Origin of the sequence: Nocardioides sp. NBC_00368 (assembly GCF_036090055.1) — a bacterium.
Taxonomy (GTDB): Bacteria; Actinomycetota; Actinomycetes; order Propionibacteriales; family Nocardioidaceae; genus Nocardioides.
Genome location: NZ_CP107970.1, coordinates 4,365,839 through 4,477,551, shown reverse-complemented (window position 1 = coordinate 4,477,551; position 111,713 = coordinate 4,365,839). Strand labels below are relative to the sequence as shown.

Below are 111,713 nucleotides of genomic sequence, written 5' to 3'. Positions count from 1 at the left end.
CTCACCTCCGCCCACGCCGCGGAGACGCCCGAGTTCACTCCTCCCAAGCCCGCGGACCTTGCCCGGGCCGGCAGCAAGTCGGTCGTGATCCTCGGCGGCGGCATCGCCGGGCTGACCGCTGCGTACGAGCTGCTCAAGGGCGGCTACCGGGTCACCGTCCTCGAGGGACGCGACCGGCCGGGTGGCCGCAACTTCACCGTACGTGGCGGCACCCGCGTCACGGATCTGAAGGGGGTCACCCAGGTCGCCGGGTTCTCCCAGGGCGAGTACATGAACGCCGGGCCCGGGCGGCTGCCACAGAGCCACATCACCCTCGACTACTGCAAGGAGCTGGGCGTCCCGATCGAGGCGTTCACCAACCAGAACGCCAACGCCCTGCTCTACTACCCGGGCGACCACGGCATCGGCGCTGTCCAGATGCGCCACGCCAAGGCGGACACGTACGGCTATGTCTCCGAGCTGCTCGCGAAGGCGACCGACAAGGGCGCCCTGGACGAGGAGCTGACCGCAGCCGACAAGGAGGCGCTGATCGCGTTCCTGAGGAGCTTCGGCGACCTCGGCACCAAGGCGGAGGGGTACGCCTACACCGGCTCCAGCCGCGCGGGCTACACCGTCGAGCCGGGTGCCGGCCAGGAGTCCGGCACCGAGGTGGCGCCCCACGCGATGAGCGCGGTCCTCGCCGCCGGGCTGGGACAGTACTTCTCCTTCGAGTTCGGCTACGACCAGGCGATGATGATGTATCAGCCGGTCGGCGGCATGGACGCGATCCCGAAGGCCTTCGCCAAGGCCATCGGGGCCCGCAACATCCGCTACGGGGCCGAGGTCGTCGAGTGGAAGAACACCTCGACCGGTGTCTCCGTCGCCTACAAGGCACGCGGGCGGACCGAGGTCCTCGAGGCGGACTTCGCGATCAACTGCATGCCGCCGCAGATCGCCGCCAAGATCCCGCACAACCTCGGCGCCGACGTCACCGCGAGCCTGAAGTCCTTCGGGCCGTCGAACGCGGGCAAGATCGGGATCGAGTACGACCGGCGCTGGTGGGAGGAGGACTTCCGGATCTACGGCGGCATCACCAACACCCGCCTCGACCTGCGCAACATGTGGCACCCGTCGTACGGGTTCAACGGCGACAAGGGCACGATGATCGGCTACTACAACACCGGGAGCGCGGCGGACACCTACGGCGCCCTGACCCCGGCCCAGCGGCTCTCCCGCGCGGTGGACATGGGCAAGCAGATCTTCGGGGACGTCTACGGCGAGGGCATCACGGCCTCCTACAGCCAGGACTGGAAGTCGGCGAAGTTCTCGGAGGGGGCCTGGGCCTACTCGACGACGGCGGACACCGATCCGCTCTACACGCGGCTGTTGGACGCCACCGGCAACACGTACTTCGCCGGCGACCACCTCAGTCACGCGGTCGCCTGGCAGCACGGCGCGATCACGGCCGCCCGGGCAGCCGTCGAGAAGCTGCACGCGCGGGTGACGGCATGATGTCGCCGCGTACGAAGGTGGTGGCCGTGGTCGGGTTGACCGCGGCTCTGGTCGCTCCGACGGCTGCGGTCGCCGGAAGCAAGTGGTCACCGTTCCCGCCCCGTGGCGGGGAGACGATCTCGGTGCTGCCCGCAGGTCAGGACAACCCGTCGATCGCCAACGGGGTCGCGATCGGACCGGAGGCCGCGATCTACAAGACCAGCGGGCTCGGACCGTCACGGTTGAACACCGGAGCGACCGGCGAGCAGGCCTACATCGATACCGAGGTGTTCCCCGGTGGCCAGCTGCCACCGGGTGTCACGATCACCGAGGCACAGGGGATCAACGTGCTGCGCCGGATCGGGGAGAACCTCGCGGCGGCCGGCCTCTCCTACGAGGACGTGATCACGATGCGCGTCTTCCTGCAGAACCCCGCGGGCGAGGCGAAGATGGACTTCGCGGGCTGGAACCGGGCCTATCGGCAGTTCTTCGCGAACACGTCGGTCTCGACCGGCGAGGTCGTCCCGGTGCCGCTCGGAACCGCTCCGCCCGCCGATCCGATGGTGACCAACCCGGCGCGGCCGTCGCGGTTCGCACTCGAGATCGAGAACCTGCCGGTGGACGGCTGGCTCGTCGAGGTGGAGGTCGACGCGGCCTATCCGGTGAAGAGGAAGTAGGCCTCGGACACAGAGATCGCCCTCCTCGAGCAGTGCTCGGGGAGGGCGATCTCTTGTCAGCTCAGACCGAGGTCAGAGCTTGGCAAGCTTGGGGAAGGGGCTGGGAATGCGAACCAGCTGGGGACCGAAGTCGACAGTGACTGCGGCCGTTTCCTTGTTGACGACCCGACCCAGGCCGAATGAGTCGTGGGAGACGAGGTCTCCGGACTCGAACTGCTCAATGACCGGCTCGGGATCAGTCTTGAACGGACTCGCGGCGAAGTGTCGCCGCCGGGGGGTTGAGGTAGTCATCTCTTCGAGTATGTGGCCTACCACACGCATATGGGAAGGAACAGATCGGGCACAAAGACCCATCAGGACGGTTCTCACGCGGGCGTGTAGTCGGCTTTCCGGTAGCTGGCGCTGCGTCGGTAGCGGGCCGAGATGCCGGGCCAGTTGGTGGTGATGCGGCCGTTCTTCTCCCGATACCAGGAGGTGCACTTGCTCCAGACGCTGTCGGCCAGCTGGTCCTGGATCCGGGCGTCGAAGGCCTCCTCGACCTCCGCCCGGACCTCGAGCGGGCCGGCCTCGGCGATGTGGTCGGCGTAGCGGCCAAGGTAGCGGGCCTGGGTCTCCAGGAAGTAGATGATCGAGCCGCCGCCCGTGTTGGTGTTCGGGCCGTACATGATCAGCAGGTTGGGGAACCCGGGCACGGTCATGCCGTGGTAGGCGTGGGCGCCGTCCTTCCAGTGGGTGTGCAGGTCGCGGCCCTGGGTGCCGGCGATGGTCATCGGGGCGAGGAAGTCGGTGGCCTTGAAGCCGGTGCCCCAGATGATCACGTCGACCTCGTGGTGCCGGCCGTCGGCGGTCGTGACGCCGGCCGGGGTGATCTCGGTGATGTTCTCGGTGATCACGTCGACGTCGGGCTGGGCGAGGGCCGGCAGGTAGTCGTCGGCGAAGAGGACGCGCTTGCAGCCGAACGGGTAGTCGGGCCAGACCTTCTCGAAGAGCCCCGGCTTCGCCGCGGTCTGCGCCTTCATGTGTCGCTTGGACCAGGTGCGCATCACCGCGGAGAGCGGCTTGATGTGGAAGGTCGTGGTCAGCCACTCGGCCTGGGTCCAGATCTTGGCGCGGTCGAGCAGCTGCGGGAGGCGCCGGGCGGGGTCCGTGCGCTCGAAGTCCTTGCGTGGGACGATGTAGGGCGCCGAGCGCTGGAAGAGGAGCACCTTCGCCGCGTCCTTCCGCACCTCGGGGACGAACTGGATCGCGCTGGCGCCGGTGCCGATCACCGCGACCCGCTTGCCGACGAGGCTCAGGTCGTGGTTCCACTCGGCCGAGTGGAAGGCGTCACCGCGGAAGGTGTCCGCGCCGGGGATGCTCGGGATCGAGGGCCGGGAGAGCTGGCCGACGGCGGGTACGAACAGGTCGACCGTCTCGCTCTCCCCCGTGCTGAGGTCGAGCTGCCACGTCTTCGCCTCGTCGTCCCAGCGGGCGGCGGTCACCGCGGTGTGGAACCGGATGTGGCGGCGTACGTCGTATTTGTCGACGACCTGGTGGATGTAGTCGAGGATCGCCGGCTGACGGGAGAACTTGTGGGGCCAGTGCGGGTTGGGCTCGAAGGAGAAGGAGTAGAGGCTGGAAGGTACGTCGCAGGCGGCTCCCGGATAGGTGTTCTCCCGCCAGACGCCACCGACGTCGCCGGCCTTCTCGAACACGACGATGTCGTCGTGACCACGCTTCTTGAGCTCGATCGTGGCGGCCAGGCCGCCGAAGCCGGTGCCGATGACTGCGATGCGCAAGAGATCCTCCGAGGGCCGGGAGCGTGATGTGACCTGGACCATACCGGGAGAATGTGAATCTGCGCGCGGGGTCGACCGAGTGGCAAGAAAGGTAAGAACTGAGCCCTCCTCTCGTCACCGCGCTTAGGGTCGGCTAACCTAATCTCATGATCGTCTGCCAGTGCCGAGTCGTCACCGACCGTGACGTCGACGCCGCGCTGGCCGACGGAGCCCGTACGGTCAGCGCGATCTGCCGCTCCACGGGCGCCGCTCAGGACTGCGGCTCGTGCATCTTCTCGGTGAAGAAGCTGGTCACGCAGCACCTCGTGCAGGAGTGCTCGCACCTGGCGGCCGACGGCGCTGCCAGCTGACGCACGCAACCGGTCGCAAACTGAGTCTGTCCTCACTCCCGGGGTGCCGTGCGAGTATCGGGACAGATCCCGTTACCGGAGGTGCGTCATGCAGCCAGTCGATCCACGCGTCGTCGAGCTCCTCAACGAGGCACTCACGTTCGAGCTCACCGTCACCAACACCTACTTCCTGCATGCCCGGATGCTCGACAACTGGGGCCTGCCGAAGCTCGGGAAGGTGTTCTACGACCTCTCCATCGACGAGATGCGCGACGCGGACGACCTGATCAACCGGATCCTGATGTTCGACGGCCACCCGAACGTGCAGCGGCTCAACGCGATCCAGGTCGGCGAGACGGCCCAGGAGATGCTCACGCTCGCCCTGGAGAGCGAGCGGGCCGCGGTGGCGCAGTTCAATGCCGGCGGCGACGAGTGCCACCAGCTCGGGGACCACGGCACCGCTGCCGTCTTCGAGGAGATGGTCCGCGACGAGGAGAAGCACGCGGACTGGTTCGAGTCGCAGCTCGACGCGATCGACCGCGTGGGTCTCCAGCAGTACCTGGCCCAGCACGTGGCTGCGGGCGAGGGTCCCGGCTGAGCCGGGACCTACCGCTCCCCTTCAGGTGCCTCAGGCAGGCACCATGTCGTCGATGCAGAGGATGTTGTCCTCGCTGTCCTTGAACCAGGCCGCGTGCCCGGCCTGGCCCATGCCGGCGACGTCTCCGTCCCAGGTGACGCCCGGCATGTCGTAGTGCTCGAAGCTGATGCCCTTGGCTCCGAGGTCATCGACCTCCTTGCGGACATCCGCCACGTGGAACTGGGCGATCGTGTGCCCGGCCTTGCCCGCCTGGTCGGTCTCGTAGAGGTGGAAGGACGTCCCACCGGACGTCGTGTAGATCAACCCGCCGGGGTCCTCGTCGGACGGCTCGAGCCCGAGCTTGTCCGCGTAGAAGCGTCGCGCCCGCTCGAGGTCGGCGGCCGGGATGTTCGCCATCACCCTGCTGTCGTTGAGCATCACGGCCTCCTTCAGGCGCTCTCGAACCAGGGACGGTGCAGGTCGTAGAAGGTCGCACCCTTCATCGCGTAGTCGAGCTCGCGGCGTACGTCTTCCGGGGGCTCGACCTTCTCGCGCTCGCGCGCCTCGTCCTCGCTGGTGAAGGCGACGGTCTCGATGAAGCTGCCGTCCGCCTCGATCGCGAGGGTGCCGCCGAGGATGTCAGGACGTGCCTCGTGCAGCTGGGTGGTGTCGGCCATCATCGCCTTGAGCCGGCTGGGGTCGTCGACGCGGCCGCGGATGATCTGCACGAACCCGGCGTCGTCGGAGCCACCGTCGAACAGCAGCGTGACGTCGTCGCAGTCGTGGAACTCCATCGGTCCGTCCATGACCTCGGTCATCTTCGCCGCCCACTCTCCCTGCTCGGGGCGGTCGGAGTTGGCCATCGCCGCGTCACGGGACTCGAACCGGACCACGCCGATGAACTGGTTGTCGTCGGTGAACCCGTAGGTGCCGCCGAGCCACCCGGTCGCGCCCGGCGCCAGGTCACGGCGCCACTCGTCGAGCAGCTGGTGGGCCTCGTCCTGGCGCGTACAGGGCGCCTGAATCATCTGGATGAACATTGCTGCCTCCTCGGTCGTCGGTGTGCCAACGGACCGGTCGAGGCAGGTCCGGGCCCCGGCCGGGCCCATTCGCAACGTACGTCCGACCGGGTGCCCCGCACATACCCCAAACAGGGCGTTTTGAACGACGCAGCCAGGGTGAGCCGTCAGTCGACGTCTACCCAGTTCAGCGTGCGGTCCACGGCCTTGCGCCAACCGGCGTACCCGGCCTCGCGCTGCTCCTCGGTCCAGGCCGGCTTCCAGCGCTTGGACTCGTTCCAGTTCTGGCGCAGCTCGTCGGTGTCCTTCCAGAACCCGACGGCGAGCCCGGCCGCGTAGGCGGCTCCGAGCGCGGTCGTCTCGGCGACCACCGGACGGCTGACCTCGACACCCAGCACGTCGGCCTGGATCTGCATGCACAGCTCGTTGACGGTGACGCCGCCGTCGACCTTGAGGACCTCGAGGCGTACGCCGGAGTCCTTCTCCATCGCGTCGGCGACATCGCGGCTCTGGTAGCAGATCGACTCCAGGGTCGCCCGGGCGATGTGGCCGCTGGTGTTGAAGCGGGACAGGCCGACGATCACACCGCGGGCGTCCGAGCGCCAGTAAGGCGCGAAGAGACCGGAGAAGGCCGGGACGAAGTAGACCCCGCCGTTGTCCTCGACCTCCTTGGCGAGCGTCTCGGACTGGGCGGCGTTGCTGATCACCCGCAGCTGGTCGCGCAGCCACTGGACCGCGGAGCCGGTGACGGCGATCGAGCCCTCCAGGGCGTACGTCGGTGGCTGGTCGCCGAACTGGTAGCAGACCGTGGTGAGGAGGCCGTTCTCGGAGCGTACGAGCTCTTGGCCGGTGTTGAGGAGGAGGAAGTTGCCGGTGCCGTAGGTGTTCTTGGCCTCGCCGGCGTCCAGGCAGACCTGGCCGACCATGGCGGCCTGCTGGTCGCCGAGGATGCCGGTGATCGGGATCTCGCCCTTGAGGGGTCCGTTCGCGAGCGTGGTGCCGTAGGCCTTCGGCTCGGAGGAGGGCCGGATCTCGGGGAGCATCTGGCGCGGGATGTCGAAGAAGCCGAGCAGCTCGTCGTCCCAGTCGAGCGTCTCCAGGTTCATCAGCATGGTGCGGCTGGCGTTGGTGACGTCGGTGACGTGCACGCCGCCGTTGGGTCCGCCGGTCAGGTTCCAGACGACCCAGCTGTCGGTGGTGCCGAAGATGGCGTCACCGCTCTCCGCGGCCTCGCGGACGCCGTCGACGTTCTCCAGGATCCACTGGATCTTGCCGCCGGCGAAGTAGGTCGCCGGCGGGAGGCCGGCCTTGCGACGGATGATGTCGCCGCGCTCGTCCCGGTCGAGGGCGGAGGCGATCCGGTCGGTGCGGGTGTCCTGCCAGACGATCGCGTTGTAGTAGGGCCGGCCGGTCTTCCTGTTCCACACGACCGTGGTCTCGCGCTGGTTGGTGATGCCGAGCGCGGCGATGTCCTTGTCCGTGAGTCCCTTGCGGCCGAGCGCGGTCTGGATGACCGAGCTGGTGCGCTCCCAGATCTCCACCGGGTTGTGCTCCACCCAGCCCGCCTGCGGCATGATCTGCTCGTGCTCGAGCTGGTGGCGGGCCACCTCGTTGCCGCCGTGGTCGAAGATCATGCAACGGGTGCTGGTGGTGCCTTGGTCGACGGCTGCGACGTAGTCGGGCATGTCGGTCCTTTCGGGTTCTCGCTGTGTCCAGGGGTGTCGGGCGGGCGATCGGTGGTCAGGCGGCGGCGGGCAGGTCGCTGGTCTCCTCAGCCTCCTCCTCGGCGGGCAAGAATCGTGCGATCAACACCTTGTACGCTCCGGCACCGATGAGTCCACCGACGAGCGGGGCGACGATCGGGATCCAGAAGTAGAGGTCGCCGGCGGCGGTCACCCAGGCTCCGTCGTAGCCGGTGACGAAGGAGGCCAGCCGCGGCCCGAAGTCGCGGGCGGGGTTGATGGCGTAGCCGGCGTTGGCGCCCCAGGCCATGCCGATCCCGACGATCACGAACGCGATCGCGACGGGAGCGAACCAGGTGATCGGGGCCGAGTTGCGGGCGTCGGTGATCGCCATGATCAGGAACAGCAGGATCGCGGTGCCGATCACCTGGTCGGCGAAGGCGGTGGTGAGAGTGATGCCGAGCGCGGCGTCACCGTTGCCGGGGAGCGTCGAGAAGATGCCCTGGGTGGCGTGGGTGTGGCCGGGGTCGACGCTGGCGATCGCATCTCCGTACGCCGCGCGGACGATCGTCGCGCCGACGAAGGCGCCCAGGATCTGCGCGATGCTGTAGGGCAGCACCTTGCGCCACTCGAAGTCGCTGAACACGGCCATGGCGAGGCTGACGGCCGGGTTGAGGTGGGCGCCACTGATCCGCCCCGCGGTGTAGATGCCCAGCATCACCCCGATCCCCCAGGCCCAGGCGATCGAGTCGTGGTCACCCAGGCCGCCGTCGCCGGTCACGACCTGCGCGACCACACCGACTCCGAAGAGGATCAGGATCATCGTCCCGGCGAACTCGGCGCTGAGCTCCCCGATGAGCTTTCTGTTTGTCATGCGCTGCTCCTGCCGTGTGGGGTTGGCGGACCTGTGCACCGTAGGGAGGCGTGACGCCCGTCACAACGGGGTGCGTTCGGCATCGCCGAACGCTGCCGTGTTTCACCGGGTGGCACCCGGTCGGCCCTGGATCTTGGAACCCAGTGCCCGGGATTTGTTCGGCCCCTACGCTTTTACCCAATGTCTCGGACCGTGCAATCCGTCGAGCGGGCGGCTGCGCTGCTACGCGTGCTCTCCGCCGAGAGTGAGCCGATGGCTCTCGGTGAGCTGGCGGCTGCGGTGGGGCTGGCCAAGCCGACGGCGCACGGGTTGCTGCGTACGTTGGCGGGGGCGGGCTTCGTCGACCAGGACCCGGCCACCGGGCGCTATCTGCTGGGTTCCGGGCTCCTCCACCTCGGGTCCGTGACGCTGGATCTCAACGAGCTGCGCTCGGAGACGCTCAACTGGGTGGACACGCTGGCGGCGCGTACGGGCGAGGAGGCGCGGATCGCGGCCTACCGCGACGGGGCCGCGGTGGTGGCGCACCACGTCTTCCGGGCGGGGCCCGGCGTGCAGGTGATGGACACCGGCCGGTCGCTCCCGCTGCACGCCACCGCCCTCGGGAAGGTGCTGGTCGCCTTCGATCCCGGCGCCGCCCGCAGCGTCGTCGGACAGCCGCTGGACCGGCTGACCTTCCGGACGATCACCGACCGGTCGGCGCTGCTGCGGGCGCTGGCGGACGCGCGCGACATCGGGTGGGCCTCGGCGGTCTCCGAGGCGCGCCCGGAGCTCGCCGGGATCGCGGCGCCGGTGCGTGACCGTGGAGGCTATGTCGTCGCGGCGGTCGGCATCGCGGGCCCGGTGGTGCGACTGTGCGATGCGCGTGGACTGCTTCGCTCGGATCTCGTCGAGGAGGTCGTCGGGGTCTCCCGGTCGATCTCGCGGGCGCTCGGTCACGGCCGGGCGGCATGAGGTGCGCGGTGAATGCTCACCGAGGTAGCTCGGTGAGCTGCCACCTACTTCGTGGAGTTCCGCGAAGTAGGCGTGACCACACCGAGTTACCTCGGTCTGCATCCGAGGCGCCGGCATGAGTCTTCCGCGGTATGTGGCCGCGCTGGACCAGGGCACGACCTCGACCCGGTGCATGCTTTTCGACCGCGAGGGCCGGATGGTCTCGCTGGCGCAGCGGGAGCACCATCAGCACTATCCGCGCGCGGGCTGGGTCGAGCACGATCCGCTGGAGATCTGGGACATCGTCCGCCGGGTCGTGCCGGAGGCGCTCGCGGATGCGGGTGCTTCTGTGGACCAGGTCGTCGGGCTCGGGATCACCAACCAGCGCGAGACCACGGTGGTGTGGGACCGGCACACCGGTCGGCCGGTCCACAACGCCATCGTGTGGCAGGACACGCGGTCGTCCGCCGTGCTGCCCGCCGTCGCCGCCGACATGCCCGAAGCGGAGATCCAGGCTCGGAGCGGGCTGCCATTGGTGACGTACTTCTCGGGGCCGAAGGTCCGCTGGCTGCTCGACTCCTCTCCGGCGTTGCGGGAGCGGGCGGAGCGCGGGGACCTGCTCTTCGGAACGATGGACTCGTGGCTGGTCTGGAACCTGACCGGCGGGCCAGCCAACGGCACTGTCGGCGGGGTTCATGTCACCGATGTGACCAACGCCAGCCGTACGATGCTGATGAACCTCCACACGCTCGACTGGGATCCGGAGCTGCTGGCGGCGATGCGGGTACCACGGGCGATGCTCCCCGAGATCCGGCCGACCGTCTCCTCCTTCGGGACCACGGTCGCGCCGATCGCGGGGATCCCGCTGACGGCGGTGATCGGCGACCAGCAGGCCTCGCTGTTCGGGCAGGCCGGGTTCGACCGCGGCGACGCGAAGTGCACCTTCGGCACCGGCGGGTTCCTGCTCCTCAACACCGGCACATCGCCGGTGCGCTCGCAGCACGGCCTGATCACCACGGTCGCGCATGCGATGGAGGGCGAGCCTGCCGCCTATGCGCTGGAGGGCTCGATCGCCGTCGCCGGCTCGCTCGTGCAGTGGTTCCGCGACAGCCTCGGGCTGATCCGCTCGGCCGCGGAGATCGAGACCCAGGCGCTGACCGTCGCCGACAACGGCGGCTGCTACGTCGTCCCGGCGTTCACCGGCCTGTACGCACCGCACTGGGAGCCCGATGCCCGCGGCGTGATCGTCGGGCTGACGTCGTACGTCACCAAGGCGCACCTGTGCCGCGCCGTCCTCGAGGCCACCGCCTGGCAGACCCGCGAGGTCATCGACGCGATGAACGCCGACGCCGCGGCGCCGCTGACGAGGTTGGCCGTCGACGGCGGCATGACCGCCGACAACCTCCTCATGCAGACCATCGCCGACTTCCTCGACATCCCCGTCGTACGTCCCATGGTGGCCGAGACGGTCTCCCGCGGTGCCGCCTACGCGGCCGGGCTCGGGGCCGGTTACTGGCCCGATCGGCAGGTCCTGCGACGGCACTGGCGGCGGGCGGCCGAGTGGCGACCGGCGATGTCCGCCACCACTCGGGATGCGGAGTTCGCTCGGTGGCGGCGGGCGGTCGAGCTCGCGATCGGGTGGGGTGCCTAGATCTGGCGTTTTCCTTTGCACGCCGGTTGCCACCCGAATCGGCCCGTGGTCCAATCCGATTACTCGGGGGCTCCCAATGGGGGCATGTTCAGCATGTGGGTGCCTTCATCATCGGGAGACAGAATGCGTCGCTTGGCCTCGTCCGTGCTCGTCCTGGCGGGAGTTCTGACCGGCTTGGTGCTGGTGAGCCCGCCGGCGCACGCCGCCTTGTCGGTCACCATCTATGCCTCGGCCTCGACCGTTCCCGAGGGATCCACCGTCACCTTCACCGGCAGAGCGATCGACGCACGCCTGGGCAGCGTCGTACGCCTTCAGCGCCAGCGCACCGACGGGAGCTGGGCGCTCGTCTCGTCCCGCAAGCTGGTGGACACCCGGCGCTACCGCTTCGCCACCACTCCTCCGCGCGGCTACCAGAAGTACCGGGTCGTGAAGCCGGCGCAGCTGGGCCAGCCGGGCAGGGTCTCCGCGACCAAGACCATCAAGGTGACCTGGCGTCCTGGAGTCACCCTGGGCACCGTGAAGCATCGGGTCGTCGACTACTCCACCGGTGCCGTCACGACCAGCACCAACGGTCGGACGACACGGTTGAGCGCAGGCTTCGAGCTGCGCCGCGAACTGCAGCGCTCCGACGGCACCTGGGCACTGCACGGGCGCGTACGTATCGCGTCCGACCAGACCTGGCGCGACCGTTTCTCCAGCCGCCACGGGCAGCGGTTCCGCTACGTGGCTCCTGCCTCGGGGTCCCGGCTCGCGAAGGCGAGCAGCTCGTTCGTCGTCGATGGACACTGGACGCCGACGATCACTGCCTTCGCCGCACTCGTTCCTCACACCGGCAACGCGTCGCTGCGCGGGGACTCCACGGGTCTGCCTTCCGACGGGTGGGTGCGCCTGCAGGTGCTCTATTCCGACGGATGGCAGTTCGTCGACACAGGATCCGCCGTCGCCGCAGACGGCACATTCGCGATGACGTTCCAACCGAACATGTCCTTCTCCTACCGCGTCTACGCGCCGAGCGACGGTCTCCGGAGAGCCGCCACGTCGGCACCATTCCAGGTTGCTGAAGGCAGCTCCGCCCGCGTCGAGCTCAACACCACCACACCTGTGGTGTTTCCGAGCCGGGCGACACAGCGGCAACTGGTCGTCGCGCTCGAGAAGGGTCAGACGTTCACGTACTACAGCTGGTACGTGGTGAAGGAGAGCGTCACCGACCCTTCTGGGAACACGGTGCCCACCTTGGGTCCGTCCGACCACGGAACGACGCGGGTCGCTCCGCTCACGGGCGACTACATCATCACGTTGACCACCGCGGGCTTCTCGGACGCTGAATCGGTAGACATCACCCTCAGCACCCCGCTCGTGATCGACTCCGCGATCGATGCACCGGCGATCGATCTGGCCAATCAGTTGCCTGGTCAGGTCGTCGACCTGCGGTTCGATGGCACTGCGGGCTCGACGATCTCCGAATTCACGTCGCAGTCCCCGAGGCGCTCGACGGAGATGCTGCTCGATCCGACAGGCAACAGCATCGCTCAGTGGCATTTGGGCTACTACCAGCGCGTCTGGCGCCTCGAAGAGACCGGGACCTACACCCTCCGGTTCGCCCCGAATGCCAGTGCCAGGTTCACACGACCCAACGAGCGGGTGCTGTCCACCAGGACGGGGGCCATGATTCTGGATGGCTCTCCCGCCTCGATCAATCTCGATGTCCCAGGGCGGTTGGGGATCGTGACAGTGGACGCCCCTAGTGGAGCGGAGATACACGTCACGCATACCGGCGATGCGCACCTGAACCAGACGCTCATCGACCCGGACGACAGAACCGTCTCCGATACATCCGTCGGCTCAACAAGGTCCGGAACATATTCGCTACTGGTGTTTCAGACGCCTACGGCCGGCGAAACGCCCCCTGCAGTGAACGTCGATTTCTACGCCTCGACGCCGTTGGCTGTCGACGCAACGTCGGAGGGCGTCACGTCGTTCGATCGCGGGCCCGCCCCTGCGCGACCGGTTGACATCAAGGTGCCCGTCAGCGCAGGCCAACTGCTTTCGCTCGAGGTTCTCGACAATGCTGGCGAGTTCTGCACCGGGGATGCCGGTGTCCGCAGCAGCACCGACCCGATCGACTGGATGATCCGGGGGAGACAGCTTCCCAGCGTGTTCCACACCGCTACAGCTGGTGACTCCGTTCTGCGAGTAACCCCCTGCAGCGCGACAGGAAGTATCCGATTCAACGCGGTCTCGCCGGTTACACCTACGCTGACGAGTTCCACGGTCGACCAGTGGGGCATGACAACAGACGTTCATGAGGTCGCAGTGACGGCGACCCAGCCCGGGCAGGTCATGGTCGTGGACTACGACGCCGAATCCTTGTCCGGTCGACTCGACATGAGTGCCACCAGCTCGACCTTCCCGAATGCCACAGCCTTCATGACAGGCCGAGGCGATCCCTGGAGCAACACGCCAGGCGCGGAATGGCGTGCCAACTCCTGGGACCAGATCTGGGCCGGCGATTCGTTCTACTCCAGGCGGTCGTACTTCTTGGTCTATGCCGGCCCCAAGGAAACGGGATCCCTCGATCTGGAGTTCACGTTCGTGCACAAGTGAACTCGGCGTTCCGGCTTCTTGGAGCTGGCGAACATCGGTATGCCGCCATTGTCGTCTGCCTCAACGGCGTCCGTCGTCCGTCGCCTCGGCGAGGGACTTGAGGGCGCGGAGCCTGGTGTCCCAGGCGTTGCCGATGCGGTCGAGCTCGTGGGCGAGGGCGTTGAGGCGGGAGCCGAGGGCGGCGTAGACGATCTCGCGACCGCGGCGCTCGGCGGTGACGAGGCCGGCCTCGGAGAGCACGTCGAGGTGCTTGACGATCGCCTGGCGGCTGACCGGGAGCACCCGGGCCAGGGCGGAGGCGGACATCGTCTCCTGCCCCAGCCGGGTGAGGATGTCCCAGCGGGTCTGGTCGCCCAGGGCCGCGCACATCTCGGGGAGCGTGGGGGTCGTGGTCACGCGCGCGCCTCGGCGTACGCCTTGGCGACCTCGAGCTCCATGGCCCAGCCGTTGTCGTTGCCCTCGCGCTCCTTGAGCCACACGGCGGGGTCGTCGGACAGGGTGGAGAAGCCGCTCTCCAGGACCTCGAGCGTCACGCCTCCGGCGGAGTTGTCCTTGATCCAGAACTCCACCAGGGTGCCCTCGGAGACGTCGCGGAAGGGGGTGCCGAGCCAGCGGAACGCGGCGTAGCGCGGCTCGTCGAGCTCGACCGTGCGGAATCGGAACTCGCCCATCGTGGGGTGGGTGACGACGGCGATCTCGGTGCCGTCGGCGGCGGTCTCGACGCGGGTGTCCGAGTCGTCGAGAACGGTGCCGTCGTTGACGTACCACCCCGGGCGGGTGATCAGGGACCAGACCTTGTCGGCGCTGGCCTCGATGTCGATCTGACGGCTGATGCTGTCGAGCTCGGCGAGCTCTTCGGCGGTGTGAACCATGGGTCCTCCTCGGATAGGTTGAAGTGCAACCTCAGTGTTGCACTTCAACCAGCATCCTGCAACCTTCTGGTTGCAATACCGGTTGATCTGTGAAGAGCCGCAGGGTCCCGTACGCAGCGGCGAGCCACCCCAGCAACAGTCCGAGGGTCGCGATCCCGGCTCCGATCTCGAAGAGCGCGAGACCGGTCGCGGAGGCGAGGGCACTGCTGCCCGTGGCGACGGTCCGGACCGGGAACGTGAACGACCACCAGGTCGCCGTCACCGGCAGCCCGTCGCGAACCTGGCGCACCGTCAGCGCGAGCGCGAGCGCGCTCCACAGCACGGTGAAACCCCACACCGGCACGCCGTAGCAGACCGCGAGCATGCTGAGGGCGTGCCCGTAGCCGGGCACCACCGAGGGCGCGAGCACGCCGAGGTGATGGACCGCCGTCGTCGACTGACCGAGGAAACCGAGCACGATCCACACGGTCGGCAACGTCGCCGGGGTCAATGCCCCGTGACGGATCAGCCGCTGCCAGAGCTGGTTGAGCACGAGGAAGCCGGCGATCACGGTCAGCCCGACGAAGGCGTAGCAGACGAGGAGAAGGGTCTCGCGGGGCTGCCCGGCCGGGAGGTACGGCACGAGAGCGGCGCCGGTCGTCGCCGAGACCATGGGCGGAACGACCGGCATCAGCCACCCGCCGGTGGCGCTGTCGTCGGCGACCTCGTGGCGAGTGATCGCCCGGTAGGGCACGGCGATCGCGGTCCACAGGCCGAGGAGCGTGCCCGCCGCCCACAGGACCGCGCCCAGCCCGACCGCCGCACGGGCACCGAGTACGTCCTGCCCGACCACGACCGCGCCGGCCCCGACCGTCATCAGCGCCATCGCCGGAGCTCCGTAGAAGTGGGACAACACCGGGTCGTCGTAGTGACGGCGCAGCAGCGAGCCGTCCTGCCGGACGCCGTGCAGCATCACCGCCACCGTGGCAGCCAGGAGAAGGCTCGCCGCCAGCCAGAACGCCAGCGCGACCGGCACCGCCCCCGGCACCGCGAAGGGAAGACCGGGCAGAACGACGGCGACGATGCCGGTGCCCATCGTGGCTGCGTACCAGTTCGGACCGTAGGGGAGCCTCATGTCTCCATGCTCGGCGCGGGCGCCGGCCGCCGGTAGAACCCAGTTGGCTGTGGGCTCACAGGGATACCCTGTGACCATGTTGCCCGATCTCCCGTCCCTCCGGCTGCTCGCCGACGTCGCTCGGCTGGGCAGCATCGGCGCCGCGGGCCGGGCGGCAGGGATATCGCAGCAGTCCGCTTCGGAGCGGCTGCGGGCGATGGAGACCCAGGTCGGGCTGGTGCTGGTGCAGCGGGCGCGGCGCGGATCGGCGTTGACCCAGGCGGGGAAGCTGCTGGTCGAGTGGAGCGTCGACCTGCTCGAGCGCGCCGACGAGATCGAGACCGCGCTGCAGACGCTGTGAAGCGGGCGCTCCGACGAGCTGCACGTGCACGCATCCATGACGACGGCGGAGTATCTGCTCCCCCGCTGGCTCGTACGTCTCCGGCAGCAGCGACGGGTGGCGGTGAGCCTTCGCGCCGCGAACTCCGAGGACGTCGTCACCGCCGTGCGGCAGGGCGAGGCGGACCTTGGCTTCGTCGAAGGCCCGGTCGACACCGCGGGACTCTCCACCACGAAGGTCGGCGTGGACGACCTCGTGCTGGTCGCGGCGCCCGACGACCGCTGGGCCCGACGCCGCGCCGGGATCAGCGCGCGCGAGCTCGCGACCCGCCCGCTGACCTGTCGCGAGCACGGCTCCGGCACACGGGCGGTCGTGGAGTCCGCGCTCGCAGCCGCCGGCGAGCGGCTGGCGGATCCCGAGGTGGAGTTCGCGACGAACGCCGCGATCCTCGCCGCCGTCCGCGCGGGCGGGTCGCCGGCATTCGTGTCGAGCCGGGCGACCCAGGCCGACGTCGACCAGGGCACCCTGGTCCGGGTGCCGGTGGCAGAGCTGGACCTGTCCCGGGAGTTCCGAGCCGTATGGGTCGGTGGCGGTCGCCCTCCCGCGGGACCGGTCCGCGACCTCCTCGCGATCGCCGGCGCCTGAGCCGCCGGAGCACCCCGGGGCGTACGTCTTCTAGTCCCGGATCCGCTCGAGCTTGGTCCAGCCGGAGTAGCCGCGCTTCTCGACCAGCCGCATGAGGTCGCGGGCGACGGGGACCTGCTCGACGAACATCGAGTCGAGCAGGGAGGCGAGCTCGTCGGGCATGGCCTGGTCGCCGTCGACGTAGGCGGCCCAGTCCTCGTCGGAGACCGCGTTCATCTGGGCGACGATCTGGTCGGCGATGGTCTCGAGACGGGGGTCGCCGGGCTCCCAGTCGAGCATGGCCTCCAGCTCGCGGTAGGTCTCCACGACCGAGGGGTCGTCGAGCTGGCCGACCTTGTTGCGGATGAAGGCCTCCATGCTCTGCGGCTGCTGGGCGGCGACGAGGATCCAGGCGTCGCGCTCGCCCTGGATCATCCGCTCCGGGATGCCGAGCTCCCGCATCCGCTCCAGATAGGCGACCGCCTCGGGCGGGAGGGCGAGGCCGTCACCGTGAACGAGGCGGGCGATCCGCTCGCGGTGGCCCTGGCGCTCGCGGATCTCCTGCCGGAGGCGCTTGTCGATCTCGGCGACGGCCTTCTTGAAATCGTCGTCGCCGGCGTCCAGCAGCTCCTTGACACGGGAGAGCGGGACGCCGGCGTCGGCGAGGATGCGGATCTTGATCAGGTCGACCACAGCAGCGGCGTCGTAGCGTCGGTATCCCGAGTGGTCGCGCTCTGGCTCCACCAGCAGCCCTTTGGCGTGGTAGTGGCGCACGGCCCTGACGGTGACACCGGCGTACGACGCCAGCTGGCTGATCGTGAGCATTCCCGAATAGTGACGGGAACACCGTCCTTTGTCTCGCGGTTTAGGCGAACTTGCGGCGGTAGGCCGCGGTGGCCAGGACGTACGCGACGGCCAGGAGGCCGACGCACCAGGCCAGTGCGATCCACAGCTCGTTGCCGAGCTTCTGACCGGCGAAGATCGCCCGGATGGAGTCGACGATCGAGGTGACCGGCTGGTGCTCGGCGAAGGCTCGCACCGGCCCGGGCATCGTGTCGGTCGGCACGAACGCCGAGCTGAGGAAGGGCAGGAAGATCAGCGGGTAGGAGAACGCGCTGGCTCCCTCGACCGTGCCGGCCGTCAGTCCCGGGACCACCGCGAGCCAGGTCAGCGCGAGGGTGAACAGGGCCAGGATGCCGACCACGGCGAGCCAGTCGAGCACGCTCGCACTGGTGCGGAAGCCCATCAGCAGGGCGACGAGTACCACCACGACCAGCGAGATCATGTTTGCGACCACCGAGGTCAGCACGTGACCCCACAGCACCGCCGACCGAGCGATCGGCATCGACTGGAACCGGTCGAACATGCCGCCGTTCTTGTCCTGGAAGAGACGGTAGGCGGTGTAGGCGATGCCGGAGGCGATCGTGATCAACAGGATGCCCGGTAGCTGATAGCTGACGTAGCTCTCGTGGGAGCCGGTGTCGATCGCGCCGCCGAAGACGTACACGAACATGAGCATCATGGCGATCGGCGTGATCGCGGTGGTGACGATGGTGTCGGGGCTGCGGCCGATGTGTCGCAGGGAACGGCCGAGCAGGACGGCGGTGTCGCCGAAGAATCGCGTGGTCATCATGACTCCTTCACGGGGGTGGCGGTCTTGCCGTTGGACTTGGCGGTGATGGCGAGGAAGATCTCCTCGAGCGACGGCTGCTTCTCGACGTACTCCTGCTTGGCTGGCGGGAACATCGCCTTGAGCTCGGCGAGGGTGCCGTTGGCGATGATGCGGCCCTCGTGGAGGATCGCGATCCGGTCGGCGAGCTGCTCGGCCTCCTCGAGGTACTGCGTGGTGAGCAGCACCGTCGTGCCGTTGTCGGCGAGCTCCTTGACGGTCTGCCACACCTCGATCCGGGCCTCCGGGTCGAGGCCGGTGGTCGGCTCGTCGAGGAAGATCACCGGCGGGTTGCCGATGAGGCTCATCGCGATGTCGATCCGGCGGCGCATACCACCGGAGTACGTCGCGACCTTGCGGTTGCCGGCCTCGGTGAGCGAGAACCGGGCGAGGAGCTCGTCGGCGACCGCCCCCGGGTTCTTCTGGCGGAGCAGCTTGGCGATCAGGATGAGGTTCTCGCGGCCGGTCAGGATCTCGTCGACGGCGGCGAACTGGCCGGTGAGGCTGATGGACGTGCGTACGTCCTGGGCCTGGGTCGCGACGTCGAAGCCGTTGACCGTCGCCTGGCCGCCGTCCGCCTTGAGGAGCGTCGTCAGGATCTTCACGGTCGTGGTCTTGCCGGCGCCGTTGGAGCCGAGGAGGGCGAAGATGCTGCCCTTCTCGACGCTCAGGTCGACGCCCTGGAGGACATGTACGTCGCCGTAGGACTTGGTCAGTCCGGCGATCTCGATTGCTGGTGTCGGGTTCATGTCGAATAGCGTCGAGGGTTGACGCTGGGTCAAGGTCAAGCGGAAGTTCTGACCTTTTTTCGACGGCTCCGAGCGAGCTCTTCAGAAGTGCAAGATCGCTGGTCCTGAGGAAGGACCGCCCACCGTGTTTCTAGGACACACTTCGTGCCTCGGCGACCTTCTGACGGAGCCAGTCAGGGATGCTCTCCTCGTCGCGCGGAAAGGCTTCGAGGTCGAGGGCGTACAGCTCGGAGTGCACGACGCGGCGCCACACGGGCTCGTCGTCGCGATTGAACGAGGCGTTGGCCGAGATCTTCTCGCCGTTGCCGCCGATGTTGGTGATGGTCCATTGCCCCGAGAACCAGGTGCCCCTTCCGGGCCGGTACATGACCCGCCTGAGCTCGTCGATCGACGGGACGACCACGTCCGGAGGCAAGGAGTAGTCGATGTAGCCACCTGGTCGATGGATGTCGATACGACCGTCGAAGAGGCGCGAGAGGTTGCGGTGGTTGAAGACGAGCATCGTCCAATCGCCGTCGACCTCGTCAGGGAGACGGATGGCGATCTGCTCGAAGAGCTGTTCTTGCCGAACCACCGAAGGAGCGGTCACATCGACCACTGACATTGCCGAGCCTTTCGTCGTCGAGGCGTGCGTCCACAGTCACCCGATCCGGCTCCGGGACGCCCGGGTGCAGCAGTGTCTCGCACGACACCGGCACGGCGCTTCATCTCGCGGTCGAAGTCACACATCGGGGCGCCGGGCGGGCGAGAGACAAATCGACAAATCTGCCCTTTGACTTCAAGTACTTGAAGTTCTTAGCGTCCTTGACGTGACTGCATCGACGACTCGGACCTACACGATCCGGGAGGTGGCGACGCTGACCGGACTGCCGGCCAGCACGCTGCGCTACTACGAGACGATCGGGCTGATCGAGCCGGTGAGCCGCGGCGCGAGCAGCGGCCACCGGGTCTACGACGAGTCCGACCTGGACCGCCTGACCGGCGTCGCCTGCCTCGCTGCGATCGGCCTCTCGATCGACGACATGAGGACGTACGTCGGCAACAGCCGTCTCGGCCGCGACGGCGCGCGCGAGCAGATCGACATGCTCACCGAGCACGCCGCGCACCTCGCCCGGGAGGCCGAGTTTCTCGAGCTGCGGCGGGCGTACGTCGGCCTCAAGACCGACTACTGGCGAGCCGTCGCGGCCGGCGACGAGGCGCGCGCCGATGAGATCGGCGAGCAGGCACACGCGCTGGCCGGCCAGATCCGCAGCCGCGAGAACCACTGATCCACCCCCATCTCAGACTCAGGAGAACATCCATGCGCGTCAACGCGTACGCAGCCCCCTCCGCCGGCGAGCCGCTGGCCCCGACCACCATCGAGCGCCGCCCGGTCGGCGCGAACGACGTCCTCATCGCGATCGAGTACGCCGGCATCTGCCACTCCGACATCCACACCGTCAACGGCGACTGGGGCCCGCAGCCGTTCCCGGTCGTCCCGGGCCACGAGATCGTCGGCCGCGTCACCGAGGTCGGCTCCGCGGTCACCGAGCACAAGGTCGGCGACCGCGTCGGCGTCGGCTGCTTCGTCAACTCGTGTCGCGATTGCGACAACTGCCGCAACGGCGATGAGCAGCACTGCTCGACCCCCGGCGGCGCTGTCGGGACGTACGCCGCGAAGGACCGTGACGGCTCCTTCACCCAGGGTGGCTACTCCACCCACGTCGTCGTCGACGCCCACTTCGCGCTCAAGGTGCCGGAGGGCCTCGACCCCGCGGCTGCCACGCCGCTGCTGTGCGCGGGCATCACGACGTACGCCCCGCTGAAGCGGTGGGGCGCCGGCCCCGGCAAGAAGGTGGCCGTCGTCGGGCTCGGCGGTCTCGGCCACATGGGCGTCAAGATCGCCCACGCGATGGGCGCCGAGGTCACGGTGCTGTCGCAGTCGCTGAAGAAGCAGGAGGACGGTCTCCGGCTCGGCGCCGACCACTACTACGCCACCTCGGACCCGGCGACGTTCGAGACGCTGAAGAACAGCTTCGACCTGATCGTGAACACGGTCAGCGCCCCGATCCCGGTCGACGACTACCTGGGGCTGCTCGCCGTGGACGGCACCATGGTCAACGTCGGCGCCCCGGCCGAGCCGCTGAGCGTCAACGTGTTCTCGCTGCTCACCAACCGCCGCAACTTCGCAGGCTCGATGATCGGCGGCATCCCGCTGACCCAGGAGATGCTCGACTTCTGCGCCGAGCACGGCCTCGGCGCCGACGTCGAGGTCATCTCGGCGGACCAGATCAACGAGGCGTACGCCCGGGTCCTGGCCTCCGACGTGCGCTACCGCTTCGTGATCGACACGGCCACGCTGGGCTGATCCCCTAGCCCCAGTGGGCGGGCCGGTCGTGCCCTGCGGGCAGGCGGGTGCTCCCGTCTCCTCGCAGGGCATTGACCTGCGCCTGGCTGAGGAAGAGTGCCCGAGAGAGGTCCGCGCCCGCGACGGCCGCGTCCCGGAGGTCCGCGCCGAGCAGGTCGGCGTCGGTGAGATCGACGCCGCGCAGGTCGGCGGCCACCAGGAGAGCGCCCCTGAGGTCGGCACGACGCAGGTCTCTCCGGCGCAGATCACGACCGAGCAGGTCGGCACCCGCCAGCGCCTGGCCTGCGGGGCGGCGTACCTCTGCGCTCACCCGGCGGAGCACGCCCCCGACCGCCGAACGAAGTGCGCCGACGTCGGTGGCGAGCACTTGGCCGGCGGAGCCGCCGGCCGCGGTGGAGACCTGCTCGGCCAGCTCGACGAGGTCGGATGATGAGCTTCGTCCGCCGGCCTCCTCGAGCAGCGCCAGCATCTCGTGCAGCTGCCGCATCACGGCGAAGACGTCGAACATCTCCTGCCGCGACGCCGGCTCGGTGCGCCAGTCCGCGCCGCGGAAGGTCACCTGGGTGACCTGCTGACCTGCGCCGAAGCACTCGAACACGGTGCACCCGGCATACCCGCGCTCGCGCAGCTGGTCGTGGATCCCGCACCCGAAGTCGGGCCCGAGGTGGCGGCACGGGTCACCGCCGGCCTTGTCCTCCGGAAAGTCCGCCGAGCGGGCGAAGGGAAGCGCCACGCAGCACAGGCCCGCACAGCGGGAGCAGTCGGACCGATAGGTGCTCATCGGAGGCAGGGTACGCCGCCGGGTCTCGACAGCCTCAGCAGCCGGCGTCGTCGAGCGCTTTGGCCGTCAACTGCCGGCCGAGCTCGATCATCTCGGCGGCGCGATGGAAGTCGAGCGTGCGGGCGGCGTCGGCCGGGACGGTGATCAGGACGTCGGGCGGCAGCCCTGCCAGCCGGTAGCGCGCGACCATCTCCTGCATCACCTCCCAGGACAGCGTCATCACATCGGCGATGCGCAGATCAGGCTGAGCGCGGCTCGGCTCCGCCTTCGGGGCCCTGGTCGTCTCGCCGCCGACGCCCAGCTTGTCGCGGAGCCGCCGGAGGACCGTCGTACCCTCCTCATCGGCAGTGACCGCGGCAGAATTCTCGACCGCCGGTGCTTGCGTCCCGCGCTGGGTGCGCCGACCCTGCAACGAGACCGCGATGGTCAGGTCGGCCGGGGTGGCGGCGGTCGGGTCCATCGGCAGCGGGTTGAGCAGGCCGCCGTCGACGAGCACCCGGCCGTTCCACATCACCGGCATGAAGACGCCGGGGATGCCGATCGAGGCCCGGATCGCCTTGACCAGCGGGCCGCGCTGGAACCACACCTCGCGGTGCGACTCGAGGTCGGTCGCGATCGCAGTGAACGGGACGGGCAGATCCTCGATGAGCTGCTCGCCCAGCAGGTTCTCCAGCTCCGCGACGACGCCCTCGGCGTTGAACGCACCGCCTGCTCGCCACTTCGGGTCGAGCAGTCGCAGCACGTCGATCTGCCGCAACGCCGTCGCCCAACCGGCGAACTCCTCGTCCTTGCCGGCTGCGACCAGGCCGCCGACCAGCGCCCCCATCGAGGTGCCCGCGACCGCCACGATCTCGTGTCCCCGCGCCCGCAGCTCCTGTACGACGCCCAGGTGGGCGTAGCCCCGTGCGCCGCCTGCCCCCAGGGCGAGCGCCACCTGCTTGCCAACCATCGCCATGCCCCCATGATCCCCGATGCCCCGCGGGCGCTCCGGACGTCGGACTAAGGTGCCGGATATGAGCATCCCGGTCGCACTGTCCGATCTCGCCGCCACGCTCGAGCGCTTCGGCAGCGGGTTCCTGCTGACCACGGCGGGTGAGCGGATCAAGGTCGTGGTCGTGGACCCGGTCGTCGAGGGCTCGTCCCTCCGGATCTCCGATCCCGGCGGCGGCACGCGCACGAACCTCGCCACCAACCCGGTGCTCACCCTGACGTACGCCCCGCTCACGCCGCGCGACCACGCGCTGATCGTCGACGGAACCGGTCGCGTCGAGGGATCCGACGTCCTGGTGACGCCGACCGGCGCCGTGCTGCATCGGCCGGCGTCGCACGCATCCGGACCGATCCCCGAGGAGGGCTGCGGCCAGGACTGCCGTCCGGTCTGACGACGTCCGTAGGCTCGACCCATGGAGACCTCGACCACCGTGCTCGTCACCGGCGCGACCGGGTTCATCGGCCGACGACTGGTCGCGGAGCTGACCGAACGCGGCACCAAGGTACGGGCGATGACCCGGCGGCCGGACGACTACGACGGCCCCGGTGAACCGGTGGGCGCCGACGTGAACGACCCCGCCTCGCTGCCGGCCGCGCTCGAGGGCGCCGACGTCGCCGTCTATCTGGTGCACTCGCTCGACCACGACGACTTCGAGGAGCGCGACGCCCGGGCCGCCCGCTCCTTCGGTGCCGCCGCGGCCCGGGCCGGGGTGCGCCAGATCATCTATCTCGGCGGGCTCGGTGACGACGGCGATCTGTCACCCCACCTGCGCTCGCGACGTGAGGTCGAGTCCCTGCTCGGTGAGTCCGGCGTGCCCGTCACGACGCTGCGGGCCGCGATCGTCGTCGGCCACGGTGGCGTCTCCTGGGAGCTGACCCGGCAGCTGGTCAAGAACCTCCCTGCCATGGTGGTGCCGAGGTGGACGGCCACCCGCACCCAGCCGATCGCCGTCGACGACGTGATCCGCTATCTCGCCGGTGTCATCGACAACCAGGACGCGATCGGCGAGGTCTTCGAGATCGGCGGCCCCGAGGCGATGACGTACCTCGACATGCTGACCGTCGCCTCCGAGGTCGCCAACGGCCGATCGATCCCCGTCGTCCCCGTGCCGGTGCTGACGCCCCGGCTGTCGTCGTACTGGCTGGCGCTGGTGACCGACATCGACGTGACCACCGGGCGCAACCTGATCGACTCCATGACCACCGAGGTCGTCGTGCACGACCGGCGCATCCTCGACGTGGTGCCCGGCGATCCGCTGCCCTATCGGGAGGCCGTACGTCGCGCACTGGCCGAACGGCTGGCCGACCAGAACACGCTCTGAGGCGCCGCCGGTCTCCTCAGCCGAAGAGCAGTGGCAGCGCGAGCAGCATCGACAGCGACCACGCGCAGTGGGTGAGGATCGGCGCGAGCACGCCGCCGGAGGCGCGCCGCTCGAGCCCGACCACGACCCCGAGCAGGATCGCCGCGAAGGCCAGCATCACGTTGCCGGTCGCCAGCGTCGCGATCACGTAGGCCACCGACGTCCAGGCGACGGCGTGGCGGGGCAGGGCGGCGTAGACGGCGCCCCGGAAGAACAGCTCCTCCGCCACTCCGTTGACGGCCGTCACCACGACGAGGACCGGCAGCGAGCCCTGGTCGGCGAAGTCGAGCACCGAGCGCACCTGCCGGTCCAGCCAGTCGATCTCGCGCACGACGAGACCGCCGATCACGAAGATGCCCGCCAGACCCAGACCGAGCAGGATCGGCGACAGCACCGGACGTACGAACCGATGCTCGCCCGTCGGCCGACCCCGGGCCCAGGCGCCGATCCGTCCGAGGTGCAGCGGTCCGGACGCGAAGGCACCGACGGCCCACACCCCGGCGAGAGCGAGGGCGGCCGGGTAGAACCAGACGCTGCCCGGCTCGATGCGCAGCGAGACACCGAGCACGATCGCCCCGAGCACCCCGAAGCCGGCCGTGACCACCTGGCGGCGGCGCAGACCGGCGTCGCTCTGACGGTGATCGCGCGGGACCACGTCCCACAAGGACCGGCGCACCCAGCGGCGCACGAGATCCCTCCCCTCGCTCAGGTGACGGCTGCGTACGCCTCCAACCTACGGGGGCGGTCAGATGATGGCGACGGCGTTGGCCGGCGAGCCGGTGGCCCCGGTGACGTTGAGCGGCTTGACGCTGAGGAAGGCCTCCCACCGCTGCAGCTGGTCCATGCGGCGTGCCAGCGGCCCGAGCCGCCACAGCTCACCGAGCGGCATGCCGAGCTTGGCGAGGAACTCCTGGTGCATCATCCCGCGGTCGTTGGGCGCCGACCGGAGGAACGGTGAGTCGGGGACGGGCGGCAGGCACTCGACGGCGAAGGTGTCCGCGGCGAGCAGCGCCAGGCCGGTGTCCCAGGCCCAGTCGAGCACCTCCTCGCTCTGCGCGATGCCGGTGGCGCGGCGGAGGGCCTGCTGGGCCAGCTTCTGCTCGGCGGTGAGCTCGAGGAACCACTCGCACCACCCGGTGTGGAGCATGACGACGTCACCGGCACGCAGCTCGATCGCCTGCGCGGTGAGGGCCTGGTCGATGTAGTCGTACGGGATCGGCTGGCCGCCCTCGTGGTCGAGCGTCTCCTCGCGCCGGGCGAGGAGACCGGCGATGTCCACGAGGACGCCGCGACTGACGATGGGGCGGTCGGCCCAGACCTGGATGCCGATCTCCTCGGTGCCCGGGACGATCAGCTCGTCGGGGGTTCCGGCGTAGAACCCGGCGTCGTCGGCCCGCCGGTGGCGCAACCCGTCGATCTGGGTCGAGGACTGGAGGTAGTAGCCGTCGAGATGGTCGTCGCGGTGAGCCGGGTGGTTGGCGTAGATGACGTGCTCGGCCGGCTTCCTGGCCTGGGACATCCCGGGCATGAACGCGTTGACCGGGTAGTCCAGCCCGAAGGCCTCCCCCAGCTGGACGAGGCCCGCGGCCGCGACCACGGCCTGCTCGTCCGCGAACGACGGGGTGCCGCGCCAGGGGTCCTCGAAGAGCTCCCAGGAGGTGCCCCTCAGCTGGCCGGGCCGGTCGTGCAGCTCGGCTCGGCTCGGGCGGTCGTGGGTGGTCATCTGTTCGCTCCTGCGTCGTCGCGCGCCTTCACCTCGGAGCCGACGTGGATGAGGAGGTAGGCGGCGACGGCCGCGATCGAGGCGGCGACGCACAGGACCGTCTTGAACAGGCCGTTCGGGCCGACGACGAGCGCCTGGCTGCCGACGACCAGGCCGACGGCCTGCAGGCCGATGAGCGCGAGACCGCCGAGCAGCGCGACGACCAGCGACGAGACGAAGAGGGTGTGGAGGATCGATCGGGTCATGGGTGTCCGTCCTTTCTCAGACCGGCAGGATTCCGGAGGCCACGAGCACGCCGATACCGAGCAGCGGCAGCGCGTAGTAGGCCAGCATCCTGCGGAACGTGTGTAGCGGATCGACGCCGGCGATGCCACAGGCGACGTACAGCGGCGCTCCGCCAGGCGGCACGGCAGCCTCGCAGGAGGAGAAGATGAGGACCGCGACCGCTGCGGTGGTGGCGGGTACGCCCGCGGCGGCGAGCGCGGCGACGCCGACGACACCGACGGCTGCCATCGTCGCCGTGCTGGAGAGCGGTGCCGCGACGGCGACGACGATGATCCCGATGACCAGGGCCAGCAGCCACACCGGGAGATCGAGGTCACCGAGCAGCCCGGCCAACTGCTCGGGCAGGCCGGTCGTCGCCAGCGCGTTCGCGCCGGCAAAGGCGAACAGCACGGTCAGGCCGACGACCCCGAACCGGGGCGCCGAGCTGCCGATCAGCTCGGCCCATCCCCGGCCGTCGCGCGGCAGCCGGCCACGGCCGAGGAGCAGGCCGATCAGGATCAGGATCACCGGCATCCAGAAGATCGGGCTCAGCGCCTCGGTCACGTCGGTGCCGATCCGCTCGGTGAGCGCCTCGGCGACGGCGCCGGTGGTGAGCACGATCGGGACGGCGATCCCGGCGAACAGCAGCAGCGTCGGCCAGCCGTGGGAGAACGCGGCCCGTACGTCCCGGCCGCTGCGCGACACGGCCGGACCGCTCCCGCGGGTGGAGCGGCGTACGAGCAGGTAGGTGACGATCAGGCGGTGGAGCACGCACCACAGGCCGCCGATCAGCAGCGGCACGATCAGCGAGTCGACGTCGACGAGGGCGCCGCCGACCGAGGAGCCGACCAGGACGAACATCGAGGCGCTGAACGGGAAGGTGATGCCCATGCCCGCGTTGCCGGCCACGATCGTGGCGGCGGTGGTGCGGTCGACGCGGGTGCGCTCCATCCACGGGATCGTCACCGACCCGACGGTGGCGGCGATCGCCGCTTGGTTGTGGACGATGCTGCCGAGGCCCGCGGAGGCGACCGTCGAGACGTACGCCGGGCCGCCACGGCGGTGTCCGATGAGGGCGTCGAGCAGGTCGATCATCCGGTGGGTGACGCCCGCCTTCTCCAGGAGGTAGCCCATGAAGACGAAGATGACGGTGGCGTAGACGATCTCGTCGACGAGCGCTGCGTAGAGGGCGTCCCAGCCCGCGCTGAGGAACTGCGCTCCGTTGAACGCCGCGGCGACGACGAACCCGACGACCATGGCTTCGCCGACGTTGCGGCGCAGCAGCGTCGTCCAGGCCAGGATCACCACCAGGTAGACGCCGAGCGCCCAGACGCCGATCACGACGGCTTCCCGTCGCCGGCCATCCGCTCCAACGCTGTCATCGAGGCCTCCGTCATCTCACCATGGACCCCCAGATCGGCGAGGTAGGCACTGGTCGAGCGCATCTCCGCCGCCCGGCGAGCGGCGTGCTTCGCCGTGCCGGTGAGGAAGCGGTCGATGACCGCCTGTCCGTCCCCGGCGAGAACACCCGCGATCTGGCCACGGATCCACTCTTCCATCCCGGCGCCGCGTCCGGCACCGACCGCCTCGACGACGACCGACGCGAGCCCCTTCATGAAGACGCTGCGCAGCAGCTTGTGCGCCATCGCGTCACCGAGGTCGCCGCCGACCACCTCGACCGGCGTGCCCAGCGGCCGCATCAGCGCAGCCACCGTCTCCCCCGCCGGTCCGGCTGCCATCAGCGGAGTCGAGGTGCCGAGCTGGATGACCGGTCCCAGGATGGCGACATCGACCAGACGTACGTCCTCCCGCCCCTCGAAGACGCTGGTCAGCTGCCGCTTCTCCGTCGGCCCGGACGAGGTGAAGTCGGCGTAGACGGCTCCGGGCGCGAGCACCGGCGCGGCGGCCTCGGCGACCGAGCGGCTCGCCGAAGCGGCGGTCAGGATGACCACGATCTGCGCGTCCTCGACCGCCTTCTCCAGCGTGTCCGCGACCTCGACACCTGCCGGAGACTCCTGGAGGTAGGGGTCGAAGCCGGTGACCCTGTGGCCCGCCTCGGCGAGGGCGGTGCCGTAGATGCGGCCCACCTCGCCGAGACCGAGGATCGCCACGTGGGCGGGCTGGAACGGACTGTCGGAGATTGTGCTGTGTGACATCGTCGAACTTTCGTGCTGGAAGGGTCGGGATCAGGCGTCTGCGGGGATACGGATGGCCAGGACGTCGCAGGGAGCGCGCAGCAGCACGGTCTGGGCCGTGCTGCCGAGGAGGAACTTCCCGGTGCGCGAGCGGCGGCGGAGACCGACGACGACCAGCTCGGCGTCCGCCCGCTCGGCCTCGTCGATGAGCGTCTCGGCGACGGAGACGGCCTCGGCATGCTGGCGTACCTCGACATCGAGGCCCTGGTCGGCCAGCCGCTGCCGCACCACCTCGAGCTCGGCGCCCGGGAGGAGGCCGCGGTCGGCGTAGGCGCCCCCGGTCGAGGAGTTCACGACCAGGAGGGAGCTGCCCCGGGTCCGGGCCTCCCGGACGGCGCCGGCGAGGACACGCTCGCCGGCGTCGCCGGGCATGTAGCCCACGATGATCGTCATCGCTGATCCCCTGATGCGGTGGCGACGCCGAGCGTGGCGTCGATGTCGCGGCGGGTGGCCTCCTCGGCGGCGTGCTTCGCCTCGGCCCGGTCCGCGATCACGGCCGCGGACTCGAGCGGGACCACCACGACGCCGTCCGCGTCACCGACGATGATGTCGCCGGGACGTACGACCACGCCGGCGACGGCGACGTCGACGGAGAGCGCGTAGGGACCGTCCTTGTAGGGACCGGCCGGCGTCCGGGACCGGGCGAAGGCGGGCATCTCGTACTCGGCCAAGCCGTCGGCGTCGCGGACGGCGCCGTCGAGGAGGAACCCGGCGACGCCACGGGCCTTGGCCTTGCCACCGACGAGCTCGCCGATGAGTGCGCGCGACTCGTCGGCGCCGCCGCTCACCACGATCACCTCACCCGGCTCGACCTGGGTGAGCGCCTGGTGGATGCCGAGGTTGTCGCCGGGACGGGTCCAGACCGTGAACGCGGTGCCGACCATGCTGGCGCCGGGCCAGGCAGGCGCGATGACGGAGTCGAGCGATCCCAACCGGTCCATGGCGTCGCCGATGTTGGCGGTGGGGAGGCGGCGGAACCGGTCGAGGAGGGCCTCGTCGGGACGCTCGGGCCGGGCCCTGGCGACGCGACCGCCGGGGTTGAACTGCTGGTCGGCGAGGATGCTGTCGGTCATCAGCTGTCCGCCTTCACCAGCGGGAAGAGGTCGCCGAAGGTCTTCTCGGTCTCGTCCCAGTAGGCGGAGTACTCCTCGGCGTCCAGGTAGGACGGGGCGAGGCCGGCGTCGGTCATCTTCTTCTGGAACGCCGGGTCCTCCATGATCTCGCCGATGGCGGTGGACATCTCGTCGACGACCTCGTCCGGCGTGCCCGCCGGGAAGGCGTAGCCGCGCGAGGAGGAGATCTCCACGTCGTAGCCGGACTCCTTGAACGTCGGCACGTCGGGCAGCGACTCGGCACGCTCGGCGTCCATCACGCCGACGATGCGGACCTTGCCCGAGTCGGCCAGCGGCTGCAGGTCGCTCACGTTGGTGAGGAGGACCTCGGTGTTGCCGCCCAGGAATGCGGTGGTGGCGGCGGTGCTGCCGTCGGCGAAGTGCACCGGGGCGAGGTCGGCGCCGGCGACCTCCTTCAGGCTGGCGAGGGCGAAGTGCTCGTTGCTTGCGACACCGGTCGTGGTCGCGCGCAGCTTCCCGGGCTCCGCCTTGGCGGCCTCGACCAGGTCCTTCGGGGTCTTGATGTCGCTGTCGGGGGCGACCGCCACCGCGGTCGGGTCGACGACCTGGAGGGCCACCGGCGCGAAGCTGTCGCGCTCGTAGGAGGCGCCCCGGCTCTCGTCGAGCACGGTCATGATCGCCGACGGGAACGTGGTGGCGGCGATCGTGTGGCCGTCGGGCTTCGCCTGGGTCAGCGCCGTGTAGGCGACCTGGGAGTTGGCGGCGGGCTTGTTGACGACCGTGATCGTGGCGTCGAGCTTGTCCTCGAGCTCCTTGGCGAGCATGCGAGCACCGATGTCGGTCGGGCCGCCCGCTTCGTACCCGACGACGAGCTCGATGGGCTTGGTCGGGTAGTCGCCGGCCGCGGCGGTGGTGCCGGACTGGGAGCAGGCGGCGAGCGAGAGACACGCCAGCCCGACACCGGCGAGGGTGAGTACGCGAGGTGCGCGGTTCATGGTGATGACCTTTCGTTTCGTGGAGGGAGGGGTGGGTCAGACTTCGGCGTCGGTGGGCAGCCCTGCCTTTCTCTTCAGGCCGGCGCTGAACACGGACGCGGCGAGGACCGCGAGGGCGACCAGGAGGAACACCAGCGACAGCGGACGGTCGACGAAGATCCCGAAGTCGCCCTGCGAGATCTGCAGGGACTCCCGCAGCGCGCTCTCGATGAACGGACCGAGGATGAGCGTGAGGACCAGCGGCGCGAGCGGCAGGTGCACCTGTCGGAAGACGAAGCCGACGATGCCGAAGAACACCATCACGTAGATGTCGATGACGCTGTTGTTGACGGCGTACGAGCCGATCACGATGAAGGCGAAGATCACCGCGCGCAGGACCGAGTAGGGGATCGCGAGGATCCTGGTCCAGAGCCCGACCATCGGGACGTTGAGCACCAGCAGGAGCAGGTTGCCGACGAACAGGCTCGCGATGACGGTCCAGACCAGGTCCGGCGCCTCGGTGAAGAGCTGTGGTCCGGGGGTGAGCCCGTTCTGCAGGAAGGCGCCCATGAGCACCGCGATCGCCGGCGAGGCCGGGATGCCCAGGGTGAAGAGCGGGATGAACGCGGCGTTGCTGTGCGAGTTGTTGGCGGTCTCGGGAGCGGCCACGCCCTCGATCGCGCCGCTGCCGAGCTCGTCGCGGTGGCGCGAGACCTTCTTCTCCGTGCTGTAGGCCAGCAGCGACGAGATCGCCGCGCTCACGCCGGGGATGAGTCCGATGACGGTGCCGATCGACGCACCTCGTCCGATCGCCGGTGCGGCCCGGCGGAGGTCGGTCCGCGTCGGGAGCAGCTGGCGAAGCGTCGGGGCCGTGGGCTTGGGAGCCGCGCCGCCGCTGGTGGCGAGCAGCTCGCCGAGCCCGAAGATGCCGACCAGGACCGGTACGTAGCTGATGCCGTCGAAGAAGTGCGGCTGGTCGAAGGTGAACCGGGGCAGGCCCATGACCGGGTCGATGCCGACCATCGCGATCAGCAGGCCGAGGCAGGCCGAGATGAGCCCCTTGAGGACCGACCGCCCCACCAGGCCGACGAGCAGGGCCAGGCCGATGAGCACCAGGGAGAAGAACTCCGGTGGCCCGATCCGCAGACCCAGCTCCGAGAGCGGCTTCGCCGCCACGACGAGCGCGAGGGTGGCGACGGTGCCGCCGATGAACGAGCCGATCCCGGCCGTCGCCAGTGCTGCTCCGGCCCGGCCTCGCAACGTCATCTGATAGCCGTCGATGCAGGTGATCGCCGACTCGCCCTCGCCCGGGATGTTCAGCAGGACGCTGGTGATCGTCCCGCCGTACGCGCCGCCGTAGAAGATCGCGGCCAGCATGATGATCGCGCTCGTCGGGTCCATGGTCAGGGTGAGCGGGATCAGGATCGCCATGCCGGCGGTCGAGCCGATGCCCGGCAGGATGCCCAGGATCGTGCCCAACAGGCAGCCGATCAGGGCGAAGAGCAGGTTCTGCGGCGTCAGCGCGGAGGCGAAGCCGTCGAGGAGTGCGGTGAAGGAGTCCATGACCTCACAGCCCCAGGTCGCGCAGGAACGGGATGCCGGAGACCGGTAGCGGGACCGTCAGCAGCCGGGTGAAGGCGTAGAAGACGCCGAAGCTCCCGATCAGCGCGATGACCAGCGACTGCAGCGGCCCACGGCGCCCGACCACCAGCAGGTGGAAGAGCAGGAAGACCAGCATGCTGACCTGGTAGCCGACCAGCTCGAGGCAGGCCGCGAGCACGCACAGACTCACCAGGATGGCCAGCACGGTCGGGAGGGAGTAGTCGGGCGTCTCCTCCTCGTCGGCGGCCGGCCTGTTCGGGTTCTCGGGGGTCTCGGGACGGAGACGTGCGCGCAGCTCCTGGCCGAACCAGACGAGTCCCAGCACGACCAGGAGCACGCCGAGCCAGACCGGGAAGAAGCCTGGCCCGGGCCCGAGGTCGTCCCAGTAGCCGAGGGAGCGCGAGCCGATGAACGCGGCCGCTCCGATCGCGACGACGAGCGCCGCGACGAGCAACGGCAGGACGGACCTGCGTCGCTCGTCGGCGGTCGCTGGACCGCCTGCCGCCGTGGAGGCGGGGATGTTGGTGTTGTCGCTCATTCTTCTCATTCTGTGATAAGGTGTATCACGGCATGAGGAACTATCCGTGACGGTCGTCACCCTGTCAAGCCCCCGGGGTCGGGGGTGCGAGGATTCGATGCGTCGCGACGAAACGGAGGAGGCACGTGAGCGAGGAGAAACCGGCAAGCACGATGCGGTCTCTGGAGAGAGCCATCGACGTCCTCGAGGTCCTCGAGGCGACGCGTACGCCGCTGCGACTGAGCGAGGTCGCACGCCGAGCCGGCCTGCACGTCGCCACGACCCAGCGCATCCTCAACGCGCTCGAGGCACGCGGTCGTGTCGAACAGGACGGCACCGGCTATCGAACGGGTGTCGCGATGCTTTTCGGGGCGCACGCCTACCTGGCCACCAATCGGCTGGCCGCCACCGCGCCGATGATCCTGCAGCAGCTCGCCGCCGCCACCGGACTCACCGCGTCCGTATTCGTCCGCGCCGGCTCGTCGCGCGCCGTGATCGCGCGGGTCGAGGGCAGCGACCCGTTGCGCTACGTCCTCCCGATCGGCGAGCGGCTGCCGCTCCACCTCGGTGCGGGCAAGGTCATCGCCGCCTACATGGATCCCGAGGATCTCGAGTCAGTGCTCGGCGGGATCGACGAGTTCACCCGGGCCGACGGGACCCGGGTCTCGCTCGAGGACTTCCGCCGTGAGCTCGAGGAGATCCGGCAGCGCGGCTGGGTCGCGTCCCACGACGAACGCGTGGTGGGCGCATCCTCGGTCGGGGCACCCCTGATCAGCGCCGACGGCGAGTTCCTCGCGGCGATCCAGGTCGCCGGCCAGACCACCAACCCCGCCTTCGCCGACCCCACTCCCCTCGGCCACGAGGTGCGCCAGGCGGCAAGCGCCCTCGCCTCGCGCGTGGGCTGACCAGGAGCCGCCGCGATGCCCGACGACTGGCTGAACCAGACCCGCGAGTCCTACGACACGGACGCCGCCGGCTACGCCGAGAAGGTACGCGGCCTGCTGGACGACCGCCCCTACCTGCGTGCGGGGCTGGCCGTCTTCGCCGAGACCGTGCGGGACGGCGGCGGTGGGCCGGTGGCCGACGTCGGCTGCGGCCCCGGGTACGTCACCCGCCACCTGCACGACCTCGGAGTCGACGCCTTCGGGATCGACCTCTCCCCCGAGATGATCGCGATCGCGCGGCACGACCACCCGGATCTCGGGTTCGAGGTCGGGTCGATGACCGATCTCCCGCTGGCGGACGGATCCGTGGGCGGCGTACTCGCCTTCTGGTCCGTCATCCACATCCCCGACGCGGCGGTGCCAGGGGTCTTCGCGGAGTTCCGGCGGGTGGTGCGGCCCGGCGGGCCGGTGCTGGTCGGGTTCCACGTCGGCGACGAGACCCGGCGCTCCACCACCGGCTACGCCGGGCGCCCGATCAACGTCGACAGCCACCGGCGCCGGCCCGAGCAGGTCTCCCGGTGGCTGCGCGAGGCCGGCTTCGACATCGAGGCCGAGCTCCTGATGCGGCCGGACGACGAGGTCCCGGGCGCCATCGTCTTCGCCCGGGCACCGCTCGCCGGGCTCTAGGCGGGCACCCCCTCGACCACCGGCGCCGACGCCGGCACGGTCCGCGACGTGAACCGGAGGTTCGGGTCGTCGACGGAGCGGAGCCGCAGCTCGCGGGTGTCGTAGAGGTAGTCCTGCCGGATCTGCCACGGGGCCCGCTTGCCCTGGCGGGGCATCACGGCGTCGCCGCGCTGGATGTAGCCCGACCGCATCGAGGCACCCATCACGGAGACCTCCTCGCGATCATCGTCCGCCGCCTCAGCCACCACCTGGCCGTAGCCGTTGCGGGCCATGTGCTTGAGCAGGCGGCACAGGTACGCACCGGCGAGATCGGCCTTCAGCGTCCAGGACGCGTTGGTGTAGCCCATCACGATCATCGCGTTGGGCATGCCCTCGACCAGGGTGCCCTTGTAGAGCATCCGGTCGCGGGTGTCGACCGGCTCGCCGTCGACCTCGACGCGCATGCCGCCGAGCAGCTGGATCTTGAGTCCGGTCGCGGTGACGACGATGTCGGCGGGGATCTCCTCACCCGACGCCAGCCGGATCCCGGTCTCGGTGAAGGTGTCGATCGTGTCGGTGACGATCGAGGCCTCGCCGCGCCGCAGGACGGAGAACAGGTCACCGTTCGGCACCACGCACAGTCGCTCGTCCCAGGGGTTGTAGCTCGGCTCGAAGTGCTTCATGTCCACCTCGCTGCCGACCTGGGCACGGATCGCGGCGAGGATCGCCTTCCGGGCGGCCTTGGGCGCGGTGCGACAGAACCGGTACATGCCCTGCTGCAGCAGGATGTTGCGTACGCGGCCGGTGCCGTAGACCGCCCCGCTCGGCACCTTGAGCAGGTTGAACGCGGCCGAGACCGGGTCATCGGCCGGGACCGGCATGACGTACGTCGGCGAGCGCTGCAGCATCGTGACGTGCTCGGCCTTCTCGGCCAGGTTCGGAACCAGGGTGATCGCGGTGGCGCCGCTGCCGATGACGACCACGCGCTTGCCGGTGTGGTCGAGGTCCTCGGGCCAGTGCTGCGGGTGGACGAGCTCGCCCTGGAACCGGTCCTCACCAGGGAAAACGGGTCGATGGCCCTGGTCGTAGTCGTAGTAGCCGGTCGCGCCGACGAGGAAGTGACTCGTCCACTCCTCCGTCTCCCCGGTGCTCTCGTCGAGCGCCGTGGTGGTCCACAGACCACGTTCGCTGGACCAGGAGGCGGCGACGACCTTGCGGCCGAAGTGGGTGTGCCGGGTGACGCCGTACTCGTCCGCCGTCTCCTCGATGTAGCGCTTGATGCTCGGGCCGTCGGCCAGCACCTTCGTGCCGTGCCACGGCCGGAACCCGTAGCCGAAGGTGAACATGTCCGAGTCCGAGCGGATCCCGGGGTAGCGGAACAGGTCCCAGGTGCCGCCCATCGCGGTGCGCCGCTCGAGGATGGCGTACGTCCGCCCGGTCCGTTCGCGGGTCAGCTGGCTGGCGACGCCCACGCCGGACAGGCCGGCCCCGACGATGAGCACGTCGACGTGGCGGTGGGTGGTCATGCGGTCCTCCGGAGGTCCGTGCTCGTGTCCTGGGTGGTCGCCAGGATGGTGTCGGCGATCAGGTCGGGGTCGTCCGCCATCGGCACGTGCCCGCAGCCGGGCAGCTCGACGTGACGGGCTCCGGGCAGGCGCACCCGAGCCTGGCCGGCCTGGTAGGGACGCAGGACCCGGTCCTTGCTGCCCCAGGCGATCGTGATCGGCACGTCCGCCGGCACGGCGCCGTCGAAGAGGTAGCCGCCGCGGATGATGTCGCGCACGGCCTGCTTGGAGTCCAGCATGTTCCGCAGGTCCTCGTACGCCGCCTCCGGCGTGATCAGCGTCGGCCGGGCGCTCGCCCAGCTGAGACCGAGCGTCCGGCCCCAGGGGTGACGCAGCAGCCACGGCGCGACCGGCTTCAGCACGCCCGAGGTCGCGACGACCGAGGCGAACAGCGCCCGTACGTAGGCGAACTCGACGTCGTTGCGCCAGAAGCCGGCCGGGGAGATCGCGGTGACGCTCCGGGCGAGCCCGTGCTTGCTCATCTCCAGGGCAACCAGCGCACCGAGGCTGTTGCCCACCACGTGCGGGCGCTCCAGGCCGGCCGCCGCCATGAACTCCTCCAGCGGCTCGATCAGCGCCTGCCGCGGCGAGCGGCCGTCGGTCACGTGAGCCGGCGACTCGCCATGTCCCGGCAGGTCCACGAGGAACACCTCGTGGTGCTCGGCGAGCCGGTCGACGACCGGGTGCCAGGCCTGGCGGCGGTGACCGATGCCGTGGATCAGGAGCAGCGGCTCGCCCGAGCCGCTGCTCTCGTACGCCAGCACGTCAGACCGCCGCGTTGGAGGGCTCCGCGCGGAAGCGCGCCGCCCGCCCGTCGATGCCGAGGGCCCGCCAGACCAGCTTGGCCGGCCCCTTGCGGATGCCCAGGTTGTCGGCCAGGAGGCGTACGTCCGAGAAGAGGTCGCGCAGGAGCTTCTCGGAGTCCTCGGACTTCCACCAGATCTCCTTGGCGACGTCCTTCGGGATGCCCATGTCCTCGCGCGCCTGCTTGCTCGGCACCATGATCACGTCGCACAGGAGTCGCATGACGACCGGGAACAGGTAGGTCAGCGCGCGCCGCTTGAGCGGGTTCATCCGCGCCCAGTGGTGCTCGAGGTACTGGTGCGCGAAGCCGATGTGCCGCGCCTCCTCGGCGATGTGGATCTGCATGACGCGGTCGATCAGCGGGTGGCTGCCGCCGGCCCGCATGATGCTCTTCTGCAGGTGGTCGATCGGCTCCTCGCCACCGAGGATGCCGACGAAGAAGATCTCCGGGAACCAGGTCCCGGCCGACGTCACCAGCGGAGCCAGCCAGGCGAACCATCCCGGTGCACCGGCGACGCCATCGACACCTGCGTTCTCCACGAACCGGTTGACCGACTCCTGGAACATCTGGATGTGATGGGTCTCCTCGGTGACCTCGTGCATCGCATAGCGGAACTCGGGGTTGCCGTCCTTCGCCAGGATCAGGTGGTGCATCACCCCGGCGATGAGCACCTGCTCGAACTGGCGCCCGACCTTCGCGATCTGCGCGTAGCGGTAGACGCCGACCTGGATCTGCCGCTCCTTCGAGAGCGACTTGTACCACTCGTGACGGCCGATCTCGTCGGCGTCGGTGAGGATGAAGCGCTCGTCGTTCGGGTCGAGGTGGAACTCGGGGTCGTCCCAGGCGATGTCCTTGAACGCCTGGAAGTGCTGGTCCACCGACGCCTCCGAGAGCGTCCGCAGGGTGTCGTGGTAGGACTGCTTCGTCGTCGTCTTCATGACGACCTCCTTCGTGGTTCTCATCGGGTGGGGACCGGAAGGGATCGGCTGATGATCTCCTTCATGATCTCGGTGGTGCCGGCGTAGATGCGCTGGACGCGGAGGTCGGTGAAGGCGCGGGCGATCGGGTACTCCTCCATGAACCCGTAGCCGCCGAAGAGCTGGAGGCACTTGTCGACGACGATGCCGGCGCGCTCGGAGCTCCAGTACTTGGCCATCGCGGCGGTCGGGATGTCGAGCTCACCCTTGACGTGCAGCTCGACGCACTCGTCGATGAAGGAGCGCGCGACCCGGGCCTCGGTCGCGATCTCGGCCATCTCGAACTTGGTGTTCTGGAAGCCGAAGACCGGCCGGCCGAAGGCGGTGCGCTCGTTGACGTACCGCAGGGTCTCCTCGAAGCAGAACTCCATCGCCGCCACGCTGCCGACCGCGACGATCAGCCGCTCCTGCGGCAGCTGCATCATCAGCTGGACGAAGCCGTCGCCCTCCTTGTCCCCGAGCAGGTTCGACGCAGGGATGCGTACGTCGTCGAAGAAGAGCTCGCAGGTGTCCTGCCCCTTCATCCCGATCTTGTCGAGCACCCGGCCCCGGCGGAAGCCTTCGGCGTCGGTCGGGACGATGACCAGGGAGATCCCGGCGGCCGCCTCCTCGGGGTTGGTCTTCACCGCGACCAGGACCATGTCGGCCAGGAGGCCGTTGGTGATGAACGTCTTGGCGCCGTTGACGACGTACTCGTCGCCGTCCTTGATCGCCTTGGTGCGGATGCCCTGCAGGTCGGAGCCGGTGCCGGGCTCGGTCATCGCGATCGCGGAGACCACCTCGCCGGAGGCGAGCTTCGGCAGCCACTCGTTCTTCTGCTCCTCCGTGCCGTACGCCAGCAGGTAGTGGGCCACGATCCCGCTGTGCAGCGAGGCGCCGAAGGACGTGTCGCCGACTCGGGCCTGCTCCTCGATCAGCACGGCCTCGTGGGCGAAGGTGCCACCGCCACCGCCGTACGCCTCCGGGATCGAGAGGCACAGCAGGCCCAGCTCACCGGCCTTGCGCCACAGGTCACGGTCGACGTGCTTGTCGGCGATGTAGGTGTCGATGTTCGGCTTGACCTCCTTCTCGAAGAAGGTCCGGGCAAGGTCGCGTAGGTCGTCGAGGTCCTGGTCCATCCAGGGCGAGCGGCGGGACATGCGTGGCCTTTCGGTGGTGGGTACATGATGTATCAAGGACATGGTGTCCCACTTATTCGCTGGATACAAGGTGTAGCCGGTGATGTCTCGCTAGGGTGACGATGTGGTTGACGTGGTGAAGTGGGTGGATTCCACGGTCCGGCGCCGTTCCGCGAAGGAGGCGCTCGACAACGACGCACGCCGCGCCCAGGTGGTCGAGGCGGCCGTCGAGGCGATCGAGGAGCGCGGGCCCGACGTCGGCATGGCCCAGGTCGCCGAGCGCGCGGGCCTCCCCCGCCCGAACGTCTACCGGCACTTCGCCAGCAAGGAGCAGCTCGACGCCGAGGTCGTCCGGTTCGCGTCGACCGAGCTGATCCGCCGCGTACGCCCTCATCTCGCCCGTGCCGGGACCCCGCATGAGGTCGTCGGCGGCATCCTCGAGTCCTGCGTCGCCTGGGCCGACGAGCACCCGAACCTCTACCGGTTCGTCGCCGCACAGCACCAGACCAGGGCCCTGCACCGGGCCCGGATGGGACGCAACCGCTTCCTCGACGAGCTCATCGACGCGATGGGCTCCTACCTGCGCGCCTCCGACATCAGCGACACTCCCTCGGACGGCATCCTCGCCGGCCTGATGGGCATGGTCGACGCCAGCATCATCTGGTGGCTCGACCACCACGACGAGACCCGGGACCAGCTCATCGGCCGACTCACCCGGCAGGTGGTCGTGGTGCTCATCGACATGCTCGACGACCTCGGGCTCGAGGTCCGCGAGGACATGGTCTACACGCCCCTCGACTGATCAGGAACGAAGAAGCGTACGTGCTCCGGACTTTCTAGGCTCGTCTCAACAGACCGACCAGGAAGGAAAGACCAATGGCGAACAGCAGCACATTCACCGAGGAAGAGAAGGCCGCCATGAAGGAGGCGGCCGCCGAGCGGAGGACGGCCGCCAAGCGGGGCAGCGGCAGCAAGAAGGCCGAGGCGGACCTCGCCGACTGCCTCGCGAAGATCGAGGCGATGGACGACAACGATCGCGCCATCGGCGAGACGCTCCACCGGGTCGTCACCACGCACGCCCCCGACCTGGCGCCGAAGACCTGGTACGGCATGCCCGCGTACGCGAACGCCGACGGCAAGGTCGTGGTCTTCTACAAGTGCGCCGGGAAGTTCAAGATGCGCTATGCCGAGCTCGGTTTCCAGGAGTGGGCGAACCTCGACGACGGCGACATGTGGCCGACCGTCTTCGCCGTGACGACCATGACCCCGGCCGTCGAGAAGAAGCTCACCGAGCTGGTGAAGCGGGCCGTCCGGTAACGGGCCTGCTGGTGCCGGTCGATGCCCAACCGCGCCGGAAGAGCCGCCACCGACGGCTTCGCCGATCGTCGGTGGGCGCCGCCTGCTGAGCCCGGGCGGTACGCGATCTACGCCGGTCAGCCCATGCGGCCGGGGTCGCGCGGCATCGTGATCAGTGGCGGCCCCGCCGGCGGTTCGTAGCGGCTCGCGGCCGTCGACCAGCACCTCGACCGGCTCTTCGAGGCGACGCCCTGAACCGCAAAGTCGTCGCCTCCGCACATTTCCAACTTACTTGCGAAAGTTCCAAAACTTCTTGACGAAGTCTCACGGGATCCCTACCTTCTGATGTGACTCACGCCACATCTCTAGCGGAGGCCCCCATGATCCATGTCCCCCCGTCCAGGGCCGTGCTTGGCCCACTAGTCGGTCTGTCAGTCGTGGCCGCGCTGATCGGCAGCGGCCCCGCGGCCGCCGCGGAGGAGGCGGAGCTGCCACCACAGGAGCCCGGCGTCACGCTGCGCACCTATGACATGAGCCGCCCGATCGAGCAGCTGTGCACGCTGCGAGCGGGCCAGACGCCCAACGTCGACAAGCTCACCTCGGTCATCGACTACGACTCGCCGGAGGACTTCGGCCTCGCCGAGCGGTTCATCTCGCACGCCCTGGCCAACCTGCGCATCGATGCTGCCGGGACGTACGACTTCCGGTTGATCAGCGACGACGGCTCCCGGCTGGTCATCGACGACTCGGAGGTCATCAACCACGACGGTCTGCACGGGGAGACCGCCAAGGACGGTTCCGTCAGCCTGAGCGAGGGCTACCACGACCTGCGCGTGGAGCACTTCGAGAACGGCGGCGGCGAGGTGCTGCGCCTGCAGTGGCGTCCGCCGGGCGCCGGTGACTTCTCGCTGGTGCCGACCGACGTCCTGAGCACCGAGGCCGGGGTGGTGCGGGTGACCGCGCCGGGCACGAAGTACTGCGAGGGCCAGAACGACACCGCCGGCGACGGGATGCAGCTGGACAGCGTCCACCCGGGGTACGACCTGACCGACCTGCGGCCGGAGGGCTTCGAGCCGATGGTGTCCGCGCTGGACTGGGCGCCGGACGGCCGGCTGGCCGTGGTGACCTCCGGGTCGGTGAGCCCGTCGGGCTGGGTGGAGAACCCCGAGCCGGGCGAGATCTTCTTCCTCAGCAACGCCCGCACCGCCGGCGGACCCGAGGACGTCGAGGTGGAGAAGGTCGCGACCGACCTGTTCAACCCGATGGGCGTGGCCGTCATCGGCGAGTCGATCTTCGTCTCCGAGCGCGACCAGCTCACCGAGCTGACCGACCCCGATGGGGACGGCTTCTACGACAGCCGCCGGAAGGTGGCGGAGTGGCCCTTCGGTGAGAACTTCCACGAGTTCGCCTTCGGCCTCCTCCACGACGAGGAGAACTTCTACGTCAACCTCTCCGTCGCCATCAACTTCGGCGGCGCGACCACCGACCCGCAGCCGGCACGCAACCGCGGCACGACGCTGAAGATCTCCCGCAAGACCGGTGAGGTCACCTACGTCGCGGGCGGGCTGCGTACGCCCAACGGGATGATGCGCGGACCCGGCGGCGACCTGTTCGTGATGGACAACCAGGGCGCCTGGCTGCCCAGCTCCAAGCTGGTGCACGTCAAGCCCGGCAGGTTCTTCAACCACTACACCAACCCGGCCGGCCCGTTCGACGAGAAGCCGGTCACCGGCCCGGCCCTGTGGGTGCCGCAGAACGAGATCGGCAACTCCCCGAGCAGCCCGATGATGCTGGAGAAGGGCGCGTACGCCGGTCAGATGATCTTCGGCGACGTCACCTACGGCGGCCTGCAGCGCGGCTTCCTGGAGAAGGTCGAGGGCGAGTACCAGGGCGCTGTCTTCCGCTGGTCCGCCGGTCTCGAGGCGGGCGTGAACCGCACCCTGCTCGGCCCCGACGGGTCGATCTACGTCGGCGGCATCGGCGAGGCCGGCAACTGGAGCGAGCCGGGCAAGCTCCGCTACGGCCTGCAGCGGATGAGCCCGGCCGACGGCTCGGCGTTCGACATGCACCAGATGCGCGCCACCAGGAACGGCTTCGAGATCCGCTACACGAAGCCACTGTCGCAGGAGACGGTCGAGAAGATCGCCGCGGACCCGAACGCCGCGTTCCGGATGACCCACTGGCGCTACGCGCCGCGGCCGACGTACGGCGGCCCGAAGGTCGACGAGCGTCCCCTGTTCGTCTCTGGCGCCGAGGTGTCCGCCGACCGCACCTCGGTGAAGCTCACCGTCGACGGCCTGGAGGAGGGCCGGGTCGTGCACCTGCGCTCGCCGCGGCCGTTCACCAGCGAGGGCGGGAAGGAGCTGTGGAACACCGAGGCGTGGTACACGCTCAACTCGATTCCCGGCTACGAGTCGCCGGCCGACCGGGGTTATCTCGAGGCCGAGCAGGCGACCCTGAAGGGCAGCGCCAACGTCGCGGTCGAGCACAACGGCTACTCCGGCTCCGGGTTCGTGGACGGCTTCGGCACCGTCGGCGCCTCGGTCACCTTCGACGCGAAGGTCGCTCGCGCCGGGACGTACCCGGTCCGGCTGCGCTACGCCAACGGCCCCGACCCGGCGCCCGGCACGAAGCGGGTCTCGGTCTACCTCAACGGCACCGAGGTCGACCCGTGGGCGCTGGAGTCCACGGGCGACTGGCAGACCTGGGGCACCGCGACCCGGCCGATGAGGCTGAAGGCCGGCGTCAACCGGATCACCCTTCGCTATGAGGAAGGTGATGAGGGGAACGTCAACTTCGATGTGCTCAAGGTCGGCGGCGGCGAAGACGTCTGTACGCCGAAGCGACCCGCCCCGGGCTACACGTCGCTCTTCGACGGAACCCTGGCCTCCCTGGCCTCGTGGCGGATGGCCGGCCCGGGCTCGTTCGGTCGGCAGGACGACTGCTCGCTGCGTACGACCAACGGTCTGGGCCTGCTGTGGTACGCCGAGCAGGAGTTCAGCGAGTACAGCCTGAAGCTCGACTGGAAGCTGCTCCGCGACGACAACGGCGGCGTCTTCATCGGCTTCCCCAACCCCGGCAACGACCCGTGGGTCGCGGTGAACCAGGGCTACGAGGTCCAGATCGACGCCAGCGACGCCCCGGACCGGACCACCGGTGCCATCTACACCTTCCAGGGAGCCGACCCGGAGGCCGTCGCGGCCGCCCTCAAGCCGGTCGGGTCGTGGAACTCGTACGACATCCGCGTCGAGGGCTCGACCGTCAAGATCTTCCTCAACGGGACCCTGGTGAACGACTTCACCAGCACCGACCCCGCCCGCGACCTCGCCGGCTTCGTCGGCATGCAGAACCACGGCGGAGGTGAGACCGTCTACTACCGCAACGTCCAGGTGAAGGACCTCACCGACTGACCCTGGTCCCACGCCGCGCCGGCGTGAGCGCCCTCCTCCCACGTGCAGGGGCGCTCACGCCGGCGCACGCTCGTGCGTGGCCACCCCACCAGCGACACTTGGGCGCATGAGTTTCTCGATCCGCAGCGGGTCCATCGGCGACGTGACTCACTGCGTCGATCTGTGGACACGGGTGATCGCCGCCCGAGACGGGTCGGACGCCGCCGCCGAGGCTGCGCGGCGAGCGCGAGTGGCGTTCGCGGAGCCGACCGTACGCTTCGCCGTCGTCGGGTCAGCTCCTGACGGCTTCGCGCTCACTCTCACCAGGAAGACCGGCGTCGCGCTGCTGTCCCGGCTCTGCGTCGACCCCTCGGTCGGTTCGCGCGGCTTGGGCGCGGCCTTGGTCGCCGACGCCGCCGACCGTGCGCGGGATGCCGGGTTCCAGTCCATCGAGCTCGATGTCAGGGAGACGAACGTACGCGCCATCGCGCTCTACGAGCGTGCAGGCTTCGCCGCTGTCTCCGAGCCATGGGAGTACGACGACGGCGATCGCGTCGTGACGTGGTCTCTCGATCTGACGATAGCGAAGCCTTCCGAGTGGGGTAGACCGACCTAACGAGGGCGACCAGCGAGGAGATCGTCGGTGTCGTCGATCTCCGTCCCACTCCGCAGTCGGCTGGTGTCGCGACCGGGGGCCTCGCCGTAGCGACGGCGGTACTCGCGGTTGAACTGGGTGGCGCTGTCGTAGCCGACGCGGTGGGCGACCGTCGCGACGTCGTCGGCTCCCGAGACCAGGAGCAGTCGTGCCTGGTGGAGCCGGATCTGCTTCTGGAACTGGATCGGGCTGAGCGCCGTGATGCCCTGGAACTTGCGGTGGAAGGCGGAGACGCTGAGCCCGCAGCTGCCGGCGAGCTCGTCGACGCGGAACGGTTCGGCGTAGTTCTCGGTGATCCACCGCACCGCGCGGCTGATCTGAGTGGTGCAGCTGTCGGCGACCCCGATCTGCGCGAGGTTCGCTCCGAGCGGGCCGGTGAGCAGTCGCCAGAGGATCTCCCGCTCCGCCATCGGCGCGAGCACCGCCCGATCCTGCGGCCGGTCGACGAGGCGCACCATCCGCAGGACGGCGTCGATCAGCTCGGGCTCGGCGTCGGCGACACCGATCGCAGGAGGGGCAGCACTGTTCCGTACGGCCACCACCCCCGGTGGCGCCTCCAGCAGCAGTGACGCGATGGCGGCGGGCCGCAGCACCAGTCCGAATCCGAGTGCGGGCCGGTCCGGAGAGGCCTCGCTGTAGTGACCGGTGATCGGGACGTCGACGGAGGCGACGAGGTACTGCCCGGGACCGTACTCGAGGACGCGATCGCCCACCGAGATCCGCTTGCGCCCCTGGGAGATCAGCGCGAAGACCGTACCGGAACCGTTGGTCGACGGTGCCTCCACCGCATCGGCGCGGGCGAGCAGCATCCCGTCGATCGGGGTCGTCTGGTCGGGCCGGGCGTGCTTCTCGATGCGTCGGCGCAGCTCTTCGAGCGGGGTGTCGGTCACCTGACGAAGGTACGTCGCCAACCTGGCTGTCGTCGCCTGGTTCTGCTTCTTCGAGCAGGATCAGGCAATCATCTGCGATGTCTGGTCTCACGCCGCGGAAGCCCGGACTGGTTCGCTGAACGGGTCGAAAGCCCCGCACCGATCGGTGCGGAGCACACCACCCGAAAGGCGACAGCGATGAACATCGAGTACGGATTCCAGGCCACCATGACCGCCAAGGAGGGGAAGGCGGACGAGCTCGTCGAGCTCCTGCTCTCCGGTCCCACCGCCGGACCCTCCGCGCACGAGGGCTGCCTCGTGTTCCTGGTCAGCCGGTCGGCCACCCAGCCCGAGGTGGTCCACCTCGTAGAAGGCTGGGTGAGCGAAGAGGTGCACCACGCCGTCTTCGACGACCCCGAGTCGCAGGGCTACATCGCCCGCTTCGCAGAGCTCGTCGCCGACTCGACGTACGCCGACTTCGTCCCGCTGGGCGGCAAGGCAATCCTTCCCCCGGCCCTGTCCCCGTCCGCCACCGGCCGGTGACCGCCATGGACAACGCAGCCACGATGACGACCGCTCGGCCGAACCTCGATCCGGAGCTCGGCGCCCTGCTCGCCGACATGCCCGAGGTTCCTCCCCTCAGCGCGGAGAACCTTCCCATGATCCGCCCGTTCGCGACCGTCGACGCCGAGGTGGCGCTTGCCGGGCACGATCTGAACAGACGCGACGTCACCGTCCCCAGCTTTGACGGCGCGCCTCTCCCCCTCACCATCCTCGCCCCGGCGAGAGGCGGCGAACCCGGCACGGCGGCCCCGTGCATCTACTGGGTGCACGGAGGCGGAATGGTCATGGGTGACCGCTTCTCCCAGATCGACATCCCGCTCGACTGGCTCGAAAGCTTCGGCGCCACCGTGGTGTCGGTCGGCTACCGCCTCGCGCCCGAGGCATCGGGGGCGACGCTCGTGGAGGACTGCTATGCCGGCCTCAGCTGGGTGGCCTCGCACGCGGACGAGCTCGGCATCGATCCCGCTCGGATCATCGTTGCCGGTACGAGCGCGGGTGGCGGGCTCGCGGCCGGCACCACCCTGCTGGCGCGCGATCGGCGAGGTCCGGCGATCGCGGCTCAGGTCCTGATCTGCCCCATGCTCGACCATCGCAACACGACGGAGTCCAGCCGCCAGTTCACGGGTCCCGGTGTCTGGTCCCGTGAGGCGAACGAGTTCGGTTGGCGATCGGTCCTCGGCGACCTCGCCGACGGCGACGTTCCCGGCTACGTCTCGCCTGCACTCGCCGAGGATCTCGCCGGGCTGCCGACCACCTATGTCGACGCGGGTAGTGCCGAGGTCTTCCGCGACGAGAACGTCGCGTACGCCTCCCGCATCTGGGCCGCGGGCGGGCAGGCCGAGCTCCACGTCTGGGCCGGCGGCTTCCACGGTTTCGATGCCCTCTTCCCCCAGGCCCAGGTGTCGCAGGCAGCACGAGCCGCCCGAAGCGACTGGCTCGCGCGCGTACTCCGAGACCCGAGGATCACGAGCTGATGGCCGGCGCACTCGCGCACCGTCGGCGCAGCCTGGTGGGTCGCTCACCGACGGAGCAGCACCGATCGGCCACCCCGCTGGAGCTGCTGTACGACCTGGTGTTCATCGTCGCCTTCGGACAAGCGGCCGACGAGCTGGCGCACCACGTCGCGGCGGGCCGGCCAGCTGTGGGGGTCGTCGGATTCTGCCTCGGGGTCGTTCTGATCTCGTGGGCCTGGGGCAGCTACACCTGGTTCGCATCGGCGTACGACGAGGACGACTGGATCTGCCGGGTCACCACCATGGTGCAGATGGTCGGCGTCGGCATCGTCGCGCTCGGTCTGCCCGAGATGTTCGCCCCGCTCGCCGGGGCCGAGGACGGCGGCTACGGCATCGTGGTCGGCGGCTACGTCGTGATGCGCGTGCCGATGGCCGTCCAATGGTTGCGGGCGGCCCGCAACGATCCGGTACGTCGGCCGGCACTGATGACGTACTTCTGGACCATCGCCCTCGCTCAGGCCGGATGGACGTTCCTCGTCGCGGCCGCCCTCCCGCTACCCGCTGCGGCAGTCGTCGGGGTGGCGCTGCTCGCGATCGAGACGGTCGGGCCGGTGATCGCGCAGCGCGGGAAGGGCGGGACTCCCTGGAACGCCGACCACGTCGCGGAGCGCTACGGGCTGCTCGTCATCGTCGCCCTCGGCGAGGTCGTCCTCGGCACGATCGCCGCGGTGTCGGCGACAGTGCACGGTCCCGCCGGCTGGAGCATCGATGCGGCCGTGACCGCGACCGCGGGGATCGGGCTCGCGCTCGCGATGTGGTGGATGTACTTCACCGTCCCCTCAGCACTCGTCCTCCGAGTCCACCGGGAGCGGGTGTTCTTCTGGTCCTACGGGCACCACGTCATCGTCGGCGCGATCGTGGCCGTCGGTGCCGGCCTGCACGTCGCCGCCCTCCGCCTCGAGCACGACTCCGAGATCGGGGCCGTGCCCACCATCCTGACGGTCGCGATCCCCCTGGTGATCTTCGTCTGGATGCTCTACGCCCAGTGGAGCACCCTGGTCAGAAGCGGCAACCGTCGTCACGTCGGCCTGATCATCGGCACCTCGGCAGTGACCGTCCTGGCCGTCGTCCTGGTCGCAGCGGGCGTCTCCATCGCCGTGGGCCTGGCGGTGATCGCGGTCGCGGCCGTGATTCCCATTGCGGGATTCGAGCTCGTCGGGCACCGCGATCTCGCGGCCGCCCTCGCCCCGCACGCTCTCAACGGATCGGAACGTCGACCGTCGATGTGAAGTGGAACGAGGTGGCTCCGCCGAGGTCGAGCCAGGTGCCTGAGGGCGTCGTCGCCACGCGGATGACGTATTCGGTGCACCCTGGGCAGCGGCCCACGAGGCCCGGCTCGGGCCCGTAGACGACGAGCTGGGCCAGCGTCGTCGACAGCCCACAGGCTCGGCACCGCACCTGGGCGGTGGTGGCTTCGGCGGTGAAGATGTCGGCGAGCGGTCCTGCTAGCGCGTTGCCGTCACGGTGTTCGCTCATGACAGGGTTTCCTTTCCATGACTCGTGGTGCAGTGGTCTCGTCGCTCACCGGCCGCCGAAACGTTCGGTGCGGATCCGGTCGGCATGGTGCCCGGCTGCGAGCAGGTGGTTCGCCGCTTCTTCGACGAAACCGGTGGGACCGCAGATGAAACAGGTCGGCGTTGCCCCCGACGTCCGGCTGCTTCCGTCGTCGAGATCGTTCTGGCGGAGTCGACCTGGCGGACGCGTCTCGGTCGGGGGTGCGGTGCGTGTGTACAGCCACGTCACCGAAGGCCCTCCGGCCTGGGCTGCGAGCCGGGTGAGCTCGTCTCCGTAGATGCGATCCTGCGGGGTTCGTACGGAGTGGATGAGGTGAAATGGTGTCTGGATGTCGGCTTCATCGCGAGCACGGATCATGGACATGAGGGGAACGACGCCCGATCCGCCCGCGACGAGCAGAACGGGCGAAGGGTCGTCCTGATCCCACACGAACCAGTTGCCGAGAGGGCCTCGGACCTCGAGCTCGTCGCCGATCATGGCGATGTCGGTGAGGAAGGCAGAGACCTCGCCTCCGGGCAGGCGCTGCACGGTGATCTCGATGACGCAGTCGTCGGCCGGCGCTGCGAGTGAGTAGCTGCGTACGGCCTGGTACCCGTCCGGGGCGGTCAGCCGCACATCGACGTGCTGCCCGGGCAGGTGGCCACTCCATTCGTCGACCCGCAGGGACAAGGTGTGGGCCGTGGCCGTCTCCGCGCGACTTCCGGTCACGGTGGCGCTCTGCCAGCGCCGCGCTCCTAGTCGCCCTGGTATCGCTGCTCGCGCCATGGGTCGCCGTAGTCGTGATAGCCGAGCGACTCCCAGAAGCCCGGGTCGTCGTCATCGACGAGATCGAGGCTCTTGATCCACTTGGCGGACTTCCAGAGGTACAGGTGCGGGACCAGAAGTCGAGCTGGTCCGCCGTGTTCGGCGGGAAGGTCGTCCCCGTCGTGTTCGTAAGCGATCCAGGCCTTGCCGTCGAGCAGGTCCTCGAGCGGAAGGTTCGTGGTGTAGCCGCCGTAGGAGCGAGCCAGCACATACTCGGCCGCGGTGTCGACGTCTGCCAGGAGATCGTCGATGGCGACACCTCTCCAGGTGGTGTCCAGTCGGCTCCAACGAGTCACGCAGTGGATGTCGACCGTGATGTCCTCCGCGGGCAGGGCCGTGAACTCGTCCCATGTCCAGGATCGCAGCGCCTGGTCTCCGTCCCTGACGCTGAACGTCCACTCGTCTCTTCGGATGGCGGGTGTCGGGCCGGCGGACAGCACTGGAAAGTCGTCGGTCAGGTATTGCCCAGGAGGCAGTCGGTCGTCCGTCGCAGGGTGCCTGCCCGTGAAGCCGCGCGTCACGTGCACCATCTCAAGCCACCTACCCTTCTCTCGAGGGTCAGCGGCCGTCGGGTGCCGCGCCCCATCGCAGCGTAGTTCCAAAGCTCGGCCCCCGTGGTGGGAACGAGCTCGGCGTCGCCCCAGGCGTCAGTGGGCCATGTCGACGAAGCGGCTGTAGTGACCCTGGAAGGCGACGACGAGGTCGCGGGTGGGGCCGTTACGGTGCTTGGCGATGATCACGTCGGCCTCGCCGGGGCGGGTCGACTCCTTCTCGTAGACGTCGTCGCGGTGGAGGAGGACGACCATGTCGGCGTCCTGCTCGAGCGATCCGGACTCACGGAGGTCGGAGACGGCCGGGCGCTTGTCGGCGCGCTGCTCGGAACCACGGTTGAGCTGGGAGAGCGCGATGATCGGGACCTCGAGCTCCTTGGCCAGCAGCTTGATCTGACGGGAGAACTCGGAGACCTCGAGCTGGCGGGACTCGACCTTCTTGCCGGAGCTCATCAGCTGGAGGTAGTCGATGACGATGAGCCGGAGATCGTGGCGCTGCTTGAGCCTTCGGGCCTTGCTGCGGATCTCCATCATCGTCATGTTGGGGCTGTCGTCGATGAACATCGGCGCGCTGGAGACCTCGCCCATCTTGCGGGCCAGCTTGTTCCAGTCGTCGTCGGACATGTTGCCGTTGCGGATGTGGTTGAGCGGCACCTTCGCCTCGGCGGAGAGGAGGCGCATGGTGATCTCGGAACGGCTCATCTCCAGGCTGAAGAAGACGCTGGTCAGGTTGTTGTGGATCGAGGCCGCCCGGCAGAAGTCGAGGGCCAGGGTCGACTTACCCATCGCGGGTCGGGCCGCGACGATGATCATCTGGCCGGAGTGGAAGCCGTTGGTGAGCTCGTCGAAGTCGGCGAAGCCGGTCGGGACGCCGTAGAGGCCGGCCTCGCGGTTGGAGATCGCCTCGATCTCGTCGAGGACGCCGTCCATGATGTCGGCGAGCGGGGAGTAGTCCTCACCGGAGCGCTTGTCGGTGAGCTTGAAGACCTCGGCCTGGGCCTCGTCGACGATGTTGTCGACCTCGCCCTCGCCCGCGTAGCCGATCTGCACGATCTTGGTGCCGGCCTCGACCAGGCGGCGCAGGACGGACTTCTCCCGGACGATCTCGCCGTAGTAGCCCGCGTTGGCCGCGATCGGGACGTTGGAGGCGAGCGTGTGCAGGTAGGGGGCGCCGCCGATGCGCTCCAGCTCGCCCTTGCGGCGCAGCTCGTCGGCGACGGTGACCATGTCGGCGGGCTCGCCGCGACCGTAGAGGTCGATGATCGCGTCGTAGATCGTCTCGTGCGTCGGGCGGTAGAAGTCGGTGCCGCGCAGCGTCTCGGAGACGTCGGCGATGGCGTCCTTCGAGATCAGCATCGAGCCGAGGACGGCCTGCTCGGCGGCCATGTCCTGCGGTGGGGTGCGGTCGTTGACCGCGCGCGGAGCGTTGCCCGGTTCGTACGCAGCGGGGCCGTCGCCCCACTCCTCGAAGGGCGGCTCCGGGAAGTCACCCGGACCGTCCATCGAGCCGGTCTCAGTGACGCTCATTCCCTTGCCCCTCCGTGGTCTGCGGATCGTCGCGGCGTGATCTCGGTCGGTCCGGTTCCCACGCTACGGGTGAGCACCGACAGTTCTGCTCGCGCAGTCCTGGGCCGACCCTCGACGACACCTCAAGTCTCCGCGACCCTACGTCGCAGACCACATCGGCGACAGGTGGTTATCCACAGGCCCTGGGGATAACCAGGGGATAGCGGTGGACGACACCCTGGTCAATGTGAACAGCCTGGGGAACTGGCTGTGCATAACTAGTGCAACACAATCGGTAAAGGCACTCTGACCTGCGATTTCGTAGTTCACGTCCTGTGGACGGAAGAAAGTACGCAGCGCATCCGGATTTACCCCCAGGATCGTCGTTCCACGTCAGGCGTTTTGTCGACATAGCGCCGCAACGACGTTTTCCACAGGTTTTCCACCTGCCCTGAACAACGCTTCACGCCGACGGTGTTTAACCTTGAGACCGTGACGACCCCGGCGGATGCGACGAGCTACTCGAAGACCGACCGCCGAGGCCTCGACAAGGAGATCTGGCGGCTCGCGATCCCGGCCTTCCTGGCGCTCGTCGCCGAGCCGCTCTTCCTACTCGCGGACTCCGCGATCGTCGGCCACCTCGGCACCCGCGAGCTCGCCGGCCTCGGCGTCGCCGGCGTGGTGCTCCAGACGATCGTCGGTCTCTGCGTCTTCCTCGCGTACGGCACCACAGCATCCGTCGCCCGCCGGATCGGCGCCGGCGACACCGCCGGTGCGCTCCGGCAGGGGATCGACGGGATCTGGCTCGCCGTCATCATCGGGATCGTCGTGACCGTCCCGGTGATGGTTCTGGCCGAGCCCCTCAGCCGGGCGATCGGCGCCGGCGACGCCGTGGTCGGCCCGGCCACGACCTACCTCCGGATCGCCGTCCTCGGCGTGACGCCGCTGCTGATGATGCTCGCCGCGACCGGCGTGCTCCGCGGGCTCCAGGACACCAGGACGCCGCTGGTCGCGGCAGTCGTCGCCAACGTACTCAACATCGTGCTCAACCTCGCGCTCGTCTACGGCGCCGGCCTGGGGATCGCGGGTTCGGCGATCGGCTCGGTGATCGCGCAGGTGCTGGCGGCCGGCATGCTGACCTACGTCGTGGTGCGCGCCGCCCGCGCCGAGTCGGTGCCGCTGCGACCGGATGCGCCCGGGATCCGCGCCGCCGCCCGCGCCGGTGTGGCCCTCGTCGTGCGCACGCTGACGTTGCGCGTCGCGCTCCTGGTCACGACGTACGCCGTCACCCATCTCACCGTCGGCGACCAGGCCGTCGGGCTGGCGACCCATCAGATCGCCTTCACCCTGTGGACGTTCCTGGCGTTCGTGCTCGATGCGATCGCGATCGCCGCGCAGGCGCTGACCGGGCGGTCGCTGGGGGCTGGAGATACCCAGGAGACCCGGGCCATCACGGCCCGGATGGTGTGGTGGGGCGTCGTGATCGGGGTCGCTGTCGGCGTACTTCTGGCTGCTCTCTCGCCCGTCCTCGGGGCGCTCTTCACCGAGGACCGGGCGGTGCGCGACCTGCTGGTGCCGGTGTTGATCGTGGCGGCCGTCGCTCAACCCGTCGCGGGTGTGGTCTTCGTGCTCGACGGGGTGCTGATCGGCGCCGGCGACGGGCGCTACCTGGCCTGGGGCGGGATCTGGACCCTGGTCGCCTATGTCCCGCTGGTCGCCCTGGCGGTCGCGCTGGGCGGTGGGCTGGTGTGGGTGTGGATCACCTTCGCGATCGGCTTCATGGGCGCCCGCTTCGTCGTGCTGACGCTCCGCGCGCGCAGCGACCACTGGCTGGTCACCGGCGTCTGAGCCGACGGTGACCAGCCAGTCCTGGCATCAGGGGTTGCTGGTGACCTGGATCGGGTTGTTGACCGCGTCGGTCGCGTTCACGGTGTAGGTCGCCGCGAAGGAGACCTGGTCGCCGTTGGAGATCCCGGCGATACCGCACAGGAAGCCGGACACGTTGGACAGCGTCAGGGTGGGCTCGCTGCCGCTGAGGGTGAGCGTGCCCGACGAGGCGCCGTTCGTGTAGGCGCCGGCCACCGAGCCGGACGCGTCGAACGAGCAGCCGGAGCCGCTGACCCTGGCCACGATCCCGCTGATGCTGCCGGCGGTGGAGCCGTTCGCGTCGGTGTCACCGGTGGCGTCGAGCGACCAGGTGCCCGACCCGGTGACCGTGAAGTCGATCCCCGCGGGGCCGGTGCAGTCGGTGAAGGAGACGCTGGATCCGTCGAGCGCGGCGATCCCGGTGCCGCTGATGGCATCGCCCGGGGTCGTGGTGCCCGAGATCGAACTGCCGCTGCAGGTGACCGTGGCACCGGCGGTGACATCGGTGAAGGTGATGCCGCTCCCCTGCGCTCCGAAGGCGACGCTCGACCCGGCGGTTGCGGAGCCGGCGCTGAGGTTGTAGCTCGAGGCGGCGAAGGCTGCTGGGGAGGCGAGGCCGATCGCGGCGACGGCAGCGACCGGTACGACGGTGAATCTGGCCAGCTTGGACATGTTCGACATGACACGCTCCTCTGGTGGTGGGGTCGGCCGAGTGGTCTCGGCCGCCGATCACGCTAGGAGCGGCGCGGCGCGCACGGGCTGGTCCGGACCAGTGACCCGCACTATTTCGTTCATATCAACAACATGTGTCCCGGTTACCTCTCGCCCGGCGCCGCTTCGCGTACGCCGCCTCCGCCCGCCACCGCGGCAACGCCGACCGCAACGCCCGCATCATCGCCAGCCTCGCGGCCGGATCGTGCAGGTCCGGCCCGAGGAGCTCGCGGAGGAGACGTACGCGGTAGGCGGCCGTCGACGGCGGCAGCTTCATCCGCACCGCCACGTCGGCGGGCCGGTCGACGCCGTTGTGCAGCATGACCTCGAGCGTCTCCCCGAGAATCCACCTGGAGTGCGGCTTGACCTCCTCGAGCTTTCCCAGCACGGCGCGGTTGTCATCGGTCAACATGGGGGACCTCCCGAATGGCCGCCAGCGGATCCCCGGCGATCCGCAAGAGAACAGGTTATAGAGCCGCCTCGTGTTTCGATGAGGTTTCGAGACAACCGGTCCCACATACTCGGTTGCGCCGGATCCCGCTTGGCGCGAAGGTCGGCACATGCCCGCTGATCCGAAGAGCACCTTGAAGACCTACATCGACGCGCGCCGCGAGGCGCTGATCTCCAAGGTCGAGGACCTGTCGGAGCGAGAGGCCCGGCTGCCTCGTACGCCGACCGGCACCAACCTGATCGGCATCATCAAGCACGTCATCGGGGTCGAGGCCGTCTACCTGGGGTCAACGTTCGATCGTCCCTATCCGCATCCCGAGGAGCTGATCTCGGGCGAGGACTTCGAGGTCGACCCGCAGGCGGACTGGTACGCCACCGAGAACGAGACGGTCGCAGGGATCATCGAGCGCTACCGTCGCGTCATCGCCCACGGGAACGAGACGATCGACGCGCTGCCGATCGACGCCGTCGGCCACGTGCCGCACTGGGGCGGCGAGGAGGTCACCCTGCACCAGATGCTGGTGCACCTCTTCGCCGATCTCGCCGGCCACTGCGGCCAGGCCGACATCCTCCGTGAGGAGGTCGACGGCGCCGTCGGTTGGCGCAAGCCGGGTGACAACATCCCGTCGGAGTACGACTGGCCGGGGTACGTCGCCAAGCTGACCGAGATCGCGAACAAGTTCTGAGCCGAGGCGAAAACGAACAGGCCCGCCTCCCGAAGGAGGCGGGCCTGTGTGAATCCCTAGATCAAGCGGGGACCACGTTGAGGGCCAGCTTGGCGGACACCTCGTCGTGGAGCTTGACGGAGACCTCGTGGGCACCGAGGGACTTGATCGGGTTGCCCAGCGCGATGGTGCGCTTGTCGATCGACTCGCCGGTGGTCTCGGAGACCGCGGAGGCGATGTCGGCGGCGGTGATGGCGCCGTAGAGGCGGCCGTCCTTGCCGGCGCGGACCTTCACGTTGACCGTGCTGGCCTCGAGCTTGCCCTTGATCTCGGCGGCGTGAGCCTCGTCGCGCACGGAGCGAGCCGAGCGCGCAGCCTTGATCGACTCGACCTGCGACTCGGCGCCGCGGGTCCAGCGGATGGCGTCGCCACGCGGGATCAGGTAGTTGCGGGCGTAGCCGTCCTTGACCTCGACGACGTCACCGGCGGAACCGAGCCCGGTGACCTCCTGCTGAAGGATGATCTTGGTAGCCATGTCGATCCTCCTCAGCGACCGGTGGAGGTGTAGGGCAGCAGAGCGACCTCGCGCGCGTTCTTGACGGCGATGGCCACGTCGCGCTGGTGCTGGACGCAGTTGCCGGTCACGCGGCGGGCGCGGATCTTGCCGCGGTCGGAGATGAACTTACGGAGGAGGGTGGCGTCCTTGTAGTCGACACCGGTCGCCTTCTCCTTGCAGAACTGGCAAACCTTCTTCTTAGGCTTGCGAATCACTGCCTTGGCCATTGTGGTGCTTCCTTTCTAGAAGCCCGGCATGCGCCGGAATGGTTGAGGGATTCGGAATGTGGATCTGTTGATCAGAAGGGAGGCTCGTCGTTGCCCACGCCCGGGGTCGCCCACGGGTCGTTGGCCGGCGCGCCGCCGCCCGCGTTGGCGGGCTGCTGCGGAGCCGGCGAGGCCCACGGGTCGTTGCCGGCCGGGGCCTGCTGGCCACCACCCTGGGGGCCGCCGTAGCCGCCGCCCTGGTTGTAGCCACCGCCCTGGTTGTAACCGCCGCCGCCACCCTGGCCGCCGGACTGCCGGCTGGCCTTGGTGACCTTGGCGGTCGCGTAGCGGAGCGAGGGGCCGATCTCGTCGCACTCGAGCTCGAAGACAGTGCGCTTCTCGCCCTCACGCGTCTCGTAGGACCTCGACTTCAGGCGACCCTGAGCGACGACACGCATGCCGCGCTGCAGGGACTCGGCGACGTTCTCAGCAGCCTGGCGCCAGATCGAGCAGCGCAGGAAGAGGGTCTCCCCGTCCTCCCACGAGTTGGTCTGCCGGTTGAAGCTGCTGGGCGTCGAAGCGATCGTGAAGTTGGCAACGGCCGCACCCGACGGAGTGAAGCGAAGCTCCGGGTCGTCGGTGAGGTTGCCGATCACGGTGATGACGGTGTCGCCTGCCATGAGATCTCCCTTGAGTCTGATCTGGGTGTCGGTGTCGGTTCAGGAGTTCCAAATAAATGTGAACTGGCCGTGTGGGTCCAAACATAGGACCCGGCACCGACAATTACCGACGGTGACATCCGCGTCACTTGGACGGGCGGATGACCTTCGTACGCAGGATCTGCTCGTTGAGGCCAAGCTGGCGGTCGAGCTCCAGAACGGTCTTGGGCTCGGCGGTCAGGTTGACGACGGCGTAGATGCCCTCGGCGTTCTTGTTGACCTCGTAGGCCAGACGACGACGTCCCCAGACGTCAACGTTCTCGACGGTGCCACCATCGTTGGTGACGACCTTCAGGAACTTGTCAAGGGTCGGGGCGACGGTGCGCTCATCGAGGCTGGGCTCGAGGATCACCATTACTTCATAGGCGCGCATAGCGTTCTCCACCTCCTACGGACTCGGCGGCCATGGTCTCTCCATGGCAGGAGGGCTGATGCGATGTCCCATCTCCGTCTGTGGAGAGGGACGCGTCAGCGTATCAACCAGCGGAACCCGTGGCCGAATCCACGGCCTCGACCGTGAACGGCACCGTGATCACCTCGCCGTCGCCGAGCCGGAACTGGGCCCACAGGCGGTAGAGACCGGCCTTCGGTACGTCCAGGTGCAGCCCGAGCTCGGGACCGAAGGTGGCCCCGGGGACCGCCAGCTCGTCGCCTTCGGCGTGACCGTGCACGAACGTCTCGCCGTCCGCGCCCATGACCACCACGTGTCCAGCCGCACCGAGGTACGGCTGTAGATCGTCGACAATCTTCCCGTTGTTGTCTTCGAAGCGGAAGTGCAGGTCGCTCTGCTGGTCAGCGACCAGCGTGCCTTCGAGGGTGACGGTGAGATTGTCGACAGTCGACGATCGCGGGCTCGGCTCGAGCGGGACGGCCGGAGGCTGCGTACCGTCGATGGTGAGCTGCTGGCGGTCGAGCACGTCCGCCATGTCGGCCCGCCGGCGGAACTCGGTGTCGACCCGGTAGGTGCCACCGGCGGGGAAGGTCACGTCGGTCTCGAGCTCACCCGGCCGACCGGTCGGCTCGGCGTGCAGGTGACGGAACCAGGAGAGGTCCGCGCTGGTCACGATGACGTGCATCCATGCCTGGTGGGTGCGACCGAGGTCGGTCACCGGCTCGCCGGTGCCGGCATCCGTCACCAGGAACCGGAGCCCGCCCTCGCGCCGGGTGATCGCCACGTCGATGCCCGACTCGTCGGAGGCGACGGGGGCGATGTCGACCTCGTGCATCTCCGTCATCGACGGCCGCATCGGGCTCATCCCCTGCGCCCACTCCAGGATCCCGTTCATCCCGCGCTGCGCCGGCTCGGTGCGCGACAGATAGGTCAGCGCGGCCCCGATCGAGAGCGCCACCACCGCTGTGACCAGCAGATATCCGCCGTCGCGAGCCTTGGTGAGGAAGCCGCGGCCGGCGTACGCCTCGGGGGTCTCGGGACGCCGGAAGCCGCGCAGCCGCAGCGCGTTGGTGACCACGCTGACCGAGCTCATCGCCATCGCGGCGCCGGCGAGGACCGGATCGAGCAGGGCGAGGGCGGCGACGGGGATGAGGAGCACGTTGTAGGCGAAGGCCCAGAACAGGCCCTGCTTGATCGTCGCGACCGTGCGGCGGGAGAGCGCCAGCGCGGTCACCACGCCGCGGAGGTCGCCGCCGACCAGGGTGATGTCGGAGGCGGCGAGGGCGACGTCGGTGCCGGTGCCGATCGCGATCCCGACGTCGGCCTGGGCCAGCGCCGGGGCGTCGTTGATCCCGTCGCCGACCATCGCGACGACCTTGCCGTCCTCCTGCAGCTGGTGGATCCGGTCGAGCTTCTGCTCGGGCAGGAGACCACCGGCGGCGTGGCGTACGCCGACCTCGTCGGCCACCTTCGCCACCGTCGTGGCCGCGTCGCCGCTGAGGATGTGCACCTCGACGCCCGACTCCTCGAGCAGGCGGACCGTCTCCCTGGCCTCGTCGCGGACCTGGTCCTCGACCCGGATCGACCCGGCGTACGCCCCGTCGACCGCGACCAGGACCGAGCCGTTGTCGGCGGCCTCGATGCCCTCCTCGGCCAGCATCGCCGAGTTGCCGACGACCACCCGGCGTCCGTCGACAACGGCACTGATCCCGCGTCCCGGATGGGCTTCGAACGCCGAGACGTCGGGCGCGCCGGCCGAGACGTCACGTACGTCGATCGAAAGGTCGCTCGCGCTGACCGAGACGTCACCGAGTGACTTCTCGGCCGACGCGGGTGACGCCTCGGCTCGGGCGCGGAGCGCGGTCGCGAGGGGGTGGTCGCTGCCGGTCTCGGCGGCCGCGGCGATCCGGACCAGGGCGTCCGCGGTCCAACCGGCCGCGGGCACGATCTCGGAGACCTCGGGCTTGCCGTGGGTGATCGTGCCGGTCTTGTCGAAGACGATGGCGGTCACGGAGCGGGCACGCTCCAGGGTCTCGCCCGAGCCGACCAGTACGCCGAGCTCGGCGGCGCGGCCGGCGCCGACCATGACGGCGGCCGGGGTGGCCAGGCCGAGGGCACAGGGGCAGGCGATGATGAGGACCGCGATGGCCGCGGTGACGGCGCTGGTGAGCCGGTCGGCGTCGGGGCCGAGGACCAGCCAGCCGACGAAGGTCAGCGCGGCCACGACCAGGACGGCGGGCACGAACACCTCGGAGACCCGGTCGGCCAGGCGCTGCAGCTTGGTGCCGGAGCCCTGCGCCGACTCGACCATCGCGATGATCTGCGCGAGCGTGGTCTCGGAGCCGACCGCGGTCGCCTCGATCTCGAACGAGCCGGTCTGGTTGATCGTCGCGCCGATGACGATGTCGCCCTCGGCCTTCCGCACCGGGTCGCTCTCGCCGGTGAGCATGGACTCGTCGACGTACGACGCCCCCGCGACGATGCGACCGTCGACCGGGATCTTCTCCCCAGCGCGCACGCGGATCCGGTCGTTGACCTTAAGGTTCGCGACCGGGACGGTGACGTCACGACCGTTGCGGACGACCGTGGCCGCCTCCGGCATCAGCCCGACGAGGGCCTTGACCGCATCGGCCGTACGCGACTTGGCCCGGGCTTCCAGCCAGCGGCCCATCAGCACCAGGGCGATGATGACCAGGGCGGTCTCGAAGTAGAGGTGGAGCGGCAGGCCCCACGCCTCGGCCTGCCCCATCCACAGGGTCACGAAGGCGCTGTAGGCGAAGGCGATGCCGGTGCCGAGCGTGACCAGGGTGTTCATGTCGACGGAGCCGTGGCGCAGGCCACGCACCGCCGCGACGTAGATGTCCCGGCCCGCCCACCACTGGGTGATCGCGGCGACCACGAGCACGATCGACATCACCGGCTCCATGGCGTCGACGGGGAGCGGGACGTACATCAGGGCCATCAGGCCGAGCCCCACCGCCAGGGCCGTGATCCACCGCCGCTTGAGCTGGACGAGCTCTTTCTCGCGGCGTACGTCCCGACCGGCCTCGGACGACGCAGTCTCGTCTTCCAGAGGCTCCTGCGGATTGTCGACAGTCGACGATCGCAGGACCGCCTGATAGCCCGCCTTCTCGATGGCGGCGCTGATCTCGGCGAGGTCGGTGCGGGTGGGATCGAAGTGCACCAGGGCGGTCTCGGTGGCGAGGTTGACGTTGGCGTCCTCGACGCCCTCGACACGGCTGATGGCCTTGGTGACGCGACGCACGCAGCTCGCGCAGGTCATGCCCTCGATCTCGAGCTGCTGCTCCGTGGGGGTGGCGGCGGCGGGGCTCATCGTGATCAGGCCAGCGAGTAGCCGGCCTCTTCGACGGCCGCGCGGATGGCGTCGTCGGAGATCGGCTCGGCGGCGGTGACGGTGACGTTGCCGGAGGCCAGGTCGACGTCGACGTTGCTCACCCCGGCGATCTCGGTGACCTCCTCGGTGACGGAGGCGACGCAGTGGCCACAGGTCATGCCGACGACGGTGAAGTTCTGGGTGCTCATGAGAATCTCTCTAGGTTGTTGGATTGTTGACAATCAGGATCGGACGAGGCGAGCGATGGCAGCTGAGGCCTCGGCGAGCTTCTCGTCGGCCTCGGCGCCACCGTTCTGGACCGCGCCGGCCACGCAGTGACCGATGTGCTCGTCGAGCAGACCGAGAGCGACCGCCTGGAGCGCCTTGGTGGACGCGGAGACCTGGGTGAGGATGTCGATGCAGTAGGCCTCATCCTCGACCATCCGCTGCAGCCCGCGCACCTGACCTTCGATGCGCTTGAGGCGCTTGAGATAGGCCTCTTTGTTCTTGTTGTGGAGGTATCCGTGATCCGCATGGCCTTCGTGCCCGGTGTGCTCGTCCATGTCGGCTACCATACCCCCGTAAGGTATAAAGTCAACCCCACGGAGTTGTCGGTGGCGCGTCCTAGACTGGGGGCCATGGCTGTTGCGATCGGTGCCCATGTAGACCAGACCGACCCCGTCGCCGAGGCGACCGCGCGTGGCGCGAGCCTGGTGCAGTTCTTCCTCGGCGACCCGCAGTCCTACAAGGGCCCGGTCGTGACGTACGCCGAGGGCGCGGCAGCGCTCAAGGCCCGTGCGGAGGAAGCCGGTGTCGATCTCTACGTCCACGCGCCCTACATCATCAACGTCGCGACGACGAACAACCGGATCCGGATCCCGAGCCGCAAGCTCCTCCAGCAGCACATGGACACCGCGGCCGAGGTCGGCGCCAAGGGCCTGATCGTCCACGGCGGTCACGTCAACAAGGACGACGACCCGGCGAAGGGCTTCGACAACTGGCGCAAGGCGATCGAGGCGACCGACATCAAGGTCCCGCTCCTGATCGAGAACACGGCCGGCGGCGACAACGCGATGGCGCGCTACCTCGACCGGATCGCCGGCGTCTGGGAGGCGATCTCCACTGCCGAGGGTGCGGAGGACGTCGGCTTCTGCCTCGACACCTGCCACGCCCACGCCGGCGGCAACCCGCTCGAGACGGTCGTCGAGGACGTCCGCAAGATCACCGGCCGCATCGACCTCGTCCACTGCAACGACTCCCGCGACGAGTTCGACTCCGGCGCCGACCGCCACGCCAACTTCGGCGCCGGCCGCATCGACCCCGACCTGCTCGCGGGCGTGGTCCGCGACGCCGGCGCCCCGGTCATCTGCGAGACCCCGGGCGGCGCGGCGGAGCACACCAGCGACTTCGCCTGGCTCCGCGAGCGACTCTGACCGATTCTCACCGAATCCTCACTTCTGTCAGCCGAGTCATGAGTTCTGGCGGACGAAACGGCACATTCGACCGCCACAACCGAAGATTCGTTCGCCACAACTGCGGTCTCGCCTGCCAAAGGTGAAGATTCGGCTGAGAATCAGACCACCCAGTGGGACCGTCAGCTATGACCCATCAGGGCCATTGACATAGGCTTTTTTGAATGAGTTCGAACTGGCGCGCCGATGTTCAAGGTCTCCGTGCCGTCGCTGTCGGTCTGGTGATCGCAGGACACGCGGGACTCTCCGGGTTCGAGGGTGGGTTCGTCGGAGTCGACGTTTTCTTCGTCCTCTCCGGGTTCCTGATCACCACCCTGCTGCTGCGTGAGACGGACCGCAGCGGCACGGTGAGCATCAGCCAGTTCTACGCCCGCCGCGCCCGCAGGATCCTGCCGGCGGCGACTGCGACGATGCTGGTCGTACTCACCTACAGCGCCATCGTCCTGCCCCAGACGCGCACCGACCAGATCGCCGGCGACGCGGGCTGGGCGGCGGTCTTCCTGGCCAACGTTCACTTCGCCAGCGAGGCCGTTGACTACTTCAACAACGCCGCACCCTCGCCGTTCCAGCACTACTGGTCGCTCTCGGTCGAGGAGCAGTTCTACGTCGTCTGGCCGCTGCTGGTGCTCGCCGTCGCGCTCTGGATCCCGAAGCACCACCGCCGTCGCGCGATCACCGCGCTCGCTGCGCTCGTGGCGGTGGTCAGCCTCGCCTGGTCGCTGCACGCGACCGCCGCCGACCCGACCACGGCCTACTTCTCCACTCCCGCCCGAGCGTTCGAGCTCGCCGCCGGAGCCCTGCTCGCCTGCGTCGCGGGTCGTCTGCAGGTCGCGACCAGCGCGACCCGGGCCGGACGCGTCGCCGCGACGGCGCTCGGCATCGCCGGAGTCGGCACCCTCGTCTACGCCACCGCCAGCTTCAGCGAGGCGACCCACTTCCCGGGCTGGCACGCCCTCGTCCCGGTGCTCGCCACGGTCGCGCTCCTGGTCGCCGGCCCGGCCACCCCGACCGGCTGGCTGCTCTCCCAGCAGCCGCTGCGCTACCTGGGCGACATCTCGTTCAGCCTCTACCTGTGGCACTGGCCGATCCTGATCCTCGCCCCCGAGGCGATCCCCGGCGGCGGCATCCGCCAGCTGCTGATCATGCTGGCGCTCATCCTGGCGGCCTCCGCGGCCAGCTACCACTGGATCGAGATGCCCTTCCAGCGCCACAAGATCCCGCACCTCACCAAGGGCCGGCGCGCGCTCGCCCTGTGGCCCGCCGCCGCTGCCCTCGCGCTGGTCGCGGGCACGAGCTCCCAGGCGTACGCCGGCTACCAGGTCGACGTCGCCAAGGCCAACGCGGAGGAGTGGTTCCAGGAGAACCCCGACGTCCTCGAGACCGACGACAAGCCGGTGACCGGCGTGCTGAAGACGACGATCGAGGCTGCCGAGGAGGGTGCGCCGCTGCCGCCCGAGGCGAAGTTCGACGCCAGCGACTCCTGGGCCGAGCGTGGCGGCTACTGCTACGCCGGCTACGGCGAGACCGAGCTCGACGGCGACTGCGTCTACGGCGACGGCAAGGCGAAGCGCACCGTGGCCGTCGTCGGCGACTCCCACATCGGGATGTGGCTGCCGGCCCTCGACACCCTCGCCGAGCGTCAGCACGTGAAGCTGATCCCGTTCGTGAAGCTCGGTTGCGCTGCGTACGGGGTCAAGCAGAAGTCCTCGAAGATGACCGTCGAGGAGTGCGAGGACTTCCGCAAGTGGACCAACGAGCAGATCGCCGAACTCAACCCCGACACGATCGTCGTCGGCGCCCGCGGCATGCTCGACATGGAGGAACGCGACGGCGTCTCGACCGAGGAGCAGTGGCGTGAGGGCGTACGCGACGGCGTCAGGTCCTTCGAGAAGATCACTCCCGACGTACGCGTCTTCGCCGACGTCCCCGCCGTCGACAACGACCCCGGCGAGTGCCTCTCCGACGCCCGCAACCTCCTCGAGGACTGCGTCGTGAAGGCCGACGGCACCGAGGTCGACTCCAACGCGGTGACCCAGGAGGCGCTCGAGGGCACCGAGGCGGCGTACGTCGACATCGTCGACCTCGTCTGCACAGAGCGCTGCCCGCTCGTCGTCGGCGATGTCGTCACCTACTACGACGACTCCCACATCACCGCGACCTGGGTCGACCGGGTCACCCCCGCGCTCGGCAAGCGCCTCGGCCGCCTGGACCGTTCCGCCTAGAACACATATCAGTTCTGCGCTCGCCGACCATTGCCCTGACGGTGTCGGAGCGGAAGAATTGAAGGTTGCCGGGCGGGGCAGTCACGTCCCCTCACCGCCCCGCCCGGCCCGCGCCCGCGTTTCCGGCCGCCTCAGCGCCGGTGGTCGAGCTTGTCGAGATTCCAAGCCGCACGCGGGTTGGGCATCCCCCTAGTGCCCAACCCGCGCTGCGGCCCCGAAACCGCCTGCCTCCCCCAAGGCGGCGGCGCCAGCGTCCGAACCGAATTCCCCCGAATCTCGGTCCGGACAGCCCCAAGGAGTACGCAGCGGACCGCCTGATACACCGATTTGGGAATCTTTTCTCGACGGGTCAGGAGAAGCAGACGAACGGGGCCGGCGGAGCGTCAGTGGTCGCGGCGGGGAGGGACTCGGCGAGCGCCTCGGCCGGGGCCAGGCCCTTCGCGAGGGCGCCGTGGAGACGACTGAACACCTCGTACGCAGCCTCGTCGGCCACCACAGCAGGCGAGGCGATCACGGCGCGGGCGCCGGCGTGCAGCCAGGCGCCGACCAGGCCGATCAGCTCCTCGCCCCAGCGGATCGTCGATCGTCCGACCTCACAGGCGGAGAGGAGCACGACCTCGGGTACGGCGGAGAGGCCGTCGATGTCGTAGCCGTACCAGGTGCCGTCGGCGAGCTCGAGCCCGGAGAAGAGCGGGTTGTCCGCGGAGTGATGGCCGTGGGCGGCGAGGTGCAGTACGTCGACCTCGGCTGCCAGCGCGGAGACGGCTGCAGCGGTGGCGTCGCTGCCGGTGAGCAGGCGCGCCCCGGACCAGGCGGTGGCGCTCTTGGCCACTTCGTCGGCGGCACGCATGACTCGTGGCCCGGCGACGAAACCGGCGGCTGCGGTGCGCAGCGGGGTGTCGGCGAGGCTCAGCCAGGCGGTGGCGCTCTGGGCGACCGTCACCGGTCGGCCGGTGAACCCGGACAGCAGGGTCCATGGCACCGCCGCCAGCACGGCGGATGGCGTCAGGACGACCGGCCGGTCGCCGATCCGCTCGAGGATCGGAGCGACGAGGAGATCGGAGAGCTGCTGGAGCCGGACGGTCAGGTCGCTGCGTACCGCCACACCCAGGGGTCCCGGAAGATGGGTCGCGGCGACGTCGAGATCCGGCAGCAGGCCGCCCAGGAGGGATCGGAGCGCGGCCTGATCGCCGAGGTCGATCCGGGTGGCTGTTTCGCCGGTCGCGATCACCGCGACCAGGCGGCCGGCCGCCACGACATAGGCAACCAGCGCATGGTCGCCGATGCGTTCATGCAGGTCAGGAAGGGAGATCGGATCCGAGACCTGGCCGGATCCCTTCACTCGCCAGGCCCGCTGACGGATCTGCTCACGCAGCTCGGCCTCACGCTCCGGGGTCACCTCACCGCGGAGCTCGGCCAGGTTGGCGGCGAGCTCCGGATCGGACGGTGGCCGCACCGGCTGGACCCGTGAGGCCAGCATCCGAGATCGCTCCGACCACTCGAAGAGCACGTCGGTCTCGCCCGATTCGACGGCCAGCTCCAGGCCGCGCCTCGCCAGGGTGCGACCGTGGCCGGAGACATTGGTCTGCAGGTCCAGACTGCCGAACGAGCTCTGCCACAGGTGGAAGTCGTCGAGCCCCGACCGGAGCTCGCGTAGCCCGGCCACGGCGCGCCCCGCGGCCACTGCCAGCTCGGCGCGAAGCTCGCGCTCCAGCAGGCGGATGTCGATGGGTGCCTCAGACGGGACCGGACCGATGACACGTCCGCTCGCTGGTCTTGCCGGCAAGCCGGCATCCTCCGCCGAACGAATGCGCGCCAGTCGGGCCTGCATACGTACCCGGAGAGCCGGCCAGCTCAGGCCTTGTTCCTCGAGCGGGCCGGCCAACGCTTCGCCATCCTCGCTCGGATCGACGCGCGCCGTCACCGCGGCTTCGAACGCGACCGCCCGTGCTCGCAGCGCCAGCCCCGTCGCCCTCGCCTCCTCGAACCACACCAGCGCCGAGCGCGCCATCCGCTCCGCCTCGGCCGGGTCGGTCGCGAGCAGGTGCGACGCCAGCGCCAGCTCAACCTCCCCCTGCCGCTGGCGCTGCTTCTTCGATCCGTACGCCTCGGCCGCCTGCCGCAGCATCTCCCCGCCCTGCCGCGTCAGGCCCGCCGCCATCAGCACCTCGGCCCGATCAGCGTCACAGACGGCCTTAACCAAAGGTCCTGCCGCTGCTTGGAGGTCGTAGGACGACTCCATCAGCGAGAGTGCGCCGACCAGATCACCAGAGAGGAAGAGTGCATAGGCCCGATTATGATCAGTTTGAGCAGCTGCCAAGTCGTTGCCAGTCTCCAAGTACTTTGCTGCTGCACTCTGGAAGTCTGCGATCGACGCTGCCACATCGTGTCGGTCCAGATGGACGGTGCCCCGATTGAGATAGGCATCAGCAAGGTCGGCTGGATGATTTTCGAGCGCATCGATCGCGTCCCCGAAGACGACTAACGCCTCGGCCGCTCGACCCGCCCGGCGCAACAACGTCGCCCGCTGTTGAAGTAACGCACCGCGAGTCTCGGCGGCGAGGCCGGCGTAACCCAAGGCTTCGTCGTTCAAGGCGAGGGCTTTGTCGATGTCGGACTCGTCCGCAGCTAGGTAAGCCAGCGTGGATTCTGCGCGGGCCTTCACCTCTGGATCGCCGTCCGCCAGAGCGGCGTCTCTCGCCCGCACAAGCAGGCTGCGCGCCCCCGCCACGTCACCGGAGACTGCCGCAGCAACACCTTGTTGATGCAGTTCCGCAGCTCTACTCATCGATTCATCGCTCAGGTCGGGGGCCTCAGTGGGGTCAACGCTTCGAGGGCTGCCCATGCACGCTTCTTGTCCTGTTGCTTGTCGCCCGGTTGACCATGTTCAAGGAGGCGTTGCGCGATCCGCCCCGCGAGCAGCGGGGCTGCGAACGAAGTGCCACTCCAGAGGCCGAAGCCACCAGAGAAGTCGTCCGGATCGAGGGATGCACGGGTGCGGCCATCGTGTGCGGTTTCAATTGCTGGCTGATAGCCGCCGTCGAATACGGCTGGGAGAGTGCTGACGACACTGGCGCCGACCTCGTGCGCCCTCACCCACGGTCCGGCGTTGCTGAAGATCGCGTCGGTGGCGCCATTGGGGTTCAGCGCGCCGACAGAAACGATCGGAAGCACCTCCGGATCTTGCTCGACCGGACCTTCTCCATTACTCCACGGTCCGAAGGCCGCGGGAAAACTCGGCCGAGTTGTGGCGTCGTTGCCAGCGGAACAGACGACCAACGTGCCGTTCGCGGACAGGTCGGCGAGGATCTCGTACAACGTCGGGTCGAAGAGTTCGTCAGACGGCGTCTCGTGGTAGTAGCTGATCGACAGGCTGAGAACGTCGATCCTGCGGCCGCGAGGGTCACCCTCACGGTAGAGATGGACCAACTCCGCGATCTGAGCAAGCGCGGTAATCCAGTCGGTCTCGGCGACAGACCCCTCAGGCGGCACGATCCGCCACGAATAGATGTCGGCATCAGGACATGCTTGATGGATCAGCCCACTGATGAACGTCCCATGCCCGGCGAAGTCATCGATCACTCCGTCCAACGGACCGACCTGATCCTCATCGACCTCTGAGTTCGGCACAACAGCGGGCCAACCGATCTGGTGATCGCCTAGCCGCACGTCACGCTGCACGAAGTCGAGCCACGGATGCTCCCCGCAACCCGTGTCCAAGATCGCCACGACAGGGCGCACCCCGCCAACCTCCTCGTCGGGACGCCTTGAGGGCGCTGCCCCGACGTACGCCACGGGCTGGCGACCGCCTGTACCTAGCGGGTCGTACCCGTCATCCGGCGTGGGTCGGTTATGGGGAGTAGGTCGGTTATGAGGGGTGGGGCGGTTATGAGGAGTGGGCCTGTTGTGCGGAGTGGGCCGATTGTGCGGATTGGGATTGGTGTCGGGAGTCGGGACGAGTACGTGTTCCAGGCTGATACCTCGGGTCCCGTCATTGGACTCGGCTCGAAGCATCTGCAGAACGGTCCAGGCGTCAGGCGCTTGGACGGCTTTGCCCGGACGAACACCCAACCGCACTCGACGCACTCCGAACCGCAGGTCGCGCGCACACTCCGCCTCTTCTTCAGGCTCCGCCCGCCACCCGAGACCCTTGGCAGCCTTGTCGATCCGCTTGAGGGTGTCATCGAAGTCGACCGACTTGGAGATAAGAAGGACAGTCGACGAGTAGACCGTCGAACCGGCGGCGACGCCGTCGACAGCGATCGCGTTCGTGGGGTCGAGGAGTCGCGCCTCGGACCATCCGTAGTCCACTGACAACCGTGGCTCACTCTTGGGATGCACTGTTACTCCTGGATCAGATCTCGAACGTGGGGGTCAGGAAGGCGGCGGAGCCGTCGGCGGGCTCGAAGCGGAGCCGGATGAGGCCGGCGGGCAGCGAGGTGAGCTCGAAGCGGCCCGAGGCTCCGAGGGTGACGGCGACGATCGGCGTACGGACTTCGTCGGCGCGGATGGCGCGGACGGTCATGGGTGAACCGGGGACGACCCAGCCGTCGAGGCGGGCCGTGGTGTCGGTGTCGGAGGCGACACGGACGAGAACATCGACTCCGGACTGCGCGAAGCGCAGGGTGTAGGCGGAGCGGGCGGAGGCGGGGGCCGTGGAGCGCACCCCGGCGGCCTCGGACGACGACTCCACCAGGAGCATCAGCTCCAGGTCGAGCCCGAGCCCAGACTCCTCGGCGGCACCGGCAGCGGCCGCCTGCATCCGGGAGATCAGGCCCCCAGGAACGGGGTCACCAGCAACATAAGCCTGTCGAACCAGACCCAAAAGTTCCTCGCGAGTGGGCTCCTCCGAGCGACCCATCACGACACCCCCTCGTTCTTGAGCGCGTCCCGCAGCTTCCCGAGACAGCGGCCGCGGGTGGGGCCGATGCTGCCGATGGGCATCTGAAGCTCTTCGGCCAGACCGGCGTAGTCGGGTCGGTCGGAGAAGGCGACCACGCGCAGCAGCCGCCGACACCGCTCCGGCAACGACTCCACGGCCGCCCAGATGAGGGAGTTGCGGTCGCCCTCGACGACCAGGGACTCCGCCGAGCGCTGTGTCGGGACGCGGGACTCGAGCGCCTCGTCCTCCACAGGTACGTCACGCCCGGACCGCTTCGCGACCCGCCAGGCCTCACGACGCGTGGTCAGGGTGAGCCAGGCGCCGACGGCCGCGGTGTCGAGGATCGAGGAGTGCTTGCGTACGAAGGTGAGCCAGGTGTTCTGGACGACGTCCTCGGCCTGCTCCTGGGTGAGCCGGTAGGAGCGGGCGACCTGCCACAGGATCGGGGTCATCGTCGCGACCAGCTCGTCGAGGGCGGCGGAGTCGCCGCTGAGCCAGCGGTCGAAGTCGGCCGTCGCCCGGGACCACACGGTCACGGGTGCGTCGGCATGACCGATCCCGCGTCGTACCCGTGTCACAGTCCCCTCCTCGACCGGCGGCCTCCGGTTCGGCGCCGAGCCGGTGGGGGGCCAGATGACCCGCGGACGCGTCATCGTGGTGGTCATAGTTGCTGTCACGGCTACAAGGAGGCCCAGGCCCCAAGCCGTGATACATCTGGTCGCTGACAATAGCGTCTCAACGGCTCGGACTCACTAGGCATCGCGACGATTGTCCTCACATTGGGGGTCGGCCAGCGGGTCACAGACATCGGTCCCGAGCAGCACGAGCACCGGGATTCGGCCCCATCGCCAGAGCGGGTAGCCTTCTGCGGGTGAGTCTCACCGTGCGCCCCATCACCGCTGCGGAGCATCTCGCCTTCATCGAGAAGCAACCCAGCGTGAGCTTCCTCCAAACCCCTTCGTGGGCGCGGGTCAAGACCGAGTGGCGCTCGGAGTCGGTGGGCTGGTTCGACAGCCTGCAGGGCGGTGCCCTCGTCGGTGCCGCGCTGGTGCTGCACCGGCCGGTGCCGAAGCTGGAGCGGTTCACGCTCGCCTACCTGCCGGAGGGTCCGAGCATCGACTGGTCGGGTGACCTCGCTCCGTGGCTGGAGCCGCTGGCGGCGTACCTGAAGAAGAACGGCGCCTTCGGCATCCGGATCGGCCCGCCTGTCACCACGGCCACCTGGGACGCGAGCCAGGTCAAGGACGGCATCGCCGACGACACCGTCCAGCGCCTCAACCAGCTCACCCCGACCCACCGTGACGCCACCGGCGCGCGCGTGGTCTCGCAGCTCAGGGCCGCGGGCTGGCGGCTGCAGAGTCCCGAGGACGGCTTCGGGGCGGGACAGCCGCAGTACAACTTCGTCATCCCGCTGGCCCACCCGGACGGCACCCCGAAGACCGAGGACGAGGTCCTCAAGGGGATGAACCAGCTCTGGCGCCGCAACATCAAGAAGTCGGCCAAGATGGGCGTCGAGGTCTCCGTCGCGACCCCAGTCGACCCGGCGGACGGCGACTTCGAGGGTGACCTGAGCGCCTTCCACGACCTCTACGTCCACACCGCGGCGCGCGACCACTTCACTCCTCGGCAGCGAAGCTACTTCAGCACCATGTTCTGGGCGATGTCGACCGAGGACCCGGAACGCATCAAGCTCTTCCTGGCGCGGCACGAGGGCGACCTGGTCGCCGCCACGATCATGGTCCGCGTCGGACAGCACGCCTGGTACTCCTACGGCGCCTCCTCGACCGAGAAGCGTGACGTACGTGGCTCCAACGCCCTCCAGTGGGCGATGATCCAGGACGCCATGGCCGCCGGCGCGACCACCTACGACCTGCGCGGCATCACCCCGACGCTCTCCACCGACGACTCCCACGTGGGGCTGATCCAGTTCAAGGTCGGCACCGGTGGCCAGGCGGTGGAGTACGCCGGCGAGTGGGACCTGCCGCTGAACAAGCCGATCTACACGGCCTTCGATGTCTACATGAAGAGGCGCTAATGCCACTGAAATTGACCGTTGACGCCGATCGCTGGCGCAAGCACGTCCAGACCTTCGCCGAGGCGACGCCGGGCCTGGTCCCGGTCGCGAAGGGCAACGGCTACGGCCTGACCCTCCGCAAGCTCGCCCACCAGACCGAGTGGCTCACCAGCCTCGGCACCGGCGTCGACACGCTCGCGGTGGGCACCTACAACGAGGTGTGGGAGGTCGCGACCCGGTTCAGCGGGTCGATCTACGTCCTCACCCCGTGGCGTCCCTACTCTCCCGAGATCAACCCGGAGATCGCCGACCGGATCATCCACACGATCAGCCGCCCCGAGGACCTGCCGCTCTTGCTGGAGCGTCAGCCGAACGCGAGGGTGATCCTCGAGCTGGTCACCTCGATGCGCCGCCACGGCATGACGCCGAGCGACCTGTGGCCGACCGCCTCCATCGCCCGCGAGCACGCCCGCTTCGAGGGCGTCACCATGCACTTCGGCCTCGACGGCGGCTCGCTGGCCGAGGTCCGCGCCCAGATGGATGCCGTCGTCGGCGCCGAGGCGAAGACGGTGTGGGTCTCCCACCTGAGCGCCAACGAGCTGGCGCAGCTGCGTGCCGCCTACGGCGACATCACCTTCCGGCCCCGCGTCGGCACCGGGCTGTGGCTCGGCGACCGCGGCGCGCTCACGGTGACCGCGACCGTCGAGGACGTGCACCCGCTGGAGCGGGGCTACTCCTACGGCTACCGCGGCCGCACCGCCATGCGCGCCGGCCACCTGGTGGTCGCCTCCGGCGGCACCGCCCACGGGATCGGCCTCGAAGCGCCGCTGGGCGACACCCACCTGCGCTCGCGCGCCCTCGCGGTCGCCCGCGGTGGACTCGATGCCATGGGTCAGTCGCGCTCGCCCTACACCCTCGACGGCAAGGCGCTCTGGTTCGCCGAGCCGCCGCACATGCAGGAGTCGATGCTCATGCTTCCCTCGGGCGCACGGGTGCCCGAGGTCGGCGAGGAGCTCGAGGTGCGGGTGCGCTACACCGCGACGTCGTTCGACGAGATCATCCTGGAGTCCTGACCCTCCGTAGCGGGCCCGGTCTCGGCCTCCACCGTCGCCTCGGTCCACCGCACCGGGTCGCGCCAGGGCTCGTAGATCTCCCGGACGACGACCACGATCAGATAGATCTCGGCGGCGACGCGGACGAGGATCGCGAACCAGTAGACCGGCTGGTCACCGCCGCTGCTGGCCAGGATGTCGGCGAGATACCACCACACCGCGACGAAGTAGAAGAGCTCACCGGCCTGCCAGATGAGCTGGTCACGCCAGCGAGGCACGGCGAGGACGGCCAGCGGCAGCAGCCACAGGACGTACTGCGGTGAATAGACCTTATTAACCAGGAGAAACCCGGCGACGATCAGGAAGCCGAGCTGCGCCAGCCGAGGCGTCTCGCGGGCGGTCAGCCCGATGATGAGTACGCCGCTGCACCAGGCGATGAAGAAGGCCCAGGAGACGAGGTTGACCGTCTGTGCCGAGATCGCCGCGTCGCTCGCCTGCTGGACGACGAGCCACAGCGAGCCGAGGTCGGGGCCGCGCTCGGAGTTGAAGCTCCAGAAGACCTTCCACTCCTCCAGGCCGGTCGCCATCGCGGGCAGGTTGGCGAGCACCCAGGCGAGGACCGTGGCCAGGGCGGCGACCGCCAGGTCGTAGTAGCGGCGGCGCCGGATGCAGATGACGACCAGCCCGCCGAGCAGGAAGAGCGGGTAGAGCTTGGTCGCACAGCCGAGCCCGATCAGTACGCCGGTCAGCAGCGGCCGGTCCCGCGACCACGCCCACAGTGCACCGGCCACGAAGACCACGGCCAGCATGTCCCAGTTGATGATCCCGGTCGCCGCGAGCACGGGGGCGAGCGCGAACGCGGCCGCGTCCCAGGGCCTTCGGCGATGCGTACGTGCCAGGAACCACGCCGAGAGCAGCGCCGTGACCGCGAAGCCGATCACGTTGACGATGATGAAGACCCGGATCTCGTGGTGCATGCCCGGCAGACCCCAGAAGCTGGAGGTCTCCACGAGATGGCGCTCGTCCTCGTCAGGTGTGTCGGCCAGCCAGTCGGTGACGTGCGAGGTCGCCCAGGCGTAGTAGGAGATGCCGACCGGGTACTCCATCACCTGCTGGTAGCGCGCCCGGACCTCCGGGTCGGAGGAGTAGGGCCACTCGTGCTCGGCCAGGCCGCGGTCGATGTAGAGATACGGCAGGTCGGAGTAGCAGAAGTGGGTGTATCTGGTCTCGCCGTTGGTCCAGGTGGCGTTGTAGCAGGTCTGCTTGGAGACCATCCCGATCGCGAACGTGAGCGACATCAGGAGCAGCAACAGGCCGACCGCGCTGAACCAGCGCCGCCGGCCGTACGCAAGTCCCCCGAGAGGACCGCCCACCGCGGCGGAGGCGGTCCTGACGACCGGATCCTCCGCCGTCGGGGCGGTCACTGGACCATCCGTCACTGAGTGGTGCCCCCCGCGGTGCCTGTGTCGTTGTTGCCGCCGCCATTATTGCCATCGGCAGGCGGCGAGGACGATTCACAGTCGCCGAACCAGTCGCAGGCGGTCTCGGTGACCTCCGGCTCCGTCGACTCGGACTCGTCCGGGGTCGTCCCCTCGCCAGGCTGACCGTCGGTCGCTCCGTCGCTCGGCGACATGCTGGCCGACGGCTCCTCGATCGGGATGCAGAGGCCCTTGCGCTCGTCCTTCTTGGAGCAGTTCTCCGACGGGGTCGGGGTCGGCTCCGGGGTGGCCGTCAGCGACGGCTCGTGACCGTCCTGCGGCGCGACACCGTCCATCCAGGCCGGCTCCGGGAACTCCTCGATATCGAGGTCGTCGGTCAGCGTGCCCATGATCTGGGCCCACGTCTCGGCGGGGTAGCCGGCTCCGAAGTAGGAGTCCAGCCAGCCGTCGAGCTTGCCGGAGCCCTTGCCGCGGACGTACATGACGGCCGTGGACAGCTGCGGCGTGTAGCCGGCGAACCACGCCGAGGAGACGTCGTCGTTCGCGTTGGTCGCGGTGCCGGTCTTTCCGGCGGCCGGCTGGTTGATCACGCCGGCCGTCTGGCCGGTGCCGTTCTTCACGACCTGCTGCAGGGCGTAGGAGGTGTCGTCAGCGGCGTCCTCCGACATCGCCCGCTCCTCGCCGTCACGCTGGTCCCACTCGTAGACGACATCGCCATCCGCGTCGACCACCTTCGAGACGAGGTGGACGGTGTTGCGTACGCCGCCGTTGGCGATGGTCGCGTAGGCGTTGGCCATGTTGATCGGGCTGATCGCCTGACGTCCCAGGGTGAGCAGGTAGTTCTTCGGGTCGAAGTCGATCGAGTAGGCCGGGATCGAGCGGTAGTCGGCCGGCGCGTTCTCGGCGTGCTGCTCGTCCGGCGGCAGGCCGGCCTTGACCGCCATGTCGTAGACGTCCTCGCTGCCGTTGGGCAGCGCGGTCGACATCTGGACGAAGGAGGTGTTGACCGACTCCTCCATCGCCTTGATGCCGGTGATGTGCTCGCCGTAGCCGTGACCGGTCGGGTCCGCGTCGCTCTGGCCCGAGTTGCGGACCACGCGGTCGGTGCCGGGGATCTCCAGACCACCCTCACCGGTCCAGGTGTCCTTGAGCGAGTAGCCCGCCTCGAGAGCCGCGGCGAGGGTGAACGGCTTCATCGTCGATCCGGCCATACCGCCCGAGGCCGCCCAGTTGATCTGGGAGTCGAGGTAGTCCTGGCCGCCGTAGAAGCCCTTGAGAGCGCCGGTCTTCACATCGACCGTCGCAGCACCGACGTGCAGCTCGTTCTCCGGGTGCTTCTCGCTGACCGCCTTCTTGTCGTCGGGACGTACGTCCTTGACGGCCTGCTCCGCGGCCTTCATCGCCTTCGCGCTGAGCGTGGTGGTGACCTTCAGCCCCTTGCTGTCGATCTCCTCCTCGGTGAAGAGCGGCTCGCCGTTCTCGTTCTTGAGGGACTTCAGCTCGTTCTTCACCAGGGTGAGCGCGTGACCCTTCTGACCACCGAGGCGGCTGTCGGCCTTCGGCTTGGGGAACTTGGGCAGCGCCGCCTTCGCCTTCTCGAGAGTGGCCTCGTCGTACTCGCTGAGCGCCTTGCCCTGGCTCTTGAGCTCGGCCATGCCGTTGAGGACGTACTGGTAGCGGCCCAGCAGCTCGGTGCCGCCGGCGTCCGCGCCGGCCTTCTCCGGGTCGAACCCGTTCGGGTTGTTGAGGATCGCGGTGAGCGCCGCGGCCTCCTTGATGTCGAGATCCTGGGCCGACTTGCGGAAGTAGGTCTTCGCCGCGGCCTGGACGCCGTAGGCGCCGCGCCCGAAGTAGACGGTGTTGAGGTAGCCGGTGAGGATCTCGTCCTTCGACTTCTGCCGACTGATCTTGAGCGAGATGACCGCTTCCTTGACCTTGCGGGAGTAGGTGCGCTCCTGGGTCAGGTAGAGGTTCTTGACGTACTGCTGGGTGATCGTCGACGCGCCGCCCTGGCTGCCGGTGGTGGCGTTGGAGAAGAGCGTGCGCGCGATGCCCTTGAGGTCGATGCCGTTGTTCTCGTAGAAGCTGCGGTCCTCGGCCGCCACGGCGGCGTCCTTCACGAGGGCGGGCATCTCGTCCGGCCGCAGCGCGTCGCGGTTCTGGTCGCCGGCCTGGAAGCGGCCGACCTCCTTCTTGCCGTCGGCGTAGTAGACGAAGCTCGACTCGGCCTCGAACGCCGCGTTGGCGCTGGGGATCGAGATCATGTTGTAGGAGACGATCACCGCGGCGCTGCCGATCAGCGCCATCACCAGGGCGAAGATCGCCGCGATCTTGCCGATCCGGACCGCCAGGCCCTTCTTGTCCATCTCGGAGTCGTTGAAGCGGTCCATCGCCGCGCCGAAGGCGGCCTTGGGGTCACGCGGCGGGCGACCGGAACCACCCCGCTCAGGACGGGCGGGGCGCTGACCGAGGCGGTCGACAGGAGGCTCGCCGGGGCGACGCGGGCCCGGGTAGGGCGGCCGCTGACCGGAACGGGGACCGCCGGGAGGCATCGGGCGCTGAGCGCCACGGGGCTGCGGACGACCACCCGAGGGCTGGCCCTGCGAACCACCCTGAGGGCGACGCGGCGCCGGCGGACGGCCTGCCGGACCACCCTGCGGTGGGCGCGGACCGCCCTGGGGTCGTCCTTGCAGCCCACCGGGATTGGATCTACGGGGACTGGCGCTGCGGGGGCTGGGCCTTTGAGAAAAGCCGCCGGATGGGTCGCTCACGGGTGTAGCACTGCTCCTGTGACTGCCCGGCACGTGACCGGACGGGCTGACACTGACAATCCCCCGACGTCGCTGAATCCCCCCGAGGGAATCCCATCAACCTGACGCGCGACGCTGCCGGACATTTCCCCCGGGTGGCTCCTCGGGTCGTTGAACGGCAGCCATCAGCGTACGCAATCGACGCTAGCGCCCCAGCATCCACGCCCAGCGCGCCTCAAGTCACCTGACGTCAACAGTTCGGTGACGGTTGCATCGAAACGCCGTTCCCAGGCGTCATCAGACAAGACTTTGGTCTCTATTTGCCGTCGTAGATATATCGGTACGATAGGTCGTATGGCACGTCGCGCAGAGACGATCGAGTTGGCAGTCCTCGGGCTGCTGCACGAGTCGCCTATGCATGGCTACGAGCTGCGCAAGCGGCTCAACCTGATGCTCGGCTGGGGTCGAGTGCTGTCGTACGGCTCGCTCTACCCCGCCCTGAAGAAGATGCTGCGCAAGCACCTCATCGAGGAGGAGGCGCAGACCGTCACGCCGGTCACCCGGCGGCCGCGGATCGTCTATCAGCTGACGGCTGCCGGGGAGCGTGAGTTCACCCAGCTCATGTCCGAGGTCGGCCCGATGGCCTGGGAGGACGACAACTTCGACATCAGGTTCGCGTTCTTCGGTCGCACCGACATGGAGATCAGGCTGCGCGTCCTCGAAGGGCGTCGCAGCCGGCTCCAGGAGCGGCTCGACCGGGTGCAACGCGAGCTTGCCATGACCCAGAAAGAGGTCGACTCCTACGCCCGCGAGCTACAGCGTCACGGTGTCGAGTCGGTCGAGCGGGAGGTCCGTTGGCTCTCCTCGCTGATCGATGCCGAGCGCAACCCCAAGCCTGCGATCAACGAGCAGGCAGCGGGTCAGGGGGATCTGGGGGATGACGATGGCGTACGCGACGAAGCGGACGTCTCGCGCACAGCGCAGAGCAGCCTAGAGAACGAGAAATGACCTTCTGACCGGTGAACCGGACAGAAGTATGGAAGGAGCCCCGATGGGTTCGGTTCGTGTAGCAATCGCGGGAGTCGGCAACTGCGCCAGCTCCCTGGTCCAGGGTGTGGAGTACTACAGGGACGCCGACCCGGCGGGCAGTGTCCCGGGCCTGATGCACGTCACGTTCGGCGACTACCACGTCTCTGACGTCGAGTTCGTCGCTGCCTTCGACGTCGACGACAAGAAGGTCGGCAAGGACCTCTCCGAGGCGATCAACGCCTCCGAGAACAACACCATCAAGATCGCCGACGTCCCGTTCACGGGCGTCGAGGTGCAGCGTGGTCCCACGCTCGACGGCCTGGGCAAGTACTACAAGCAGACCATCTCCGAGTCGGGCCTCGACCCCGTGGACGTCGTCTCGATCCTTCGCGAGAAGGAGGTCGACGTCCTCGTCTCCTACCTTCCCGTGGGCTCGGAGGAGGCCGACAAGTTCTACGCGCAGTGCGCGATCGACGCGGGCGTCGCCTTCGTCAACGCCCTGCCGGTCTTCATCGCCTCCGACCCGGAGTGGGCCGCGAAGTTCGAGGCCGCCGGCGTCCCGATCGTCGGTGACGACATCAAGTCGCAGGTCGGTGCCACCATCACCCACCGCGTCATGGCCAAGCTGTTCGAGGACCGCGGCGTCGCGCTGGACCGTACGTACCAGCTCAACGTCGGCGGCAACATGGACTTCAAGAACATGCTCGAGCGCGAGCGCCTGGAGTCCAAGAAGGTGTCCAAGACGCAGGCGGTCACCTCCAACCTCAAGGGCGAGCTGGCCGACAAGATCGACGACCGCAACGTGCACATCGGTCCCTCGGACTACGTGCAGTGGCTCGACGACCGCAAGTGGGCGTACGTTCGGCTCGAGGGTCGCGCGTTCGGTGACGTCCCGCTCAACCTGGAGTACAAGCTCGAGGTGTGGGACTCGCCCAACTCCGCCGGCATCATCATCGACGCCGTCCGTGCCGCGAAGATCGCCAAGGACCGCGGCATCGGCGGCCCGATCATCCCGGCCTCGGCCTACCTGATGAAGAGCCCGCCGGTGCAGATCGAGGACACCGAGGGTCGCGCCCAGCTGGAGGCGTTCATCCGCGGCGAGTGATCCTCGCTCGGCCGGTGGTCGAGCTTGTCGAGACCCCCGTCTAGTCACGGGAGGTCTCGACAGGCTCGACCGCCGAATCGTTTTAGAACCGGATCGCGTCGATGATCTTGACCCGGGCGGCGATCATCGCCGGGAGGATGCCCGCGATCGCGCCGACCGCGAGCGCGACGGCGAGACCGAGGAAGGCCGCCGAGAGCGGGAAGGGCGGGACGTCGTCGATGCCCTGGAGGACGTACTTCTCCACCAGCGGGTTCTTGACGGCGGCCACGGCCAGGAGCACGCCGATCACGCCTGCGACGACGGTGGCCACGACGCTCTCCATCATCACCGAGAAGAACACCCTCCCGGTGGTCGCACCGAAGCTGCGCCGGATCCCGATCTCCCGGATCCGCTGCTGGATGGTGACCAGCGCGATGTTGAGCAGGCTCAGGGCGCCGAGCAGCAGGATGATGCCGGCGATCCCGATGATCACCCACTTGATCGGCCCGATCGGGTCCTCACCGCCCCACGCCATGTAGTCGTCGCGCTGGGCGTCGACCTGGAGACCCGGGAGCTCGGCGCGCATCGCCAGGTTGATCTCGGACGCGAGCTGGTCGGCGCCCTCGACCGGCACCCACATCTCGTAGCTGGCGTCCGACGGGGTTCCGGTCTGCCAGTGCTCGAGCGAGTCGGCCAGCATGAACGCCCGCGGCGTGCCGTAGCCGCGCAGGCTGGTCACCCCGACGATCGTGGCGGTCACCGACAGACCCTGGCCGTTCAGCTCGACCGCGGTCGGCAGCGGCGTGCCCTGCAGACCGAGCTTCTTCAGGAACGTCTCGTCGACCACGAGCGCCGGGGAGAGGCGCTCCGTGTCCGACTCCTCCAGCCAGCGGCCCTGCGGGACCACGACCCGGTGGATCGCCGCGTACGCAGGATCGACTCCCATCAGCTCGATTCGCTTGCTCCGGCTCGCGGTGGTCGCCTTGATGTCGTAGGCGGAGATCCGCGCGGAGGCGTACGTGACGTCGAACCGCTCCGCGACCGTCTGGAACGCTGGCCGGACCCGCTCGACGGAGAGCGGCATGCCGTTGCGGTCGTCGTAGGCCATGATCGAGATGTGCGCCGGTCGCCCGTCGGTCTCGTAGGACTCGGTGAACATCTGCTTCGCGATCTGGCCGGCCGCCACCGTCGCGGTGATCGAGGCGACCGCCACCGCCACGCCGACCAGCGACAACAGCACCCGGAGCTTGTGGATGCGCAGCTCCTGCCACGCCTCGACGGTCGAGGCGGCCAAGCCGGTGACGATCCGCGCCAGGGCCGTCCTCACGCGACCGCCTCCTCGGTCAGCGGGTGCAGCCGACCCTCGGCGAGCCGAAACCGCCGCCGGGCCAGCGCCGCGACGTTCTGGTCGTGGGTGATCGTGATCAGTGCCGCGCCGGAGTCGTAGGTCGCCTGGTCGAGCAGCCTCATCACCATCGCGCCGGTCTCGACGTCGAGGGCTCCGGTCGGCTCGTCGGCGAGCACCACCGACGGGGTGCGTACCAGGGCGCGGGCGATGGCGATGCGCTGCTGCTCACCGCCGGAGAGGAACTGCGGCATCGCGTCGAGCCGGTCACCGAGCCCGACCTTGTCCAGCATCGTCGCCGCGATCCGGCGGCGCTGCCAGAACTCCCTGCCCGAGGCGTACAGCAGCGGTGCCATCACGTTCTCCAGCGCCGTACGCCCCGGCAGCAGGTTGAACTGCTGGAAGACGAACCCGACGTCCCGCCCGCGGATCCGGGCGGCCTGCCGGCTGCTGATGTCGGTGACGTTGCGACCGGCCCACTCCAGGGTGCCGCCGGTGGGCCGGTCCAGCAGGCCGAGCAGGTTCAGCAGCGTCGACTTGCCGGTTCCGGATCGGCCGACGATGCCGACGTGGTCCCCGCGGCGTACGTGCAGGTCGACGCCGGTCAGGATGTGCAGGTCCTCGCCGTCGGGGAGCTCGACCGTACGGGCCACGCCGGTGAGCCTCAGGAGCTCCTCAGCGCTCACATCTCCCCCATGGGCATTTCCTCGGCCATCTCGTCGCCCTTGCCGCCGCCCGACTCCTTCGAACCCGGGACGTAGCGCAGCACCGAGTCGCCGGCCTTCAGCCCGCTGGTGACCTCGACCAGCTTGCCATCGGTGAGGCCGAGCTTCACCGGCTGCTCGGTGGGGGTGCCGTCCTCGCCGACGACCCAGACGCTGCCGTCCCGGACCAGACCCGTGACCGCGGTGACCGGGATGGTGACGACGTCGCCGTCGCTCGCGCCCGCGTCGATGGCCATGCTCATCGTCAGGCCGTCGAAGACGGTCACCTTCTCCGGCACCAGGCAGCTGATCCGGGCGCCCGCGCCGGACTCGCCCTCGCCGCCGGGTGCCCCCTCCATCATCTCGTCCTCGGGGGCGTCGCCGGCGATCGTCTCGGTCGCCGCGTCGCCGACGACCAGGTCGGTGCAGGTGAACGGCTTGGGGCCGCCCTCGATGGTCACGGTCGCGCGGTCGGGGTTGCCGGCCAGCCGGTAACGGTCCAGCGGTGAGATCGCGCCGACCGCGTGGAAGGTCGTGGGACGGATCGAGACGACCACTCCATCCTCGGCGACGTCGGTCATCATGTCGACGGCGTAGTTGCCGACGATGCCGGTGGCGGGCGCGACGACCGTGTACCAGTGGTAGACCGGCTTCGGCGCCGGCGGCTCGACCGGGGCGTCGTCGCGGTCGCCGTCGCCGGTGGCGTCATCGACCTTCCCGGGCTCGTCGGCCTCCTCGGCAGGCTCTTCGACGGCCGCTTCGGCGGGCTCCTCCTCGGCCCGCACCTGGAAGAGCTTGTCGCCCTTCTTGACCTTGGCACCGGTGTCGGCGAACTTGTGCGCCAGCACGCCGGTGACCGAGCTCGTCGCCGAGACCGGCTTGTCGATCACGATGGTCCCGTCGATCGTGAGCGAGTTGGAGATCGTGCCCTTCTCGGCGACGACCTCCTCCGGCGGGATCTCCCCGGTCGGCGTCAGCGGTGCGCCGTCGGCGTCCTGCGTCGAGCCGGTGAAGGCCAGCTTGAAGAGGCTGACCGCGACGACCAGCCCGATCACCGCCCAGAACGACCTGAAAAGTACGCGGCGCACCGCCGTCTTCGACATGAGCGGACTGTAGCCCCGGGTGCCGCGTCCCGGCGGCCCAATTTCGGACCGGTTCGGCAACACTCCATCCACGTTCGCTTCGAACGTGTGTTCCATCCCCTAGACTCCCGGGGCCCGAACGATCGACCGCCTCAGGTACCGGAGACCCCACGATGCGTCCCGACAACGACACGACCTCGGACCGGCCGACCCCGATTGGCAACGGCGCGGCAGCGAACGGCCGTGGCCTGATCCTCTTCGGCGCCGTCTCGGTCGCGCTGATCTCGACGGCGGCTGCGTACGTCGCGATGGTCGGCTTCGGACGCGACGTGCTCGCCATGGGCACGATCAACGCCTACGCCTTCGCCGGGGTCTTCGAGCTCTCCCTGGTCACCGTCGCGCTGATGGCGCGAGAGGCGGCCCAGCAGGACCGGCCGGCGCAGACGCTGCTCACCCTGACGTGGCTCCTGTCGGCCGCGTCCGGGTTCTTCGCCGGCTGGCACGAGATCCACCTCGGCCACGCCGCCACCGCCGCGGCGTTCCGGTTCATCGTGCCGCTGCTGGCCGCGCTGATGTGGCACCTGGCGCTCGTCGGCGACCGCCACCTGGCCATGGAGCGCTCCTGGTCCGACCTGCGGATGGGCGCCCGGATGCACGCCCTCCTGGCCACCCGGGTCGAGTGGCGGCGGGCTCGCGACACGGCGGTGCGGAAGCGTACGGCCTCCTCGCGCCGGAAGCTCGAGCGCGCGCAGAAGCGCTACTGGCGCGCCGAGGCGGTGGCGCTGCGGTCCGTCGCGCCGGGCGCGATGCGCGAGCAGATCACTCAGTGGGTCGACGCGTTCGCCGCGGTCGCCGAGGGCACCCGCCAGGCCGACCGGCTGCCGATCACCCTGCCCGACGTCCATGAGGCGCTCAGCGTGCCGGTCGCGGAGCAGGTCCCCCACGTCGCGCCCGCTCGCGGCTCCGACCGGGCCATCGAGGCGCCGACCGACATCCCCTTCGACCGGACCGCCGACACCGTCTCAGACGTTCCCCGCGAGGTGACGCCGTCACGGGAGCCCCGGACGCGCGAGATGGCCTCGGCGCTCGCCACTCCCGACGCCCGCCAGCGGGTGTCGAGCCGGGTGCCCGACGCCGCGCGCACCGCCGCCGAGGCTGCTCCCGGAGCCGGGATGGTCCCGCAGTTCAGCAACGGTCGCACGGCCACCAAGCCCGCCGACGCCGACGGCGCCCTCCTGGACCGGATCCCGTTCCCGGAGAACATCCCCGACCCCGAACCGGCCATCGACTATCCCGACATCTTCCCCGACGAGATCGCCGAGCTGCTGGCGAATCTCCCCGACGACAAGGCCGAAGCCTCCCGGCTCCTCGTCGACGCCGGCGCCCGCATCCCCGACGTGGCCGCACAGCTCGGCGTCTCCACCAGCAGCGTCTACCGCTGGACCAGGGCCAAGGCCTGACGCTTCGGGCAGGAGGGTCAGCGCTCGAGGTCGGCCTTGAGCTTGGCGAGCGTGGTCGCCATGCCCGTACGCAGCTCCTCGGTGAAGGGCTCCTGACCACCGAACGCGATGTTCGTCAGCGAGCGGGAGAGAGCGGAGATGCCGGTCGGCGTCTCACGGCGGTGGGTGACCAGGGTCCCCTCCGGAGTCTCCTCGAGCTGGTAGGACCACACCGTCGTGTTCTCGGTGATCCGGAACGCGAAGTCGGAGTGCGGGGTGAAACGTACGACCTTGGCGTTCGTCGGCCAGTGCTTCCAGCCCTGGTGGTTGATGTTGAGGAAGCGGGTCCCCTCCTTCACCTGCCCGAACACGATCGTCTTCACCACCTGCGGGCTCCACGAAGCCATCCGCGGCAGGTCGGTGACCGCCGCCCACACCTGGGCCGGCGTCGCGTTGATGGTGGTCGTCGCCTCGAGCTCTGTGATCGTCGTCATAGCCCGAACCGTACCGTCAGTATGGCTCGATGGACAGTAGGTGCCCAGATGTCAACAGAGCTTCACCCGAGGCTGACCTTGACCTCGATCGAGGTCGAGGTGTCGGCTCCCGCGCCTCCGTTGCCGTAGTCCCTGCCGGATCCGCCGTTGAGTCTGTCGGGCCCGCTCCCGCCGTAGAGGCGGTCATCGGCGCCGTATCCATAGAGGATGTCGCGGCCGGCGCCGCCCTGGAGCAGGTTCCTGGCGCCATTTCCCTCGAGCTTGTCGTCGTAGCGGCTGCCCGTCAGGTTCTCGAACCCGCTCGAGGTGTCGCTGCCGGCGCCGCCGCTCGCACGGGTCAGGGAGGCGGCGACGCGACCGCTGGCCGAGGCGTACGTCACGGTGTCCGTGCCTGGCCCGCCGATCAGTCGGTCGGCACCCGCGCCACCGCTGATCGTGTCGTTCCCGTACGACCCGTTGACGACATTGGTGCCCGAGGAGCCCGTGAGCACGTCGGCCACGGACGAGCCCGTCAGGTTCTCGACCGTGCTGATCCGGTCGTAGCCGGATCCACCGGTGTTCTGCGACGACGTCGTGGCAAGCGTGACGCGAACCCCCGTCCTGGACGCGCTGGCGTACGACACGGTGTCCGTGCCGCCGGACCCGACGACGGTGTCGTTCCCAGGCCCTGGGTCGATCGTGTCGTTGCCGTCGCCGCCCGTGAGTACGTCGGTGCCACCCAGCCCCTCGATGTGATCGTTGCCTGCGCCACCCGAGATCGTGTTCGCCGTGCTGCCGCCACGGAGGTCGTCGGCGTACCGGCTTCCGGTGACCGACTCGATCTCGGCGAGGTGGTCGACGGTCTGGAGGTAGTAGTCAGCGGGCATCCAGGCCCTCGCGCCGGCGTTCGCCGCGGCGTAGGTGACGGTGTCCCTCCCGCTGCCGCCGAACACATCGTCGCCGTACTCTCCTCGGCCAACAGGCGCGCCTACGATCGTGTCGTTGCCGTCACCGGCCCTTACCTGGTCGACACCGGCGCCGACATCAAGCCGGTCGTCACCAGCCTCACCGTGGATGACGTCGTTCCCGGCCCCGGCCGTGACGGTGTCGTTGCCGTCGCCCGCGTAGACCATGTCGTTGCCCGCGCCCAGGTCGATGCTGTCATTGCCCGCGCCCGACCTCACTGTGTCGTTCCCGTCGCCACCGGAGACGGAGTCCTTCGCCGCGTCGCCCTCCAGGAGGTCGTTGCCGAGCCCACCGATCAGGGTGTTGTCGCCGGCGCCGCCGCGTACGCTGTCGGCGTCGGCACCACCGTCGACCCGGTCGTTGCCGTCGCTCCCGTCGAGCTCATCGAGTCCGGCCGATCCGCTGATCGAGTCGTCCCCGGCCTCTCCGTCGACGGTGTCGGCACCTGCGCCGCCGTCGAGCAGATCGTTGCCGGCGCCACCGAAGATCTGATCGTCCCCCGCGCCGCCCTCGATCCGGTTGGCCCGAGCGTCTCCGTAGAGGCGGTCGTAGCCGGCTGAACCGATGACGCCTTCCACGCCGGCCGGGACCGTGTACTCGACCCATCCCGAGACCTTCGCGAACGAAGCCATGTCCGTGCCAGGACCACCGTCGAACCTCTCGGACCAGTAGCTCACCCGGTAGTCGTTCTCCTGGAACTCCAAGGTGTCGTCACCATTGCCGCCGCTGATGGCGTAGTCGTCGCAATTCGCGTTGTGGTCCCCGGGAACGACGCGATCGTCGCCCGCTCCACCGGTCACATCGCAGAAGAACCCGGCCTCGAGGAGATCTCCATGCTCCGACCCGACCAGGCTCCATCCGCGACCGGAGCCGGTCCACACTTCGACGGTGTCAGTCCCCTGCCCGAGGACGGTCATCTCGTCCTGGACAAGGGAGCTCGGCGCCATCGTGATCGGACCGCGGGCTGCCACGTACGAGACCGATGCATCGCTGTCCCTGAAGACGTCGTCCCCCGGACCGCCGACAAACCGGTCCTTCCCGTCACCGCCGACGAGGGTCGAACCGCCGGTGCCGGCAGTGAGGTCGTCCGCGAAGCGGGAACCGGTGACGATCTCCGTGCCGGAGATCGTGTCGCTCCCCAGACCGGTGTCCTGAGCGGTGGTCGTCGCCAACGAGACCGTCACGGCCACGGGCGAGGACGCGAAGGTGATCTCGTCGTCACCGTCGCCGAGATCGAGGACGTCATCGCCCATGCCCACGTAGGCCTCGTCGTCGCCCGCTCCGCCGAAGAGCTGGTCGTCGGCCACATCCCGGTCGAACGCGTCCCCGTCACCCTGGCCGTTCTCGTTGAGCACATCTCCGCCGGCACCGCCGTGGAGACGATCTGCCCCGGCACCGCCGCTGAGGAAGTCTCGCCCGGCGCCGCCGTGGATGGTGTCCGCGCCAGGTCCGCCGTTGAGCGTCTCGACCGCCTTCCACGAGCCCGGCGCTTCGACCAGGTCCGTCCCGGTGATCGTGTCGTCGCCCTGGCTGCCGATCACGAAACGTACGCGCGGCGCGGCGCCGTCGCGCGCGGCGCGGATGATGTCGGTGCCGGCTCCGCCGGTCACCTCGACGACCATGCGGCCATCGACGGCGACCGGGTTCAGGTCGATCTCCACCGGGCCGGCGACATCCGAGTAGGACAGGTAGTTGGAGTCGGCACCGATCTCATCCCCGGCATATGGCCAGGTCACAGTGTCATTTCCGGCCCCGGGCAGAACAGTATGAGTCAGCCCGGACAGGCTGTGGCAGTTCACCTGGATGGAATCGTCACCGTCGCCGCCGGCATAGACGTTGTCACCGTCGTCACACGCCTCGATCACGCCATCGCCGATGCTGTCGTTGCCCGCTCCACCGAGAAGCGAGTCGTCGCCGTCCTCGCCGAACAGCCGGTCGTCACCGTCTCCGCCGCAGATGGTGTCGTCTCCGCCGAGCCCGTTGATCGTGTCGGCGCCGGGCGTACCGAGGATGACATCTGCACCTTCGGTCGCAGTGGCGTCCGCTGTCGTGTTGAGGTCGATCGTGACCGGAAGACCGTTGCAGACGGGGGTCTCGGTGTCCGCAGCGCCGGCGGAGGCGAGCCCGACGGTCATCAGGCCGGACAGAAGGAGACCACCGACGACGTACGCCGGGGAAGGAAGACGCATGGAAGACTTTCGAGCTCGGTGGGGGCGAGCCGACGGGCTCACGCAGCGCCGGACAGCCTCACGACGCGCGGGTTTACGTTAAGACCCAACCATCCCGAGCGACATAGCCCGAACGGGCTATGCGGAGCGCTCGGCCCACCAGTCGAGGAGCCGCTTGGCGGCCTCGTCCTCGGAGAGGATGCCCTCGTCGAGGCGCAGGTCCATGAGGAACTTGTACGCAGCCCCGACCTCACGACCCGGCGCGATCCCGAGCAGCGACATGATCTGGTTGCCGTCGAGCGCGGGGCGGAGGGCGGCGAGCTCCTCCTCCTCGGAGATCCGCTCGATACGGGCCTCGAGGGCGTCGTAGGTGCGGGCGAGGCGGTCGGCCTTGCGGCGGTTGCGGGTGGTGCAGTCGGCGCGGGTGAGCACGTGGAGACGGTCGAGCTGGTCGCCGGCGTCGCGGACGTAGCGCCGCACCGCCGAGTCGGTCCAGTCTCCGTCGCCGTAGCCGTGGAAGCGCAGGTGCAGCTCGACGAGCTTGGAGACCGCCTCGATCTCGTCGTTGGAGAAGCGCAGCGCCTTCATCCGCTTGCGGGTCATCTTGGCGCCGACGACGTCGTGGTGGTGGAACGACACGGTCCCGTCGTCGTGGAACTTACGCGTGCGCGGCTTGCCCACGTCGTGCATCAGCGCCGCGAACCGGGAGACGAAGTCGGGCCCGCCGCCGAGACGCGCCTCCTGGTCGATCGACTGCTCGAGCACGGTGAGGGTGTGCTCGTAGACGTCCTTGTGCCGGTTGTGCTCGTCACGCTCCATCCGCAGCGCGGTCAGCTCGGGCAGCACGAGCTCGGCCAGCCCGGTCTCGACCAGCAGCGTGAGCCCGAGGCGCGGGAAGGGCGCGCAGATCAGCTTGACCAGCTCGTCGCGGACCCGCTCGGCGGAGATGATCGAGATCCGCGACGCCATGTCGGTCATCGCGGCGACGACCTCGGGTGCGACCGTGAAGCCGAGCTGAGCGGCGAACCGCGCCGCCCGCATCATCCGCAGCGGGTCGTCGGAGAAGGAGTCCTCAGGGGTCCCGGGGGTCCGCAGCATCCGGGTGGCCAGGTCGACCACACCGCCGTAGAGGTCGACGACCTCACGGCCGGGGAGCCGCACCGCCATCGCGTTGACGGTGAAGTCGCGGCGTACGAGATCGTCGGCCAGCGAGGTCCCGTAGGCGACAGCGGGCTTGCGGGAGTCGGCCGAGTAGGCCTCGGAGCGGTAGGTGGTGACCTCTACCTGCCACGGGCCCTTGCGGGTGCCGATGGTGCCGAAGTCGCGGCCCATGTCCCACAGCGCCTCACCCCACGTACGCAGGATCTTCTCGGTCTCCTCGGGACGGGCCGAGGTGGTGAAGTCGAGGTCGTTGTGAGGGCGGCCGAGCATCGCGTCACGGACGGGGCCACCGACCAGAGCCAGTTCGTGACCGTCTGCAGCGAAGGCCTCTCCGAGGGAGTCGATCACCGGTGCGATACGGTCCAGTTCAGCAGTCACCGATCGCTGAACATCGGCGACGCTGATCGGGGGAAGCTGGCTGTCGGACACAACGCCGCAGTCTACGAGGACCGCACCCCCGGAAAGATATTCTCGAAGTCATGCCAGTCCGCCAGCATCAGGCGAGGCCGCCACGGCCACGTGGGCGAGCCACCGCCGCACTCGTCCTGGCGCTGCTGGCACCCCTGCTGCTGTTGCTTCCCACGCCCGCACAGGCCGACGAGGAGGCTGCTGAGACCGACCCGCTTGCGGTGAGCATCGACCAGCTCGACACGGTCAGCCTCGACGGCCGCACCAAGGGCCGGATCACCATGCGCGGCAAGGTCGTGAACACGACCGACGAGGAGTGGAGCGGGGTCAAGGTCTACCCGTTCATCGGCGACACGCCGATGACCACGTCCGAGGAGCTGGCCGAGGCGGCCAAGATGCCGGCGGACGCGCTGGTCGGCGAGCGGATCGTGGCGGAGGGGGCGTACGCGACGATCCCCGACCTCGCACCTGGCGAGACCTACTCCTGGTCGCTCACCGTGCCGCGCAAGCTCCTGCACGTCACCCAGCCCGGCGTCTACTGGTTCGGTGTCCACGCGCTGGGCACGACCACGCCCACCACCGCCGACGGCCGGGCGCGCACCTTCCTCCCGCTGGTCAAGGAGCCCAACAAGCGGGCCAAGGCCGAGAAGGTCTCGCTGGTCATGCCGCTGCGCCGCAGCGTGGTCTACAACCCCGACGGCAGCGTGAACTACCTCCCCGGCTGGACCCGCGACCTGAGCGCCGGCGGACGCCTCTTCCGGATGCTCGAGACCGGCACCGAGATCCCGAGCCTGACCTGGGCCATCGACCCGGCACTGATCGATGCCGTACGCCACCTCGCCGAGGGCAACCCGCCCCGCAACCTGTCCCCGACGGACGAGAGCGGCGAGGAGCCGGAGGAGAGCGGGAGTCAGAGCGCATCGCCCTCCGCATCCGCGCTGCTGCCGAGCCCCTCGGTGGGCCCCGACACCGACGACGAGGAGGCGCTCGACGAGGAGGCCCTGTCCGCGCAGAAGGCCGCGACGGTCTGGCTGGGTCGCCTCGAGAAGGCGCTCGCCGGCCACGACCTGCTCGCCCTCCCCTACGCCGACCCCGACCTGTCCGCGCTCGCCACCAGCGACCCCGACCTGCTGGCCACCGCGCGTGAGCAGACCGCCCAGGCGCTCGCGGAGCTCGGCATCAAGGCGACCTCGGCCGTCGCTCCGCCGACCGGCTTCCTCGACCGCGCCGCGGTCAACCTCCTCGAGCCGGGGGCGGTCAACCTGGTCAGCGACCGGATGTTCCGCGGCACCGCGCCGGTCATCGCCGATCTCGACGGCCACCAGATGATCGTGACGTCCTCCGGAGCCTCCGCCGGCGGCCCGGGGCCCAACGACCCCATCGACGCGATCTCGGTGCGCCAGCGGATCGTCGCCGAGGCCGCGCTGCGCCGGGGCTCCGACAAGCCGCTCGTGGCGGTCATCCCCGACGGCTGGCATCCGCCGCAGACCCCGGCCTCGTTCGTCACCCCGTGGCAGAACGCCCGCTGGATCGCGTCCTCGACGCTGGCCGAGGCGATGACGGGACACAAGGCGAAGTCGGTCACGGTCGACCAGCTGCGCTACCCGCGCCGGGAGATGAAGGCCGAGATCTCTGCCGACAGGATCAACACCGCCAACGAGCTCATCGGTGCCGGCGAGCTGCTGCAGCGGGTCCTGACCCACAACGACGAGGTCGCCTCCGACGTCATCAGCGAGGCCCTGACCACGACCTCCTACTCCGCCCGCAAGGGCGACACCGACTCTGCCGCCAACGCCCTCGACCAGATCAGCTCCGAGCTGAGCTCGATCACTGTGAGCGTTCCGCCGAAGGTGATCCTGTCCAGCATGAAGGGCGGCGAGTTCCAGGTCACCTTGAGCAACGAGCTCGACGAGCCGGTCACGGTGCGGCTGGACGCCATCACCGACGACTCGCTGCGGGTCGCGACCTCCGAGCCCGTGCAGCTCGACGCCAACTCGAAGGCGAGCTTCAACCTCGCGGCGAGCATGCACGACACCGGCACCCACACCGCCCTCATCGTCGTCACCGACACCAAGGGCAACCCGCTGGGCGCCCACGCCTCCGTCCCGATCCGCCCCTCGCAGGTGAGCGGGGTGATCTGGTGGTTCGTCGGCACCGGCTGCGCGCTACTCTTCGCGGCGATCGCCGTGCGACTCACCCGGCGGATCATGAAAGCCAAGAAAGCCCGTACGTCAGGAGGCGTCGAGTGAGGAGCGGACGCGAGCGAGGAACGAGCTCAAGCGTTCGCGACGAGCGAGGAGCCAAAGCGAACGAAGCGAGCGGCAGAAGCGTGACAGCCACCGAGCAGAAGTCCGGCGGAAGCTCGGTCCTGGCCAACAGCGCAGTGATGGCCGCGGGGACGCTCTTCTCGCGGGCCAGCGGCTTCATCCGTTCGGCACTCCTCGTCGCCGCCCTGGGTTCCGGGCTGCACGCGGACGTCTTCAACATCGCCAACACCGTCCCCAACATGCTCTACATCCTGTTGGCGGGCGGCGTCTTCAACGCGGTGCTCGTGCCGCAGCTGGTGAAGGCGCAGAAGAACGACGAGGACGGCGGGGCGGCCTACACCGACCGGATCATCACGCTGGCCGGTCTCTTCCTCGGCGTCGTGACGATCGTCCTGGTGCTCGGTGCGCCGCTGCTGATGCGTCTCTACCTCGGCGCCGACTGGTACACCGCCGATCACAAGGCCCAGCTCGAGTCGGCCATCGACTTCGCCCGCTGGTGCCTGCCACAGGTCTTCTTCTACGGGATGTTCGTGCTGGTCGGCCAGGTGCTCAATGCCCGCGGCAGCTTCGGCCCGATGATGTGGGCCCCGATCGCGAACAACATCATCGCGATCTCGACCCTGGTGATCTACCTGGTCGTCTTCGGGCCCTCCGACGTCGGTGGCTTCACCACGGGCCAGGAGATCCTCCTGGGGCTGGGCTCGACTCTCGGCATCGTTCTCCAGTTCCTGCTGCTCCTTCCGGTGCTGCACAAGACCGGCGTACGCTTCCGCCCCCGCTTCGACTTCCGTGGCGCCGGGCTCTCGCAGACCGCGAAGCTGGGCATGTGGACGGTGCTCTTCGTGGTCGTCAACCAGGTGGCCTACACGATCGTGACGCGGCTTGCCTCGACCGGTTCGGCCGCGGGCGGCACCGGCTACACGGTCTACTCCAACAGCTTCCTGGTCACCCAGGTCCCGCACTCGATCATCACGGTCTCGCTGGCGACGGCGATCCTGCCGATCCTCTCGCGCCACGGCGCCGCCGGCGAGCTGCCCGAGCTGGGACGTACGCTGTCGCAGCAGCTGCGCAACGCGCTCGCCATCGTGATCCCGATCGCCGCGCTGCTCCCGGTGCTCTCCGAGGACATCCCCCATCTCCTGTTCGGCTACGGCGCCGGTGCCGACGCGTTCAAGGACTACGCCCCGACGCTGTCGGTCTTCGCGGCCGGGCTGGTCTTCTTCACGATCCACTACCTGCTGCTGCGCGGCTTCTACTCGCTGGAGAAGAACCGCACCGTCTTCTTCATCCAGTGCGCGGTCGCCGCCACCAACATCGTCGCCGCGCTGCTGCTGACCCGGGCGTTCTCCGCCGAGCACACCGCCGCGGCCCTGGCCAGCGCCTACACGCTGTCCTACCTGGTCGGCTCCGTCGTCTCGTACGTCGTCCTCAAGCGCACCCTCGGCGACCTGGACGGCCGCGGGCTGCTCGGTTTCCTCGCCCGCCTGGTCATGGTGACCGTCGTGGCCGCCGCTGCCGCATGGCTGCTGCGCACCGGGCTGGGCCTGATCAACGACGAGCCGACGATGGTGCTGGCCTTGATCGGGGCCGCTATCGTCGGGGCGCTGCATCTCGGCATGCTGCTCCTCGGGGCGCAGGCTGCCCAGGTCAAGGAGCTGACCACGATGGTGCAACAGGTCGCCCGACGGCTGCGCCGTTGAGCACCTGCCCTTGACCACCATCGGACAGCCTCATCACTGTCTGGCAAGGTCTGAAAGAATGGGTCCGATATGGAGTTCACGCAATCAGGCGACGTCCTCGCCGGCAGATACCAGCTGACGGATCTGCTGAGCGAGTCCCGCGAGGGACGCTTCTGGCGTGCCCAGGACGCGGTGCTCGGCCGCCCGGTTGCCGTGCACGTCCTCGATGCCCATGACGAGCGCGCGCCGCGTCTGATGGCCGCCGCCCGCAACTCCGCCGCCGTCGGTGACCCCCGGATGCTGCGCGTCCTCGACGCCGCCCAGACCGACCAGGTGGCGTACGTCGTCAACGAGTGGGGCGAGGGCGCGTCGCTGGAGAACGCGCTGGCCGCCGGCGGCCCGCTGCCGCCGCAGCAGGCCGCCTGGATCGCCGCCGAGGTCGCCGACCTGCTGGTCCTGGCCCACGACCAGGGCCACGCCCACGGCCGGCTCAACCCCGAAGCCGTGCTGCTCGACGACCTCGGCGCGGTGCGCGTCATCGGCTTCGGTGTCGACGCCGCGCTGCACGGGATCGATCCCGACACCCGTGACTCGCAGCGCCGCGACCGCGTCGACGCCGTCGGCGTCCTCTACGCCGCCCTGACCGGCAAGTGGGCCGGAGAGACGCTCTCCTCGATGCCTCCCGCGCCGCGTGACCACGGCCGGGTGCTCCGTCCCCGGCAGGTACGCGCCGGTGTGCCGCGTCCCCTCGACGACCTGTGCGACCGGGTGCTGGGCAGCGGTGCCGACATGCCGCCGCTGACCGCGGCCGAGCTGCACTCCGCGCTCGCCGGCTTCTCCGGCGAGCCGACCGCGCCGCTCAACCGGCCCTCCGCCATCGACGAGGACACCCAGGCGATGGCCCCTCCGGCCAAGCTCGAGCCCGCCGAGGCCCAGGCTGCGTCGAACGCCATCGGCGTGGCCCCCGACGCCGTACGCCCCCAGCGTCAGCGTCCTTCCTCCCCGCCGCCGATGCAGGACCCGACCCCGTCGAAGCCGCTCTTCGCCGACGAGACCCCGGGCTACGTGCCTCCGCAGCGCCCGCAGCAGGCTCCTCCTGCCGCCGGCCGGCGGCCGGTCGCTCCGGATGCCTCCTACAACGGCTGGCAGGGCCCGTGGACCGGCGCCAACGTACCGATCGCCGAGGAGCCGGACTACAACCAGAAGCCCGGCGCCAACTGGCTACGCATCGCCATGGGCGTCGCCCTCGTGGTCCTGGTCCTCATCGCCGGCTCGATCGCCTGGAACATCATCGGCGACGACCCCAACACCACCGCCGAGAACCCCGGTACCGGGAGCAACGAGGGCAACGACGATGGCCAGGCTGCCGAGCCGACCGTCATCAAGGGCATCACCGCCAAGGACCTGGACCCGCACGGCGACCCGCCCACCGAGTATCCCGATCTGGTAGGGGGCGTCGTTGATGGCAAGGACGACCCTGCCACCGATTGGCGTACGCAGGTCTACAAGGATCAGATCGGTGACGGACCCCGCTCACTCAAGCCGGGCCTCGGAGTCGTTCTCAACCTCAAGGGCGATTACGCCCTCGACTCGCTCTCGTTCAGCATGGGGGGAGAACCGACGGATATCGAGGTCTACGTCGGCGACTCCCCATGGACCGGCGATCCCAGCGGGTCCCCGGCAGGCAAGGGCAGCGTCGGTACTGAGGGGGAGATCAAGCTCGACGGCGCTCCTGAGGGCAGCTACGTACTCGTGTGGCTGACCGGCCTTCCGCAGGTCGACGGTGGATACCGCGCCGAGGTCAAGGAGATCGAAGTCCTCGGCACGCCCCTCGCCTGACGAGACGTCGCCCACGTCGGCCGAGAAGTCACTCCGGTCGCTCGAGGTGTCACCCCGATGCCGTGTCGAACGATGTACGCGACGCCTCGCGCGACGTACGAGACGTCTCGGCCTGCAGGCGTGACGTCTCGGCGTTCGGGGCCATGGAATGTTCGTCGCCTACGATCTGTTGTGCAGTTCGCCAGCCACACCTGAGGAGCCATTGATGCCGACCCCGTCGTCCCCGACCGACCCCCGCAACGTGATCGTGGTGGGTTCCGGCCCGTCGGGCTACACCGCAGCGGTCTACAGCGCCCGCGCCGGACTGCAGCCGCTCGTCTTCGAGGGGTCGGTGACCGCCGGCGGTGCCCTGATGAACACGACCGAGGTCGAGAACTTCCCCGGTTTCCGTGACGGCATCATGGGCCCGGAGCTGATGGACAACATGCGTGCCCAGGCCGAGCGCTTCGGTGCCGAGCTCGAGCCCGACGACGTGGTCGAGATGGACCTCACCGGACCGGTGAAGGTCATCAAGACCGCGACCGACACCCACTACGCGAAGTCCGTCATCCTCGCCACCGGCTCGGGGTACAAGAAGCTCGGTCTGCCCCGTGAGGACGAGCTCTCCGGAAAGGGCGTCTCCTGGTGTGCCACCTGTGACGGATTCTTCTTCCGCCAGAAGCCCATCGTGGTCGTCGGCGGCGGTGACTCCGCGCTGGAGGAGGCCCTGTTCCTGACCCGTTTCGGCTCCTCGGTCACCCTGCTCGTACGCCGCGACGAGCTCCGCGCCTCCAAGATCATGCAGGAGCGCGCCTTCGCCGACCCGAAGCTCGAGATCGCCTGGAACTCCGTGGTCGAGTCGATCAACGGCGAGCTCTCCGTGGAGAGCATCACCGTCAAGGACACCAAGACCGGCGAGCTGCGCGACCTCGAGTGCGCCGGCCTGTTCATCGCCATCGGCCACATCCCGCGGTCCGAGCTGCTGGTGGGCCAGGTCGACCTCGACGACGACGGCTACGTCCTGACCAAGGAGGGCTCCACCGCCACCAACATCGAGGGCGTCTTCGCCGCCGGTGACCTCGTCGACCACGTCTACCGCCAGGCGATCACCGCTGCCGGCACCGGCTGCCAGGCCGCGCTCGACGCGGAGAAGTTCCTCGCCCACCAGGCCCACGCCGAGGCGGCTGCCGTCTCGGCCTGACCAGGGCCTCTACGGTGGTCTCGACAAGCTCGACCACCGTGCGCTGGGAATGTGCGACACAAGCCCAGCGTTCTGACCACAGACCTCCAAACCCGTCCCTACCAAGAAGGAACCCATCGTGGCTGACAACATGACCGCCGTGACCGACGCCGAGTTCGACTCGACCGTTCTGAAGTCCGACAAGCCCGTACTGGTCGACTTCTGGGCCGAGTGGTGCGGCCCGTGCCGCCAGGTCTCCCCGATCCTCGAGGAGCTGGCCGGTGAGCACGGTGACAAGGTCACCTTCACCAAGATGAACGTCGACGAGAACCCGGTCACCCCCTCCACCTACCGCGTCACCGGCATCCCGACCATCAACGTGTACCAGAACGGCGAGGTCGTGAAGTCCATCGTCGGCGCCAAGCCGAAGGCCGCGCTCCTCAAGGAGCTGCAGGAGTTCATCGGCTGACATCAGCTGTCACCCGGCTGGCCCGTCCTCTGTCACAGGGGCGGGCCGGCGTCATTTCGGGGTCGGTGTCAGTGGTCTCGACAGGCTCGACCACCGGAGGTTGGTGGTCTCGACAGGCTCGACCACCGGCTCGACCACCGTTTCACGGGAAACATTCACTCGCTGTCGCGATGCAGCTCGGTGGAGGCGGGCGACGGATGACTGCGGGGACGTACGACCTCCCGCAACCGCTCCCAGGCCGACTCGAAGTCGTCGATCCAGGTGACCGTCTGCTTCAGATCCATCCGCATCCGCGGCACGGTCGGATGTTCCCGATAGGTCTTGAAGCCCACGCGCCCGAGGAAGTCGGCCGGAGCGGCGCAGCGGCGTCCGTGGATGCCGCTCAGCGGCCCCACGTCGCCGAAGGCCTCGATGGCCCGGAACTCGCCGCGTTGCACCAGGTCACGAGCCATTCCCTGGACCAGCATGCGACCGATCCCACCGCCCGCACGACGCGGGTCGATCCACACGGTGGTCATCAGGACCGCATCGGCGGAGACCGGTCCGGACGGGAACGAGGCCACCCGCGGGACGAAGACCGGCGGCGCGTAGAGCACGAAGCCCACTGGCGTACCGTCCACCACGGCCACCCGCCCGCACGATCCCCACTCGCGGAGCACCTCGGAGATCCACGCCTCCTTGAGCGCGATCGTCTGCGAGGCGTCGACGCGGCGATGGCCGACAGGGTCGCGTTCCCAGAACAGACAGGCGCGGCACGGCGCCGGGACCTCGGCGAAGAGGTCCAGCGTCAGCGGAAGGATCCTGCGTGCCATGTCTCACCCTTGATCATCGGTTAAGGGTCTGTCACCAGCGTATGCGATCCTTCATGATGGTGACACCATGACTGATCTTCCCCAGCGCGCAACATCATCCCGCCTCGACCCCTACGCCGACCGCTACGCCGCCCGCACGGCAGGCATGACGGTCTCGGAGGTGCGAGCTCTCTTCGCAGTCGCAGCGCGCCCGGAGGTCGTCTCGCTGGCCGGCGGCATGCCCAACATCTCCAGCCTCCCGCTGGACGTGGTCGGCGACTCGATCCAGGACCTCATCCTGAGCCAGGGCCCGACCGCGCTGCAGTACGGCGGCGGCCAGGGCGATCCCGTCCTGCGCGAGCAGATCTGCGAGGTCATGCGCCTGGAGGGCATCGAGGCCCACCCCGACGACGTCGTCGTCACCGTCGGCTCCCAGCAGGCTGTCGACCTGGTCACCCGCGTCTTCTGCGACCCCGGCGACGTCGTGATCTGTGAGGCCCCGTCGTACGTCGGCGCCCTCGGTGTCTTCAAGGGCTATCAGTGCGACGTGGTGCATGCCGAGGTCGACGCCAGCGGCCTCATCCCGAGCGCGCTGGAGCAGGCGATCGTCTCCACCAAGGCCTCGGGCCGCAAGGTGAAGTTCCTCTACACGATCCCGAACTTCCAGAATCCGACCGGCGTCACCATGACGCCCGAGCGCCGCACCGAGATCCTCGAGATCTGCCGGCGCCACGACATCCTGGTGCTCGAGGACAACCCCTACGGCCTCCTCGGCTTCGACGACGAGCCCCGCCCGGCCATGCGCGCCCAGGACCCGGGGGTCATCTACCTCGGCTCCTTCTCCAAGACGTTCTCCCCCGGCCTGCGCGTCGGCTGGGCGCTGGCTCCCTCCGCGATCCGCGAGAAGCTGGTCCTCGCCCAGGAGTCCGCGACGCTCTGTCCGCCGCCGTTCAACCAGATGGCCGTCTCCGCCTACCTCTCCAACCATGACTGGCAGGGCCAGATCAAGGAGATGCGGGAGATGTACCGCGAGCGCCGCGACACCATGCTCGACGCGCTCGAGGACTACATGCCCGCGGCCTGCACCTGGACCAAGCCCGACGGCGGCTTCTTCGTCTGGCTGACGCTTCCTGCTGGCATCGACTGCAAGGCGATGCTCCCCCGTGCGGTCACCGCGCGGGTGGCGTACGTCCCCGGCACCGGCTTCTACGCCGACGGCTTCGGCGCCTCCTCGATGCGGATCTCCTACTGCTACCCCACCCCGGAGCGGATCCGAGAAGGCGTACGCCGCCTGGCCGGCGTCATCGAGGCCGAGATGGAGCTCCTGGAGACGTTCGGAGCGACCGGTCCGATCCCGGGTCTGCCCATCCGGGGTGCCGAGCACCCCTCGACGAACACGCAGTAGGTCCTCGCGCCCCTCCGGGCGTCATCTCGACAAGCTCGATGACCGGCGGTCGAACTCGATGACCGGTGGTCGAGCTTGTCGAGACCACCCTGCCTCGTCACCGGGGTCATCTCGACAGGCTCGATGACCGAGCCGAAATCCCTCTAGTTATTTGTCGACAAAACGCTTTGTCGCTTGATGACTAAATGGATTCGTCCGCCGGCGGAGACATCAGCTCGACGATCCGTCGCAGGTCGTCCAGCGTGGCGAACTCGACGGTGATCTTTCCCTTGGAGCGCCCCAGATCGACCTTGACGCGGGTGTCGAAGCGGTCCGAGAGCCTGTCGGAGATCTCCTTGAGCCCCGGCGCACTCGGCTTGGCCCGCCGCACGCGTGGCGTGGCGAAGGCGTCGCCGTCCGGGTCGCCCAGAGCGACGATCTCCTCGAGGCCACGCACGGAGATGCCCTCCGCCACCACCTTCTGGGCGAGCTTGTCCTGCTGCGCCTCGCCATCGACCGCGAGCAGCGCCCGGGCGTGGCCGGCGGAGAGGACTCCCGCGGCGACCCGGCGCTGCACCGACGGTGACAGCTTCAACAGTCGGATGGTGTTGGAGATCTGCGGCCGCGACCGGCCGATCCGCTGAGCGAGCTCGTCGTGCGTACAGGCGAAGTCGTTGAGCAGCTGCTGGTAGGCGGCCGCCTCTTCGAGAGGGTTCAGCTGCGAGCGGTGGAGGTTCTCCAGGAGCGCGTCGCGGAGCATGTCGGTGTCATCGGTCTCGCGGACGATCGCCGGGATGACATCGAGGCCGGCCTTCTGAGTGGCGCGCCAACGGCGCTCACCCATGACCAGCTCGTAGGAGTCGGCCGCCACCTTCCGGACGACGATGGGCTGGAGAAGGCCGATCTCACTGATCGAATGGACCAGTTCGGCCATCGCCTCCTCGTCGAAGACCTGACGAGGCTGCACGTGGTTGGGGTGGATCTGCTTGACCGGCAGTTCGGCGAAATATGCGCCGTCGACGGGCGCCAGATCCGAATTCTCGATCTGGCGGCCTTCCGCCGAGTCGGTGGACCCAGGGTCCACGGATGGGCCAGAAGTCGCTCCAGCGGAAAGGTCCGAATGACGGACGTCAGGCTGGACAGAAGCGCTGTCCGTCGACTCGTTTCCGCTCGTGGCGGGAGCGGTCGGGATCAGCGAGCCCAGACCTCGTCCGAGACCACGCTTCGGCGGCTGCTTGCTCATATTTCGGTGTCCCCCATGTCAGTTTCTTGCTGCTTCGCTGGTGGTCTCGACAAGCTCGACCACCAGCGTTCCACCAGCTTCGCGGGTGGTCTCGACAAGCTCGACCACCGGTGTTCCGCCAGCTTCGCGGGTGGTCTCGACAGGCTCGACCACCGGTGTTCCACCTGCTTCGCTGGTGGTCTCGACAGGCTCGACCACCGGTGTTCCGCCAGCTTTGCTGGTGGTCTCGACAGGCTCGACCACCGGTGTTCCACCAGCTTCGCGGGTGGTCTCGACAGGCTCGACCACCGGTTTTGCGCCTGCGTTGCGGGTCATGTCGACAAGCTCGATCATCCTTGCTCGCCCTGTTTGGCGAGCTCCTTGGCCGCCTCGAGATAGCTCAGGGCGCCCGGTGAACCCGGGTCGTACGTCATCACCGTCTGCCCGAACGAGGGCGCCTCGGACACGCGCACGGCGCGGGGGATGAACGTGCGCATGACGGTGTCACCGAAGTGCTCGCGCACCTCCTCTGCGACCTGCGAGGCGAGGCGGGTGCGGGCGTCGTACATCGTGATCAGCATCGAGGAGACCTTCAACGACGGGTTCAGCGCGGCGCGCACCATCTCGACCGTCTTGAGGAGCTGGCCGAGACCCTCGAGCGCGTAGTACTCCGCCTGGATCGGAATCATCACCTCGGTGCTCGCGACGAGCGCGTTGACCGTCAGCAGGCCCAGCGACGGCGGGCAGTCGATGAGCACGTAGTCCCAGCGGTCCTCCGCGTCGCCGACGCGAGGAGACTTCGCCAGCGCCGTCTTCAGACGCTGCTCTCGCCCTTCCTCCTCGACGAGCTCGACCTCGGCGCCGGCCAGGTCGATGGTCGCCGGCACGAGCTCGAGCCCGTCCAGCTTCGGCACCGGCACGACGACGTCCTCGATCGCCGCACCCTCGACCAGGACCTCGTACGTCCCCGGGGTGCCCTGGTAGTGGTCGACGTCGAACGCGGTGCAGGCGTTGCCCTGCGGGTCGAGGTCGATGACCAGCACCTTCTGCCCGAGCTGGGCCAGCGCCGCCGCGATGTTCACCGTCGAGGTGGTCTTGCCGACCCCACCCTTCTGGTTGGCGGAGACGATCACGCGCGTGCTCGCCGGGCGCGGCAGCGGCGGCCGGTTGCCCGCGGCACCTCGCGCCAGCAGCGTGTGCTCGGCGGCCGCGGCCAGCGGCGTCGCCTCGGTGGCGAAGTCGTTCTCGAAGGATGCGATGTCACCGGCCGTACGGAGCCTGATCGACACCGGTTCGTCGGTTTCACGTGAAACGGCGTTCTGTGTGCTCTCGTCGTCGTACGGCATAGTTCCTAACCCTCCATAGCCGGTGGTCGAGCTTGTCGAGACCACCCGGTGGTCGAGCCTGTCGAGACCACCGCGTTGTGCGCGTCAGCGGCGCTTCTTCCGGGACCCACCCTTGGACCCCTTCTGGCCGCCCTTCGGGACCGGCGGCCAATCTACCCGTGCGGGATCCGACCAAACCACCCGAACCGCGACAGTTGTCGTCTCCAAAACGCCTACACCGAGCTCCGAGACCGTCGGCGGAGCGCATCCCCACTTCTTCAGCTCCGAGTCGGCCTCTGCGATCTCCGCCTCGATGCTCGACCCCTTCATCGCGACGAGCGCTCCGCTGGGAACCACCAACGGCATCGACCAGTCGAGCAGCTTCCCCAGGCCGGCGACCGCGCGCGAGGTCACCACGTCGAAGCCGAGCTCACCGTGGAAGGCATCCGCCCTCCCCCGCAGCACCGTCACGTTCTCGAGCCCGAGATCCTCGGCTACCTCCTCGAGAAAGGTCGTACGCCGCAGCAGCGGCTCGATCAGCGTGATCTGCAGATCCGGGCGGGCGATCGCGAGGACCAGTCCCGGGAGCCCCGCGCCGGACCCGATGTCCGCGATTGCCACCCCTTCCGGGATCACCTCGCCGAGCACCGCGCAGTTGAGGATGTGCCGGTCCCACAGCCGCGGAACCTCGCGTGGCCCGATCAGGCCTCGCACCACCCCGGCGTCCGCCAGCCAGGCCGCGTACCTCTCCGCAAGCTCCAGCCGATCAGCCGGAAAGACCTTCTCCGCTCGGGGATCGATCTTCCCGAGACCCTCCACGCCCTCACGCTCCTCGCTCACACACGAACTGTTTCACGTGAAACGCGCAACCAAGAACTCCCCGGCCCGGTGGTCGAGCCTGTCGAGACCGCCGACCCCACCGCCACCGCCGCATGCCGAGGTCTCGACAAGCTCGACCTCCTGCGCCCCGGTGGTCGAGCTTGTCGAGACCACCACGTCCGCTCCACGAGTGGTCTCGACAAGCTCGACCACCGACGCGAAGGCCATCGAGACCGACCGCCCGTCCTGGTGGTCGAGCCTGTCGAGACCACCACCCCCTGCACCACCATCGAGGTCTCGACAAGCTCGACCTCCGAGACTGTCGGTGGTGCCGCTCATGATGAGAGCCATGGCTTACACCTACATGCTTCTCTGCGCAGACCGGACCCTCTACGTCGGCAGCACGACCGACCTCGAACGCCGGCTCTCCGAGCACCGCGTCGGTCTCGGATCGGAGTACACCCGCCATCGTCTCCCCGTGCAGCTGGTCTGGTACGAGCAGTACGACAGAGTCGACGATGCCTTCGCCCGGGAGAAGCAGATCCAGAACTGGAGCCGCGCCAAGCGCCTTGCGCTCGTCAGGGAACGGCCGGGAGATCTTCCGGCCCTGGCCAACACGTCGCAGACGCCGCACCCCCTGAAAGCCTCGCAATGAAGGTCATCTCGACAAGCTCGATGACCGACCACACCCCAGCACCGGTAGTCGGGCCTGCCGAGACCACCACCCCCCAACAACAGTCACCTCCACAAGCTCGACGACCCACCACACCCCAGCACCGGCGGTCGAGCCTGCCGAGACCACCACCCCCGACAACAGTCACCTCCACAAGCTCGACGACCCACCACACCCCAGCACCGGCGGTCGAGCCTGTCGAGACCACCACCCCCGACAACAGTCATCTCGACAAGCTCGATGACCGACCACACCCCAGCACCGGCGGTCGAGCCTGTCGAGACCACCACCCCCGACAACAGTCATCTCGACAAGCTCGATGACCGACCACACCCCAGCACCGGTGGTCGAGCTTGTCGAGACCACCTTCTCCCGCGAACCAGCGTGGTCTCGACAGGCTCGACCACCGCCCCGTTTCACGTGAAACACGCCCCTCTGAGAACGGGTCCGCGGGAGGGCTCGGAAAGGAGTCTTACAACCTCTCGGTGCGCTAAAGTCCGCGAGCAGCCATCGCGCAATCTGATGCAACCGCGCACGCTGCTCGAACGTCTTAGTCGTAGAACGTCGCACCCCGAGTGCGACCCCAGCGGCCCGCACGACCGGGCCACGATCCTTTGACCCCACGGAGATGATGTGAACGTCCGTAGAACCCCGGTGGCGATCTTCCTCACCACCATTCTTGCCCTGGGATTCTCCCTGGGCTCGATCGCGGCGCCGGGTGGCGCCCAGGCCAGTGCGCCGTCGGCCTCCATCGGCCAGACCGGCTTCCACACGGCCTACACCGTCCTCTACCAGCAGGGCTCGACCGGCATCGGGGTACGCAGGGTTCAGGCTCGCCTCAAGGAGCGGCGCATCTACACCGGCCGCGTCACCGGCAACTACGGCTCCAAGACCACCAGCGCCGTCAAGGTCTTCCAGCGCAACCAGCGCCTGGCCATCACCGGCAAGGTCAACCAGCGCACCCTCGACCGTCTCCGTTCGTTGACGAGCACCCCCACCGACGCGGCGCTCTACAACCTCGACCGCCGCTGCCTCACCGGCCGTGTGCTCTGCGTCGACAAGACCGACCGCCGGATGCGCTACGTACGGGCCGGCAAGATCGTCCGGGCGATGGACGCCCGCTTCGGCTGTGCCGACACCAAGACCCGCGAGGGCGCGTTCAAGGTCTACCGCAAGAGCCGCAACCACGTCTCGTCGATCTACCACACGCCGATGCCGTACGCGATGTTCTTCAACGGCGGCCAGGCCGTGCACTACTCGTCCGACTTCGCCGCCCGTGGCTACAACGGCTGCTCCCACGGCTGCGTGAACGTCCGCAACAAGTCGTCCATCGCGTGGGTCTTCGACCAGATCCGCATCGGTGACCGGGTCGTCGTCTACTGGTCCTAGGCACTCCGGTGGTCGAGCTTGTCGAGACCACGAGCCCTTCGACACGTCGGTGGTCTCGACAAGCTCGACCACCGCCCGTTCCACGTGAAACACCCGCATAAAGAAGATCGCCCCTCGTGCCAGACGGCACGAGGGGCGATCTCTTTGTGTCAGCGTCACTCAGGCAGGACGACCACGTAGCGTCGCGGCTCCACACCGGAGGACTCCGAGGTGAGGCCCGCGGCGGCGACGGCGTCGTGGACGACCTTCCGCTCGAACGGCGACATCGGCTTGAGCGAGACCGGGGCGCCGGACTCCTTGACCTTGGCCACCGTCTCCTCGGCGAGTGCCATCAGCGTCGAGCGACGGTCGGCGCGGTAGCCGCCGACATCGAGCATCAGCCGGGACCGCTCGCCGGTCTCGCGGTAGACAGCGAGCCGGGTCAGCTCCTGGAGCGCGTCCAGGACCTCGCCGTGCCGGCCGACCAGCTGCTGCAGGTCGCCACCGACGATCGAGACCGCGGCGCGGTCGCCCTCGACGTCCATGTCGAGGTCACCGTCCAGGTCCGCGATGTCGAGGAGCTCCTCGAGGTAGTCGGCCGCGATGTCACCCTCCTGCTCGAGCTGCTTGAGGCGCGTCTCGTCGGTGACCGCGTCCGCGGTCTCAGTCACGGTCTCGCTCACGTCCTGAGTCGTCACTTGGTTCCCCCGTTCTTCTGGGTCGTGGAGCGACCGGCGCTCGTGCCGGCCTTCTTCCGCTGGCTCCGGGTCTGGTTCTTGGGCTGCGTGCGCGTCGCAGAGCGCTTCTCGGCCTCCGCCGCCTCGTTGGCCTCGGCGATGTCGATCTCCGCGTCGGTCAGGCCCTTCTTCCTGCGCTTGGCCTTGTCACGCTCCTGCTTCGCCTCGAACGCGGGCGTACCGGGCGCCGGGTTGTTGCGGATCACGTAGAACTGCTGGCCCATGGTCCACAGGTTGGAGGAGGTCCAGTAGAGGATCGTTCCGACCGGGAAGGCGATACCACCGACGGCGAACACGACGGGGAGGACGTAGAGCAGAAGCTTCTGCTGCTGGGCGTACTGGCCGGTCATCGCGTCGGCCGGCATGTTCTTCGACATCAGCTGACGCTGGGTGAGGAACGTGGTGGCGATCATCGCCACGACCAGGAAGCCGGTGAGGAAGTACGTGCTGGTGTGGTCGGCCGTCGTGAACTGGTCCGAGAGCAGCGAGCCGAGCCAGGTCGACGTGGCGAACTCGTGAGCGGCCTCGTCGCTCAGGAATCCCTTGCCGACGCCGTCCGAGGCGTGCTCGAGCATCCGGAAGAGCACGAAGAAGATCGGCATCTGCAGCAGCAGCGGCAGGCAGGACGCGAACGGGTTGGTGCCCGAGTCCTTGTAGAGCTTCATGGTCTCGTTGGCGAGCTTCTCGCGGTCGTGACCGTACTTCTTCTGAAGCTCGCGGACCTTCGGCTGCAGCAGCTGCATGTTGCGGCTGGAGTTGATCTGCTTCACGAACAGCGGGATCAGCAGCGCGCGGATGGTCACGGTCAGGCCGACGATGGCCAGAGCCCACTGCCAGCCTTCAGACGGAATGACGTACGCGAACGCCTTCTGCCACACGAGCAGGATGCCCGAGATGGCGTAATACAGCGGTGTTGCGATCCATCCGAACAGATCGCCTATGGCTCCCACGGATCAGGCTCCTCGGTTTGGGGAGTCCGCACTTACACGGACAACGTCTTCAGGGGATTTGGTAGGTACGGGATCGAAGCCCCGGGTCTTGGCCCAGGGGACGCAACGGGCCAGACGGCGCGCCGTCAGCCAGCTCCCGCGCCAGGGGCCGTGCGTCTTGACGGCCTCGAGTCCGTACGCCGAGCACGACGGGTAGTAGCGGCACACGTCGCCGTAGAGCGGGCTGACAAGAGTCCGCCACACGTGCAGCAGTCCGATCAGGACGGACGCGACCAGGTGGTCGAACTTGTCGAGACCGCCACGTACGACGCGGACTGCCGTGCTCATCGGAGCACCCGCTCCAGACAGCGCCGCAGATCGGCGCCGAGCGCGTCGTAGTCGGCGTCGGCTGCGGCAGGAAGCGCACGGACCACAAGCACAGCAGAGCCCGGGAGTCCGCTCAGGGACTCCCGGGCCTGATGACGCAGTCTGCGCTTCACACGATTCCGGACGACGGCCGGGCCGACGGCCTTGCTCACCACGAAGCCCACCTGCGGCTCGCTCTCCCGGGCGGCATCGCTGTCGGTGCCAGGGACGAGCAGGTGGACCACCAGGCTCTTCGAGCCCGCGCGCTTGCCTCGTCGTACCGCTTCTTTGAAGCCCGACGAATCGATCAGTCGATGACGACGTGGCAGCACGCGCGTGGTGGCTGAGGCCGGGGGCCTCAGACGGTCAGGCTCTTGCGACCCTTGCGGCGGCGCGTCGCGAGGATGGCACGGCCGGCACGGGTGCGCATGCGCAGGCGGAAACCGTGCGTCTTGTGACGGCGGCGGTTGTTCGGCTGGTAAGTACGCTTGCTCACGGGGTGCTTCCTTAGTTGTGTGGGGCCGGATGCTCTGCCGGCTGGTCTGATGGGGTCGCCCTCGGTGGTTCCAGGCGGGCCGATTCAACAAGCACCGCCCGTCCGCGCCCGATGAGGAGAGGCGTGGACATGCGGCACCCGTAGACCGGGCGACCTAGCAACGGTACGTGGACGGCGAAACCACGGTCAAACTCACGCCCTATCACACCCCTGTGATTATCCCTCTTCCTGTGGAGGACGGGTTGCCCGTGATGGTCGCCAGCCGGTAACTTCGTCCTCTACCGAGGTTTCCCTGCACATCGTCAGGAGCGTCGGCCGCATTCGGGGGGATGCCAAGCCGGGATCTATTTTTCCCGCCTGACCTGCCGAAACGGTCGGATTCTCGAGGACGGCGACGTGTCTCGGTAGGTCTCCGATGCCTACATTCGGGGATGCTCCACAGCTTGTGGAAAAGTCTGTGGAGGATGTAGACCTGACCGCTGCGTCAATCCAGGCTGCATCAAGACAAGACCACCCACCCGAGCCCTCAGGGAAGGCAGGAATCTGTGGAGCACTCCGGCCTCGCGCCAGAACCACAGCCAGATCTCCAGTCCGCATGGACGCGGGTGGTCGCCGAGCTTCCGCCGAACCAGCGGGCCTGGCTCCGCGACAGCGAGCCGCTCACCCTGCACGGGTCGACCGCGATCGTCGAGGTCCCCAACGACTTCATCCGCAACCAGATCGAGGGCCGCCTGCGCGGCACCCTGGAGAAGTCGCTCGGTGAGATCTTCAACCGCGAGATCCGCATCGCGGTCACGGTCAACCCCGACATCGAGGTCACGCCCGACCCCGACACGCAGGCGATCATGATCTCCGAGCGCGAGATCGCCGCTGCCGACGCGGCCGCCGCAGCGGCCCTCCAGCAGCAGAACGCCTTCCCGCACCAGTCGGCCTTCCCACACCAGTCGGTCTACCCGACGAACGCGCCCGGCCTGATCCCCGGCGTCCCGCCGGCCACCGAGCAGCCGCGCGAGGAGCCCGGAGCGCCTGTCGCCTACTCGGCACCGCAGGCTCCGATCGCGCCGCCTCCGACTCATCAGCCGTCTTCGCCGGCAGGTCATGACGACGTACGTCCCGACTATGCCGATATGTCGACAAATCCCCCGGCGCCTCCGGTGGCCCCGATCGAGGAGCCGGTACCGCCGCGGCCGCTGGTGCCCGGTCCGCCGACACGAGCGAGCGAACCGAGCCACAACGTCCTCGAGACCAGGCTGAACCCGAAGTACACCTTCGAGACGTTCGTCATCGGGTCGTCCAACCGGTTCCCGCACGCGGCCGCGGTGGCGGTCAGCGAGGCGCCAGGCAAGGCCTACAACCCGCTGCTCGTCTACGGCGAGTCCGGTCTGGGCAAGACCCACCTGCTGCACGCGATCGGTCACTACGTCCGGAGCCTCTACTCCGGGGCGAAGGTGCGCTACGTCAGCTCGGAGGAGTTCACCAACGAGTTCATCAACGCGATCCGTGACGACCGGCAGGACCGGTTCAAGCGGCGCTACCGCGATGTCGACGTCCTGCTGATCGACGACATCCAGTTCCTGGAGGGGAAGACCCAGACGCAGGAGGAGTTCTTCCACACCTTCAACACGCTCCACAACGCCAACAAGCAGATCGTGCTCACCTCCGACCGCCCGCCCAAGCGGCTCGAGGCGCTCGAGGACCGGCTGCGCAACCGGTTCGAGTGGGGCCTGATCACCGACGTGCAGCCGCCCGACATCGAGACCCGCATCGCGATCCTTCGTAAGAAGGCGGCGATGGAGCGGCTCACCGCCCCGCCCGACGTGCTCGAGTTCATCGCGAGCAAGATCCAGACCAACATCCGCGAGCTCGAGGGCGCGCTGATCCGGGTGACCGCGTTCGCCAACCTCAACCGGCAGGACGTCGACCTGACCCTCGCCGAGATCGTCCTCAAGGACCTGATCCCCGAGGGCGGCGAGCCCGAGATCACCGCCGGCCTGATCATCGCCCAGACCGCCGCCTACTTCGGACTGTCGATCGATGAGCTCACCGGGCCCTCGCGCGGGCGTCACCTCGTCATGGCCCGTCAGATCGCCATGTATCTGTGTCGTGAGCTCACCGAGGACTCCTTGCCCAAGATCGGCAAGCACTTCGGCGGCCGCGACCACACCACGGTGATGTACGCCGAGCGGAAGATCAACCAGCTGCTCGCCGAGCGCCGCGCGGTCTTCAACCAGGTCTCCGAGCTCACCAACCGCGTGAAGATGCAGGCCCGGCAGGCCTAGCCAGACCAGCAGTCGTACGCGGCCGTCGACCCGTTCCGGGGCGGCGGCCGTTTCGCGTTTTGGGATTTCGAAAACCCACAGGCCGAGATTTCCCAGGTTGTCCACAGCCCACAGGCTGGGTGGAACCTGTGGAGAACCGGCGGTTCAAATGGGATGGAAAAGGGGATGGCCTGTGCACAAAACACTCAAACGCGCCGACAACTCTCCACAGCCCACAGTGACGTGCGTCATTTCAGCAGGGCGTCCACACCCCCTGTGGAATCACATTTCCTGGCTTGACCAGGTAAAACCACGATCATCCACATTTCCCACAGATGCTCTTACAACGTACGAAACTATTTACGTCCATGGATCCTCGGTGAAATTCCACGAACGCCCTTCCCTGGGGACAACCCGCTCCAGGCCTCGAGCGCTCCTGCGCCCTTGTGCAGAGACGACAGGGCTGAGCGCTTACCGGTTGTCGGCGGTCCGTGGCAGGATGCGTACTCCAAGGTCATGTCAACGCGGGGGCGTTCCAGAACCGGTGGCGTCTTCGCCCAGGTTCAAGCACAGCCCGGGCCACATGTCCGCATACGCCCCGATGTCGAGTTAGAAGAAGGACAGGTCATCGTGAAGTTCCGCGTCGACCGCGACGTGTTCGCGGATGCCGTCGCCTGGGCTGCCCGCAGCCTTCCGGTACGCCCCAGCACCCCGGTGCTCTCCGGCCTCCTGATCGAGGCGGGTCACGAGGGCCTGGTGCTCTCGACGTTCGACTACGAGACCTCCGCGCGGGCGACGCTGTCGGCCGAGGTCGCCGACGAGGGCAAGGCACTGGTCTCGGGCAAGCTGCTCGCCGACATCTGTCGCAGCCTCCCGGCCAAGCCGGTCGAGATGGTGACCGACGGCTCCCGCGTCTCGCTCACCTGCGGGAGCGCGCGCTTCAGTCTGCAGACGATGCCGGTCGAGGACTACCCGACCCTGCCGGAGATGCCGACCGCGGCCGGCACGGTGAAGTCCGAGCTGTTCGCCCACGCCGTCGCCCAGGCCGTGACCGCTGCCGGCCGCGACGACATGCTCCCGGTGCTGACCGGCGTGCGGCTCGAGATCGAAGGCTCCACGATCTCCCTGCTCGCCACCGACCGTTTCCGGCTCTCCCACCGTGAGCTCGAGTGGAACCCGGCGACCCCCGACGAGAGCCTGGCCGCGCTGGTGCCCGCGAAGGTGCTCGGCGACACCGCCAAGTCGCTGACCAGCGGCAGCGAGGTCACCCTGGCGCTGTCCACCACCGGCACCGGCGAGGGGATCATCGGCTTCGAGGGCGCGGCCGCGGGAGGCGTACGACGCACGACGACGCGCCTGCTCGACGGCGAGTTCCCGAAGGTGCGCAGCCTGTTCCCGGCCGAGCACCTCACCACCGCGCTCGTCGACAAGGCCTCCCTGGTCGAGTCGGTCAAGCGCGTCGCCCTGGTCGCCGAGCGCAACACCGCGGTCCAGATGGTCTTCGAGGACGGCGTGCTGACCCTCGACGCGGGCTCCGGTGACGAGGCCCAGGCGTCCGAGTCGATCGAGGCGACCATGGAGGGTGAGGGACTGACCACCGGGTTCAACCCGCAGTTCCTCCTCGACGGGCTGCAGGCCATCGACGAGCAGGTCGTCGAGCTCGCCTTCACGCAGGCTCCGAAACCCGTGGTGATCAGCGGCAAGCCGGCCGAAGGTGGCGAGGAGCCGGGCTTCCGCTACCTGCTGATGCCGCGGCGACTGCTCTCCTGATTTCTGTCGCTCGTAGGGTGGTCTCGACAGGCTCGACCACCGGGCACAAGCTCGACCAGCGGGCACAAGCTCGACCAGCGGATAAGGAACCCTTGCATGGACATCGGACTCGTGGGTCTCGGCAAGATGGGTGGCAACATGCGCACCCGGCTGCGGGAGGCCGGTCACACCGTCGTCGGATACGACCGCAACCCCGACCTCGCCGACGTGGCGAGCCTGGCGGAGCTGGTCGAGGCGCTGCCCAGCCCCAAGGTGGTCTGGGTGATGGTGCCGGCGGGCGACCCGACCCGTTCCACGATCGCTGAGCTCAAGGAGCTCCTCGGTGAGGGCGACCTGGTGGTCGACGGCGGCAACTCGAAGTACACCGACGACGCCAAGAACGCCGAGAGCCTGGCCGAGAAGGGCATCGGCTTCGTCGACTGCGGAGTCTCCGGCGGTGTCTGGGGTCTCCAGAACGGCTACGCCCTGATGTACGGCGGCTCCGACGAGGACGCCGCCAAGGTGATGCCCGCCTTCGAGGCGCTCAAGCCGACCGGCACCGAGGACGGTCTGGTCCACTGCGGCACCACGCCCGGCGCCGGCCACTTCTCCAAGATGGTCCACAACGGCATCGAGTACGCGATGATGCAGGCCTACGCCGAGGGCTGGGAGCTCCTCGACAAGGTCGACATCGTCGACAACGTCCCGGAGATCTTCGCCTCGTGGCGCACCGGCACGGTCGTACGTTCCTGGCTTCTCGACCTTCTCGTCGACCAGCTGCGCGCCGACGAGCACCTCGACAAGATCAAGGGCTACGCCGACGACTCGGGCGAGGGCCGCTGGACCGTCGAGGCCGCGATCGAGAACGCCGTCCCGATGCCGGCGATCTCGGCGTCGCTGTTCGCGCGGTTCGTCTCTCGCCAGGAGGACGACCACGCGATGAAGGCGATCGCTGCGATGCGCAACGGTTTCGGTGGGCACGCGGTGATCTCGGAGTCGGAGGCCTGATTCGGATCACCCGCTGCGCGGGTGGTCTCGACAAGCTCGACCACCGGCTCGACCACCGGCTCGACCACCGGCTCGACCACCCTCAGATGGGGTCGATGACTCCGGTCAGGGTGAGGATCAGCCGCACGGCGCCGTAGGTGATGAAGAGCGCGAAGAGGCCGAGGACGACCGGGCTCTTCACGAGTTTGTCGAGGTCAGCGGGGCGTTTCCGGGCAATCCGGGAGCGGACCGAGACCACGGCGAGGGCGATCACGGCCAGGATGAGCACCGGACCGAACCAGTTGCTCGCCAGCGAGGAGCCGACGTCGCCGTGCATGAGGTAGACCCACGACCGGGTCAGGCCGCAGCCGGGGCAGGGCAGACCGGTGAGCGCGCGGAACGGGCAGAGCACCGGGCCGTCCTCGATCCCACCCGCGGGCAGGAGCGCCGCGATCACGATCCCGCCGACGCCGATGGCGGCGGTGACCTCCGTGGAGCTCACCGCCGCGAGGCGCTCGCGCACACCGCGGTGGGCGGCGGTCTCAGGCGAGGGGGCGTCCGTCTGCATCCGGGAACTTTCGCACGATGATGAGGATGATGTCGATGATCGTCCAGATGCCGAAGCCACCGCAGGTGACCAGCTTGAGGATGCCGAGACCGATCTGCCCGATGTAGAACCGGTCGACGCCGAGGGAACCCAGGAAGATCGAGAGCAGCAGGGCGACGAGCCACTCCCGGCTCGAGAAGACGCCCGGGATCTGTTTCACGGGAAACCACTGCTGGTCGGTGCCGAGGCTGGCCGGGGTGTCCGACTTGATCTGCCCGGCCGCAGCCATCTGAGCGAGCTGCTGGACCGGGTAGGGCCCGTGGACCTGGCCCATCACCGACAGGTAGAAAGGCCCGGCCGGCTCGCCAAGGGCGGGTTGCCCTGGAGGCGGGCCGTAAGGGTTGGGAGACTGGGTCATGCAGGCACCTTAACGAGAGAGGAAACCCGATGTACGTCTCACACCTCTCTCTGCACGACTTCCGCTCCTACCCGAACGTCGAGGTCCCCCTCGAAGCGGGTGTGACCGCCTTCGTCGGACGCAACGGCCAGGGCAAGACCAACCTGGTCGAGGCGATCGACTATCTCTCCCGCCTGCAGTCCCACCGGGTCGCCACCGATGCGCCGCTGGTCCGGGCCGGCGCCGAGCAGGCCGTCGTGCGCGCCGCCGTGGTGAGGGACGGCCGCACCGCGACGCTCGAGGTCGAGATCAACGCCGGCCGCGCCAACAAGGCCCGGATCAACCGGAGCCCGCTCCCCCGCACCCGCGACCTGGTCGGCCTGGTCCGCACCGTCGTCTTCTCCCCGGAGGACCTCACCCTCGTCAAGGGCGACCCCTCCGACCGGCGCCGCTTCCTCGACGACCTGATGATCCTGCGTGCACCCCGGCTGGCAGGCGTACGCAGCGACTACGACCGTGTCCTCAAGCAGCGCAACTCGCTGCTCAAGACCGCCGGGCTCGCGCGGGGTTCCGCCCGCGAGGGTGCACTCGCCACCTTGGCCGTCTGGGACGACCACCTCGCCGGCATCGGTGCCGAGATCCTCGCCCAGCGGCTCTCCCTGGTCGAGGCGCTCAAGCCCTATGTCGGCAAGGCCTATGAGACCGTCGCCCGCGGCGCCAGC

Annotated in this window: 110 protein-coding genes and 1 pseudogene (2 of these 111 running past the window's edge); 43 read left to right on the top strand and 68 right to left on the bottom strand. The window is 68.8% G+C overall.

Features of this window, described 5'->3' with window-relative positions:
* Positions 1 to 1,491: the 3' portion of a flavin monoamine oxidase family protein gene (locus tag OG984_RS21355; RefSeq protein ID WP_328528193.1), read on the top strand. The gene continues 87 nt to the left of window position 1, outside the view; the window shows 1,491 of its 1,578 coding nt (coding positions 88–1,578); the start codon falls outside the window, past its left edge; the stop codon is at positions 1,489 to 1,491.
* A 26-nt stretch (positions 1,492 to 1,517) separates the two neighbouring features.
* Positions 1,518 to 2,147 carry a Rid family hydrolase gene (locus OG984_RS21350; protein WP_328528192.1) on the top strand — a complete coding sequence of 210 codons (630 nt, stop codon included), beginning with the start codon at positions 1,518 to 1,520 and terminating at the stop codon, positions 2,145 to 2,147.
* A 72-nt stretch (positions 2,148 to 2,219) separates the two neighbouring features.
* On the opposite strand, the gene OG984_RS21345 is transcribed toward OG984_RS21350, so the two are convergent.
* Both OG984_RS21345 and OG984_RS21340 read right to left on the bottom strand, forming a co-directional pair.
* Positions 2,220 to 2,438, bottom strand: coding sequence for a hypothetical protein (locus tag OG984_RS21345; RefSeq protein WP_040754833.1), 219 nt, complete (start codon positions 2,436 to 2,438; stop codon positions 2,220 to 2,222).
* Between the two features lie 74 nt (positions 2,439 to 2,512).
* Positions 2,513 to 3,925 (bottom strand): flavin-containing monooxygenase, encoded by a 1,413-nt coding sequence (locus OG984_RS21340; RefSeq protein ID WP_328528191.1) that lies wholly within the window; start codon positions 3,923 to 3,925, stop codon positions 2,513 to 2,515.
* Positions 3,926 to 4,071: 146 nt separating this feature from the next.
* On the opposite strand from OG984_RS21340, the gene OG984_RS21335 reads away from it, so the two are divergent.
* Both OG984_RS21335 and bfr read left to right on the top strand, forming a co-directional pair.
* Positions 4,072 to 4,275, top strand: a complete 204-nt coding sequence (locus OG984_RS21335) for a (2Fe-2S)-binding protein (protein WP_328528190.1) — start codon at positions 4,072 to 4,074, stop codon at positions 4,273 to 4,275.
* 88 nt (positions 4,276 to 4,363) lie between these two features.
* Complete coding sequence (gene bfr / locus OG984_RS21330) at positions 4,364 to 4,852, top strand: bacterioferritin (RefSeq protein ID WP_008355323.1); 489 nt, start codon at positions 4,364 to 4,366, stop codon at positions 4,850 to 4,852.
* A 30-nt stretch (positions 4,853 to 4,882) separates the two neighbouring features.
* Here the strand turns inward: bfr and OG984_RS21325 are convergent, their stop codons facing one another.
* From OG984_RS21325 to OG984_RS21310, 4 genes are all read right to left on the bottom strand, one after another.
* Entirely contained in the window at positions 4,883 to 5,269 is a 387-nt protein-coding gene (locus OG984_RS21325) for a VOC family protein (protein ID WP_328528189.1), read from the bottom strand.
* Between the two features lie 11 nt (positions 5,270 to 5,280).
* The gene (locus OG984_RS21320) at positions 5,281 to 5,871 is read right to left on the bottom strand and encodes a hypothetical protein (RefSeq protein ID WP_328528188.1); all 591 of its coding nucleotides are present in this window, start codon (positions 5,869 to 5,871) and stop codon (positions 5,281 to 5,283) included.
* A 146-nt stretch (positions 5,872 to 6,017) separates the two neighbouring features.
* Complete coding sequence (gene glpK / locus OG984_RS21315) at positions 6,018 to 7,535, bottom strand: glycerol kinase GlpK (protein ID WP_328528187.1); 1,518 nt, start codon at positions 7,533 to 7,535, stop codon at positions 6,018 to 6,020.
* A 55-nt stretch (positions 7,536 to 7,590) separates the two neighbouring features.
* Positions 7,591 to 8,406, bottom strand: coding sequence for an MIP/aquaporin family protein (locus OG984_RS21310; protein ID WP_328528186.1), 816 nt, complete (start codon positions 8,404 to 8,406; stop codon positions 7,591 to 7,593).
* Positions 8,407 to 8,586: 180 nt separating this feature from the next.
* Between OG984_RS21310 and OG984_RS21305 the strand changes: the two genes are divergently transcribed.
* The 3 genes from OG984_RS21305 to OG984_RS21295 all read left to right on the top strand — a co-directional run bounded on the left by OG984_RS21305 (position 8,587) and on the right by OG984_RS21295 (position 13,591).
* Positions 8,587 to 9,357 (top strand): IclR family transcriptional regulator, encoded by a 771-nt coding sequence (locus OG984_RS21305; protein ID WP_328528185.1) that lies wholly within the window; start codon positions 8,587 to 8,589, stop codon positions 9,355 to 9,357.
* A gap of 115 nt (positions 9,358 to 9,472) precedes the next feature.
* Positions 9,473 to 10,987: a glycerol kinase GlpK gene (gene glpK / locus OG984_RS21300; RefSeq protein ID WP_328528184.1), complete on the top strand. Its 1,515-nt coding sequence runs from the start codon at positions 9,473 to 9,475 to the stop codon at positions 10,985 to 10,987.
* A 132-nt stretch (positions 10,988 to 11,119) separates the two neighbouring features.
* Positions 11,120 to 13,591: a hypothetical protein gene (locus OG984_RS21295; RefSeq protein ID WP_328528183.1), complete on the top strand. Its 2,472-nt coding sequence runs from the start codon at positions 11,120 to 11,122 to the stop codon at positions 13,589 to 13,591.
* Between the two features lie 60 nt (positions 13,592 to 13,651).
* Here OG984_RS21295 and OG984_RS21290 read toward each other — a convergent pair whose 3' ends face one another.
* From OG984_RS21290 to OG984_RS21280, 3 genes are read right to left on the bottom strand one after another with little or no spacing between them, the layout of a single operon-like run.
* Complete coding sequence (locus OG984_RS21290; RefSeq protein ID WP_328528182.1) at positions 13,652 to 13,987, bottom strand: ArsR/SmtB family transcription factor; 336 nt, start codon at positions 13,985 to 13,987, stop codon at positions 13,652 to 13,654.
* Entirely contained in the window at positions 13,984 to 14,463 is a 480-nt protein-coding gene (locus tag OG984_RS21285; protein ID WP_328528181.1) for an ATPase, read from the bottom strand. Before OG984_RS21285 ends, OG984_RS21290 begins: the two co-directional genes overlap by 4 nt.
* A 31-nt stretch (positions 14,464 to 14,494) precedes the next feature.
* Complete coding sequence (locus tag OG984_RS21280) at positions 14,495 to 15,577, bottom strand: TDT family transporter (protein ID WP_328528180.1); 1,083 nt, start codon at positions 15,575 to 15,577, stop codon at positions 14,495 to 14,497.
* A 76-nt stretch (positions 15,578 to 15,653) separates the two neighbouring features.
* Between OG984_RS21280 and OG984_RS21275 the strand changes: the two genes are divergently transcribed.
* Positions 15,654 to 15,917 (top strand): LysR family transcriptional regulator, encoded by a 264-nt coding sequence (locus OG984_RS21275; RefSeq protein WP_328528179.1) that lies wholly within the window; start codon positions 15,654 to 15,656, stop codon positions 15,915 to 15,917.
* Positions 15,918 to 15,932: 15 nt separating this feature from the next.
* Positions 15,933 to 16,541 (top strand): annotated as a pseudogene (locus tag OG984_RS21270) (LysR substrate-binding domain-containing protein); the annotation flags it as partial.
* Positions 16,542 to 16,571: 30 nt separating this feature from the next.
* Here the strand turns inward: OG984_RS21270 and OG984_RS21265 are convergent.
* The 4 genes from OG984_RS21265 to OG984_RS21250 all read right to left on the bottom strand — a co-directional run bounded on the left by OG984_RS21265 (position 16,572) and on the right by OG984_RS21250 (position 19,542).
* Positions 16,572 to 17,345: a MerR family transcriptional regulator gene (locus OG984_RS21265; RefSeq protein WP_328528178.1), complete on the bottom strand. Its 774-nt coding sequence runs from the start codon at positions 17,343 to 17,345 to the stop codon at positions 16,572 to 16,574.
* Between the two features lie 40 nt (positions 17,346 to 17,385).
* Positions 17,386 to 18,150 (bottom strand): ABC transporter permease, encoded by a 765-nt coding sequence (locus OG984_RS21260; RefSeq protein WP_328528177.1) that lies wholly within the window; start codon positions 18,148 to 18,150, stop codon positions 17,386 to 17,388.
* Positions 18,150 to 18,938 (bottom strand): ABC transporter ATP-binding protein, encoded by a 789-nt coding sequence (locus OG984_RS21255; protein ID WP_328528176.1) that lies wholly within the window; start codon positions 18,936 to 18,938, stop codon positions 18,150 to 18,152. Before OG984_RS21255 ends, OG984_RS21260 begins: the two co-directional genes overlap by 1 nt.
* A gap of 130 nt (positions 18,939 to 19,068) precedes the next feature.
* Positions 19,069 to 19,542, bottom strand: a complete 474-nt coding sequence (locus tag OG984_RS21250; protein WP_328528175.1) for an agglutinin cell wall attachment protein — start codon at positions 19,540 to 19,542, stop codon at positions 19,069 to 19,071.
* 205 nt (positions 19,543 to 19,747) lie between these two features.
* Between OG984_RS21250 and OG984_RS21245 the strand changes: the two genes are divergently transcribed.
* The gene (locus tag OG984_RS21245) at positions 19,748 to 20,206 is read left to right on the top strand and encodes a MerR family transcriptional regulator (RefSeq protein ID WP_045549241.1); all 459 of its coding nucleotides are present in this window, start codon (positions 19,748 to 19,750) and stop codon (positions 20,204 to 20,206) included.
* A gap of 32 nt (positions 20,207 to 20,238) precedes the next feature.
* Positions 20,239 to 21,285, top strand: a complete 1,047-nt coding sequence (locus tag OG984_RS21240) for an NAD(P)-dependent alcohol dehydrogenase (RefSeq protein WP_328528174.1) — start codon at positions 20,239 to 20,241, stop codon at positions 21,283 to 21,285.
* Between the two features lie 4 nt (positions 21,286 to 21,289).
* Here the strand turns inward: OG984_RS21240 and OG984_RS21235 are convergent, their stop codons facing one another.
* The gene (locus tag OG984_RS21235) at positions 21,290 to 22,066 is read right to left on the bottom strand and encodes a pentapeptide repeat-containing protein (protein ID WP_328528173.1); all 777 of its coding nucleotides are present in this window, start codon (positions 22,064 to 22,066) and stop codon (positions 21,290 to 21,292) included.
* Positions 22,067 to 22,100: 34 nt separating this feature from the next.
* Positions 22,101 to 23,021 carry a patatin-like phospholipase family protein gene (locus OG984_RS21230; protein WP_328528172.1) on the bottom strand — a complete coding sequence of 307 codons (921 nt, stop codon included), beginning with the start codon at positions 23,019 to 23,021 and terminating at the stop codon, positions 22,101 to 22,103.
* A 58-nt stretch (positions 23,022 to 23,079) separates the two neighbouring features.
* Here OG984_RS21230 and OG984_RS21225 point away from each other — a divergent pair, with 58 nt between their 5' ends.
* Entirely contained in the window at positions 23,080 to 23,448 is a 369-nt protein-coding gene (locus OG984_RS21225; RefSeq protein ID WP_328528171.1) for a pyridoxamine 5'-phosphate oxidase, read from the top strand.
* A gap of 21 nt (positions 23,449 to 23,469) precedes the next feature.
* Positions 23,470 to 24,378 carry an NAD(P)H-binding protein gene (locus OG984_RS21220; protein WP_328528170.1) on the top strand — a complete coding sequence of 303 codons (909 nt, stop codon included), beginning with the start codon at positions 23,470 to 23,472 and terminating at the stop codon, positions 24,376 to 24,378.
* A 16-nt stretch (positions 24,379 to 24,394) separates the two neighbouring features.
* Here the strand turns inward: OG984_RS21220 and OG984_RS21215 are convergent, their stop codons facing one another.
* From OG984_RS21215 to OG984_RS21170, 10 genes are read right to left on the bottom strand one after another with little or no spacing between them, the layout of a single operon-like run.
* Entirely contained in the window at positions 24,395 to 25,105 is a 711-nt protein-coding gene (locus tag OG984_RS21215) for a CPBP family intramembrane glutamic endopeptidase (protein WP_328528169.1), read from the bottom strand.
* Positions 25,106 to 25,162: 57 nt separating this feature from the next.
* Complete coding sequence (locus OG984_RS21210) at positions 25,163 to 26,140, bottom strand: cyclase family protein (RefSeq protein WP_328528168.1); 978 nt, start codon at positions 26,138 to 26,140, stop codon at positions 25,163 to 25,165.
* A complete protein-coding gene (locus tag OG984_RS21205) occupies positions 26,137 to 26,385 on the bottom strand; it encodes a hypothetical protein (protein WP_328528167.1) in 249 nt (82 codons plus the stop codon). The genes OG984_RS21210 and OG984_RS21205 overlap by 4 nt, the downstream gene beginning before the upstream one ends.
* Positions 26,386 to 26,401: 16 nt before the next feature.
* Positions 26,402 to 27,745 (bottom strand): TRAP transporter large permease subunit, encoded by a 1,344-nt coding sequence (locus OG984_RS21200; RefSeq protein WP_328528166.1) that lies wholly within the window; start codon positions 27,743 to 27,745, stop codon positions 26,402 to 26,404.
* A complete protein-coding gene (locus OG984_RS21195) occupies positions 27,742 to 28,560 on the bottom strand; it encodes an NAD(P)-dependent oxidoreductase (RefSeq protein ID WP_328528165.1) in 819 nt (272 codons plus the stop codon). Before OG984_RS21195 ends, OG984_RS21200 begins: the two co-directional genes overlap by 4 nt.
* Positions 28,561 to 28,590: 30 nt before the next feature.
* The gene (locus OG984_RS21190) at positions 28,591 to 28,992 is read right to left on the bottom strand and encodes a universal stress protein (protein ID WP_328528164.1); all 402 of its coding nucleotides are present in this window, start codon (positions 28,990 to 28,992) and stop codon (positions 28,591 to 28,593) included.
* On the bottom strand, positions 28,989 to 29,672 hold the full coding sequence (locus tag OG984_RS21185) for a methyltransferase (protein ID WP_328528163.1): 684 nt from the start codon (positions 29,670 to 29,672) through the stop codon (positions 28,989 to 28,991). Before OG984_RS21185 ends, OG984_RS21190 begins: the two co-directional genes overlap by 4 nt.
* A complete protein-coding gene (locus tag OG984_RS21180) occupies positions 29,672 to 30,667 on the bottom strand; it encodes a Bug family tripartite tricarboxylate transporter substrate binding protein (RefSeq protein WP_328528162.1) in 996 nt (331 codons plus the stop codon). The genes OG984_RS21185 and OG984_RS21180 overlap by 1 nt, the downstream gene beginning before the upstream one ends.
* Positions 30,668 to 30,703: 36 nt before the next feature.
* Positions 30,704 to 32,209: a tripartite tricarboxylate transporter permease gene (locus OG984_RS21175; RefSeq protein WP_328528161.1), complete on the bottom strand. Its 1,506-nt coding sequence runs from the start codon at positions 32,207 to 32,209 to the stop codon at positions 30,704 to 30,706.
* A gap of 4 nt (positions 32,210 to 32,213) precedes the next feature.
* The gene (locus OG984_RS21170) at positions 32,214 to 32,786 is read right to left on the bottom strand and encodes a tripartite tricarboxylate transporter TctB family protein (protein ID WP_328528160.1); all 573 of its coding nucleotides are present in this window, start codon (positions 32,784 to 32,786) and stop codon (positions 32,214 to 32,216) included.
* 125 nt (positions 32,787 to 32,911) lie between these two features.
* Between OG984_RS21170 and OG984_RS21165 the strand changes: the two genes are divergently transcribed.
* Complete coding sequence (locus OG984_RS21165; protein ID WP_008355401.1) at positions 32,912 to 33,670, top strand: IclR family transcriptional regulator; 759 nt, start codon at positions 32,912 to 32,914, stop codon at positions 33,668 to 33,670.
* A 15-nt stretch (positions 33,671 to 33,685) separates the two neighbouring features.
* Complete coding sequence (locus OG984_RS21160) at positions 33,686 to 34,336, top strand: class I SAM-dependent methyltransferase (protein WP_328528159.1); 651 nt, start codon at positions 33,686 to 33,688, stop codon at positions 34,334 to 34,336.
* Here the strand turns inward: OG984_RS21160 and OG984_RS21155 are convergent.
* Genes OG984_RS21155 through OG984_RS21140 form a run of 4 tightly spaced genes read right to left on the bottom strand, consistent with a single transcriptional unit; the run spans position 34,333 to position 38,801 of the window.
* Positions 34,333 to 35,841 carry a flavin-containing monooxygenase gene (locus OG984_RS21155; RefSeq protein ID WP_328528158.1) on the bottom strand — a complete coding sequence of 503 codons (1,509 nt, stop codon included), beginning with the start codon at positions 35,839 to 35,841 and terminating at the stop codon, positions 34,333 to 34,335. The genes OG984_RS21160 and OG984_RS21155 overlap by 4 nt on opposite strands.
* Complete coding sequence (locus OG984_RS21150) at positions 35,838 to 36,644, bottom strand: alpha/beta fold hydrolase (protein ID WP_328528157.1); 807 nt, start codon at positions 36,642 to 36,644, stop codon at positions 35,838 to 35,840. The genes OG984_RS21155 and OG984_RS21150 overlap by 4 nt, the downstream gene beginning before the upstream one ends.
* A 1-nt stretch (position 36,645) precedes the next feature.
* Complete coding sequence (locus tag OG984_RS21145) at positions 36,646 to 37,623, bottom strand: AurF N-oxygenase family protein (protein WP_328528156.1); 978 nt, start codon at positions 37,621 to 37,623, stop codon at positions 36,646 to 36,648.
* A 20-nt stretch (positions 37,624 to 37,643) separates the two neighbouring features.
* Positions 37,644 to 38,801 (bottom strand): acyl-CoA dehydrogenase family protein, encoded by a 1,158-nt coding sequence (locus tag OG984_RS21140; protein ID WP_328528155.1) that lies wholly within the window; start codon positions 38,799 to 38,801, stop codon positions 37,644 to 37,646.
* Positions 38,802 to 38,904: 103 nt separating this feature from the next.
* Here OG984_RS21140 and OG984_RS21135 point away from each other — a divergent pair, with 103 nt between their 5' ends.
* From OG984_RS21135 to OG984_RS21120, 4 genes are all read left to right on the top strand, one after another.
* Positions 38,905 to 39,582 (top strand): TetR/AcrR family transcriptional regulator, encoded by a 678-nt coding sequence (locus OG984_RS21135; protein ID WP_328528154.1) that lies wholly within the window; start codon positions 38,905 to 38,907, stop codon positions 39,580 to 39,582.
* Positions 39,583 to 39,656: 74 nt separating this feature from the next.
* Positions 39,657 to 40,097 carry an iron chaperone gene (locus tag OG984_RS21130; protein WP_328528153.1) on the top strand — a complete coding sequence of 147 codons (441 nt, stop codon included), beginning with the start codon at positions 39,657 to 39,659 and terminating at the stop codon, positions 40,095 to 40,097.
* A gap of 416 nt (positions 40,098 to 40,513) precedes the next feature.
* On the top strand, positions 40,514 to 43,486 hold the full coding sequence (locus tag OG984_RS21125) for a family 16 glycoside hydrolase (RefSeq protein ID WP_328528152.1): 2,973 nt from the start codon (positions 40,514 to 40,516) through the stop codon (positions 43,484 to 43,486).
* Between the two features lie 106 nt (positions 43,487 to 43,592).
* Entirely contained in the window at positions 43,593 to 44,081 is a 489-nt protein-coding gene (locus OG984_RS21120; protein WP_328528151.1) for a GNAT family N-acetyltransferase, read from the top strand.
* Here OG984_RS21120 and OG984_RS21115 read toward each other — a convergent pair.
* Positions 44,078 to 45,010, bottom strand: coding sequence for an AraC family transcriptional regulator (locus tag OG984_RS21115; protein ID WP_328528150.1), 933 nt, complete (start codon positions 45,008 to 45,010; stop codon positions 44,078 to 44,080). The genes OG984_RS21120 and OG984_RS21115 overlap by 4 nt on opposite strands.
* A 177-nt stretch (positions 45,011 to 45,187) precedes the next feature.
* Between OG984_RS21115 and OG984_RS21110 the strand changes: the two genes are divergently transcribed.
* The 3 genes from OG984_RS21110 to OG984_RS21100 are packed head-to-tail and all read left to right on the top strand — an operon-like array spanning position 45,188 to position 47,795.
* Positions 45,188 to 45,532, top strand: coding sequence for a putative quinol monooxygenase (locus tag OG984_RS21110; RefSeq protein WP_328528149.1), 345 nt, complete (start codon positions 45,188 to 45,190; stop codon positions 45,530 to 45,532).
* 5 nt (positions 45,533 to 45,537) lie between these two features.
* A complete protein-coding gene (locus OG984_RS21105) occupies positions 45,538 to 46,527 on the top strand; it encodes an alpha/beta hydrolase (RefSeq protein ID WP_328528148.1) in 990 nt (329 codons plus the stop codon).
* A complete protein-coding gene (locus OG984_RS21100; RefSeq protein WP_328528147.1) occupies positions 46,527 to 47,795 on the top strand; it encodes a low temperature requirement protein A in 1,269 nt (422 codons plus the stop codon). The genes OG984_RS21105 and OG984_RS21100 overlap by 1 nt, the downstream gene beginning before the upstream one ends.
* On the opposite strand, the gene OG984_RS21095 is transcribed toward OG984_RS21100, so the two are convergent.
* From OG984_RS21095 to dnaB, 4 genes are all read right to left on the bottom strand, one after another.
* On the bottom strand, positions 47,764 to 48,042 hold the full coding sequence (locus OG984_RS21095; RefSeq protein ID WP_328528146.1) for a DUF6510 family protein: 279 nt from the start codon (positions 48,040 to 48,042) through the stop codon (positions 47,764 to 47,766). The two genes, OG984_RS21100 and OG984_RS21095, sit on opposite strands and share 32 nt — an antisense overlap.
* A gap of 45 nt (positions 48,043 to 48,087) precedes the next feature.
* Complete coding sequence (locus OG984_RS21090) at positions 48,088 to 48,789, bottom strand: ferredoxin reductase (protein ID WP_328528145.1); 702 nt, start codon at positions 48,787 to 48,789, stop codon at positions 48,088 to 48,090.
* Between the two features lie 26 nt (positions 48,790 to 48,815).
* The gene (locus tag OG984_RS21085) at positions 48,816 to 49,415 is read right to left on the bottom strand and encodes a sulfite oxidase-like oxidoreductase (RefSeq protein ID WP_328528144.1); all 600 of its coding nucleotides are present in this window, start codon (positions 49,413 to 49,415) and stop codon (positions 48,816 to 48,818) included.
* 117 nt (positions 49,416 to 49,532) lie between these two features.
* A complete protein-coding gene (gene dnaB / locus OG984_RS21080) occupies positions 49,533 to 50,963 on the bottom strand; it encodes a replicative DNA helicase (RefSeq protein ID WP_328528143.1) in 1,431 nt (476 codons plus the stop codon).
* Positions 50,964 to 51,434: 471 nt separating this feature from the next.
* Between dnaB and OG984_RS21075 the strand changes: the two genes are divergently transcribed.
* Positions 51,435 to 52,790: an MATE family efflux transporter gene (locus OG984_RS21075; protein ID WP_328528142.1), complete on the top strand. Its 1,356-nt coding sequence runs from the start codon at positions 51,435 to 51,437 to the stop codon at positions 52,788 to 52,790.
* A 27-nt stretch (positions 52,791 to 52,817) separates the two neighbouring features.
* Here the strand turns inward: OG984_RS21075 and OG984_RS21070 are convergent, their stop codons facing one another.
* Positions 52,818 to 53,489, bottom strand: a complete 672-nt coding sequence (locus tag OG984_RS21070) for a hypothetical protein (RefSeq protein WP_328528141.1) — start codon at positions 53,487 to 53,489, stop codon at positions 52,818 to 52,820.
* A 115-nt stretch (positions 53,490 to 53,604) separates the two neighbouring features.
* On the bottom strand, positions 53,605 to 53,931 hold the full coding sequence (locus OG984_RS21065; RefSeq protein ID WP_328528140.1) for a helix-turn-helix domain-containing protein: 327 nt from the start codon (positions 53,929 to 53,931) through the stop codon (positions 53,605 to 53,607).
* Between the two features lie 148 nt (positions 53,932 to 54,079).
* Between OG984_RS21065 and OG984_RS21060 the strand changes: the two genes are divergently transcribed.
* Entirely contained in the window at positions 54,080 to 54,655 is a 576-nt protein-coding gene (locus OG984_RS21060; protein ID WP_328528139.1) for a DinB family protein, read from the top strand.
* Positions 54,656 to 54,716: 61 nt separating this feature from the next.
* Here the strand turns inward: OG984_RS21060 and rplI are convergent, their stop codons facing one another.
* From rplI to OG984_RS21025, 7 genes are all read right to left on the bottom strand, one after another.
* Positions 54,717 to 55,169, bottom strand: a complete 453-nt coding sequence (gene rplI / locus OG984_RS21055; RefSeq protein WP_328528138.1) for a 50S ribosomal protein L9 — start codon at positions 55,167 to 55,169, stop codon at positions 54,717 to 54,719.
* An 11-nt stretch (positions 55,170 to 55,180) separates the two neighbouring features.
* Positions 55,181 to 55,417 carry a 30S ribosomal protein S18 gene (gene rpsR / locus OG984_RS21050; RefSeq protein ID WP_008355445.1) on the bottom strand — a complete coding sequence of 79 codons (237 nt, stop codon included), beginning with the start codon at positions 55,415 to 55,417 and terminating at the stop codon, positions 55,181 to 55,183.
* A gap of 71 nt (positions 55,418 to 55,488) precedes the next feature.
* Positions 55,489 to 56,076: a single-stranded DNA-binding protein gene (locus OG984_RS21045; RefSeq protein ID WP_328528137.1), complete on the bottom strand. Its 588-nt coding sequence runs from the start codon at positions 56,074 to 56,076 to the stop codon at positions 55,489 to 55,491.
* A gap of 124 nt (positions 56,077 to 56,200) precedes the next feature.
* Positions 56,201 to 56,488, bottom strand: coding sequence for a 30S ribosomal protein S6 (gene rpsF / locus OG984_RS21040; RefSeq protein ID WP_008355448.1), 288 nt, complete (start codon positions 56,486 to 56,488; stop codon positions 56,201 to 56,203).
* 103 nt (positions 56,489 to 56,591) lie between these two features.
* Positions 56,592 to 59,840, bottom strand: coding sequence for a heavy metal translocating P-type ATPase (locus OG984_RS21035; RefSeq protein ID WP_328528136.1), 3,249 nt, complete (start codon positions 59,838 to 59,840; stop codon positions 56,592 to 56,594).
* A 5-nt stretch (positions 59,841 to 59,845) separates the two neighbouring features.
* The gene (locus OG984_RS21030; protein ID WP_008355452.1) at positions 59,846 to 60,049 is read right to left on the bottom strand and encodes a heavy-metal-associated domain-containing protein; all 204 of its coding nucleotides are present in this window, start codon (positions 60,047 to 60,049) and stop codon (positions 59,846 to 59,848) included.
* A 33-nt stretch (positions 60,050 to 60,082) separates the two neighbouring features.
* Positions 60,083 to 60,403 carry a metal-sensitive transcriptional regulator gene (locus OG984_RS21025; protein WP_328528135.1) on the bottom strand — a complete coding sequence of 107 codons (321 nt, stop codon included), beginning with the start codon at positions 60,401 to 60,403 and terminating at the stop codon, positions 60,083 to 60,085.
* Positions 60,404 to 60,478: 75 nt separating this feature from the next.
* Between OG984_RS21025 and OG984_RS21020 the strand changes: the two genes are divergently transcribed.
* Positions 60,479 to 61,273, top strand: coding sequence for a deoxyribonuclease IV (locus tag OG984_RS21020; protein ID WP_328528134.1), 795 nt, complete (start codon positions 60,479 to 60,481; stop codon positions 61,271 to 61,273).
* Positions 61,274 to 61,476: 203 nt separating this feature from the next.
* Positions 61,477 to 63,534 (top strand): acyltransferase family protein, encoded by a 2,058-nt coding sequence (locus OG984_RS21015; protein WP_328528133.1) that lies wholly within the window; start codon positions 61,477 to 61,479, stop codon positions 63,532 to 63,534.
* A 349-nt stretch (positions 63,535 to 63,883) separates the two neighbouring features.
* Here OG984_RS21015 and OG984_RS21010 read toward each other — a convergent pair whose 3' ends face one another.
* From OG984_RS21010 to OG984_RS20995, 4 genes are all read right to left on the bottom strand, one after another.
* A complete protein-coding gene (locus OG984_RS21010) occupies positions 63,884 to 66,379 on the bottom strand; it encodes a CHAT domain-containing protein (protein WP_328528132.1) in 2,496 nt (831 codons plus the stop codon).
* Positions 66,334 to 67,263 (bottom strand): S8 family peptidase, encoded by a 930-nt coding sequence (locus tag OG984_RS21005; protein WP_328528131.1) that lies wholly within the window; start codon positions 67,261 to 67,263, stop codon positions 66,334 to 66,336. The genes OG984_RS21010 and OG984_RS21005 overlap by 46 nt, the downstream gene beginning before the upstream one ends.
* 625 nt (positions 67,264 to 67,888) lie before the next feature.
* On the bottom strand, positions 67,889 to 68,296 hold the full coding sequence (locus OG984_RS21000; RefSeq protein WP_328528130.1) for a hypothetical protein: 408 nt from the start codon (positions 68,294 to 68,296) through the stop codon (positions 67,889 to 67,891).
* Between the two features lie 98 nt (positions 68,297 to 68,394).
* Positions 68,395 to 68,994 (bottom strand): RNA polymerase sigma factor, encoded by a 600-nt coding sequence (locus OG984_RS20995; protein WP_328528129.1) that lies wholly within the window; start codon positions 68,992 to 68,994, stop codon positions 68,395 to 68,397.
* A gap of 293 nt (positions 68,995 to 69,287) precedes the next feature.
* On the opposite strand from OG984_RS20995, the gene OG984_RS20990 reads away from it, so the two are divergent.
* On the top strand, positions 69,288 to 70,451 hold the full coding sequence (locus OG984_RS20990) for a lipid II:glycine glycyltransferase FemX (RefSeq protein ID WP_328528128.1): 1,164 nt from the start codon (positions 69,288 to 69,290) through the stop codon (positions 70,449 to 70,451).
* Positions 70,451 to 71,503, top strand: coding sequence for an alanine racemase (locus OG984_RS20985; RefSeq protein WP_328528127.1), 1,053 nt, complete (start codon positions 70,451 to 70,453; stop codon positions 71,501 to 71,503). Before OG984_RS20990 ends, OG984_RS20985 begins: the two co-directional genes overlap by 1 nt.
* Here OG984_RS20985 and OG984_RS20980 read toward each other — a convergent pair.
* Together OG984_RS20980 and OG984_RS20975 are read right to left on the bottom strand one after the other, a co-directional pair.
* The gene (locus OG984_RS20980) at positions 71,461 to 72,906 is read right to left on the bottom strand and encodes a glycosyltransferase family 87 protein (RefSeq protein WP_328528126.1); all 1,446 of its coding nucleotides are present in this window, start codon (positions 72,904 to 72,906) and stop codon (positions 71,461 to 71,463) included. The genes OG984_RS20985 and OG984_RS20980 overlap by 43 nt on opposite strands.
* A gap of 11 nt (positions 72,907 to 72,917) precedes the next feature.
* The gene (locus OG984_RS20975) at positions 72,918 to 75,473 is read right to left on the bottom strand and encodes a transglycosylase domain-containing protein (protein WP_328528125.1); all 2,556 of its coding nucleotides are present in this window, start codon (positions 75,471 to 75,473) and stop codon (positions 72,918 to 72,920) included.
* Between the two features lie 552 nt (positions 75,474 to 76,025).
* Here OG984_RS20975 and OG984_RS20970 point away from each other — a divergent pair.
* Positions 76,026 to 76,679: a PadR family transcriptional regulator gene (locus OG984_RS20970; protein ID WP_328528124.1), complete on the top strand. Its 654-nt coding sequence runs from the start codon at positions 76,026 to 76,028 to the stop codon at positions 76,677 to 76,679.
* 43 nt (positions 76,680 to 76,722) lie between these two features.
* Positions 76,723 to 77,805, top strand: coding sequence for an inositol-3-phosphate synthase (locus OG984_RS20965; RefSeq protein WP_328528123.1), 1,083 nt, complete (start codon positions 76,723 to 76,725; stop codon positions 77,803 to 77,805).
* An 82-nt stretch (positions 77,806 to 77,887) separates the two neighbouring features.
* Here OG984_RS20965 and OG984_RS20960 read toward each other — a convergent pair whose 3' ends face one another.
* Genes OG984_RS20960 through OG984_RS20950 form a run of 3 tightly spaced genes read right to left on the bottom strand, consistent with a single transcriptional unit; the run spans position 77,888 to position 80,936 of the window.
* On the bottom strand, positions 77,888 to 79,111 hold the full coding sequence (locus OG984_RS20960) for an ABC transporter permease (RefSeq protein ID WP_328528122.1): 1,224 nt from the start codon (positions 79,109 to 79,111) through the stop codon (positions 77,888 to 77,890).
* Positions 79,108 to 79,815 carry an ABC transporter ATP-binding protein gene (locus tag OG984_RS20955; protein WP_328528121.1) on the bottom strand — a complete coding sequence of 236 codons (708 nt, stop codon included), beginning with the start codon at positions 79,813 to 79,815 and terminating at the stop codon, positions 79,108 to 79,110. Before OG984_RS20955 ends, OG984_RS20960 begins: the two co-directional genes overlap by 4 nt.
* On the bottom strand, positions 79,812 to 80,936 hold the full coding sequence (locus OG984_RS20950; RefSeq protein WP_328528120.1) for a hypothetical protein: 1,125 nt from the start codon (positions 80,934 to 80,936) through the stop codon (positions 79,812 to 79,814). The genes OG984_RS20955 and OG984_RS20950 overlap by 4 nt, the downstream gene beginning before the upstream one ends.
* Before the next feature lie 152 nt (positions 80,937 to 81,088).
* Between OG984_RS20950 and OG984_RS20945 the strand changes: the two genes are divergently transcribed.
* Complete coding sequence (locus OG984_RS20945) at positions 81,089 to 82,375, top strand: helix-turn-helix domain-containing protein (RefSeq protein ID WP_328528119.1); 1,287 nt, start codon at positions 81,089 to 81,091, stop codon at positions 82,373 to 82,375.
* A 17-nt stretch (positions 82,376 to 82,392) separates the two neighbouring features.
* On the opposite strand, the gene OG984_RS20940 is transcribed toward OG984_RS20945, so the two are convergent.
* The 3 genes from OG984_RS20940 to OG984_RS20930 form a co-directional block, all read right to left on the bottom strand.
* Positions 82,393 to 82,848 (bottom strand): SRPBCC family protein, encoded by a 456-nt coding sequence (locus tag OG984_RS20940; RefSeq protein WP_328528118.1) that lies wholly within the window; start codon positions 82,846 to 82,848, stop codon positions 82,393 to 82,395.
* 62 nt (positions 82,849 to 82,910) lie between these two features.
* Positions 82,911 to 85,982: a calcium-binding protein gene (locus tag OG984_RS20935; RefSeq protein WP_328528117.1), complete on the bottom strand. Its 3,072-nt coding sequence runs from the start codon at positions 85,980 to 85,982 to the stop codon at positions 82,911 to 82,913.
* 117 nt (positions 85,983 to 86,099) lie between these two features.
* On the bottom strand, positions 86,100 to 87,551 hold the full coding sequence (locus OG984_RS20930; RefSeq protein WP_442940912.1) for a CCA tRNA nucleotidyltransferase: 1,452 nt from the start codon (positions 87,549 to 87,551) through the stop codon (positions 86,100 to 86,102).
* A gap of 50 nt (positions 87,552 to 87,601) precedes the next feature.
* On the opposite strand from OG984_RS20930, the gene OG984_RS20925 reads away from it, so the two are divergent.
* The 5 genes from OG984_RS20925 (at position 87,602) to trxA (ending at position 94,943) form a co-directional block, all read left to right on the top strand.
* On the top strand, positions 87,602 to 89,779 hold the full coding sequence (locus OG984_RS20925; RefSeq protein ID WP_328528116.1) for a DUF6049 family protein: 2,178 nt from the start codon (positions 87,602 to 87,604) through the stop codon (positions 89,777 to 89,779).
* 80 nt (positions 89,780 to 89,859) lie between these two features.
* Positions 89,860 to 91,497, top strand: a complete 1,638-nt coding sequence (murJ, locus tag OG984_RS20920; protein ID WP_328528115.1) for a murein biosynthesis integral membrane protein MurJ — start codon at positions 89,860 to 89,862, stop codon at positions 91,495 to 91,497.
* Positions 91,498 to 91,566: 69 nt separating this feature from the next.
* Positions 91,567 to 93,315 (top strand): protein kinase family protein, encoded by a 1,749-nt coding sequence (locus OG984_RS20915; protein WP_328528114.1) that lies wholly within the window; start codon positions 91,567 to 91,569, stop codon positions 93,313 to 93,315.
* Positions 93,316 to 93,520: 205 nt separating this feature from the next.
* Complete coding sequence (gene trxB / locus OG984_RS20910; RefSeq protein WP_328528113.1) at positions 93,521 to 94,495, top strand: thioredoxin-disulfide reductase; 975 nt, start codon at positions 93,521 to 93,523, stop codon at positions 94,493 to 94,495.
* Between the two features lie 118 nt (positions 94,496 to 94,613).
* Positions 94,614 to 94,943, top strand: a complete 330-nt coding sequence (trxA, locus tag OG984_RS20905) for a thioredoxin (RefSeq protein ID WP_045547254.1) — start codon at positions 94,614 to 94,616, stop codon at positions 94,941 to 94,943.
* A gap of 155 nt (positions 94,944 to 95,098) precedes the next feature.
* On the opposite strand, the gene OG984_RS20900 is transcribed toward trxA, so the two are convergent.
* Positions 95,099 to 95,755, bottom strand: coding sequence for a GNAT family N-acetyltransferase (locus OG984_RS20900; protein WP_328528112.1), 657 nt, complete (start codon positions 95,753 to 95,755; stop codon positions 95,099 to 95,101).
* A 67-nt stretch (positions 95,756 to 95,822) separates the two neighbouring features.
* Here OG984_RS20900 and OG984_RS20895 point away from each other — a divergent pair, with 67 nt between their 5' ends.
* The gene (locus tag OG984_RS20895) at positions 95,823 to 97,139 is read left to right on the top strand and encodes an aminotransferase-like domain-containing protein (protein ID WP_328528111.1); all 1,317 of its coding nucleotides are present in this window, start codon (positions 95,823 to 95,825) and stop codon (positions 97,137 to 97,139) included.
* 181 nt (positions 97,140 to 97,320) lie between these two features.
* On the opposite strand, the gene OG984_RS20890 is transcribed toward OG984_RS20895, so the two are convergent.
* The 5 genes from OG984_RS20890 to OG984_RS20870 form a co-directional block, all read right to left on the bottom strand.
* Positions 97,321 to 98,361, bottom strand: a complete 1,041-nt coding sequence (locus OG984_RS20890) for a ParB/RepB/Spo0J family partition protein (protein WP_328528110.1) — start codon at positions 98,359 to 98,361, stop codon at positions 97,321 to 97,323.
* A gap of 18 nt (positions 98,362 to 98,379) precedes the next feature.
* Positions 98,380 to 98,694 carry a hypothetical protein gene (locus OG984_RS20885; protein ID WP_328528109.1) on the bottom strand — a complete coding sequence of 105 codons (315 nt, stop codon included), beginning with the start codon at positions 98,692 to 98,694 and terminating at the stop codon, positions 98,380 to 98,382.
* Positions 98,691 to 99,686: a ParA family protein gene (locus OG984_RS20880; protein ID WP_328528108.1), complete on the bottom strand. Its 996-nt coding sequence runs from the start codon at positions 99,684 to 99,686 to the stop codon at positions 98,691 to 98,693. Before OG984_RS20880 ends, OG984_RS20885 begins: the two co-directional genes overlap by 4 nt.
* 84 nt (positions 99,687 to 99,770) lie before the next feature.
* On the bottom strand, positions 99,771 to 100,505 hold the full coding sequence (rsmG, locus tag OG984_RS20875) for a 16S rRNA (guanine(527)-N(7))-methyltransferase RsmG (RefSeq protein WP_328528107.1): 735 nt from the start codon (positions 100,503 to 100,505) through the stop codon (positions 99,771 to 99,773).
* A 12-nt stretch (positions 100,506 to 100,517) separates the two neighbouring features.
* Positions 100,518 to 100,835 (bottom strand): hypothetical protein, encoded by a 318-nt coding sequence (locus tag OG984_RS20870; RefSeq protein WP_328528106.1) that lies wholly within the window; start codon positions 100,833 to 100,835, stop codon positions 100,518 to 100,520.
* On the opposite strand from OG984_RS20870, the gene OG984_RS20865 reads away from it, so the two are divergent.
* Both OG984_RS20865 and OG984_RS20860 read left to right on the top strand, forming a co-directional pair.
* Entirely contained in the window at positions 100,834 to 101,139 is a 306-nt protein-coding gene (locus tag OG984_RS20865) for a GIY-YIG nuclease family protein (protein WP_328528105.1), read from the top strand. The genes OG984_RS20870 and OG984_RS20865 overlap by 2 nt on opposite strands.
* A gap of 651 nt (positions 101,140 to 101,790) precedes the next feature.
* Entirely contained in the window at positions 101,791 to 102,546 is a 756-nt protein-coding gene (locus tag OG984_RS20860; RefSeq protein WP_328528104.1) for a L,D-transpeptidase family protein, read from the top strand.
* 155 nt (positions 102,547 to 102,701) lie between these two features.
* Here OG984_RS20860 and OG984_RS20855 read toward each other — a convergent pair whose 3' ends face one another.
* The 5 genes from OG984_RS20855 to rpmH are packed head-to-tail and all read right to left on the bottom strand — an operon-like array spanning position 102,702 to position 105,053.
* On the bottom strand, positions 102,702 to 103,208 hold the full coding sequence (locus tag OG984_RS20855) for a Jag family protein (protein WP_328528103.1): 507 nt from the start codon (positions 103,206 to 103,208) through the stop codon (positions 102,702 to 102,704).
* A gap of 11 nt (positions 103,209 to 103,219) precedes the next feature.
* Positions 103,220 to 104,212, bottom strand: coding sequence for a membrane protein insertase YidC (yidC, locus tag OG984_RS20850; RefSeq protein ID WP_328528102.1), 993 nt, complete (start codon positions 104,210 to 104,212; stop codon positions 103,220 to 103,222).
* A gap of 3 nt (positions 104,213 to 104,215) precedes the next feature.
* Positions 104,216 to 104,539 (bottom strand): membrane protein insertion efficiency factor YidD, encoded by a 324-nt coding sequence (gene yidD / locus OG984_RS20845; protein WP_328528101.1) that lies wholly within the window; start codon positions 104,537 to 104,539, stop codon positions 104,216 to 104,218.
* Entirely contained in the window at positions 104,536 to 104,889 is a 354-nt protein-coding gene (gene rnpA, locus OG984_RS20840; protein WP_328528100.1) for a ribonuclease P protein component, read from the bottom strand. Before rnpA ends, yidD begins: the two co-directional genes overlap by 4 nt.
* A gap of 26 nt (positions 104,890 to 104,915) precedes the next feature.
* Complete coding sequence (gene rpmH / locus OG984_RS20835) at positions 104,916 to 105,053, bottom strand: 50S ribosomal protein L34 (protein WP_141778545.1); 138 nt, start codon at positions 105,051 to 105,053, stop codon at positions 104,916 to 104,918.
* 545 nt (positions 105,054 to 105,598) lie between these two features.
* On the opposite strand from rpmH, the gene dnaA reads away from it, so the two are divergent.
* The 3 genes from dnaA to gnd all read left to right on the top strand — a co-directional run bounded on the left by dnaA (position 105,599) and on the right by gnd (position 110,068).
* Positions 105,599 to 107,332: a chromosomal replication initiator protein DnaA gene (gene dnaA, locus OG984_RS20830; RefSeq protein ID WP_328528099.1), complete on the top strand. Its 1,734-nt coding sequence runs from the start codon at positions 105,599 to 105,601 to the stop codon at positions 107,330 to 107,332.
* Between the two features lie 609 nt (positions 107,333 to 107,941).
* On the top strand, positions 107,942 to 109,081 hold the full coding sequence (gene dnaN / locus OG984_RS20825) for a DNA polymerase III subunit beta (protein ID WP_141791053.1): 1,140 nt from the start codon (positions 107,942 to 107,944) through the stop codon (positions 109,079 to 109,081).
* Between the two features lie 96 nt (positions 109,082 to 109,177).
* On the top strand, positions 109,178 to 110,068 hold the full coding sequence (gnd, locus tag OG984_RS20820) for a phosphogluconate dehydrogenase (NAD(+)-dependent, decarboxylating) (protein WP_328528098.1): 891 nt from the start codon (positions 109,178 to 109,180) through the stop codon (positions 110,066 to 110,068).
* Between the two features lie 82 nt (positions 110,069 to 110,150).
* Here gnd and OG984_RS20815 read toward each other — a convergent pair whose 3' ends face one another.
* Positions 110,151 to 110,615 carry a DUF2752 domain-containing protein gene (locus tag OG984_RS20815; RefSeq protein ID WP_328528097.1) on the bottom strand — a complete coding sequence of 155 codons (465 nt, stop codon included), beginning with the start codon at positions 110,613 to 110,615 and terminating at the stop codon, positions 110,151 to 110,153.
* Positions 110,590 to 111,012, bottom strand: a complete 423-nt coding sequence (locus tag OG984_RS20810; RefSeq protein WP_328528096.1) for an NINE protein — start codon at positions 111,010 to 111,012, stop codon at positions 110,590 to 110,592. Before OG984_RS20810 ends, OG984_RS20815 begins: the two co-directional genes overlap by 26 nt.
* A gap of 29 nt (positions 111,013 to 111,041) precedes the next feature.
* Between OG984_RS20810 and recF the strand changes: the two genes are divergently transcribed.
* Positions 111,042 to 111,713, top strand: the 5' portion of a protein-coding gene (recF, locus tag OG984_RS20805; RefSeq protein ID WP_328528095.1) for a DNA replication/repair protein RecF. Its footprint extends 477 nt past the window's final position; only the first 672 of its 1,149 coding nucleotides appear in the window; the start codon lies at positions 111,042 to 111,044; its stop codon lies beyond the right edge, outside the window.

Excerpts from the sequence above, each read along its gene's own strand:
- OG984_RS21345 (WP_040754833.1), bottom strand. The coding sequence starts at position 2,438 with ATGACTACCTCAACCCCCCGGCGGCGACACTTCGCCGCGAGTCCGTTC.
- OG984_RS21335 (WP_328528190.1), top strand. The coding sequence starts at position 4,072 with ATGATCGTCTGCCAGTGCCGAGTCGTCACCGACCGTGACGTCGACGCC.
- bfr (WP_008355323.1), top strand. The coding sequence starts at position 4,364 with ATGCAGCCAGTCGATCCACGCGTCGTCGAGCTCCTCAACGAGGCACTC.
- OG984_RS21325 (WP_328528189.1), bottom strand. The coding sequence starts at position 5,269 with ATGCTCAACGACAGCAGGGTGATGGCGAACATCCCGGCCGCCGACCTC.
- OG984_RS21320 (WP_328528188.1), bottom strand. The coding sequence starts at position 5,871 with ATGTTCATCCAGATGATTCAGGCGCCCTGTACGCGCCAGGACGAGGCC.
- glpK (WP_328528187.1), bottom strand. The coding sequence starts at position 7,535 with ATGCCCGACTACGTCGCAGCCGTCGACCAAGGCACCACCAGCACCCGT.
- OG984_RS21310 (WP_328528186.1), bottom strand. The coding sequence starts at position 8,406 with ATGACAAACAGAAAGCTCATCGGGGAGCTCAGCGCCGAGTTCGCCGGG.
- OG984_RS21305 (WP_328528185.1), top strand. The coding sequence starts at position 8,587 with ATGTCTCGGACCGTGCAATCCGTCGAGCGGGCGGCTGCGCTGCTACGC.
- glpK (WP_328528184.1), top strand. The coding sequence starts at position 9,473 with ATGAGTCTTCCGCGGTATGTGGCCGCGCTGGACCAGGGCACGACCTCG.
- OG984_RS21285 (WP_328528181.1), bottom strand. The coding sequence starts at position 14,463 with ATGGTTCACACCGCCGAAGAGCTCGCCGAGCTCGACAGCATCAGCCGT.
- OG984_RS21280 (WP_328528180.1), bottom strand. The coding sequence starts at position 15,577 with ATGAGGCTCCCCTACGGTCCGAACTGGTACGCAGCCACGATGGGCACC.
- OG984_RS21275 (WP_328528179.1), top strand. The coding sequence starts at position 15,654 with ATGTTGCCCGATCTCCCGTCCCTCCGGCTGCTCGCCGACGTCGCTCGG.
- OG984_RS21265 (WP_328528178.1), bottom strand. The coding sequence starts at position 17,345 with ATGCTCACGATCAGCCAGCTGGCGTCGTACGCCGGTGTCACCGTCAGG.
- OG984_RS21260 (WP_328528177.1), bottom strand. The coding sequence starts at position 18,150 with ATGACCACGCGATTCTTCGGCGACACCGCCGTCCTGCTCGGCCGTTCC.
- OG984_RS21255 (WP_328528176.1), bottom strand. The coding sequence starts at position 18,938 with ATGAACCCGACACCAGCAATCGAGATCGCCGGACTGACCAAGTCCTAC.
- OG984_RS21250 (WP_328528175.1), bottom strand. The coding sequence starts at position 19,542 with ATGTCAGTGGTCGATGTGACCGCTCCTTCGGTGGTTCGGCAAGAACAG.
- OG984_RS21240 (WP_328528174.1), top strand. The coding sequence starts at position 20,239 with ATGCGCGTCAACGCGTACGCAGCCCCCTCCGCCGGCGAGCCGCTGGCC.
- OG984_RS21235 (WP_328528173.1), bottom strand. The coding sequence starts at position 22,066 with ATGAGCACCTATCGGTCCGACTGCTCCCGCTGTGCGGGCCTGTGCTGC.
- OG984_RS21230 (WP_328528172.1), bottom strand. The coding sequence starts at position 23,021 with ATGGCGATGGTTGGCAAGCAGGTGGCGCTCGCCCTGGGGGCAGGCGGC.
- OG984_RS21225 (WP_328528171.1), top strand. The coding sequence starts at position 23,080 with ATGAGCATCCCGGTCGCACTGTCCGATCTCGCCGCCACGCTCGAGCGC.
- OG984_RS21220 (WP_328528170.1), top strand. The coding sequence starts at position 23,470 with ATGGAGACCTCGACCACCGTGCTCGTCACCGGCGCGACCGGGTTCATC.
- OG984_RS21210 (WP_328528168.1), bottom strand. The coding sequence starts at position 26,140 with ATGACCACCCACGACCGCCCGAGCCGAGCCGAGCTGCACGACCGGCCC.
- OG984_RS21205 (WP_328528167.1), bottom strand. The coding sequence starts at position 26,385 with ATGACCCGATCGATCCTCCACACCCTCTTCGTCTCGTCGCTGGTCGTC.
- OG984_RS21195 (WP_328528165.1), bottom strand. The coding sequence starts at position 28,560 with ATGTCACACAGCACAATCTCCGACAGTCCGTTCCAGCCCGCCCACGTG.
- OG984_RS21190 (WP_328528164.1), bottom strand. The coding sequence starts at position 28,992 with ATGACGATCATCGTGGGCTACATGCCCGGCGACGCCGGCGAGCGTGTC.
- OG984_RS21185 (WP_328528163.1), bottom strand. The coding sequence starts at position 29,672 with ATGACCGACAGCATCCTCGCCGACCAGCAGTTCAACCCCGGCGGTCGC.
- OG984_RS21180 (WP_328528162.1), bottom strand. The coding sequence starts at position 30,667 with ATGAACCGCGCACCTCGCGTACTCACCCTCGCCGGTGTCGGGCTGGCG.
- OG984_RS21175 (WP_328528161.1), bottom strand. The coding sequence starts at position 32,209 with ATGGACTCCTTCACCGCACTCCTCGACGGCTTCGCCTCCGCGCTGACG.
- OG984_RS21170 (WP_328528160.1), bottom strand. The coding sequence starts at position 32,786 with ATGAGCGACAACACCAACATCCCCGCCTCCACGGCGGCAGGCGGTCCA.
- OG984_RS21160 (WP_328528159.1), top strand. The coding sequence starts at position 33,686 with ATGCCCGACGACTGGCTGAACCAGACCCGCGAGTCCTACGACACGGAC.
- OG984_RS21155 (WP_328528158.1), bottom strand. The coding sequence starts at position 35,841 with ATGACCACCCACCGCCACGTCGACGTGCTCATCGTCGGGGCCGGCCTG.
- OG984_RS21145 (WP_328528156.1), bottom strand. The coding sequence starts at position 37,623 with ATGAAGACGACGACGAAGCAGTCCTACCACGACACCCTGCGGACGCTC.
- OG984_RS21140 (WP_328528155.1), bottom strand. The coding sequence starts at position 38,801 with ATGTCCCGCCGCTCGCCCTGGATGGACCAGGACCTCGACGACCTACGC.
- OG984_RS21130 (WP_328528153.1), top strand. The coding sequence starts at position 39,657 with ATGGCGAACAGCAGCACATTCACCGAGGAAGAGAAGGCCGCCATGAAG.
- OG984_RS21120 (WP_328528151.1), top strand. The coding sequence starts at position 43,593 with ATGAGTTTCTCGATCCGCAGCGGGTCCATCGGCGACGTGACTCACTGC.
- OG984_RS21110 (WP_328528149.1), top strand. The coding sequence starts at position 45,188 with ATGAACATCGAGTACGGATTCCAGGCCACCATGACCGCCAAGGAGGGG.
- OG984_RS21105 (WP_328528148.1), top strand. The coding sequence starts at position 45,538 with ATGGACAACGCAGCCACGATGACGACCGCTCGGCCGAACCTCGATCCG.
- OG984_RS21100 (WP_328528147.1), top strand. The coding sequence starts at position 46,527 with ATGGCCGGCGCACTCGCGCACCGTCGGCGCAGCCTGGTGGGTCGCTCA.
- OG984_RS21095 (WP_328528146.1), bottom strand. The coding sequence starts at position 48,042 with ATGAGCGAACACCGTGACGGCAACGCGCTAGCAGGACCGCTCGCCGAC.
- OG984_RS21085 (WP_328528144.1), bottom strand. The coding sequence starts at position 49,415 with ATGGTGCACGTGACGCGCGGCTTCACGGGCAGGCACCCTGCGACGGAC.
- dnaB (WP_328528143.1), bottom strand. The coding sequence starts at position 50,963 with ATGAGCGTCACTGAGACCGGCTCGATGGACGGTCCGGGTGACTTCCCG.
- OG984_RS21070 (WP_328528141.1), bottom strand. The coding sequence starts at position 53,489 with ATGTCGAACATGTCCAAGCTGGCCAGATTCACCGTCGTACCGGTCGCT.
- OG984_RS21065 (WP_328528140.1), bottom strand. The coding sequence starts at position 53,931 with ATGTTGACCGATGACAACCGCGCCGTGCTGGGAAAGCTCGAGGAGGTC.
- OG984_RS21060 (WP_328528139.1), top strand. The coding sequence starts at position 54,080 with ATGCCCGCTGATCCGAAGAGCACCTTGAAGACCTACATCGACGCGCGC.
- rplI (WP_328528138.1), bottom strand. The coding sequence starts at position 55,169 with ATGGCTACCAAGATCATCCTTCAGCAGGAGGTCACCGGGCTCGGTTCC.
- rpsR (WP_008355445.1), bottom strand. The coding sequence starts at position 55,417 with ATGGCCAAGGCAGTGATTCGCAAGCCTAAGAAGAAGGTTTGCCAGTTC.
- OG984_RS21045 (WP_328528137.1), bottom strand. The coding sequence starts at position 56,076 with ATGGCAGGCGACACCGTCATCACCGTGATCGGCAACCTCACCGACGAC.
- rpsF (WP_008355448.1), bottom strand. The coding sequence starts at position 56,488 with ATGCGCGCCTATGAAGTAATGGTGATCCTCGAGCCCAGCCTCGATGAG.
- OG984_RS21035 (WP_328528136.1), bottom strand. The coding sequence starts at position 59,840 with ATGAGCCCCGCCGCCGCCACCCCCACGGAGCAGCAGCTCGAGATCGAG.
- OG984_RS21030 (WP_008355452.1), bottom strand. The coding sequence starts at position 60,049 with ATGAGCACCCAGAACTTCACCGTCGTCGGCATGACCTGTGGCCACTGC.
- OG984_RS21025 (WP_328528135.1), bottom strand. The coding sequence starts at position 60,403 with ATGGACGAGCACACCGGGCACGAAGGCCATGCGGATCACGGATACCTC.
- OG984_RS21020 (WP_328528134.1), top strand. The coding sequence starts at position 60,479 with ATGGCTGTTGCGATCGGTGCCCATGTAGACCAGACCGACCCCGTCGCC.
- OG984_RS21015 (WP_328528133.1), top strand. The coding sequence starts at position 61,477 with ATGAGTTCGAACTGGCGCGCCGATGTTCAAGGTCTCCGTGCCGTCGCT.
- OG984_RS21010 (WP_328528132.1), bottom strand. The coding sequence starts at position 66,379 with ATGGGCAGCCCTCGAAGCGTTGACCCCACTGAGGCCCCCGACCTGAGC.
- OG984_RS21000 (WP_328528130.1), bottom strand. The coding sequence starts at position 68,296 with ATGCAGGCGGCCGCTGCCGGTGCCGCCGAGGAGTCTGGGCTCGGGCTC.
- OG984_RS20985 (WP_328528127.1), top strand. The coding sequence starts at position 70,451 with ATGCCACTGAAATTGACCGTTGACGCCGATCGCTGGCGCAAGCACGTC.
- OG984_RS20975 (WP_328528125.1), bottom strand. The coding sequence starts at position 75,473 with ATGCCTCCCGGCGGTCCCCGTTCCGGTCAGCGGCCGCCCTACCCGGGC.
- OG984_RS20970 (WP_328528124.1), top strand. The coding sequence starts at position 76,026 with ATGGCACGTCGCGCAGAGACGATCGAGTTGGCAGTCCTCGGGCTGCTG.
- OG984_RS20965 (WP_328528123.1), top strand. The coding sequence starts at position 76,723 with ATGGGTTCGGTTCGTGTAGCAATCGCGGGAGTCGGCAACTGCGCCAGC.
- OG984_RS20950 (WP_328528120.1), bottom strand. The coding sequence starts at position 80,936 with ATGTCGAAGACGGCGGTGCGCCGCGTACTTTTCAGGTCGTTCTGGGCG.
- OG984_RS20945 (WP_328528119.1), top strand. The coding sequence starts at position 81,089 with ATGCGTCCCGACAACGACACGACCTCGGACCGGCCGACCCCGATTGGC.
- OG984_RS20940 (WP_328528118.1), bottom strand. The coding sequence starts at position 82,848 with ATGACGACGATCACAGAGCTCGAGGCGACGACCACCATCAACGCGACG.
- OG984_RS20935 (WP_328528117.1), bottom strand. The coding sequence starts at position 85,982 with ATGCGTCTTCCTTCCCCGGCGTACGTCGTCGGTGGTCTCCTTCTGTCC.
- OG984_RS20925 (WP_328528116.1), top strand. The coding sequence starts at position 87,602 with ATGCCAGTCCGCCAGCATCAGGCGAGGCCGCCACGGCCACGTGGGCGA.
- OG984_RS20915 (WP_328528114.1), top strand. The coding sequence starts at position 91,567 with ATGGAGTTCACGCAATCAGGCGACGTCCTCGCCGGCAGATACCAGCTG.
- trxB (WP_328528113.1), top strand. The coding sequence starts at position 93,521 with ATGCCGACCCCGTCGTCCCCGACCGACCCCCGCAACGTGATCGTGGTG.
- OG984_RS20900 (WP_328528112.1), bottom strand. The coding sequence starts at position 95,755 with ATGGCACGCAGGATCCTTCCGCTGACGCTGGACCTCTTCGCCGAGGTC.
- OG984_RS20895 (WP_328528111.1), top strand. The coding sequence starts at position 95,823 with ATGACTGATCTTCCCCAGCGCGCAACATCATCCCGCCTCGACCCCTAC.
- OG984_RS20890 (WP_328528110.1), bottom strand. The coding sequence starts at position 98,361 with ATGAGCAAGCAGCCGCCGAAGCGTGGTCTCGGACGAGGTCTGGGCTCG.
- OG984_RS20885 (WP_328528109.1), bottom strand. The coding sequence starts at position 98,694 with ATGATCGAGCTTGTCGACATGACCCGCAACGCAGGCGCAAAACCGGTG.
- OG984_RS20880 (WP_328528108.1), bottom strand. The coding sequence starts at position 99,686 with ATGCCGTACGACGACGAGAGCACACAGAACGCCGTTTCACGTGAAACC.
- OG984_RS20865 (WP_328528105.1), top strand. The coding sequence starts at position 100,834 with ATGGCTTACACCTACATGCTTCTCTGCGCAGACCGGACCCTCTACGTC.
- OG984_RS20870 (WP_328528106.1), bottom strand. The coding sequence starts at position 100,835 with ATGGCTCTCATCATGAGCGGCACCACCGACAGTCTCGGAGGTCGAGCT.
- yidD (WP_328528101.1), bottom strand. The coding sequence starts at position 104,539 with ATGAGCACGGCAGTCCGCGTCGTACGTGGCGGTCTCGACAAGTTCGAC.
- gnd (WP_328528098.1), top strand. The coding sequence starts at position 109,178 with ATGGACATCGGACTCGTGGGTCTCGGCAAGATGGGTGGCAACATGCGC.
- OG984_RS20815 (WP_328528097.1), bottom strand. The coding sequence starts at position 110,615 with ATGCAGACGGACGCCCCCTCGCCTGAGACCGCCGCCCACCGCGGTGTG.
- OG984_RS20810 (WP_328528096.1), bottom strand. The coding sequence starts at position 111,012 with ATGACCCAGTCTCCCAACCCTTACGGCCCGCCTCCAGGGCAACCCGCC.